This is a genomic window from Eubacterium maltosivorans (assembly GCF_002441855.2).
GTDB classification, from domain to species: domain Bacteria; phylum Bacillota; class Clostridia; order Eubacteriales; family Eubacteriaceae; genus Eubacterium; species Eubacterium maltosivorans.
Window position 1 is genome coordinate 395,387 of the sequence record NZ_CP029487.1, and the last position, 115,343, is coordinate 510,729.

The 115,343-nt window shown below is 47.0% G+C and carries 121 protein-coding genes and 2 pseudogenes (2 of these 123 running past the window's edge); 106 read left to right on the plus strand and 17 right to left on the minus strand.

The genetic code is table 11. From position 1 onward, the window contains the following. Both CPZ25_RS01980 and CPZ25_RS01985 read right to left on the minus strand, forming a co-directional pair. Window positions 1-329 carry the 5' portion of a hypothetical protein gene (locus CPZ25_RS01980; protein WP_096919510.1) on the minus strand. The gene continues 292 nt to the left of window position 1, outside the view, so the window shows 329 of its 621 coding nt (coding positions 1-329); it begins with the start codon at window positions 327-329; its stop codon lies off the left edge, out of view. 4 nt (window positions 330-333) lie between these two features. Further along, on the minus strand, window positions 334-696 hold the full coding sequence (locus tag CPZ25_RS01985; RefSeq protein WP_096919511.1) for a hypothetical protein: 363 nt from the start codon (window positions 694-696) through the stop codon (window positions 334-336). A 147-nt stretch (window positions 697-843) separates the two neighbouring features. Here CPZ25_RS01985 and CPZ25_RS01990 point away from each other — a divergent pair, with 147 nt between their 5' ends. Beyond that, window positions 844-1,146 carry a helix-turn-helix domain-containing protein gene (locus CPZ25_RS01990; protein ID WP_096919512.1) on the plus strand — a complete coding sequence of 101 codons (303 nt, stop codon included), beginning with the start codon at window positions 844-846 and terminating at the stop codon, window positions 1,144-1,146. A 1,374-nt stretch (window positions 1,147-2,520) separates the two neighbouring features. Here CPZ25_RS01990 and CPZ25_RS01995 read toward each other — a convergent pair. The 3 genes from CPZ25_RS01995 to CPZ25_RS02005 are packed head-to-tail and all read right to left on the minus strand — an operon-like array spanning window position 2,521 to window position 3,726. After that, the gene (locus tag CPZ25_RS01995; protein ID WP_058694868.1) at window positions 2,521-3,297 is read right to left on the minus strand and encodes a DUF3169 family protein; all 777 of its coding nucleotides are present in this window, start codon (window positions 3,295-3,297) and stop codon (window positions 2,521-2,523) included. A 1-nt stretch (window position 3,298) separates the two neighbouring features. After that, window positions 3,299-3,514, minus strand: coding sequence for a helix-turn-helix transcriptional regulator (locus CPZ25_RS02000; RefSeq protein ID WP_096919513.1), 216 nt, complete (start codon window positions 3,512-3,514; stop codon window positions 3,299-3,301). Beyond that, complete coding sequence (locus tag CPZ25_RS02005) at window positions 3,511-3,726, minus strand: helix-turn-helix transcriptional regulator (protein ID WP_058694866.1); 216 nt, start codon at window positions 3,724-3,726, stop codon at window positions 3,511-3,513. The genes CPZ25_RS02000 and CPZ25_RS02005 overlap by 4 nt, the downstream gene beginning before the upstream one ends. A 403-nt stretch (window positions 3,727-4,129) precedes the next feature. Here CPZ25_RS02005 and CPZ25_RS02010 point away from each other — a divergent pair, with 403 nt between their 5' ends. The 22 genes from CPZ25_RS02010 (at window position 4,130) to CPZ25_RS02115 (ending at window position 25,045) form a co-directional block, all read left to right on the plus strand. Further along, a complete protein-coding gene (locus CPZ25_RS02010; protein ID WP_058694865.1) occupies window positions 4,130-4,600 on the plus strand; it encodes a 4Fe-4S dicluster domain-containing protein in 471 nt (156 codons plus the stop codon). A gap of 2 nt (window positions 4,601-4,602) precedes the next feature. After that, window positions 4,603-6,399 carry an aldehyde ferredoxin oxidoreductase family protein gene (locus tag CPZ25_RS02015; RefSeq protein ID WP_058694864.1) on the plus strand — a complete coding sequence of 599 codons (1,797 nt, stop codon included), beginning with the start codon at window positions 4,603-4,605 and terminating at the stop codon, window positions 6,397-6,399. 70 nt (window positions 6,400-6,469) lie between these two features. Then, window positions 6,470-6,745: a MoaD family protein gene (locus CPZ25_RS02020; RefSeq protein WP_096919514.1), complete on the plus strand. Its 276-nt coding sequence runs from the start codon at window positions 6,470-6,472 to the stop codon at window positions 6,743-6,745. Between the two features lie 17 nt (window positions 6,746-6,762). Next, a complete protein-coding gene (locus CPZ25_RS02025) occupies window positions 6,763-7,251 on the plus strand; it encodes an NADH-quinone oxidoreductase subunit NuoE family protein (protein ID WP_058694862.1) in 489 nt (162 codons plus the stop codon). After that, window positions 7,248-9,047, plus strand: a complete 1,800-nt coding sequence (locus tag CPZ25_RS02030) for an NADH-quinone oxidoreductase subunit NuoF (RefSeq protein ID WP_096919515.1) — start codon at window positions 7,248-7,250, stop codon at window positions 9,045-9,047. Before CPZ25_RS02025 ends, CPZ25_RS02030 begins: the two co-directional genes overlap by 4 nt. Beyond that, complete coding sequence (locus tag CPZ25_RS02035; protein WP_058694860.1) at window positions 9,047-9,790, plus strand: 4Fe-4S dicluster domain-containing protein; 744 nt, start codon at window positions 9,047-9,049, stop codon at window positions 9,788-9,790. Before CPZ25_RS02030 ends, CPZ25_RS02035 begins: the two co-directional genes overlap by 1 nt. Before the next feature lie 133 nt (window positions 9,791-9,923). Continuing rightward, window positions 9,924-10,751, plus strand: a complete 828-nt coding sequence (locus tag CPZ25_RS02040) for a YwaF family protein (RefSeq protein WP_243129333.1) — start codon at window positions 9,924-9,926, stop codon at window positions 10,749-10,751. Next, window positions 10,708-11,202 carry a flavodoxin domain-containing protein gene (locus tag CPZ25_RS02045; RefSeq protein WP_096919516.1) on the plus strand — a complete coding sequence of 165 codons (495 nt, stop codon included), beginning with the start codon at window positions 10,708-10,710 and terminating at the stop codon, window positions 11,200-11,202. The genes CPZ25_RS02040 and CPZ25_RS02045 overlap by 44 nt, the downstream gene beginning before the upstream one ends. A 133-nt stretch (window positions 11,203-11,335) precedes the next feature. Continuing rightward, window positions 11,336-12,616 carry a Sapep family Mn(2+)-dependent dipeptidase gene (locus CPZ25_RS02050; protein WP_096919517.1) on the plus strand — a complete coding sequence of 427 codons (1,281 nt, stop codon included), beginning with the start codon at window positions 11,336-11,338 and terminating at the stop codon, window positions 12,614-12,616. After that, on the plus strand, window positions 12,616-14,532 hold the full coding sequence (locus CPZ25_RS02055; RefSeq protein WP_058694856.1) for an OPT family oligopeptide transporter: 1,917 nt from the start codon (window positions 12,616-12,618) through the stop codon (window positions 14,530-14,532). Before CPZ25_RS02050 ends, CPZ25_RS02055 begins: the two co-directional genes overlap by 1 nt. A gap of 14 nt (window positions 14,533-14,546) precedes the next feature. Continuing rightward, entirely contained in the window at window positions 14,547-14,966 is a 420-nt protein-coding gene (locus tag CPZ25_RS02060; RefSeq protein WP_243129334.1) for a PqqD family protein, read from the plus strand. Window positions 14,967-15,066: 100 nt separating this feature from the next. Then, complete coding sequence (locus CPZ25_RS02065) at window positions 15,067-15,570, plus strand: DNA-deoxyinosine glycosylase (RefSeq protein WP_096919519.1); 504 nt, start codon at window positions 15,067-15,069, stop codon at window positions 15,568-15,570. After that, complete coding sequence (locus CPZ25_RS02070; protein ID WP_082669304.1) at window positions 15,570-16,241, plus strand: Crp/Fnr family transcriptional regulator; 672 nt, start codon at window positions 15,570-15,572, stop codon at window positions 16,239-16,241. The genes CPZ25_RS02065 and CPZ25_RS02070 overlap by 1 nt, the downstream gene beginning before the upstream one ends. Before the next feature lie 124 nt (window positions 16,242-16,365). Next, a complete protein-coding gene (locus CPZ25_RS02075) occupies window positions 16,366-17,067 on the plus strand; it encodes a LytR/AlgR family response regulator transcription factor (protein WP_096919520.1) in 702 nt (233 codons plus the stop codon). A 9-nt stretch (window positions 17,068-17,076) separates the two neighbouring features. Beyond that, window positions 17,077-18,402 carry a sensor histidine kinase gene (locus CPZ25_RS02080; RefSeq protein ID WP_096919521.1) on the plus strand — a complete coding sequence of 442 codons (1,326 nt, stop codon included), beginning with the start codon at window positions 17,077-17,079 and terminating at the stop codon, window positions 18,400-18,402. Beyond that, window positions 18,392-19,141 (plus strand): YhfC family intramembrane metalloprotease, encoded by a 750-nt coding sequence (locus tag CPZ25_RS02085; protein ID WP_096919522.1) that lies wholly within the window; start codon window positions 18,392-18,394, stop codon window positions 19,139-19,141. The genes CPZ25_RS02080 and CPZ25_RS02085 overlap by 11 nt, the downstream gene beginning before the upstream one ends. Then, on the plus strand, window positions 19,141-19,554 hold the full coding sequence (locus CPZ25_RS02090; RefSeq protein ID WP_096919523.1) for a DUF3887 domain-containing protein: 414 nt from the start codon (window positions 19,141-19,143) through the stop codon (window positions 19,552-19,554). Before CPZ25_RS02085 ends, CPZ25_RS02090 begins: the two co-directional genes overlap by 1 nt. Window positions 19,555-19,585: 31 nt before the next feature. Next, entirely contained in the window at window positions 19,586-20,002 is a 417-nt protein-coding gene (locus CPZ25_RS02095; protein ID WP_096919524.1) for a DUF3887 domain-containing protein, read from the plus strand. A 161-nt stretch (window positions 20,003-20,163) separates the two neighbouring features. Continuing rightward, window positions 20,164-21,186 carry an anaerobic sulfite reductase subunit AsrA gene (gene asrA / locus CPZ25_RS02100; RefSeq protein WP_096919525.1) on the plus strand — a complete coding sequence of 341 codons (1,023 nt, stop codon included), beginning with the start codon at window positions 20,164-20,166 and terminating at the stop codon, window positions 21,184-21,186. Beyond that, window positions 21,176-21,967, plus strand: coding sequence for an anaerobic sulfite reductase subunit AsrB (gene asrB / locus CPZ25_RS02105; protein ID WP_096919526.1), 792 nt, complete (start codon window positions 21,176-21,178; stop codon window positions 21,965-21,967). The genes asrA and asrB overlap by 11 nt, the downstream gene beginning before the upstream one ends. Before the next feature lie 9 nt (window positions 21,968-21,976). Beyond that, window positions 21,977-22,957 carry a sulfite reductase subunit C gene (gene asrC / locus CPZ25_RS02110; RefSeq protein ID WP_058694845.1) on the plus strand — a complete coding sequence of 327 codons (981 nt, stop codon included), beginning with the start codon at window positions 21,977-21,979 and terminating at the stop codon, window positions 22,955-22,957. A gap of 120 nt (window positions 22,958-23,077) precedes the next feature. After that, the gene (locus CPZ25_RS02115; RefSeq protein ID WP_096919527.1) at window positions 23,078-25,045 is read left to right on the plus strand and encodes an MFS transporter; all 1,968 of its coding nucleotides are present in this window, start codon (window positions 23,078-23,080) and stop codon (window positions 25,043-25,045) included. A 30-nt stretch (window positions 25,046-25,075) separates the two neighbouring features. Here CPZ25_RS02115 and CPZ25_RS02120 read toward each other — a convergent pair whose 3' ends face one another. The 7 genes from CPZ25_RS02120 to CPZ25_RS02150 form a co-directional block, all read right to left on the minus strand. After that, on the minus strand, window positions 25,076-26,485 hold the full coding sequence (locus CPZ25_RS02120) for an MATE family efflux transporter (RefSeq protein ID WP_096919528.1): 1,410 nt from the start codon (window positions 26,483-26,485) through the stop codon (window positions 25,076-25,078). 243 nt (window positions 26,486-26,728) lie between these two features. Next, window positions 26,729-27,355, minus strand: a complete 627-nt coding sequence (locus tag CPZ25_RS02125; protein WP_133067075.1) for a hypothetical protein — start codon at window positions 27,353-27,355, stop codon at window positions 26,729-26,731. Window positions 27,356-27,365: 10 nt separating this feature from the next. After that, the gene (locus tag CPZ25_RS02130) at window positions 27,366-28,934 is read right to left on the minus strand and encodes a PP2C family protein-serine/threonine phosphatase (protein ID WP_096919529.1); all 1,569 of its coding nucleotides are present in this window, start codon (window positions 28,932-28,934) and stop codon (window positions 27,366-27,368) included. A gap of 22 nt (window positions 28,935-28,956) precedes the next feature. Next, window positions 28,957-29,535, minus strand: coding sequence for a 4'-phosphopantetheinyl transferase family protein (locus CPZ25_RS02135; RefSeq protein WP_167495140.1), 579 nt, complete (start codon window positions 29,533-29,535; stop codon window positions 28,957-28,959). A 35-nt stretch (window positions 29,536-29,570) separates the two neighbouring features. Next, window positions 29,571-36,899: a non-ribosomal peptide synthetase gene (locus tag CPZ25_RS02140; RefSeq protein ID WP_096919531.1), complete on the minus strand. Its 7,329-nt coding sequence runs from the start codon at window positions 36,897-36,899 to the stop codon at window positions 29,571-29,573. Beyond that, entirely contained in the window at window positions 36,896-37,306 is a 411-nt protein-coding gene (locus tag CPZ25_RS02145; RefSeq protein WP_074616007.1) for an ATP-binding protein, read from the minus strand. Before CPZ25_RS02145 ends, CPZ25_RS02140 begins: the two co-directional genes overlap by 4 nt. Window positions 37,307-37,310: 4 nt before the next feature. After that, window positions 37,311-37,610: an STAS domain-containing protein gene (locus CPZ25_RS02150; protein ID WP_096919532.1), complete on the minus strand. Its 300-nt coding sequence runs from the start codon at window positions 37,608-37,610 to the stop codon at window positions 37,311-37,313. A 280-nt stretch (window positions 37,611-37,890) separates the two neighbouring features. On the opposite strand from CPZ25_RS02150, the gene hcp reads away from it, so the two are divergent. From hcp to CPZ25_RS02210, 12 genes are all read left to right on the plus strand, one after another. Continuing rightward, window positions 37,891-39,453: a hydroxylamine reductase gene (hcp, locus tag CPZ25_RS02155; protein ID WP_096919533.1), complete on the plus strand. Its 1,563-nt coding sequence runs from the start codon at window positions 37,891-37,893 to the stop codon at window positions 39,451-39,453. A gap of 126 nt (window positions 39,454-39,579) precedes the next feature. Continuing rightward, window positions 39,580-40,329 carry a GntR family transcriptional regulator gene (locus tag CPZ25_RS02160; RefSeq protein WP_096919534.1) on the plus strand — a complete coding sequence of 250 codons (750 nt, stop codon included), beginning with the start codon at window positions 39,580-39,582 and terminating at the stop codon, window positions 40,327-40,329. Between the two features lie 109 nt (window positions 40,330-40,438). Continuing rightward, window positions 40,439-41,119 (plus strand): deoxyribose-phosphate aldolase, encoded by a 681-nt coding sequence (deoC, locus tag CPZ25_RS02165; RefSeq protein ID WP_096919535.1) that lies wholly within the window; start codon window positions 40,439-40,441, stop codon window positions 41,117-41,119. A gap of 25 nt (window positions 41,120-41,144) precedes the next feature. After that, window positions 41,145-42,671, plus strand: a complete 1,527-nt coding sequence (gene xylB / locus CPZ25_RS02170; RefSeq protein ID WP_096919536.1) for a xylulokinase — start codon at window positions 41,145-41,147, stop codon at window positions 42,669-42,671. Window positions 42,672-42,809: 138 nt separating this feature from the next. Further along, window positions 42,810-43,283 carry a YbaK/EbsC family protein gene (locus CPZ25_RS02175; RefSeq protein ID WP_058694784.1) on the plus strand — a complete coding sequence of 158 codons (474 nt, stop codon included), beginning with the start codon at window positions 42,810-42,812 and terminating at the stop codon, window positions 43,281-43,283. A 5-nt stretch (window positions 43,284-43,288) separates the two neighbouring features. Beyond that, window positions 43,289-44,020, plus strand: a complete 732-nt coding sequence (locus tag CPZ25_RS02180) for a class I SAM-dependent methyltransferase (RefSeq protein ID WP_096919537.1) — start codon at window positions 43,289-43,291, stop codon at window positions 44,018-44,020. 50 nt (window positions 44,021-44,070) lie between these two features. Next, complete coding sequence (locus CPZ25_RS02185) at window positions 44,071-44,487, plus strand: DUF5684 domain-containing protein (RefSeq protein WP_243129375.1); 417 nt, start codon at window positions 44,071-44,073, stop codon at window positions 44,485-44,487. Window positions 44,488-44,631: 144 nt separating this feature from the next. Next, window positions 44,632-45,468: an Mrp/NBP35 family ATP-binding protein gene (locus CPZ25_RS02190; RefSeq protein ID WP_058694781.1), complete on the plus strand. Its 837-nt coding sequence runs from the start codon at window positions 44,632-44,634 to the stop codon at window positions 45,466-45,468. Between the two features lie 177 nt (window positions 45,469-45,645). After that, window positions 45,646-46,368, plus strand: coding sequence for an AzlC family ABC transporter permease (locus tag CPZ25_RS02195; RefSeq protein ID WP_096919539.1), 723 nt, complete (start codon window positions 45,646-45,648; stop codon window positions 46,366-46,368). Continuing rightward, a complete protein-coding gene (locus CPZ25_RS02200) occupies window positions 46,365-46,694 on the plus strand; it encodes a branched-chain amino acid transporter permease (protein WP_096919540.1) in 330 nt (109 codons plus the stop codon). Before CPZ25_RS02195 ends, CPZ25_RS02200 begins: the two co-directional genes overlap by 4 nt. A 30-nt stretch (window positions 46,695-46,724) precedes the next feature. Beyond that, window positions 46,725-47,429, plus strand: a complete 705-nt coding sequence (locus tag CPZ25_RS02205) for an ABC transporter ATP-binding protein (protein WP_096919541.1) — start codon at window positions 46,725-46,727, stop codon at window positions 47,427-47,429. A 39-nt stretch (window positions 47,430-47,468) separates the two neighbouring features. After that, entirely contained in the window at window positions 47,469-48,656 is a 1,188-nt protein-coding gene (locus CPZ25_RS02210; protein WP_096919542.1) for a winged helix DNA-binding domain-containing protein, read from the plus strand. Between the two features lie 44 nt (window positions 48,657-48,700). On the opposite strand, the gene CPZ25_RS02215 is transcribed toward CPZ25_RS02210, so the two are convergent. Then, a complete protein-coding gene (locus CPZ25_RS02215; protein ID WP_096919543.1) occupies window positions 48,701-49,435 on the minus strand; it encodes a FadR/GntR family transcriptional regulator in 735 nt (244 codons plus the stop codon). 265 nt (window positions 49,436-49,700) lie between these two features. On the opposite strand from CPZ25_RS02215, the gene lctB reads away from it, so the two are divergent. From lctB to CPZ25_RS02515, 61 genes and pseudogenes are all read left to right on the plus strand, one after another. After that, on the plus strand, window positions 49,701-50,492 hold the full coding sequence (gene lctB, locus CPZ25_RS02220) for a lactate dehydrogenase subunit LctB (RefSeq protein WP_058694775.1): 792 nt from the start codon (window positions 49,701-49,703) through the stop codon (window positions 50,490-50,492). A 15-nt stretch (window positions 50,493-50,507) separates the two neighbouring features. Beyond that, window positions 50,508-51,731, plus strand: a complete 1,224-nt coding sequence (lctC, locus tag CPZ25_RS02225; protein ID WP_096919544.1) for a lactate dehydrogenase subunit LctC — start codon at window positions 50,508-50,510, stop codon at window positions 51,729-51,731. A gap of 2 nt (window positions 51,732-51,733) precedes the next feature. Continuing rightward, on the plus strand, window positions 51,734-53,134 hold the full coding sequence (lctD, locus tag CPZ25_RS02230) for a lactate dehydrogenase subunit LctD (RefSeq protein WP_058694773.1): 1,401 nt from the start codon (window positions 51,734-51,736) through the stop codon (window positions 53,132-53,134). A gap of 12 nt (window positions 53,135-53,146) precedes the next feature. After that, the gene (locus tag CPZ25_RS02235) at window positions 53,147-54,673 is read left to right on the plus strand and encodes an L-lactate permease (RefSeq protein WP_096919545.1); all 1,527 of its coding nucleotides are present in this window, start codon (window positions 53,147-53,149) and stop codon (window positions 54,671-54,673) included. Window positions 54,674-54,846: 173 nt separating this feature from the next. Then, window positions 54,847-55,224 carry an NAD-binding protein gene (locus CPZ25_RS02240; protein ID WP_096919546.1) on the plus strand — a complete coding sequence of 126 codons (378 nt, stop codon included), beginning with the start codon at window positions 54,847-54,849 and terminating at the stop codon, window positions 55,222-55,224. A gap of 26 nt (window positions 55,225-55,250) precedes the next feature. After that, window positions 55,251-56,207, plus strand: a complete 957-nt coding sequence (gene dapA / locus CPZ25_RS02245) for a 4-hydroxy-tetrahydrodipicolinate synthase (RefSeq protein ID WP_096919547.1) — start codon at window positions 55,251-55,253, stop codon at window positions 56,205-56,207. 522 nt (window positions 56,208-56,729) lie between these two features. Continuing rightward, window positions 56,730-58,205 carry a hypothetical protein gene (locus CPZ25_RS02250; RefSeq protein ID WP_138721001.1) on the plus strand — a complete coding sequence of 492 codons (1,476 nt, stop codon included), beginning with the start codon at window positions 56,730-56,732 and terminating at the stop codon, window positions 58,203-58,205. 340 nt (window positions 58,206-58,545) lie between these two features. Beyond that, on the plus strand, window positions 58,546-58,734 hold the full coding sequence (locus CPZ25_RS02255) for a hypothetical protein (RefSeq protein WP_096920832.1): 189 nt from the start codon (window positions 58,546-58,548) through the stop codon (window positions 58,732-58,734). A 22-nt stretch (window positions 58,735-58,756) separates the two neighbouring features. Next, window positions 58,757-59,365 carry a sugar transferase gene (locus tag CPZ25_RS02260; protein WP_207670841.1) on the plus strand — a complete coding sequence of 203 codons (609 nt, stop codon included), beginning with the start codon at window positions 58,757-58,759 and terminating at the stop codon, window positions 59,363-59,365. Between the two features lie 10 nt (window positions 59,366-59,375). Next, window positions 59,376-60,197, plus strand: coding sequence for a glycosyltransferase (locus tag CPZ25_RS02265; protein ID WP_096920833.1), 822 nt, complete (start codon window positions 59,376-59,378; stop codon window positions 60,195-60,197). Further along, entirely contained in the window at window positions 60,194-61,309 is a 1,116-nt protein-coding gene (locus CPZ25_RS02270) for a glycosyltransferase family 4 protein (RefSeq protein ID WP_096920834.1), read from the plus strand. The genes CPZ25_RS02265 and CPZ25_RS02270 overlap by 4 nt, the downstream gene beginning before the upstream one ends. Continuing rightward, on the plus strand, window positions 61,293-62,411 hold the full coding sequence (locus CPZ25_RS02275) for a glycosyltransferase family 1 protein (protein ID WP_167495141.1): 1,119 nt from the start codon (window positions 61,293-61,295) through the stop codon (window positions 62,409-62,411). The genes CPZ25_RS02270 and CPZ25_RS02275 overlap by 17 nt, the downstream gene beginning before the upstream one ends. A gap of 6 nt (window positions 62,412-62,417) precedes the next feature. After that, window positions 62,418-63,530 carry a glycosyltransferase family 1 protein gene (locus tag CPZ25_RS02280; protein ID WP_096920836.1) on the plus strand — a complete coding sequence of 371 codons (1,113 nt, stop codon included), beginning with the start codon at window positions 62,418-62,420 and terminating at the stop codon, window positions 63,528-63,530. Window positions 63,531-63,550: 20 nt separating this feature from the next. Next, window positions 63,551-64,594 (plus strand): glycosyltransferase family 2 protein, encoded by a 1,044-nt coding sequence (locus CPZ25_RS02285; RefSeq protein ID WP_096920837.1) that lies wholly within the window; start codon window positions 63,551-63,553, stop codon window positions 64,592-64,594. Continuing rightward, the gene (locus tag CPZ25_RS02290) at window positions 64,584-65,714 is read left to right on the plus strand and encodes an EpsG family protein (RefSeq protein WP_133067103.1); all 1,131 of its coding nucleotides are present in this window, start codon (window positions 64,584-64,586) and stop codon (window positions 65,712-65,714) included. The genes CPZ25_RS02285 and CPZ25_RS02290 overlap by 11 nt, the downstream gene beginning before the upstream one ends. Window positions 65,715-65,721: 7 nt before the next feature. Continuing rightward, window positions 65,722-66,684 carry a glycosyltransferase family 2 protein gene (locus CPZ25_RS02295; RefSeq protein WP_133067104.1) on the plus strand — a complete coding sequence of 321 codons (963 nt, stop codon included), beginning with the start codon at window positions 65,722-65,724 and terminating at the stop codon, window positions 66,682-66,684. After that, on the plus strand, window positions 66,674-67,732 hold the full coding sequence (locus CPZ25_RS02300; protein ID WP_096920840.1) for a polysaccharide pyruvyl transferase family protein: 1,059 nt from the start codon (window positions 66,674-66,676) through the stop codon (window positions 67,730-67,732). Before CPZ25_RS02295 ends, CPZ25_RS02300 begins: the two co-directional genes overlap by 11 nt. A gap of 25 nt (window positions 67,733-67,757) precedes the next feature. After that, on the plus strand, window positions 67,758-69,272 hold the full coding sequence (locus CPZ25_RS02305; RefSeq protein ID WP_096920841.1) for a lipopolysaccharide biosynthesis protein: 1,515 nt from the start codon (window positions 67,758-67,760) through the stop codon (window positions 69,270-69,272). 27 nt (window positions 69,273-69,299) lie between these two features. Continuing rightward, complete coding sequence (locus CPZ25_RS02310) at window positions 69,300-69,641, plus strand: hypothetical protein (RefSeq protein ID WP_096920842.1); 342 nt, start codon at window positions 69,300-69,302, stop codon at window positions 69,639-69,641. 154 nt (window positions 69,642-69,795) lie between these two features. Continuing rightward, entirely contained in the window at window positions 69,796-70,236 is a 441-nt protein-coding gene (locus CPZ25_RS02315) for a hypothetical protein (RefSeq protein WP_096920843.1), read from the plus strand. A 28-nt stretch (window positions 70,237-70,264) separates the two neighbouring features. Then, the gene (locus CPZ25_RS02320; RefSeq protein WP_133067105.1) at window positions 70,265-70,483 is read left to right on the plus strand and encodes a hypothetical protein; all 219 of its coding nucleotides are present in this window, start codon (window positions 70,265-70,267) and stop codon (window positions 70,481-70,483) included. A gap of 168 nt (window positions 70,484-70,651) precedes the next feature. Further along, window positions 70,652-71,209, plus strand: a complete 558-nt coding sequence (locus CPZ25_RS02325) for a hypothetical protein (RefSeq protein ID WP_096920845.1) — start codon at window positions 70,652-70,654, stop codon at window positions 71,207-71,209. A gap of 1 nt (window position 71,210) precedes the next feature. Continuing rightward, window positions 71,211-72,053: a phage antirepressor KilAC domain-containing protein gene (locus CPZ25_RS02330; protein WP_096920846.1), complete on the plus strand. Its 843-nt coding sequence runs from the start codon at window positions 71,211-71,213 to the stop codon at window positions 72,051-72,053. Between the two features lie 167 nt (window positions 72,054-72,220). Beyond that, the gene (locus CPZ25_RS02335; RefSeq protein WP_096920847.1) at window positions 72,221-72,451 is read left to right on the plus strand and encodes a hypothetical protein; all 231 of its coding nucleotides are present in this window, start codon (window positions 72,221-72,223) and stop codon (window positions 72,449-72,451) included. Between the two features lie 151 nt (window positions 72,452-72,602). Then, complete coding sequence (locus CPZ25_RS02340; protein ID WP_058694752.1) at window positions 72,603-72,818, plus strand: hypothetical protein; 216 nt, start codon at window positions 72,603-72,605, stop codon at window positions 72,816-72,818. Window positions 72,819-72,844: 26 nt separating this feature from the next. Next, on the plus strand, window positions 72,845-73,435 hold the full coding sequence (locus CPZ25_RS02345) for a sigma-70 family RNA polymerase sigma factor (protein WP_096920848.1): 591 nt from the start codon (window positions 72,845-72,847) through the stop codon (window positions 73,433-73,435). A 331-nt stretch (window positions 73,436-73,766) separates the two neighbouring features. Then, window positions 73,767-73,994, plus strand: coding sequence for a DUF1659 domain-containing protein (locus CPZ25_RS02350; protein ID WP_096920849.1), 228 nt, complete (start codon window positions 73,767-73,769; stop codon window positions 73,992-73,994). 224 nt (window positions 73,995-74,218) lie between these two features. Then, on the plus strand, window positions 74,219-74,455 hold the full coding sequence (locus tag CPZ25_RS02355) for a DUF2922 domain-containing protein (RefSeq protein WP_058694353.1): 237 nt from the start codon (window positions 74,219-74,221) through the stop codon (window positions 74,453-74,455). Window positions 74,456-74,746: 291 nt separating this feature from the next. After that, entirely contained in the window at window positions 74,747-74,890 is a 144-nt protein-coding gene (locus CPZ25_RS20315; protein WP_167495142.1) for a hypothetical protein, read from the plus strand. Window positions 74,891-75,107: 217 nt separating this feature from the next. After that, window positions 75,108-76,091 carry a DUF6017 domain-containing protein gene (locus tag CPZ25_RS02360; RefSeq protein WP_002569163.1) on the plus strand — a complete coding sequence of 328 codons (984 nt, stop codon included), beginning with the start codon at window positions 75,108-75,110 and terminating at the stop codon, window positions 76,089-76,091. Window positions 76,092-76,114: 23 nt separating this feature from the next. Then, complete coding sequence (locus CPZ25_RS02365; RefSeq protein WP_002569164.1) at window positions 76,115-76,336, plus strand: DUF5348 domain-containing protein; 222 nt, start codon at window positions 76,115-76,117, stop codon at window positions 76,334-76,336. A gap of 41 nt (window positions 76,337-76,377) precedes the next feature. Then, complete coding sequence (locus CPZ25_RS02370) at window positions 76,378-76,854, plus strand: PcfB family protein (protein WP_002569165.1); 477 nt, start codon at window positions 76,378-76,380, stop codon at window positions 76,852-76,854. Then, the gene (locus CPZ25_RS02375; protein ID WP_002569166.1) at window positions 76,851-78,659 is read left to right on the plus strand and encodes a VirD4-like conjugal transfer protein, CD1115 family; all 1,809 of its coding nucleotides are present in this window, start codon (window positions 76,851-76,853) and stop codon (window positions 78,657-78,659) included. Before CPZ25_RS02370 ends, CPZ25_RS02375 begins: the two co-directional genes overlap by 4 nt. Beyond that, window positions 78,646-78,816, plus strand: coding sequence for a hypothetical protein (locus CPZ25_RS20320; RefSeq protein ID WP_002569167.1), 171 nt, complete (start codon window positions 78,646-78,648; stop codon window positions 78,814-78,816). Before CPZ25_RS02375 ends, CPZ25_RS20320 begins: the two co-directional genes overlap by 14 nt. 417 nt (window positions 78,817-79,233) lie before the next feature. After that, window positions 79,234-79,362, plus strand: a pseudogene (locus CPZ25_RS02380) (Maff2 family mobile element protein); the annotation flags it as partial. Window positions 79,363-79,636: 274 nt separating this feature from the next. Next, complete coding sequence (locus CPZ25_RS02385) at window positions 79,637-80,158, plus strand: P-loop nucleotide/nucleoside kinase family protein (RefSeq protein WP_003505403.1); 522 nt, start codon at window positions 79,637-79,639, stop codon at window positions 80,156-80,158. Between the two features lie 361 nt (window positions 80,159-80,519). Further along, window positions 80,520-82,439 (plus strand): tetracycline resistance ribosomal protection protein Tet(W), encoded by a 1,920-nt coding sequence (gene tet(W) / locus CPZ25_RS02390; protein ID WP_002586627.1) that lies wholly within the window; start codon window positions 80,520-80,522, stop codon window positions 82,437-82,439. Window positions 82,440-82,489: 50 nt separating this feature from the next. Further along, on the plus strand, window positions 82,490-83,257 hold the full coding sequence (locus tag CPZ25_RS02395; RefSeq protein WP_096920788.1) for a class I SAM-dependent methyltransferase: 768 nt from the start codon (window positions 82,490-82,492) through the stop codon (window positions 83,255-83,257). Window positions 83,258-83,461: 204 nt separating this feature from the next. After that, complete coding sequence (locus tag CPZ25_RS02400) at window positions 83,462-83,908, plus strand: RNA polymerase sigma factor (RefSeq protein ID WP_003505338.1); 447 nt, start codon at window positions 83,462-83,464, stop codon at window positions 83,906-83,908. After that, window positions 83,898-84,101, plus strand: coding sequence for a helix-turn-helix domain-containing protein (locus CPZ25_RS02405; protein ID WP_003505336.1), 204 nt, complete (start codon window positions 83,898-83,900; stop codon window positions 84,099-84,101). The genes CPZ25_RS02400 and CPZ25_RS02405 overlap by 11 nt, the downstream gene beginning before the upstream one ends. Before the next feature lie 624 nt (window positions 84,102-84,725). After that, the gene (locus CPZ25_RS02410; protein WP_002569238.1) at window positions 84,726-85,124 is read left to right on the plus strand and encodes a plasmid mobilization protein; all 399 of its coding nucleotides are present in this window, start codon (window positions 84,726-84,728) and stop codon (window positions 85,122-85,124) included. After that, a complete protein-coding gene (locus CPZ25_RS02415) occupies window positions 85,096-86,718 on the plus strand; it encodes a relaxase/mobilization nuclease domain-containing protein (protein ID WP_002569237.1) in 1,623 nt (540 codons plus the stop codon). Before CPZ25_RS02410 ends, CPZ25_RS02415 begins: the two co-directional genes overlap by 29 nt. A 185-nt stretch (window positions 86,719-86,903) precedes the next feature. Then, window positions 86,904-87,116, plus strand: coding sequence for a hypothetical protein (locus CPZ25_RS02425; protein ID WP_002569236.1), 213 nt, complete (start codon window positions 86,904-86,906; stop codon window positions 87,114-87,116). Beyond that, the gene (locus tag CPZ25_RS02430; protein ID WP_002569235.1) at window positions 87,106-87,855 is read left to right on the plus strand and encodes a phage replisome organizer N-terminal domain-containing protein; all 750 of its coding nucleotides are present in this window, start codon (window positions 87,106-87,108) and stop codon (window positions 87,853-87,855) included. The genes CPZ25_RS02425 and CPZ25_RS02430 overlap by 11 nt, the downstream gene beginning before the upstream one ends. After that, window positions 87,852-88,706: an ATP-binding protein gene (locus CPZ25_RS02435; RefSeq protein ID WP_002569234.1), complete on the plus strand. Its 855-nt coding sequence runs from the start codon at window positions 87,852-87,854 to the stop codon at window positions 88,704-88,706. Before CPZ25_RS02430 ends, CPZ25_RS02435 begins: the two co-directional genes overlap by 4 nt. After that, entirely contained in the window at window positions 88,703-88,891 is a 189-nt protein-coding gene (locus CPZ25_RS02440; RefSeq protein ID WP_002569233.1) for a transposon-encoded TnpW family protein, read from the plus strand. The genes CPZ25_RS02435 and CPZ25_RS02440 overlap by 4 nt, the downstream gene beginning before the upstream one ends. Window positions 88,892-89,002: 111 nt before the next feature. Continuing rightward, window positions 89,003-90,613 carry a recombinase family protein gene (locus CPZ25_RS02445; RefSeq protein WP_002569232.1) on the plus strand — a complete coding sequence of 537 codons (1,611 nt, stop codon included), beginning with the start codon at window positions 89,003-89,005 and terminating at the stop codon, window positions 90,611-90,613. A gap of 90 nt (window positions 90,614-90,703) precedes the next feature. Continuing rightward, window positions 90,704-90,796 (plus strand): annotated as a pseudogene (locus CPZ25_RS21135) (Maff2 family mobile element protein); the annotation flags it as partial. Window positions 90,797-90,815: 19 nt separating this feature from the next. Continuing rightward, window positions 90,816-91,685 carry a VirB6/TrbL-like conjugal transfer protein, CD1112 family gene (locus CPZ25_RS02455; protein WP_002595174.1) on the plus strand — a complete coding sequence of 290 codons (870 nt, stop codon included), beginning with the start codon at window positions 90,816-90,818 and terminating at the stop codon, window positions 91,683-91,685. A 177-nt stretch (window positions 91,686-91,862) separates the two neighbouring features. Next, window positions 91,863-92,264: a PrgI family protein gene (locus tag CPZ25_RS02460; protein ID WP_002569171.1), complete on the plus strand. Its 402-nt coding sequence runs from the start codon at window positions 91,863-91,865 to the stop codon at window positions 92,262-92,264. Beyond that, window positions 92,215-94,653 (plus strand): VirB4-like conjugal transfer ATPase, CD1110 family, encoded by a 2,439-nt coding sequence (locus CPZ25_RS02465; RefSeq protein ID WP_002569172.1) that lies wholly within the window; start codon window positions 92,215-92,217, stop codon window positions 94,651-94,653. Before CPZ25_RS02460 ends, CPZ25_RS02465 begins: the two co-directional genes overlap by 50 nt. Beyond that, on the plus strand, window positions 94,650-95,609 hold the full coding sequence (locus CPZ25_RS02470; protein WP_002569173.1) for a DNA-methyltransferase: 960 nt from the start codon (window positions 94,650-94,652) through the stop codon (window positions 95,607-95,609). The genes CPZ25_RS02465 and CPZ25_RS02470 overlap by 4 nt, the downstream gene beginning before the upstream one ends. 35 nt (window positions 95,610-95,644) lie before the next feature. Beyond that, a complete protein-coding gene (locus CPZ25_RS02475) occupies window positions 95,645-97,714 on the plus strand; it encodes a C40 family peptidase (protein ID WP_002569174.1) in 2,070 nt (689 codons plus the stop codon). Window positions 97,715-97,748: 34 nt separating this feature from the next. Continuing rightward, entirely contained in the window at window positions 97,749-98,027 is a 279-nt protein-coding gene (locus CPZ25_RS02480) for a DUF4315 family protein (protein WP_002569175.1), read from the plus strand. Next, the gene (locus tag CPZ25_RS02485; RefSeq protein WP_002569176.1) at window positions 98,020-98,721 is read left to right on the plus strand and encodes a DUF4366 domain-containing protein; all 702 of its coding nucleotides are present in this window, start codon (window positions 98,020-98,022) and stop codon (window positions 98,719-98,721) included. Before CPZ25_RS02480 ends, CPZ25_RS02485 begins: the two co-directional genes overlap by 8 nt. Beyond that, window positions 98,718-98,906, plus strand: coding sequence for a hypothetical protein (locus CPZ25_RS02490; protein ID WP_002569177.1), 189 nt, complete (start codon window positions 98,718-98,720; stop codon window positions 98,904-98,906). The genes CPZ25_RS02485 and CPZ25_RS02490 overlap by 4 nt, the downstream gene beginning before the upstream one ends. Before the next feature lie 15 nt (window positions 98,907-98,921). Continuing rightward, window positions 98,922-101,012, plus strand: a complete 2,091-nt coding sequence (locus CPZ25_RS02495) for a DNA topoisomerase 3 (RefSeq protein ID WP_002569178.1) — start codon at window positions 98,922-98,924, stop codon at window positions 101,010-101,012. Window positions 101,013-101,224: 212 nt separating this feature from the next. Continuing rightward, on the plus strand, window positions 101,225-104,788 hold the full coding sequence (locus CPZ25_RS02500) for a YodL domain-containing protein (protein ID WP_002569179.1): 3,564 nt from the start codon (window positions 101,225-101,227) through the stop codon (window positions 104,786-104,788). A gap of 3 nt (window positions 104,789-104,791) precedes the next feature. Further along, window positions 104,792-105,745 (plus strand): hypothetical protein, encoded by a 954-nt coding sequence (locus CPZ25_RS02505; protein WP_002569180.1) that lies wholly within the window; start codon window positions 104,792-104,794, stop codon window positions 105,743-105,745. 2 nt (window positions 105,746-105,747) lie between these two features. Continuing rightward, window positions 105,748-105,954: a transposon-transfer assisting family protein gene (locus CPZ25_RS02510; RefSeq protein ID WP_002569181.1), complete on the plus strand. Its 207-nt coding sequence runs from the start codon at window positions 105,748-105,750 to the stop codon at window positions 105,952-105,954. After that, window positions 105,951-106,316 (plus strand): cysteine-rich VLP domain-containing protein, encoded by a 366-nt coding sequence (locus CPZ25_RS02515; RefSeq protein WP_002569182.1) that lies wholly within the window; start codon window positions 105,951-105,953, stop codon window positions 106,314-106,316. Before CPZ25_RS02510 ends, CPZ25_RS02515 begins: the two co-directional genes overlap by 4 nt. Window positions 106,317-106,493: 177 nt before the next feature. Here CPZ25_RS02515 and CPZ25_RS02520 read toward each other — a convergent pair whose 3' ends face one another. From CPZ25_RS02520 to CPZ25_RS02535, 4 genes are all read right to left on the minus strand, one after another. Beyond that, complete coding sequence (locus CPZ25_RS02520) at window positions 106,494-106,745, minus strand: helix-turn-helix domain-containing protein (RefSeq protein ID WP_002569183.1); 252 nt, start codon at window positions 106,743-106,745, stop codon at window positions 106,494-106,496. Between the two features lie 63 nt (window positions 106,746-106,808). Further along, the gene (locus CPZ25_RS02525) at window positions 106,809-108,155 is read right to left on the minus strand and encodes a relaxase/mobilization nuclease domain-containing protein (RefSeq protein ID WP_002569184.1); all 1,347 of its coding nucleotides are present in this window, start codon (window positions 108,153-108,155) and stop codon (window positions 106,809-106,811) included. Continuing rightward, on the minus strand, window positions 108,116-108,445 hold the full coding sequence (locus CPZ25_RS02530; RefSeq protein WP_002569185.1) for a plasmid mobilization protein: 330 nt from the start codon (window positions 108,443-108,445) through the stop codon (window positions 108,116-108,118). The genes CPZ25_RS02525 and CPZ25_RS02530 overlap by 40 nt, the downstream gene beginning before the upstream one ends. 267 nt (window positions 108,446-108,712) lie before the next feature. Next, complete coding sequence (locus tag CPZ25_RS02535; RefSeq protein ID WP_002569186.1) at window positions 108,713-109,066, minus strand: helix-turn-helix transcriptional regulator; 354 nt, start codon at window positions 109,064-109,066, stop codon at window positions 108,713-108,715. A 384-nt stretch (window positions 109,067-109,450) separates the two neighbouring features. Here CPZ25_RS02535 and CPZ25_RS02540 point away from each other — a divergent pair, with 384 nt between their 5' ends. From CPZ25_RS02540 to CPZ25_RS02595, 10 genes are all read left to right on the plus strand, one after another. Next, window positions 109,451-109,630 carry a cysteine-rich KTR domain-containing protein gene (locus tag CPZ25_RS02540; protein ID WP_002588768.1) on the plus strand — a complete coding sequence of 60 codons (180 nt, stop codon included), beginning with the start codon at window positions 109,451-109,453 and terminating at the stop codon, window positions 109,628-109,630. A 23-nt stretch (window positions 109,631-109,653) separates the two neighbouring features. After that, complete coding sequence (gene rlmN / locus CPZ25_RS02545; RefSeq protein WP_002569187.1) at window positions 109,654-110,643, plus strand: 23S rRNA (adenine(2503)-C(2))-methyltransferase RlmN; 990 nt, start codon at window positions 109,654-109,656, stop codon at window positions 110,641-110,643. A 250-nt stretch (window positions 110,644-110,893) separates the two neighbouring features. Next, window positions 110,894-111,079 (plus strand): hypothetical protein, encoded by a 186-nt coding sequence (locus CPZ25_RS02550; protein ID WP_009243795.1) that lies wholly within the window; start codon window positions 110,894-110,896, stop codon window positions 111,077-111,079. Between the two features lie 101 nt (window positions 111,080-111,180). Continuing rightward, a complete protein-coding gene (locus CPZ25_RS02555) occupies window positions 111,181-111,621 on the plus strand; it encodes an RNA polymerase sigma factor (RefSeq protein ID WP_002569188.1) in 441 nt (146 codons plus the stop codon). Then, entirely contained in the window at window positions 111,602-111,862 is a 261-nt protein-coding gene (locus tag CPZ25_RS02560; RefSeq protein ID WP_002569189.1) for a helix-turn-helix domain-containing protein, read from the plus strand. Before CPZ25_RS02555 ends, CPZ25_RS02560 begins: the two co-directional genes overlap by 20 nt. Before the next feature lie 417 nt (window positions 111,863-112,279). Next, entirely contained in the window at window positions 112,280-112,507 is a 228-nt protein-coding gene (locus CPZ25_RS02575) for a transposon-encoded TnpW family protein (protein ID WP_004613661.1), read from the plus strand. A 100-nt stretch (window positions 112,508-112,607) separates the two neighbouring features. Next, window positions 112,608-114,284, plus strand: coding sequence for a recombinase family protein (locus CPZ25_RS02580; protein ID WP_002569190.1), 1,677 nt, complete (start codon window positions 112,608-112,610; stop codon window positions 114,282-114,284). Window positions 114,285-114,463: 179 nt separating this feature from the next. Then, window positions 114,464-114,856, plus strand: coding sequence for a YcbK family protein (locus CPZ25_RS02585; protein WP_423245034.1), 393 nt, complete (start codon window positions 114,464-114,466; stop codon window positions 114,854-114,856). 96 nt (window positions 114,857-114,952) lie between these two features. Then, window positions 114,953-115,174 (plus strand): hypothetical protein, encoded by a 222-nt coding sequence (locus CPZ25_RS02590; RefSeq protein ID WP_133067102.1) that lies wholly within the window; start codon window positions 114,953-114,955, stop codon window positions 115,172-115,174. A gap of 92 nt (window positions 115,175-115,266) precedes the next feature. Beyond that, window positions 115,267-115,343: the 5' end (the start) of a nitroreductase family protein gene (locus tag CPZ25_RS02595; protein ID WP_096920792.1), read on the plus strand. 433 nt of this gene lie beyond the right edge of the window; only the first 77 of its 510 coding nucleotides appear in the window; the start codon lies at window positions 115,267-115,269; the stop codon falls past the right edge of the window.

A 115,343-nucleotide genomic window follows, 5' to 3' on the forward strand; every position in this document is an offset into this window, starting at 1 on the left:
ATAATTATTTTATTTCGATATTCTACAAGCTTACTGTTAATTCCCAAACTATCCTCTGGGGTGTATAGAGAAGCGCATATTCTAATAACCTCATTGTCGATACTATCGATATTAGTTCTTCTTTCTAGTTCATTGCAAATCACCGCTTTTTTTCCAAGTTTAAGGGCTTCGTCATTTGTCAATTTTTTATCTTCTATATATTCAATACATTCTTGGTAATTTCCATTATTAAAGAGCTCTTCCGCTTTATTTAGATTATTATTGTTACACCCACATAGCATAAAAACAATAAATACCGTTATTAATAATACTATAATTTTCTTTTTCATTTTATTACCACATTTCTATATTTTCATACTTTTTTTTAAAATCATCAATCTTTTTATTAATTTCTTCAACTTCTTTTTGCTCTGCGCGGGTAAGTGGTTCGCCTTTTTCTACCTTATCTAATAATTCATTAACTCTATCGCGGTATTTATCTATTTCCGCATATTCCTTTTCATATTCCTCCATTACTTTTTCTTGCTCTTTATATTTTTTAGTCGATTCTATGGCATTTTGGTAGGTAGCTTCATATTTTACATGGTCAATATATGTGCTAATCCCATAAAATCCAAAGAAACCTACTATTATTACCACTATTGAAATAATGGCAATTATCTGCGTTCTACGTGCCTTTTTTTGTTGTTCATTCATTTCTTAAGTCCTTTCTACATATAATAAAGACATTTTAGCATATTTATTTTGAATAGTATAGTATTTCTTTTCTTAAGTAAGTTAAACTTACTTTAAAATAAGGATATAACCTTTAGGGTAAGCTACACTTTAAAAAGGGGTGAAGCCATGAAAGAAAAGGTTGTTTTAGGAGAAAGAATAAGAACGCTTAGAGAATCTAACAACATGAGTCAAGTCCAGCTAGCGCGCGAATTAGGTATAAGTAAAGCGTCTGTGCACCAGTGGGAAAGTTGTATTTCTATACCCTCCCTAGTATATTTAATAGAAATGGCTAGGCTTTTTAATGTTAGCCTAGATTTTATAGCAGGCACTACCAGCGATGAGATGATTAATATAGGTAATCTCAAACAAACCCAAAAAGAGGTTGTTTACAGTCTAGTTAATTGTTTCAAAGCAGATAATAAAGAATAAGTACAATTATGCACAAATAAAAGCGCCATTTTGTAAAAATTCCAAATTTTTTGATAGAAAACGCTAGTTTTTTCTAGGGTTTTATTTTTGAGACCCTTAAAGGAATATTTTTTTTAGCAGAAAAAAAGTAGGTTTGCATAAAACATAATTTTTAAAAAGGGGGAAGTGAAAGTAAATCCCCAACAATATCTAATAAGCTACCTTATCCAAAGCAAAAGATAGGGTAGCTTTTTTTATTTTCGTACCAGCTAACAGTTACCCACTAACTATAATTAGTAGGTACTTTTCTAACATTCCTGTCAAAAATATCTAGAGTTTCCTAGACTTTTCGTTTTGTTTGTTGGCGCTCAAACCGCCTATTTAAGCCATTTTACAGGCCAATAAAACCAAAATTTTATTGATAAATAATTTAACACAAATCTGTTTTGTTTTTGCCTAGGTATGCCTTAAGGTTATCGCCTTGCCCTCCGGCCTAAGGCCTTGCCCTAGCCTTGGATACCTTAGTTCTAGTGCTAAGGCTTATTATATAATCATATCATTATTAATAATATAATATATAATTATAATAATATTAAATATAATAATATTAAATATAATAACTTTATATCTCATTGCTTATATATACGCCATATTGGCGTATAACATACATACCTTAAACCCGCATAACTAAGCCATTCTTAATAATATGTCCTAACACCTTTCCAACATGTTCTAACAATATATAATCAAAAACAATATTAATCTAAATTAATTAGATAATAGTTAAGCGTAGGCTATATACAAGGTACCCTTTATTAAGAAAATAAAAGCACCAACAAAAGAAAGGTTGTATTAATAATATTAAATAAATATACATATAATATAAATGGTTGCGCCTATCTAATATAAGCAAATGCAATCTAGAGTACATTAATTATACTAATATATTTTTATAAGCAACAAAAAAAGCCCACACTTTTCGTGTGGGCCGGGGGTAAAATGTGCTAGAAATTTCTAGGAATTTTTTCCAAACTAATTCTAAACTGTTTCCGAAAACTGAACGCGTTCAATTTTATAAGCAAATCGGTGCAGTTTGTAAAGGGATATGCCTTTACAAAAGCCAACTTTATACAATTTTGAATTAACTTTAATATATTCAAGATTCTATAAAATCGGCTATTTAATTTTTAAACGGTTGTGGGTTGTTTTTTTAATAATCGTGACTCACAGAATTATAACAAAATTAGCAAAAAGTAAAAGCTAGTGTTCAAGCCGTTTTCATCTCAAAATCGGCTGAAAGCCTGATTTTATGCGGATTACATAACATTACTTAACACTAGCTATTTTTAGCTGATAAGGTTGGTTTACGCCGTTTCGGCGCACCTCCTGTTTGTTTTAGCAGTCATCACGGTCCAATTTACTGTTTTTTTGAAGCTTCATAGAAAAGATACAGCACAGTGTGCTCTGCAGTCCCCATAAAATACCAATAATAATAAAGGGAAAAGCGCCAATGGGAGTAGTCAGAGCCGCAAACATGAGCAGCATCATGACAGCAAGAAAGGCCATCTGCATAATCTGAAAGGTTTTATAGGCGGCCTTGTAAAGAATGAATTTTTCTGCTTCATCACTGCTTTTCATCCAGACTTTTTGGAAGTTTAAATCCAGCGGGTTTCCCTGCTTTTCCGGATTTATTTTTTTGGTCAGATTCACAAAAAGGATCTGAAGGATAAGGCAGAAAATAATTGGGAGTAAAAAAGCTGCAAGTACCCATAAGATGGAAACAGAGCTGTCATCGTGCATGCCGCTGCCGCTGACATTAATGCCGTAAAAGGCAAAGGTAAAGATCAGCGTGATGTTGGCAAAAATTATCCCTGTGTCACAGAGGCGATCAGCTTTTTCATAGAGCACGTCCGAATCGTTGGTTTCCAGCAGCCTGTAGGTATTTCTTGCTGAAAGGTAAAACAACACAGTGATGAGCATTAAAAGAGCAGAACCGGCAGAAGAAATATAAATGCCATAGGTCAGAATCTTGTTTTGCAGCAGCACTACGGTATCGACGACGTTAAAGCCTGGAAAGTTCAGCAAAAAGCCAACCAGTCCGCCTAAAAAGCCGCATATGATGATCAGGGTAAAAAATTTAAGGTAAATGTGTTTGCCTTCTTTTGCTTTCATGTCAGTTTTCCTCCTCGAGAGTATGAGTAAAAAGGGAATCAATGGTCGTATTGAAAATATTCGCAAATTTTGCGGCAAGCCGGACAGAGGGAGAATAATGGTTTTCCTCGATCAAAACAATGGTTTGTCTTGATATACCAGCCAGCTCGCCAAGCTGTGCGTGCGTAAGCTTTTGTTTGATTCTGTAATTCTTCAGATTGTTTGTGTGAGTATTCATTCTGATTCCTCCTCTTCAGAATAGGTAAAGATATCCTCAACGGTTGCGTTGAAAATTCTTGCGATTTTAAGCGCCAGCGTTACGGAAGGAGAGTAATCTCCGCGTTCAATTAAGCTGATGGTCTGCCTTGATACACCGGCCAGCTTACCAAGCTCTGACTGATTGATTTTATCCCGGGCCCGGAACTCTTTTAATCGGTTTTCGAGGGGCATGCTCAGGCCTCCTTTGTATATGATTTTTGTCATCTTGACAAATATTCTTGTCAAAAATAGTTTAGCATTGACAAGAATATTTGTCAAATAAAAATTCAATAAATCTTTAGAGTTTTCAAAGAACGTTTACAAGGATTGAAAAATGTGCTATGATAATTATAACAATAGAATTGCTCTGAAGCTGAATAGACCCCTCCGGGGCCTTTACAGCCAATGGGTAACAGGGGCAACCCTGTTGTCTGCCATCTTTGCAAAGGAGCCCGTAGAAACAGCTTGTACTGTGTATAAGCTGTTTCTGCGGGCTTTGTGTTTTCCTGAATTCCAGGACACAAAGCGATTCTCATTTTGTAAACTTACCACAAAGGAGGTGTAAGGATACCGCGTCAGCGGTATCCGGAAGCGTATGAGCAAACAACTCATGATCAAACCTGAAAAGTGCATAAGCTGCAGAACCTGCGAACTGGTCTGTTCCTTTGGGCACTATCAGGAATTTAATCCAAAACTGTCAAACGTAACAGTGATGGATTATGAAAAAGCAGCCGTAACCATTCCTGTGATGTGTATGCAATGTGAGGAACCAGCTTGCATGAAGGTGTGTCCGGTGGGCGCGATCTCAAGGAATGAAAACGGTGCGTTTGTTATGGATGAAGCAAAATGTATCGTGTGTAAAATGTGTATGAATGCCTGCCCGCTCGGCAACATCAGCTTTAATCCAGTTAAGAGAAAAGTGTTTAAATGCGATCTGTGTGACGGTGATCCAAAATGTGCCAAGTTTTGTCCCTCTGGCGCCATTGTCTATGGCGAAGCGGTTGAGATGGAACGTAAAAAGGCCATCGCGGATCAGTTGAAAGACGTTTATGGATTGGAGGGATAACGATGAACGGATGGATGGGACAATTAATTCGCGTTGATCTTGCAGCAGGGACCATCAAGAAGGAACCGCTTAATATGCAGGCCGCCCATGATTTTATCGGCGCAAGGGGCCTGGGCACAAAATACTTTTGTGACGAGGTAGACCCACAGGTGGACCCGCTTGGTCCGGATAATAAAATGATTTTTATGACAGGGCCGTTAACCGGTACGGCTGCTTCCTGCAGTGGCCGGTATGAGGTGGTGGCGAAAGCGCCTCTGACAGGAACCATCGGCGCTTCAAATTCAGGCGGGCATTTTGGCCCAGAGTTAAAATTTGCAGGCTATGACGGGATTATCTTTGAAAACCAGAGCGACCGACCAGTTTACCTGTATATCAATGACGACATAGTAGAGCTCAGAGATGCCTCAGATCTCTGGGGTAAGGACGTTTATGAAACGACAGAAGCACTGGAGGAAGCCTGCGGAGAAGGCGCGCGGGTGGCCTGTATCGGGCCAACCGGTGAACAGGGGTGCCTGTACTCTGCTATTATGAATGACAAGCACCGGGCAGCGGGCCGTGGCGGCATGGGCGCTGTAATGGGCAGTAAAAAACTGAAGGCTGTGGTGGTTCGCGGAAGCGGCGGGGTAACTGTTGCACGGCCTGAAGGCTTTATGGAAGCATTAACCGATGCCCGTACCAAGCTTAAGGAACACCCGGTTACCGGGGGCGGCCTGCCCACCTACGGTACAGAAGTTCTGGTCAACATGATCAATGAAGTCGGTGGTCTGCCGCTTCGCAACTGGCGTGACGGGGGCGTATATGATAAAGCTGATGATACCTCTGGTGAAGCGCTGGTCGATTCTTATCTGGTTAAAAACAAAGGCTGCTTTGGCTGCTCAATTGGCTGCGGCCGCGTTACCAGAATACCGGATGGGCCTTTTAAATCTATGGGTGAAGGCCCTGAATACGAGGCGGGCTGGTCCTACGGTGCAGACTGTGGCGTCAATGATCTGGCCGCTATCTGTAAAGCCAATTTCCTTTGCAACCAGTATGGTATGGATCCGATCACACTTGGTTCTACCATTGCCTGCGCCATGGAACTTTACGAAAAGGGGCTTCTGAGTGAGAAAGAAATTGGCCGTCCGCTGCCCTTTGGCGACGCACAGGCCATGGTTGAACTGACAGAGCTCACAGGAAAAATGGAAGGATTTGGTGTTGAGCTTGCCCAAGGCTCATACCGTCTGGCGGAAAAACATGGTGCGCCAGAATTGTCCATGTCTGTTAAAAAGCAGGAAATGCCAGCCTATGATGGGCGCGCTGTTCAGGGGATGGCCCTTGAATACGCTACATCAAACCGCGGAGGCTGCCATGTGCGCGGTTACCTGACTTCACCTGAAGTTTTAGGGATTCCGTTAAAGACGGATCCGCTTGTAACGGAAGGAAAGGCGCCGCTTCTGAAGACTTTCCAGGATCTCACCGCAGCAGTGGATTCCAGCGGTATCTGTCTCTTCACAACCTTTGGCATCGGCTTACCTGAGATTGCAGCGCAGTACCGTGAGGCAGTAGGCTCAGATGAAACAGATGAGGAATTCCTGTTAAAGGGAGAGCGCATCTGGAACATTGAAAAGCAGTTTAATATTGCTGCAGGTGTAGAGAAGGATACACTTCCTCCAAGACTTCTGCGTGAAGCCCTTCCCGATGGCCCAGCAAAGGGTAAGGTGGCGGAGCTTGATATTATGTTGAAAGAATACTATGAAGTACGCGGCTGGAGCACAGAAGGAGTGCCAACCGAAGAAAAAGTTCAGGAGCTTGGACTTTAAACGACAGATACTGGAGATGGGGCGCAGCCCTGTCTCCTTTCATGCATCATAACGCAAAGAGGAGATTAAAATGAAAGTAAAATTTTTCGCTACCATCCGGAATTATACAGGTTGCCGTCAGGCAGATGTACCGGTCTATAAGGATATGTACACGCTTTTACATACCCTCTCTGAAACCTATGGCGATGCTTTCAGAAATCATGTTTTAAGTCCAGATGGGGAGGCGCCCGGAGCAGAGATTATTCTGATGGTCGATGGTCGCCATATCGAGCATTTGCAGGGGCTTAAGACACCTCTGAACGAAAACAGTACTGTGGCAATTTTTCCCGTTGTTGCGGGAGGATGAGGAAGGGGAGTGAGCCCATGCAGGAAATAACAAAAGAATCAATCGACAAAATTTTATCAGCATATCCCAGGGACCAGCGCCATTCTCTGGCAATGATGCAGGATATGCAGCATCATTTTAACTATATTCCAGAGCAGGGAATGAAGGCCTTGGCCGAATATTTGGATTGTCCGTTATCATCATTATATTCAATGGCGACTTTTTACAGGGCATTGAGCTTGAAGCCAAAAGGAAAGCATATCATTAAGCTCTGTGACGGAACTGCGTGTCATATTCGAGGATCTGTCAACCTGATCACTGGCATTAAACGTGAGCTGGACATCAGTCCAGGTGAAACCTCGGGAGATGGGCTTTTCTCGCTGGAAACCGTGAACTGTCTCGGCTCCTGTGCGCTGGCGCCCGTGATGGTGATCGACGGCGTATATTACGGAAAGGTAACGCTTGAAAAGCTGCCTGAGATATTAAACCAGTATCGGGAGCTTTCGGAAGGAGGCGCAGAAGCATGAAGCAAAACGTTTTAGTCTGCTGCGGTACCGGTTGCCGGGCCAATGGGAGCCTGCTGGTTTTAGAGGCGCTTCAAAAAGCTGCCAGAAAGCATAAATCCGATATTGAGGTGTCGCCTCTGATCAAATCCACTGGCTGCAATGGCTTTTGTGAAAACGGCCCGATCGTTAAAATTGAGCCGGCCGATATCTCTTATTATAAGGTTAAACCAGAAGACGCGGACAGCATCATAAAGGATACAGTACTTGGCGGAAAGATTATTGAGAAGCTTTTATATAAAGGAAATGATGGAAAACGCGTGCGCTCGCAGCATGAAAATCCATTCTACGCGCCACAGAAAAAGTGGGTGCTGCATAACATAGGGGAGATTGACCCGACCAATATCGACGATTATATCGCCAGAGGAGGATATAGTGCTTTAAAAAAAGCCTTATCCATGGATGCGGACAGGATCATTGGGAAGGTAGAAGATTCAGGTATCCGGGGCCGCGGTGGTGCAGGGTTCCCCACTGGAACAAAATGGCGTCAAGCGTTAAAGTATGAATCGGATGTAAAATATGTAGCATGTAATGGTGATGAGGGTGATCCTGGAGCTTTTATGGACCGGTCAATACTGGAGGGCGACCCGCACTCTGTTATTGAAGGGATGATTATCTGTGCCTGTGCTATTGATGCGCAGGAAGGCTATATGTATATCCGTGATGAGTACGGTCTGGCAGTAGAAAACTGCAAAATTGCACTGCAGCAGGCAAGAGAAAAGGGATTCTTGGGAGATTCTGTTATGGGAACAGGCAAAGCCTTTGATATTCAGATTGTTCGGGGCGGCGGCGCTTTTGTCTGCGGCGAATCCACTGCGCTGATGGCGTCGGTAGAGGGCCGGGTAGGTGAGCCGAGAGCAAAGTATATCCGCTCTGTCCAGAGAGGGCTGTGGAACAGGCCAACCGTTTTGAATAATGTTGAAACCCTGGCGAATATTCCGAGAATTATCCAGGATAGCGGCGCGAAATTTAAGGAATTAGGAACAGAAAAGAGTAGCGGTACAAAGGTCTTTGCCCTGGTCGGCAAGGTCAAGCGTACCGGTCTGGTTGAAATACCAATGGGGAGTACCCTGAGGCATTTGATCTATGACATTGGCGGGGGAATCCCGGGAGACCGTCCCTTTAAGGCTGTGCAGACCGGCGGTCCATCGGGCGGCTGTATTCCTGCTGAGCTTTTAGATCTGCCCATGGATTTTGATACCCTCACCAGCTATGGCGCCATGATGGGGTCTGGCGGTGTGATTGTCATGGATGACCGGAGCTGTATGGTTGAGGTTGCCCGATATTATATTGAATTCCTGTGTGACGAATCCTGCGGTAAATGTACACCGTGCCGTGAAGGACTGCGCCATCTTCTGACCATACTGACCGATATCTGTGAGGGCAGGGGCCAGGAAGGCGATATTGAGCTGATGGAAAAAATCTGCCATACCATGCAGGATGCATCTCTGTGCAGTCTTGGAAAAAGTGCCGCGAATCCAGTCCTGACCACCATAAAATATTTCCGGAACGAATATGAAGCGCATATCAAGGAAAAACGATGTCCTGCCGGAGTCTGTCCGAAACTGACCGCTTTTGTGATCGATGAGGAAGCGTGCTGGGGCTGTATGCGCTGCTCCAAAGCATGCCCTGCCGGAGCAGTGAGCGGCGAGGTCAAAAAGCCGCATCATATTGATCCGGTTAAGTGTATTGCGTGCGGAAGTTGCCGAGAGGCCTGTAATTTTGATGCGGTCGTTACTGTGAAAAGGGGTGAAGCGTAATGGAAATCAAGATCAATGGTAAAGAATGTACCTGCGAAAAGGGAGAATTTCTGTTAGAAGTTGCGAAACGTAATGGATTTGACATTCCAACGCTGTGCCATCACCCTGGTCTCGCGGAGCAGGGGTGCTGCAGGGTCTGTATTGTTGAGGTCGTGGAGAATGGAAGAAGCAAGGTTGTTGTCTCCTGCGTTTACCCATTGGAACGCCCCTGTGAGGTTTTCACAGACAGCGAAAAGATAAAAGAGGAGCGCTCCGTTATCTTGATGCTGCTGAAAACAAGGGCGCCTGCCAGCTTGGAAATACAGGCGATGTGTGATAAGTACGGTGTCTTTGAGACATCAAGGCTGAAACCTGTAGACGGTGAAAAGTGTATTTTATGCGGGCTTTGCGTCAAAGCCTGTGGGGCCCTTGGTACTGGCGCGATCTCAACCATTAACCGTGGTGTCACTAAAAAAGTTGCGACACCCTACGAAAATCCTTCGAATGATTGCATAGGCTGCACAAGCTGTGCTCAGGTCTGTCCGACAGGTGCAATTGAATGGTCCGAAGATGGCGAAACAAGGACGATTTGGGGAAAAAATTTTGCATTGGCAAAATGTGAATCTTGTGGTAGAATTATAAGTACAGAAGCTGAGCTTCGCTTTGCGGGAGAAAGGGCAGGTGTGGAGACCAATTCCCTTTGTGAGAGCTGCCGTAAGAAGAGCATGGCTGATGTGCTTGCCCATACATATGGGATTGAGTAGGAGATCTTAACCAGAAAAGCCTTCGGTGCCAAGGTGCCGGGGGCTTTTCTGTCGCATGCTTTTTTAAATTTTAATGAATTTATTTTTGGGGTATGTTATACTGTGCACATTATGTAATAGAGAAGGAAGCAGCATGGATTATTTTTACGAACATTACTTTGCTCCACAAAACGTTGAGCCGCACAATCGTATTTTTTCACCGGAGCACCTTATCCTTTCATCATTATTGATGATTTTTATTGTGGTCGTTATGGTCATACAGACTAAAAAACATGACCGGGGCTTCAGCCAGAAGCTGATCCGGGTTCTGGCAGCTGTCATGCTGGCCCTGGAGATTTTCAGAATCAGCTGGAGAACCTACTATTTTGGCTTTGACCTCAGAAATATTCGTTTTGACTGGTGTAACCAGGTATGTATCGCCCTGCCGTTGATCGTGTTGTTTAAGTGGGAAAAGGCTTACCCTTACATTGATGTCCTAGCTGTGATGGGCGGACTCATGGTACTCATCTACCCATTGTGGGTTTTCTATGATTATGGTGGAATTCACACCATGGCTGTGCAGAGCATGGTGTCTCACGGCCTCATGGTTTTAATCGCGCTGACCATGCCCTTTGCGGCAGATTACAGGCCAGAAGTACGAAAGGCCTGGAAGCCGATAATTGGACTTAGCATCATCGCGGTTATCGCCTTTATCATGTCACATGCTTTAAACGAAAATTATCTTCTGATGCTGGGAGCACATGGTGTCCCGGTGATCGACCAGATACCTTATCCCTGGTACTGGCTCCTTGTGGCGCCGGCTTTGATCGGTCTGGTTACGCTGGTGACCAAAGGCTTGAGCCTGCTGGACGACCGGCTTCTTAGAAAGGTACAGCCAGATGCGGCAATGCTTTTAAATATGGATAGAGGAGCTTTAGATGAAAATACTGATCGCATATCACAGCAAAAACGGAACGTCTGAGAAATGTGCCCGGCTGCTGTTAAGGCAGGTAGGAGAAGCAGATTTGGCGGATCTTAAGAAAAAGACGCCTGATTTTAACGCCTATGATCTTATCGTTATCGGCGGCTCTATCCGTATGGGAATGTATACGCGTCCGGTGCGGAAGGCTCTCAAAAAGTATGAAGGTACTCTGGAACAGAAAAAGGTGATATATTTTATTAACTGCGCTTTTCCAGAGAACAAGGAAAAATATTATAAAGATAATATTTCTGAAAAGCTGAGGAAGCGTACCCTGGGCTGCTTTAACTTTGGCGGTGAGATGGACCTTGCGCGGTTAACGGGCTCGGACCGTATGATTGCGGCGACTGTGGCCCGCCAGTCACAGGGCAGCGGACATCCCCTTGCATCTATTGACGAGCGGGCCATTGAGCAATGCGCTGGCAGAATAGCGGCAATTAAAGAAAATATATAATGGAAATATGGCACTTCTGTCATCAACATGTTTTTCAAACACCGTTTTTGGGTATATCAAAACGGTGTTTTATTTAGTTTAAGGATTTTTTTAAAAGTATGATGAAAATGACAGGCGGAAAGGAGTATTCACGATGAATTTTAAGGTGGATCAGGAACAAATGCTGCGTGATCTCAGAGGTTTGTTAAGCATCGCAAGCACGAATGGGGATGCCGGTGTCATAGATGAAATGACACCGCTCGGCAAAAATATTAATGACGCCATTGATTATATGCTGGCCATTGGAAAGCGTTTTGGCTTTGAAACCCAAAACCTGGACGGGTGCTGCGGTATGGTTGACATGGGAGAGGGTGAGGAAATGGTCGGCGTGCTTGTGCATATTGACACCGTACCCGTTGGCGAAGGCTGGAGCGTTGATCCCTTTGACGGGACAGTGATTGATGGAAAGGTTTATGGCAGAGGCGCCAATGATGACAAGGGCCCGGCCATTGTGGCGCTGTATGCCATGAAAGCTCTGAAGGACAGCGGTGTGCCGATAAACAAGCGTATCCGTCTGATTATCGGCGGTGATGAGGAAAGCGGAACCTGGCGCTGTATGGATCGTTATAAAGAAACCGAGATCATACCAGACTATGCCTTTTCGCCGGACGCGTCCTATCCGGTTATCTTTGCCGAAAAGGGTATTCTCAAGGTTCAGATTCACAACAAGACTGATGTTGCAGGTGAGGATTTGACGCTGAAGGCCGGAAAACAGATCAATATAGTACCTGACTTTGCGGAGGCCGAGGCAGAAGGGCGAAGGTTTACGGCAAAGGGCAAGCCTGCCCACGCCATGGAACCGCAAAATGGTGTTAACGCGCTGTTAAAGCTGGGGCATGAGCTTAAAGAGACCGGAATCGATCATCCGTTTTTAACGCTTCTGGACAGAGCAAATGTGGAGGGATTCAATATTGCTATTTCAGACGAGGTTTCCGGTGAGCTGACGATTAATCCTGCCATTGGCAGGGTCGATGAGCAGGGCTCAAGGCTGGAGTGCGATATCCGTTATCCGGTAACTGCGGATGTTGATGATATTATCGAGCGAATTCGCCAGTCTGTGGATCCTGTCGGTTATGAGGTAGATGCAATGCAGATAGTTCCGCCGCTCTATGTTAAAAAGGACAGCCCGCTGGTACAGACATTACTGGGAGTGTACCGCGACATTACCGGTGACAGGACAGAGCCCATGGCTATCGGAGGCGGTACCTACGCCCGGGCCTTTAACAACGCTGTGGCCTTTGGAGTACTGTTCCCTGGTGAACCAGATATGTGCCATCAGGTGGATGAATACTGGAGTGTAAAGGATATGATGGTGAACCTTCAGATCATTGCTGGTGCGCTTGCGGCTCTTGGTGTATCGAAAAGAGGCATGTAATGAAGGATGAATCAGCATTTAAGCCCTTTATTCCTGCGGACCGGGTTATGCCGGAGTTTACAGCTACTTCCATTATCCTCGGCTTGATACTGGCAGTGGTTTTTGGAGCTGCCAATGCATACCTGGGTCTGCGCGTTGGCCTGACCATCTCGGCGTCTATTCCCGCGGCGGTTATCTCCATGGGGGTTATCCGCCTCATTCTCAAAAAAGATTCTATCCTGGAAAATAACATTGTGCAGACCATTGGGTCGGCTGGCGAATCAGTGGCTTCGGGCGCTATCTTTACGCTGCCCGCTTTGTTTATGTGGAGCCAGGAATGGGGAATCGCCAGTCCCTCTCTGGTTGAGATTGCCCTTATCGCTGTCTGCGGTGGCTTTCTGGGGATATTGTTTATGATTCCGCTGCGCAGGGCTTTGATTGTCAAAGAGCATGGCGTTCTGCCATACCCCGAAGGCACCGCCTGCGCCGAGGTATTACTGGCCGGTGAGGAGGGAGGCTCTAAAGCCTCCATTGTCTTTGCGGGTCTTGGCATCGCGGGCGTCTATAAATTTATCACAGATGGCCTGAAGCTGTTTCCCTCAGAAGTATCGTGGGAGATCAAAGGGTATAAGGGAGCGGCCTTTGGCTGTGACGTGCTGCCCGCGCTTTTGGGCGTCGGTTATATCTGCGGCCCGAAGATCGCGTCTTATATGTTTTCAGGCGGCGTTTTAAGCTGGCTGGTCATCATGCCCCTTATCAGTATGTTCGCCGGTGACGCGGTGATCTTCCCAGGGACTGTGCCAATTTCGACACTGGACTCCTTTGGTATCTGGAGCAATTATGTCCGTTATATCGGTGCTGGTGCGGTGGCAGCGGGAGGAATCATCAGCCTGGTGAAATCCCTGCCTCTCATCGTCAGCACTTTTAAGCAGGCCATGAAAAGCTATTCTGGAAACAGCGGTCCGGAGATGCAGATCCGAACAGATCGGGATTTAAATATGAAGCTGGTCGCAGCTATGGTTTTAGTGATCATTTTAGTAATCTGGCTGGTGCCCGCTATCCCGGTTGATATTTTTGGCGCGCTAATCATTACGGTTTTTGGCTTTTTCTTTGCAACGGTTGCTTCACGGATCGTTGGTCTGGTTGGCAGCAGCAACAATCCGGTTTCGGGGATGACCATTGCCACACTGCTTATCGCTACAGTTATCTTTAAAGCCATTGGGATGACCGGGCAGCCAGGGATGACTGGCGCCATTGCAGTAGGCTCGATCATTGCCATTATCGCAGCGATTTCCGGCGATACCTCGCAGGATTTAAAAACTGGCTATATTGTGGGATCGACCCCTCAGAAACAGCAGATCGGTGAGCTGCTGGGTGTGATCATTTCCGCGCTGGCCATCGGCGGGATTCTTTACCTGCTCAACGCAGCCTGGGGCTACGGTTCTGCCGAGCTTCCCGCGCCACAGGCCGTTTTGATGAAAATGGTCGTGGAAGGCGTTATGGATGGAAACCTCCCCTGGACCCTTGTCTTTATCGGCGCGGGCATCGCAGTGGTGGTTGAAATTCTTGGGATTCCTGTTCTGCCTTTTGCTGTTGGGCTGTACCTGCCGGTACATTTAAACACAGCCATTATGGTGGGCGGCCTGGTGCGTCTTTTCTTTGAAAAAAAGAGAAAGGTGACCGAGAATCAGCGAAAGGAATTTTTAAATAAAGGCCTGCTCTACACCTCGGGCATGATTGCCGGGGAAGGTCTTGTGGGAATTTTGCTGGCGGTCTTTGCAGTGATCCCATTCGGCGCCGGCTATTTTGGCGATGTCCTGAACATTTCTGACCGCTTCTCGCTGGGGAGCATGGGCTCCATCGCCTTTTTTATCCTCCTGATTTTATCTGTCTTTAAGTTCTCAATCTGGAATAAGGATAAGAAAGCATCACAATAAAAAATGGATTGGAGGTGTTTGAAATAAAACACAGATATTCACATAAAAAAGAAAATTATCTGGACTATGTTCCATCACACAACACCGTATATACCTATACTAAAAACAAACGCGGCCTTATAACCATCCGTGTGCCAAATACCGGATGGATCAACCAGATGGCGCAGTGGTTTTTTGGTATGCCGAAGGTCAGCTCTATCCAGCTGGATGCCTACGGCAGCTATGTCTGGGAGCAGATAGACGGCAAGAGAGATGTGCTGGCACTGGCCTGCCTAATGAAAGAACGCTTCGGGCAAAAGGCCGAGCCGCTCTATGAACGGCTGATTCGATTTCTTGAAACGCTCAGGGAAAATAAATACATCCACCTGAACAAAGGTGGAGAAGAAATACAGGAGGCAGGCCATGCGTCGAAGCGGTGCTGCCATGAAGCCTGACAGGAATGAAAAAGAGTTGTTTTAAACAGCTCTTTTTTTGAGCGTTGGAATAAAAAGTTTGGTATAATAACAGTATGCTAAAGAAACAAGGTGAGCCTTAATGAATAACTTAGTAATTCATACCATCGAACCCTTTTGTCCGCCAGACGCGCGGATATTGATCTTAGGCACTATCCCATCGCCTAAGTCCAGAGAGTTTGGTTTTTATTACGGACATCCTCAAAACCGATTCTGGCGGGTTTTGTCCGATATTTTAAATCAGCCCAAGCCAGAGACTAACGAGGAAAAGAAAGCCTTTTTAAAAGGAAATAACATCGCTCTCTGGGATGTGCTGGCCGCCTGTAATATCGATGGAGCCAGTGACAGCAGCATCAAAAATCCTGTTCCAAATGATTTCACAGAGGTTTTGGGCAGGGGAACGATAAAAGCCGTTTTTACTACCGGGGCAAAGGCGACGGCGCTTTATAAAAAATACTGTTACCCCACAACCGGCGTGCCTTCTATTTTATTGCCATCCACCAGCCCGGCCAACTGCCGGCTTAAATATGAAGATTTAAAACAGGCCTATCGTGTGATTTTAAAGCCGTTGAGGGGAGAAGACTGATGGATGAAATAATCGTAAAAACCTTTGAGGGCGTATGCAGTGATACATTCGAATATCTGACAACGCCTGGAAAGGTGCGTTGCTACCGAAAGGGCGACCACCTTTTCAGAGACCGCGAGACAACCCCTTATGTGTTTGTGATTTTATCGGGAAAGGCATCCCTTTATAAAATTGGAGAGAACGGGCAGAAGAAAGTCGCTTTTATTTTGGGCCCGGGTGAACTGATCAATGAGGATATCCACCCTGAGACTACGTCCTCTGTGAGCTGTGAAGCCTTTGAGAATCTGGAAGCTCTGTGCATTGAAAAAGCAGAGCTCAGAGAGTGGATGAAGAAGGATTTTGGACTGACAGAGATCGTACTGAACGCAGCCAACAGAAAGGTGCGGCGACTGTACAGGCAGCTGAAAAATACGACCGGCGTACTGAAGGTGGAAAGACGCGTAGCCGCCAAGCTGTGGAAACTGGCCAATGATTACGGCGTGGACAGCCCGTATGGCCGCACCATTGATCTGGATATCAGCATTACCTATCTGGCCGATTTGATGGGCTCGCCGAGAGAAACGATCTCAAGGGCATTAAAGCTCTTAAATACACAAAAGCTAATCCGGCAGGATAAAGGCCGGATTACAGTGGTGGATATGAACGCTCTATCCGATTATTTTAAGCAATAGATGGCAGGCTTTGGCCTGCCTTTGCTGTCTTTTGGACTAAAAATCTGTCTGTTGGGCACTCGTTATTGCTTTTGCGGGCAAAAGGACTTATAATGAAATTACATCGAAGGGAGAAAAATGCATCATGCTAAGGGTAGCCATTTGTGACGATGAAAAAGAAATGCGGGAGACAATCTGCGGATTTTTAAGGAAGTATCCCAGTGTGGAGGCCGTGGAGTGTTTTGATTGCGGCGAGGCTTTTCTTCAGAAGCGGGGCCACTTTGACCTTGTGTTTTTGGACATTGACATGGATGACATGGATGGAATCGAGACTGGCCGCAGAATTCGCAAATGGGATAAGCAGATATACATTGTTTACGTAACCCATCTGCCCGATTATCAGAAATATGCTATGGGTGTGCATGCCTTTGGCTATCTTGAAAAGCCAGTTCATAAAAGTGATATTGAGGCGGCTTTACAGGAGGTGGAGGCATACAAGCGAGAAACAGAGCAGCCTGTATTTCTTGAATTTAAGACAGAGGAAGGGATTCTGCGTTTTGATGTGAAAGATATTTTTTATTTCGAGTACATAAACCGCAGAATACACATGTGTACCCAAAGAGGCGTTTTTTATCTGCGGCAAAAGATGGGTGAGGTTGCCGAATTGATGAAGCCCTATGATTTCAGCCAGCCTCACAAGAGCTTCTGCGTGAATCTTTTTCACGTCAAAGCCATCAAGGGCTATGATATCCAGATGACGAACAGCGACGTGGTACCGCTGTCACAAAAGAAATCCGCAGCGTTCAGGGAACAGCTTAATGTTTATCTGGAGCATTTGATCGGATAGGAGGGGAAAATGAGTGGAACGAGTCTGCTGATTTATGGAGGCTTTACCGTTATTTTTAATCTGTTTTCAGTTTTTATGACCTATGATTTTATGCGGCGGTTTATTGGTACCTTTGAGAGAAAAAGGATACTGGCAGCGATACTTTTTTTCCTTGAGGAGTTCATACTGGTTATTGTAAGCTGTATGAGCTACCCTACTTACAAAGCGATCGCATTAGTAATCTGCAACAGCCTGCTCGCTATATTTTTGTATCGAAAACGGTCCAAAATGGTTTTTTATTATGTTCTTCTATTCTCGGTGGTGATAGCGCTTCTGGAATGCTTGCTTTACTATGTTTTATTTTATACGATCACTTTTTTAAATTTAATTATGCGTGGCAATCCCTGGCAAAATGGATTGCTTATTTTATTAAATTTAACAGTCCTTTTTGTTGCTTATCAATTATTTGTAAGACATGTGAAAAAGGATATCGTCGATGTGACAAAGGGCGTTCGTATTTTTAATTTTGTACTTATTCCAATATTCAGCATTTTAAACATTTATTTAATGCTTTTTGTCTCAGCCTATGCTTTTGAGGATATAATGTATTTGCTCATTATATGTGATGTTATTTTAATTTTTATTTTAAATCTTTACCTTTTTTCTTTATTGAGCAAAGTATCTGAAAATGTTGAAATAAGGGGAAAATTAGCTCTTTACGACCAGGCGTCCGATCTTCAGTATCGTTACTACCAGGAGATGGAGACAAAATTAGAGGATTCCAGAAAAACAGTTCATGATATGAAAAATCATCTCCAAGCCATGGAGCGGCTGTACCAGACCGGTGAAGCGGAAAAGGGCAAACGATATGGCGAAGATTTAAGGCAGCTCTTAAACAGCTTCAGCCAGGATTACTATACAGATAATCGTGTTCTGAATATTGTGATCAACGACAAAGCAGAGCGCGGCAAAATGTCGGGGGTCCTGGTGGACTGCGCCTTAAACCAGATCGACCTGTCGTTTATGAAAGAGATGGATATCACAACGATTTTTGCCAATCTGTTGGATAACGCCATCGAGGCAGCCTGTGAATGCAATGCGCCATGGACAAGGCTGAGAGCCGATCATGTACGGGATTTCATTGTGATTTCTGTCGAGAACAGCATGAAAGCCAGCGCACTTTTAAATGGAACTCGGCTGAAATCGAGTAAAAAAGGCCATCAGGGCTATGGCCTTGAAAACGTGAAGCGCGCTCTGGAAAAGTACAATGGGCATCTGCGTATCGAGACAGGCGGTAATACCTTTAAGGTAAGCCTGTTCATTCCAGTTCAAACGGAGGTGAAAAATGATGGTTGATCCAGGGATTATTGCTAGCTTGATTGTATTGATTTTTTTATGCTTCGCCATTCCCATCGGAGGATTTATTTACCTGAGTGTCAAGAAGAAGCATGTCGCAAAACCATTCTTTATTGGTATGCTGGTTTTCTTTGTTTTTCAGATGGTGATCCGTCTGCCGGTCATACAGCTGGTGCTGCCTCAGACTGCATGGTTTATAGCAATGAGCCGCAATCCCTGGCTTTACGGCCTTTTTATGGGCGGAACAGCTGCCATTACAGAGGAATTGGGGCGTTATATCGCCGTTCGGTTTTGGCTGAAAAAGAATCGGCGCTATGCAGACGGCATTGCCTATGGGCTGGGGCATGGGGGAATAGAGGCTATGCTGCTCATCGGTGTGAATAATATCGCCAATCTTTTCGTTGTATTGAGCGGAAGTTCCTATATGGCTGCGCTTATTGCCGTGCAGCTCAATTATGCGACGATCTATATAACTCTGTTCGAGAGGATTTTAGCGATAATCGTACAAATCGGACTTTCTATACTGGTTTTTTATGCTGTCCGATCAGAACAGCTTCGCTATTTAATCTTCGCATTGGTTATTCACACAATGATAGATGCGGCGATCGTTATCCTGCCAGGCGCTTTTGGGGTGTCAGTATACTGGACAGAGGCGGTTGTATTTTTAGCAGCTGTTATCTTAATGGCTTGGATGGTAAAAATAAAACCGAGATTTGATCCGGAAGGAGCTTTTTTATAATGAAAAGAAAAAGCACTCTACTTGTTTTCTTATTTTTAGCATTAGTAGTCATGCTTTCAGGGTGTTCAGAAAATGAAAATCTCAAGGAACTGGATCCGGCATTTGACAAGGAGCTTTTGAAACAAAAAGCAGAGCAGGTGGTCGATGACTGGAACCATCAAAATTTCGAAGCCATTACCAGTCAATCGGATGATTCGATAAAAGATGGTTTGACACCAGAACTGTTAAAGCAGGGACAAGATTCGATTTTAGAAAAGCTTGGTGCTTTTAAAAAAATAGAGAAAACAAAGATTGTGACAAGGGAAAATGGACAGGCAACCGTAACCATTGTTGCAGAATATGAAAAGAGTAAACTTCAGCATCTGGTAACCTATAATACGCATATGAAAATCACTGGTTATTGGATTCGTTAAAATGGATTGAGTGTCTAGGAGAGGAGAATTTATGATGAAAAAGAAAATGATTGCTGTTGGTTTGGTTGTTTTAATGCTTTTGACGGTACTGTCGGCTTGTTCAGGGGGATCAGCCTCCGATCATAAGCTTGACCCGGCTTTTAATGAGGATACCTTAAAGCAGGAAGCAGAAAAGGTTATCGATGAATGGAACAATCAGGATTTTGATGCCATGGCGGCTGAAACAGCCGATAATGTCAGGGATAAACTGACTGCTGATGTCCTGAAGGACGCCTGGAATCAAGCAATGCCAAAACTGGGGGAATTCAGCAGCGTCAAACAGACGGAAATAGCACCGAATGGCAAAAGTGCTTTGGTAGTAGCCGTTGCGGAGTACGAAAATGGCAAAGCCCAGTTTACAATCGGCTTTGATCAAAATATGAAAATTGACAATTTTTTTATCAAATAACAAAGTCAGAGGAGAAGCCTGTGAATCTGACTCACCTTTGATGAAAATGGGAATCGAAAATAGGGGTATAAATTTAAGACATCGTGATCATTGTCACGGTGTCTTTTTTGATTTCGTTATAAAATTAACGTAAAGAACGAGTTGATCCAAAGGAGGCTAATATGGGTTATCAAATCAAAACAGAGGATTTTGATGCGGTTTTAAAAGAGCTGTCTCAGAGTTACCGGATTTTTGCGCCGCGTCTGTATCCGGGAGCCGGAGCTTTTTCGGACACAGACCGTGTGGAGTACGGTGAGATTGGCAATGTTGGGGACATTGAATTTGACAAAAAAAGTGATTTTTCATTTAAGGAAGTACTGTTTCCTCAGTCAGAGGTGTTGTTTTACTTTACAGAGGATGAGGTAAAAACAGCCAGCGAGGATTCAAAAGGGAACATTATTTTCCTGAGAAGCTGCGATCTTCACGCCGTGCGCCGGTTTGACGAAATCTATTTAAAGAACGGTTTTGAGGATATCTATTACGCAAGACTGCGTAAAAAGACAAAATTTATACTCATGGGCTGCCCGCAGAGCTTTGAAAACTGCTTCTGTGTGGATATGGGGACTAATACCTGCGATACCTATGACGCGTACGTGAAAGCAGACGAAGACTTCGTATTTGTGGACAGCAGTTGGGAAGAACTGAACGAAAGACTGGAGGGCAAATCCAGAGAGGTTTCGGTTACTCCGGAGTTCACTCAGGAAAACCTCGTGCACGTAAAAATCCCGAAGGACATTGAATTAAAGGATGTGCTGGGACTGCCAATGTGGGAAGAATACAACAGCCGCTGTATTGCCTGCGGACGCTGTAACTTTGTCTGCCCAACCTGTACCTGCTTTACCATGCAGGATATTTTCTATCAGGAAAACGGAAAGGTCGGTGAACGCCGCCGTGTGTGGGCTTCCTGCCATGTGGACGGCTATACCGATATGGCCGGCGGACACTGCTTTAGAAACAGCAAGGCAGAGCGGATGCGCTTTAAGGTCATGCATAAGGTGAACGATTATAAAAAACGTTTTGGCTACCACATGTGTGTTGGCTGCGGACGCTGTGATGATATCTGCCCGGAATATATTTCGTTTTCAGGCTGCATCAACAAGCTAAGCGATGCGATAAAAGAGAAGGAGGCCGGCAATGAAGAATGAGTACATCCCATTTTTATCCGAAATTGTAGAAGTGATTAAACACACCGAAATCGAGTATACCTTTCGGATGCGTTATACTGGCGAGGTAAAGCCAGGCCAGTTTTTTGAGGTATCCCTTCCAAAATTTGGCGAAGCGCCCATTTCTGTCAGCGGTATCGGTGAAGACACCGTGGATTTAACGATCCGTAAGGTTGGGAAGGTCACTGGTGAGATTTTCAAAAACTATGTGGGCTCAAAACTCTTTTTAAGAGGCCCCTACGGAAACGGGTTTGACCTTGACGAATACCGAGGAAAGGATATCATTGTAGTCGCAGGGGGGACAGGCCTCTCACCTGTGCGCGGCGTGGTCGATTATTTTGCCGAACACCCCGGGGAAGCTGCCTCTGTAACGCTGATTGCAGGCTTTAAAACACCGTCGGATGTGCTTTTTAAGGATGACATCGAACGCTGGAAAAAGACCATCAACGTTGTGCTGACCGTAGACTGCGACAGTGACGACTACGTGTGTAATGTTGGTCTGGTTACAGAGTATATTCCTGGCCTTGTCCTTGGTGACAAGGAAAACCTGGCGGTTATCGCGGTAGGGCCGCCGATTATGATGAAATTTACTGTGGCAGAATTTTTGAAGCGGGAAGTGCCTGAGGATAAAATCTGGATATCCCAGGAACGTAAAATGTGCTGCGGCCTTGGAAAATGCGGACACTGTAAGATTGACTCCACCTATATCTGCCTGGACGGTCCGGTTTTCAATTACAGTTTTGGCAAAAATCTTGTGGATTAGGAGGCTTTCATGGATATTAATACAAAAAAACTTAAAAAGAACGCTTTTCGCGTGTCAAAGCATCGCGGCGAAACCGCATCACGCGTGCGTGTGCCTGGCGGTTACCTGAATGCTGAGCTTCTTTCGCAGATTCAGGAGATTGCAGAGACCTACGGTAATGGGACTGTTCATCTGACCACCCGACAGGGCTTTGAGATTCCAGGGATTGACTTAAAGAATATGGATCAAGTCAATACCCTGCTCCAGCCGATTATTGAAAAGCTGGATATTAACCAGACAGATCCAGGGACTGGCTATCCATCTTCTGGAACACGTAATGTGTCGGCTTGCATCGGAAACAATGTTTGCCCATATGCCTGCTACAATACGACGAATTTTGCCAAAAAGATCGAGAAAGCTATTTTTCCAAACGATTTGCATTTCAAGGTTGCCCTGACAGGCTGCCCCAATGACTGCATGAAGGTACGCATGCACGACTTCGGGATTATGGGCATGACTGAGCCGCAGTACAATAAAGATAAATGTGTATCCTGTAATGCCTGTGTCAAGGCATGCGCCAGGAAATCCACGGGTGCGCTGCGCATGGAAAATTATAAGATCGTCCGTGACGAGAGCAAATGCATCGGCTGCGGTGAATGTGTGCTAGCCTGTCCCGTAGGCGCGTGGCGCAGAAGTGAAAAGAAATATTACCGCCTGACCATCATGGGCCGTACAGGAAAGAAAAATCCGCGCCTGGGCGAAGATTTTATTATCTGGGCCGATGAGGAGAGCATTATCAAGATTATTCTGAACACTTATGATTATGTGAAAGAATATATTGATCTGGACGCGCCGGGTGGAAAGGAACACATCGGCTATATCATCGACCGCACCGGGTTTGAGGAGTGGAAAAAGTGGGCCTTTAAAGATATCGAGCTTCCTGAAAAAGCAGTGGTGCGTGACCGCGTATACTGGAATGGCGTAAAGTATGCCATCGATAATACAAAATAAAAAAGCTTTGGGGTACGTTGTTTCGGCGTATCCCTTTTTAATTGCTTTGAAGGCGGCTGTTTTGGGTATAACTTTTTCTAGTTTAATGAAAGTTGTATTTTGCAATGAAAGGAGCAGACAATGCAAGCTAAAACAGCAACCAATCCAAAGCCTTTGCATTTCGGGCTGATCATGGTCATCTATCTGTGTGGTATTTTTATGGGCGCCATTGATACCAGCGTGGTGACCCCGGCAAGAACCGTTATCCAGAACGGCCTGGGCGTAGGCGACCAGACAGGCATTTGGATGATCACGATTTATACGCTGGCTTACGCCTCCAGTATCCCCATTATGGGTAAACTGGCTGACCGGCTGGGGCGTAAAACCATCTATCTGATCTGTATTATTTTATTCGGAACCGGGTCCCTGCTGGCGGGCCTGTCCCAGTATATCGGCCACTTTGGATTCTTTTTAATGGCGCGTGCCATTCAGGCCATCGGCGGCGGCGGTATTATGCCAATCGCTTCGGCCGAGTTCGGAACAACCTTTCCTGAGGACAAGCGGGGTATGGCTCTGGGGATGGTCGGGGGCGTCTACGGGATCGCCACTGTTGTCGGCGGCTCTCTGGGAAGCGCTATTTTAGGTGCCTTCGGACTTCAGAACTGGGGTTTTATCTTTTTTATCAATATTCCTATATCCCTCTTTATCATTATCAGTGGCTTTATCTTTTTACCCAATACCAAGATTGACGATGTAAAACCAATTGACAAATGGGGCACATTGTTTTTAGTCATGATGATTTTATCCCTCTTATATGGGCTTCGTAATATTGATTTCTTTGACTTTGTCAAATCCTTTACCAGCACAGATGTCTATCCATTCCTGATTATTTTTATTGTGCTGCTGCCTTTTTTCATTTTTGCTGAAAAGAAGGCGGCCGACCCCATTATGAATCTTGACTATTTCAGGGAATCGCCCATCGTTATAACACTGATCATTTCCTTTATTACCGGCGTTATCATGATGGGGATGGTTTTTGTGCCGCAGTTTGCCGAAAATGCGCTGCGTATGCAGCAGGGCAGCGGGGGATATTTTGTCATGGTGCTTGGGATTTTCGCGGGGGTTGGCGCACCGGTTTCAGGACGGCTCATTGACCGCTATGGACCAAAGCTGATTATGGGAGCGGGATTTTTGCTCTCTATTATCGGCTCGCTGTTTCTGGTGCTCGTTACCACCAGCTATCCAAACCTGCTGACAGTCGCCATTTGTCTGATTCTCATCGGTCTTGGCATGGGCTTTACCATGGGAACGCCGCTTAATTACATGATGCTTGACAACACTAAAAAAGCCGATTCCAACTCAGCGCTGGCTACCCTGTCGCTGATCCGCTCAGTGGGCACAGCCATCGCTCCGGCGGTCATGGTTGGGTTTATCGCCCATGCAGGTGTAACGGCAGAGGCAAATATTACCGCACAGCTGCCAAGGGAGCTGGTGCTGCCACCGCTGCCTTATGCTGAGCAGCTGGATGAGGAGACTGCGGCGCTGAAGGATTCAGATTTTGGAAAGGCTTATCTCTCATCTGTGCAATTTCCAGATTTTGAGGCCATGGAAAAAATCTCGCTTGACGCACATGGCAGTGTCAGCGATATGAAACTGCCCGCGAATCTGACAAAAGAGCTCTCAGACGCTGATGTCACGAATATCGACCAGGCAGTGGATAACATGGTGGCCTACATGGCAGACACCATGAAACCCATGGTCACAGAAAAGGCAGAATCCGGTGTGCAAAGCGGTATTGACGGTCTTAAGCGGCTGACGGCTTCACCGGAGGTTCCGGCTCAGGTAACGCAGGGAGTCAGCACGATGGTGTCACAGATGACAGCGCTGAAAAACGCGCTTCCTGACGCTGTAAGCCAGGGCTTCCAGAACTATCTGGGAGAAGTGAAAGCCATGGGTGCTCAGATTCAGAACATCTATCAGAAAACCATGGAAACCGGTTTTAAGCAGGTCTATATGACCACAGCCATCGCCTCGGCCTTTGCCCTTGTGGTGCTCTTGTTTTACAAGGACAGGCATGAGCGCGTAAAAAAAGAAAAGAAAAAGGGATAAGATAAATTTAAAAAGCCTGCGCTTTATGAGTTAAAACGCAGGCTCTTTTGTGGTTTGGTGAGCAGTATAGGCAAGCTTTTGATTCATTTTCCGTCTTAAATAGGCATAACAGCCAATCAGCGCTCCGAGTGTGATGATCCAAGTGATGGGATAGGAATAATAAATGACTGACGGGGAGTGATACTGCGGTACCTGAAAGACTGTGGCGATCCACAGAAGCCGTAAGCCACAGGCGCCGATGAGACTGATAATCATGGGAACGACCGAGTAGCCGATTCCTCTCAGTGCGCCGACCATGACATCCATCATCCCGCAGATGGCATAGGCAGTACCAATGACCACAAGGCGCTGCATACCTGCCTGAATAACCTCAGGACTGGAGGAATAAATGCCGAGAAGACTGTTTCCGAAGAATACCGCCAGGTTACCAAGAACAAGCCCAACCGCCAGAACACAAACCTCGCCGGTTATGACGATGCGGTCAAGCCGCTTGTACTGTCCCGCGCCCAGATTTTGACTGGTAAAAGAGATAGTAGCCTGGTGCAGAGCGTTCATGGCAATGTAGATAAAGCCCTCGATGTTGGCTGAGGCCGAGTTGCCAGCGACCACCACAGGCCCGAACAGGTTGATAGAGGACTGAATAACCACATTAGACAGCGAGAAGATCACACCCTGAAATCCGGCGGGAAGGCCAATCTGTAAAATCTTGATAAAGCTGCTGCGGTCAATCCGAAGGTTTTTCGGAATCAGGCGGATACCGCTCTGTTCACGCATGAGACAGCGGATTACCAGCGCTGCGGCGATACACTCAGCAATGGCGGTAGCCGCAGCAACGCCAGCGACATCCATTTTCAAACCAATGACGAAGATGAGATTTAACACAACATTGACAACACCGGCGCCCATCAGGTAATACAACGGCCGTTTGGTATCCCCGACGGCACGCAGGATTGCCGCGCCAAAGTTATAGAGCATGGTGCCGGTCATACCGATAAAATAGATGCGCAGATAAAGCACGGCAAGGTCCAGAACCTCCGCCGGGGTCTGCATCCAGATCAGAATCTGCTTTGCCCCGAATATGCCCAGAAAGGTCAGAATCACACCGCTTCCAATGCTGAGCACAATGGCAGTGTGAACAGTTCTGGACAGATGGCGCTGTTGCCCGGCGCCATAGTACCGGGCAACCAGTACATTCGCCCCGATAGACATGCCGAGAAAAAGATTGGTCAGAAGATTGATCAGCGAGGTGTTTGCGCCCACCGCAGCCAGCGAATTACTGCCAGCGAACTGACCAACTACCACGATATCCGCAGCATTAAAAAGCAGCTGTAACACCCCTGAGCACATTAAAGGCACTGCGAAAACGAGCATCTTTTTCAGGATAGAACCACTGCACATATCCATTTCATATTTTTGAGTTTTTTCTTTTTTCTTTTCCATTGTTTCCTAAAACCTCTTTTAAAAACTTTTCCCTAACAGATGTTTAACAAAAACGCTAAACGCCACAATTTATAAGCATACCGATTTCGAAGCGTAATGTCAAGAGGTTCGGCGAGGTTTGATCTTCGGAAAAGTTTTTATCATCCCTTTTAGAGAAAAGCTGCCAGAGGCTGAGTGACTGCCTTTATAAGCCAGGCCGGGAGGAATATCCTTCCGGCCTGGCTGTTTTTATGGTTACATGGTTCAGAGGACTTTGAAACACAAGGTCAGAGCCCCCGGAACATCTTTAAAGGTATCAATGCCGAAATCTTTATAGGCCACAGCATTGATTTCATTAAAACCAAGGCGCAGAATCTGTTTGAGGGAGCGGCTGCTGGTACATTCGGAAATGGCAGTCTCAAAACCAAGGGCAACAGCGCGATCCAGAAGGTTTTGAGTCAGCGTGAGGGACAGGTTATGCCCTGTATAATCAGAATGAACACCAGCGTACATGAGGGTAAAACACTTTTGGGGATTATAGCCTTCAAGGGTTTCAAGTGGCTTTAAAAGAATATCAAATACATGACTGGTGTCGGCCATGGCCTCAAGAAGGCGTGGGTTCAGCCTGGATACCACCGATGGATCATTGGCGATATCTTCCTTGAAAGAAGAGGTAAAGCCCACAATTTTGTTTGTGTCTGCATCAATCGCCAGGCAGGTAAGTGCGTCTTTGATGGATTCAGGAAAGATGACCCGACAATAATCCATGGCTTCGCTTTCCGTTAACTTCAGATGAGCGGTCATAGGATCGCGGTGAACAAAGGTCTCGATAAACAGTTGACCTAGTTCATCGAGATCCTTCATTTGTGCGGGACGGTATATTAGATTCATATGTTTCTCCTTAAAGTTTAATGTTTAGCATTGTAATATCGTCCGCCTGGGGAGCGGATGCGGCAAAGGCATCGATATCGGCCGAGATGGCAGACAGCAGTGCTTTTGAAGTAAGGCTTCTATCTGCATTGATCCTTTGGATCAGGCGCGCTTCGCCGTAAAAGCAGCCTTCGGAATTTTGAGCTTCGGTAACGCCGTCTGTGTATAGAAACAGACCGGCTCCAGGCGACAGCTGGCAAGTGTATTCGGTATAGCTCTGATTCCCCATAACCGCGAGCACTAAATCTGGCGGTGCGTCAAGCCAGACGTAATCGGAATCAGCGGCAGGGCGTATGAGCGGCGGGTTGTGTCCTGCGTTTACATAGCATAGCTTATGGGTGTTCAGGTCCAGAATACCGGTGAAAACAGTTACGAACATACCACCGCAGTCGTTTTGACAAAAGTAGTCGTTAGACATTTCCAAAGCCTTTGCGAGGGAAACGCCGCTGGTGATGGTGAACTTGAGCACAGTTTTAGACAAAGCCATGAACAGTGCCGCCGGAATACCTTTTCCAGAAACATCGGCGATGGTGAGTACCAGACGGTGGTCGTCAAGGTAGTAAAAATCATAGTAGTCACCGCCTATTCGGATGGCAGAATTCATGGTGGCAAATAGGTCCAGATCCTTTGGAAAATCCGTTGGCAGCATACTGTGCTGAACAATTTCTGCGGTTTGCATTTCTCCCAGAAGCCACTGCTTTTGTTTTTCGATCTCCATTTGTTGTTGAATTGTGGCGATTAAACTGCTGCCCATTTTGTCAAGCTGTTTGGACAAGCCTTCAATTTCATCGCCAGTATGGACATTCAGCGCAGACAGGGCATGATTTTGCGGAGAAGCTGTCAGTAAATCCGTATTTTCAAACTGTTCGGCAGCATTGGTCATCTTTAACAGGGGACGGGTAACGCTTTTTCGCATAAAGAAAAAGAAAAGCAGAGTGGTTACAAGCATCACCGGCAAGGCAACGATGAGGATGGAGCTCACAAAGGCAAGTCGCTGATAGCGGTAGCCGCTTCCCTGGATCACAAGGCCTACAAGGCCAACAGCGTTCCCCGCTTCGTCGGTAAGGGGAATGCAAAGGCTGGGATATTTTTTGCCAGATTCAAGGGTGACTTCTGGTCCGGGAGGCAGTGATTCGGCCTCCTCTGTGGTATAAGTCTCGGTCTCAAAGTCAACCCTGGGCAGGGCGGTCAAGTAGTCGGCCAGGGCTTCTTTTGAGACCGAGGAATGAGAGTCCTGAAGCCAGCGCAGCTGTCCCCCAGCAAAAATAAAAACAGCGCTGTCAGGAACATCGATGGCATGGGTTAGATTGGTTAGCTTTTGAGATTCCTTTTGGTAATCCAGGCTGCTGTCAGGCTGAGCCAGTGCGGCAGCATCGACATCGTCCAGGGCTTTTAGTGAAATGCTCTGAACAATGGTGAGGTAATTGGACTCCACTTGCTTTTTATAGGTTTTAAAGGCAATCCATACGATCAGAGAACATAAGAGAGCAGATAATGCCAGCATAATCGCGAGGATGCGTATTTCTAATTTTTTCTTCAAAATTTGAATCCTTTCAAGACTTTTAAAGCTGTTCGCAGCTGCTGATGCAGTAATCTGGCAGGGTCTGGTATTCGGTAAAGGCGTAATCGTGGCGGTTGACTTGCTGTTTCACCTGAATGGGCGCGGTCATTATGATTTCAAATTGATTAAGAGGAAGCTGAAAGCCCAGTCCCACAGCTTTCATAAAGCTCTCCTTTAAGGTCCAGAGCCGGTAGAAGCCCAGTGTACGCTGGGCTTCTGGCAGAGCCATAAGGTAGGTATATTCTCCCTTGAAAAAGTATTGCCGGGCGATGTCAAGGGGAACTGGGCTGATTTTTTCAATGTCTACGCCAACTGGAGCATCTCCCACACCCAGAATGGCGAAAGCCTCGGAGTGGGAGATGCTAAAGTGGAAGTCAGGATGCTTTGTGAGCCTGGGTTTCTTGCCTTCGGTGGCATCAAATTCAGCAGTGACGGGATCAATTCCACTTTCTCTGAGTGCCTGATTGAGTAAAAGCCCTGCGCCAAGGCTTAAAGCCCGGTCTTTGGCGAGACGGTAGCCTCGCGCCTTGGTTGCCCGGACTTCCGGCAGCTCCTTAATGCGTGTTTCAAAAATATCCAAGATCCTTAAGGGTTCGGTATTTATGGTATATAGCTTCATACGTCAAAGAAGCCAAGGGCTTCAAGCTCCTGAATCGCCCGTTTGATGTAGGCATTGTCGGTGATGGGCCATTTCTGGTAAAGACGGCACAGCACCTCAGAGGTAAAGCAATTGTTGCAGTCAATGGGAATCTGCACGTTTTCCGTATCACTGCTCAGATAGGCAATGAGGCCAGCTACCTTATCGGCTTTAGCGGGATCGGCCATGGCCTGGCGAAGGGTTGCTTCGTAGGTGGCGGCATCGGTGACTTTAATGTCAAAGCCGCACTGGTTCATGACTTCCACCACATCGGACATAAAGACCGTATGGTTGTTGTAAGGGTGGAAAACCGTAAAAATATCACCGGTTTCGGCAAGGGCCAAAATAGTTTGGGCGGTAACATCAATGGGGGAAAATTCCACCGGCAGATTCATACTCTCCAGGGGGTATTGGTGCAGGGTGGCATAGCCCTTAAGCTGGCGCATAAAGCCATTGGTGATAAAATTTATCTGGAATTCGCCATCGGCCGCGCGGCTCATAAGATTGCCCACTCGCATGATTTTGGCCCGCAAACCTCTCGTCGAAGCCTCAAGGACGGCCTGCTCTGCTAAAAACTTGCTTTCGATGTACTGATTGGTGATGGTCTGACCAAAATAAAGATCATTTTCCATGATTTTTCGATCACTGGGAATACTGTTGTTCAAGCTGTCACCGGCAATGCTGACGGTTGAAATTTGGACAAGCTTGCGCCTTGTTTTTTCACAGAGACTGATGAGGTGTTTGACACCTTCGGTGTTAATACGTTTTAAGCTGTCGTCTGCCGCGAAATGCTTAACGCTGGCCGCACAGTTAATCAGAACAGAGAAGGGAACATTGCTAAGAGCATTGACCTGGTCAGCGTCGGTGATATCGCCTTCAATAAGAAACAGTCGTGTACCGAAAGCTTCGTCAAAGGTGTCATCAAAGTAGTACATAAGCATGGTGCGCATACGTTCTTCCAGGCTGTCCGCGTCTCCCTTGCGAATAAGGCACCATACTTTGCCGGTGTATTTTGTCAGAAAAGCCTGGAGCACATGGATGCCCAAAAAGCCTGTTGCGCCGGTAATGAGAATATCGCCCAATGGTTCCCTGTTAAGCAGCGAAAGATTATCAATGGCATTCTTTTCTAAAAGTTTGCCGATGGTCTGATAGTCATAATCGGCGATCGGGTCAGTCTCAACAGCGGCAGGGGCTGTATCACTTTTGTTTTGTGAGAAGGCGGCCAGACCCTGAGGGGTGGAATACTTAAAAATATCCTGATACACGAAGTTAATCCCTCTATTAGCGGCCAGCATAGCAAGGCGGGAGGCGCTGAGAGAAGTACCGCCAATTTCAAAGAAATCATCGGTGGCGCCAACCTTGTCACATTTAAGAACTTCGGCCATCATACTGCAGATGGCGGCTTCTGCTTCATTTTGCGGCGCGATGTACTCATGCTCTGCGGCGCTGTAAGTAATCTCAGGCAAGGCTTTTTTGTTGATTTTACCATTGGAGGTTAAAGGCATCTTATCCAGCTGCACAAGAACGCCAGGCACCATATAGTGGGTCAGGGTACTCTTTAAATGAGCAGTGAGACTGTTAATGTCAACTGTGTGATCCGCAGTAAAAAAGCCACAGAGAAACTGGCCGTCATCCTTTCCGCGAACCTGAACAATACTGGATTTAACACCTTCATAGCTGTTGATGGCAGCTTCAACCTCATCTAGCTCCACCCTGAGTCCCCTCAGTTTGACTTGATTGTCTAGCCGTCCAAAGAAGGGAAGTTTGCCATCAATATCCCAGGCAGCTAAATCGCCGGAGTGATAGGCTTTCAGGTTGCCAATGCGGAAAAAGCTTTTTTCTGTGAGGTCTGGGCGTCCAACGTAACCGCGTCCAACACCATCGCCGGCAATAATGAGCTCGCCCGGAACGCCAATGGGCATTTCCTGTCCATAGCGATTGTAAATATAGCATTTGATATTGCTCATAGGACGGCCGATTGTGATGTTTTCACCAGTCATTTCAATAAAAGTACAGCCGATGGTGGTTTCTGACGGTCCGTAGCCGTTATAAATGTGGGCTTCTGGACTGACAGCCCGCAGTTTGTCGTAAAGGGACAGAGGGAAGTTTTCCGCGCCGACGTTAAAGCTGCGAATCCGGGACAGCGCATCCGCCATTTCTGGAATATCCACGATGTTGCCAAGGTAGGACGGGGTTGCTGTAAAGGTATCTACTTTGTTTTCTATGAGCAGATCCCGCATGGCCAGCGGATTATGAATTTCATTTTCATTGGCCATACACACCGTGATCCCCTGGGTAAGCGGAACATATTCCTCAAGAATTGACACATCAAAGGTCAGAGCAGCAAAGGACAGAGAAACCGTGCTGTGATCGATGTAGGACATAATCTCTGGATTTTTTGGATTAGCGTGACAGTAATGGCGCAGATTGCGGTGCTCAATCATGACGCCTTTGGGTGTGCCAGTAGATCCAGAGGTATAAATACAATAGCATAAATTTGAGGGTTTAAGGTCAATCTGCGGAAAACAGGTGTTAGCCTCCTCAAGCAAGTCCTCAATGCAGAGTAAAGTACAGGCTGTATTTTCACAGACTGCCTGTCGTTTTTCGGCAAGGGCTTTCGTCGTAATGAGGAATTTAGCCTGGCTGTCCTCAAGGGTAAAACGGATACGGTCATCAGGATATTCAGGATCTGTGCATAAAAAGGCACCGCCGGATTTTAAGATACCCTGTCGCGCCATGTAGGCATACTTGGTGCGGGTGAGAAGGACCGCTACAATGTCTTCTGGCTCGACGCCCAGCTTAATAAGCGCGTTGGCAATTCGGTTGGTGGCATCATTCAGTTCTTTGAAAGTTAAGCGCTCACCACAGCTGATGAGGGCCGTTTTATCAGGATTGGCATCGGCAACGGCCTGCAGCTGTTCTGGGATAAGAGGGGTATCAATGGGGATTTCAGTGTCATTAAACACCGCGATTCTATTTTTATCCTCATCGCTGATCAGACGAATATCCTTAAAGGTTTCGGCCGTCAGCAAGCTTTTACAGACTTCTTCATAGGCCTTTAAAAATCGGGATATTGTTATGCTTTCATACAGATCATGGCGGTACTCTGCCTTTATAATGTATCCCGGATCAGCATCATAGATATCTACTGAAAGAGGCGCTTTAGTTTCAGAAAGAGCCAATGGAACAATGGGAACACTTTCGGCATCCAGAGTAAAGGTGTTGAAGTCACTTCCCTGATACGCAAAAAGAATATCTGCTGAAATACCAAGCTCCCGGCTGATTTCCCCAAAGGAATAAATATCATGATCCATGAGTGCAAGGAGATGTTTCTTAACAGCTTTCAGGTAACTTTCCACAGTATTGGGCGTTTCCAGATTACAATAAACCGGCATGGTTTTGACCAGCATACCGACTGATTCTGCGGTGCGGGAGTCACTGCGGCCATTGTAAATGGTGCAAAAGGCAGATTCTGTCTGGTTTTTAAATTGAGCCAGGGTGAAGCCAAAGGCACCGGTAAAAAAGACATTGGGAGTAATCCGGTGTTTTATACAGTAGGACTGGACTTCATCTCTTAAAAGAGTACCCATATCAATGTCAAAGGCATCGGTTTCTGGGGTGTTGTTTTCGGGTTTATCATAATCCAGGCGGGCGTTTGTTTCCATGGCGCCAAAAATGTTGTGATAAAAGTCTCTGGCTTCGCTGTAGGCTGTACCTTCCCGTTCCTGCTTTTCATCCAGCGCTAAATCAAAGGAAGTGTAGGATTCACCAGCGGGGTCTTTTCCGGTGTAAGCTCGATTGATTTCCTGAAGCAGCACCATGGCGGAGGTTCCGTCAAAAATCAGATGATGCACGTCGATGAAAAGACTGACGCTTTCTTCGGTTTCGATAATTTCCGAACGATAGAGGCCGTGTTCAAAATTAAAGGGTTTTACCAGCTGACTGCAATAATCCTCAAGTTCTGAAGCCTTCATCCGAGTACGTTTTACCAGGGCAGGGTCGCTGTCCCGGCGCTTCAGTAAAATGTCCTCGCCAGTAATCTGGAGACGAGTTTTAAGGTAGGGATGCGCGTCGATGGCGCGGGTCAGCGCGTCGCCTAAACGTTGTGCGTCAATTGCTTTTGAAAAGGTGCAGAACAGCGGAATGTTATAGACGCAGGAATCTGGATTTTTCAGGCATTCCAGATAAATGCCCATCTGTGTTTGAGTCAGCGGATAGGCTTCAAGCTCTTTATGAGCCTTTTGACCGGACTGTATGCTTCCAGCGATGTCGATGTAGGTTTCCAGTTTTGCGACGGTATTGTATTTTTTGAAATCCTGTGTGTTCATTTTAAGACCAAAGGTCTTGGAGAACAGAATACCGAGCTTAACCGCGCCGATGGAAGTAAGGCCTGCCTTGTAAATATCTGTTTCAATGCCAAAGCCAGAATCGCCGATGACTTCTGCCAAAATGGCGTGAATTTTTTCCTGCGTGGGCGTTTGGGGCAGGACAATCTCGTCAAAGCTGCGAACCGGTTTGGGCAGGGCTTTTTTATCCACCTTTAAATTTGGGGTCAGAGGGATGGCGTCAATCTGCATGATTACCGCAGGAACCATGTAATCCGGTTTTTCCGCTGATATGAAGGCGTTAAGATCCTCAATGTCGATGGTTTCGTCTGAAACGACGTAGGCGGCCACATATTTTCCGCCATTTTCTTCGTCACAGGCAATGAGCGTGGCATCTTTAATGCCTGGATATTCTCTTATTTTTTGTTCGATTTCAGTCAGCTCAATCCGAAAACCACGGATTTTTACCTGACCATCTTCCCGGCCGACAAAGAGGATGCGGCCGTCCTCCAGCCACTTGACCACATCGCCGGTACGGTACATACGGCTGTAAGCGGGATCATCGTCGAAGGGGTTTTGAATAAACTTTTCTGCCGACAGGCTTTCGCGGCCCAGATAACCTCTGGAGACAGGTGCTCCGGCGATGCACAGCTCGCCTGGTACGCCTATGGGAACTCTGCGAAGCTTGGCGTCCACAACATAAAGCTTGGTGTTGTCTATCGGACCGCCAATGGGGACAGATTTTTCATATAGACGGTCAACCAGGCCTGCGGTGCAAAGAATGGTACATTCGGTGGGGCCGTAGAGATTGTGAAGGGAGTAGGATTCTGGCGGCTCGCAGGGGACTAGGGTTTCACCGCCGACGCTTAAATTACGCAGGCTGGTTTCTTCAATACAGGTGGCAAACTGGCGGCCTACCTGGGTAGTTATGAAGGCGTTGGTAATGTCATTTGCTACAAAATAGTCGTTAAGGGACAGCAGATCCAGTCGAATTTCCTCGGGGATGATATACATGGCAGCGCCGCGTGTAAGGGCAGGCCAGGTGTCCATCATGGATGCGTCAAAGCCGAAGCTGGCATAGGCGGCCACCCGATCTTTCTCGGTGAGATTATAGTAGCGGTGGTACCAGCGGCAGAAATTGGCAATATTTTCATGGGTGAGCATACAGCCTTTAGGGGTGCCGGTGGAGCCAGAGGTATAGAGGAGTATGAATAGATTCTCGTGTGTTGGCTCTTTGGGCAGGGGCAAATCCTCAGTCAGTGTGGGAATATCATGGATACATAGCGTATCGCCCTGGTATTTCGGTACTTTTTTAAGCAGATCGGCATCGGCGATAAGAAGTTTTACACTGGCGTCAGCCATCATAAAGGAAAGTCTTTCCTCTGGATAGTCAGGGTCGAGGGGCTGGTAGGCGCAGCCGGCCTTTAATACTCCAAGTGAAGCAATGGCCATATACTCACACCGTGGAATGAGGATGGATACGATGTCTCCGGCACCAAGGTTTTTGGCCGCGATGGCACGGGCAAGGTTGTCCGAAAGATGGTCGACTTCGGCGTAGGAATAATGCCAATTCATATAAACGACGCACTCCGCCTCGGGGGTTTTCCGGGCTTGGGCTCTAAAAAGATCGACCACGGTTTTTGTGGAGTCATAGGAGACTTTGGTGTTGTTAAAGCGGTCGAGACGGGCAATTTCGTCGGCATCAGCCACAACGGAGTGATCCTCCATAGGCAAAAGAGCGTTGGGATCGATGGTAATATCCTTAAAGGGCCAGTCGGCATGGTCTACGAGGTTTTCGATCAAGGACATCAGCGCTTCACCCATTTTTGTGATGGCTTCTTTAGTGTAGCAAGCGGTCTGATACTCAAAGGCGAAGCACTCAAAGGTATCATGTCCCAATACATCTGGGTTGATACGGATGGTAAGGGCACGGTCACAGGATTCTGCGGCAATGGATTTTGTAAGGTGACTGTCGGGATTGTTGGAGTTTGCCACAATGGAGACGGAAGAAATGTTCTCTAGATCAATGCCGGACTCTGCCATATCCTGTACCAGAAGATCGTATGGGTATTTACTGTGGGACAAAGCTTCTTTAAAGGTATTTTTAGTCTTTTTAAGTAAAGCCATAAAAGTATCCTCTGCGTCAAAAGTCAGTTTTAAGGGTACAAGGCTTACAAACATACCTGTGGTTTCAGAAAAGCTTTCAAGGTAGCGGCGGCCACTTTCGCCAAGGTTTATCAGTATGCCGTTTTTATGGTTGCGTTTAGCGAGAAAAAGGCTCGCTGCGGCCAGTGCCAGAAGAAATGATGAGATATGCTCATCCTGCGCGGCGGCAAAGGCGCGTATTTTATTTTTAAGGATGTCGGAAAGATTGAAGCTTTGATAACCGAGCGTAAAGTCAGAGCTGCTTTTGGGTTCACAGTCAAAGTCAGCGGTATCTTTCAGCTTGGATGACCAATAGCTTTTGTCTGTTTCAAAAGCTTTGGATTTCAGATAATCCATTTCGCAGGCAGCGTATTCCTCATAGGGACGGTCGTTTAAACCTTTACTAACGCCATCGTGATAATGACTCCAGACCTTTTGAGCGAACAAGTCCAGACCAGTGCCATCACATAACGCGTGATGAAAAGACATACGCAAAGAGTCGCCTTCGGGTGTGTGGGCAATAAGAAAATGATAAAGTGTGGTATTTTCCAGACTGTTAAAATGATGAATCGAAATAGCGCAGTCACCGCATTCTTCGATTTTAACCTCTGTGATCTCCCGATAAAAGCTTAGTTCGCCATTTTCCTCCATATGGAATCGGAGAAAAAAGTTAGGAGTTTCTGTCATGGCAGATCGCACAGCGGCTTTAATGCGTTCTGTGTTACCCTCTGGAAAGAGCATGGTTCCCACAAAATTGTAGCTGCCTGGGGTGCTATTGATTAGCTCGGTGTATAAAATACGTTTTTGAGGATGTGTGATGGGGTATTGTTTTATCATGTTAACCTCTTTTCTATGATAATCTGGTTTTGTTTATTGTTGTATTCATATTTCAATTTGTCGGCCAGAGACTTGATCATAAAAATGCCAAGGCCGCCGACAGGCCGTTCTTCAATGAATTCCGAAAGTTTAGGATCGTCGGAGTCAAGAGGGTTGAAGGGCCTCCCGGTATCCGAAAGGGTAAGCTTCAGAACAGTGCCGTCATTGAGTAATTCGAGGGACAGAGCAATCTTCCCCGGTATTTCATCATAAGCGTAGCTGACAATATTAGCTCCAAGCTCCTCCACAATAATCAAAATGTCATATTGCATTTCTGGTCTGATACCGGTATCTGAAAGCCAGGCTTCAGTAAAAGATAAAAGCGTTTGCAATCCTGAAGGTGTAGCGGTGACATTACAGCGATTCATTGCATTATTCCACACAAAAAATGCTGTCAAGTTTTGTCATTTTTAACACAGACAGAACGCTGTTGTTTAGATTTTGAAGCTTCATGCTTCCCTTTTTTGCAGCCATTTTTTTGTGGAGACTCAGCATAGCTCGGATACCCGCGCTGGAAACATAGTCGATTTTTTCTAAATTTAAAACTAAAGTATCTATATTGTCAATAGCTCCTGAAAGCTCCTGCTCCAATTGTGGGCCGCTGATGGTATCGATTCTGCCTTCAAGGGCAGCGTATAGCGTTTTTTCCTGTATCGTGGTTGTTATGGTCATGATAAATCCTCCGTTCCAATATGCAGATAGTATTATATATATTTTATCACCATGAGTGATTAACGGACAAGGAAATATTAAAAGTTTGATAAAATCTTGATAATTTCATAAATGTTCTAAAAGTTAATATAAAAAAGAAAAGTTGAAAACAAAATATCGAAAAAACCCTTAAGAAATCTCGTTTTTCTTCACAACTATTGCATATGCAACATACATTTTCGGTGAAGGTGGGTATACTTGATAACAAGTCAAAGAAATAAGTTATCAAGGAGGAATACAAATGTCAATGTTTTGTTTTCAATGCGAACAGACTGCTTTAGGAAAGGGCTGCACAAAAAAACAGGGGGTTTGCGGCAAAAAAGACCACACCGCACATTTGCAGGATGAGCTGACAGGCGCTATGATCGGTCTGGCGCGGGTGATGGAAAGGGAAGAAGCACCCAATGATGAAGTCAGCAAGCTGGTGATGAAAGGATTATTCACCACTGTGACCAATGTTAATTTTAATGATCCCACCATTAAAAAACAGGTGGACGACCTGCACAATCTGCAAAAAGCCATTGGCGGCGAAATCCGTGATTTTGATATGCAGGAGCTTTGGGATGCCAATGAAGATATCCGTTCTTTAAAATCTCTGATCCTGTTTGGTCTGCGCGGTATGGCAGCCTACGCTTATCACGCTGATGTACTGGGGTATCACAATGAGGATGTCAACGCTTTTTTCCTGACCGCTTTGCGGGCCATTGGCGGCGAAGAGGACATGGATACCCTGCTGGCGCTGGTCATGGATACCGGCAATGTTAACCTGCAGTGCATGGCCATGCTGGATAAAGCCAACACAGAAACCTACGGAACACCTGAGCCGACAGAGGTTTCCATGACTGTTGAGAAGGGGCCGTTCATCATCATCACAGGCCATGACCTGCACGACCTTTATCTGCTTCTGGAACAGACAAAGGACAAGGGAATCAATATTTATACTCACGGTGAAATGCTCCCTACCCATGCATATCCAAAACTCAAGGCTTACCCACACCTTAAGGGAAACTTTGGCACCGCATGGCAGAACCAGCAAAAGGAATTTGACGGGGTGCCGGCGCCCATACTCTACACCACCAACTGTCTGATGCCCGTTAAGGATTCTTACAGTGACCGTGTTTTCACCACCGAAGTGGTCTCATACCCTGAAATGGTACATATCGGTCCAGACAAAGATTTTACACCTGTCATCGAAAAAGCTCTGGAGCTGGGCGGTTATCCGGAAGATCATAAGATGACCGGCATCAATGGGGGATCCGTATTGACGACGGGCTTTGCGAGAGGAACCGTACTTTCTGTGGCCGACAAGGTCGTAGAGGCTGTAAAGGGCGGCGACATTTCTCATTTCTTCCTGGTTGGTGGCTGTGACGGCGCGAAACCGGGACGGAACTACTACACTGAATTTGTCAAGCAGACTCCAGACGATTCCATTGTTCTGACACTCGCCTGCGGAAAATACCGGTTCAACGATTTAGACCTTGGCACCATCGGTGGTCTGCCGAGAATCATGGATGTCGGACAATGTAATGATGCTTACTCTGCCATCCAGATCGCACTTGCCCTGGCAGACGCCTTTGACTGTACGGTCAATGAACTTCCTCTCACACTGGTATTGTCCTGGTACGAACAGAAAGCCGTCTGCGTATTGCTGACATTGCTGTCTCTTGGCATCAAAAATATCTACCTTGGACCAACACTGCCGGCTTTTGTATCTCCGAATGTATTAAATGTGCTCGTTGAGCGTTTTGGCCTGACACCCATCTCCACTCCAGAGGAAGACCTGAAAAAGATTCTTGAAAAATAAACAGCATGGCTAGCCCGGATAATTCTCCGGGCTTTCTTTTAAGGGGCAGCAATGTCATGACATATGGACATTTTATAAAAAATGCGCTATACTAGATAGTAATGACATAGGAAAGGCGATTATAATATGGAATTATTTGATCATCAACTCGATAAAAATATACCGGTGCCGCTTTATTACCAGCTCAAAACACTGCTGGAGGAGTACATCGAAAAAGAGCACACCAATTATGAAGAACCCATCCCAACGGAAATGGAGATCAGTGAGGCTTTTGGAATCAGCCGTCCGACAGTACGCCAGGCGATCAACTCGCTGGTGGTGGAGGGAAAGCTCTACCGCAAAAAGAGCAAGGGTACCTTTGTGAACCGTCCAAAGATTCACCAGAATTTCCTGGAATCGATCCAGAGTTTTAACGAGGAAATGAAGGAAAAAGGACTGACGCCTAAAACCGAAGTACTGGGCCTGGAGGTGGTGGCCTGTGACGAAGAGGTGGGACGCGCCCTGCAGCTTGAGGTGGGGACAGAGGTCGTGCGGCTTGAGCGTCTGCGCTATGCAGACGGAGAGCCCATTGTCCACGTGGTCAGCCATCTGCCTTACAGCCTGTGCGGTGAAATGCTGGAAAAGGATTTTACCCGAGTCTCCATGTATCATGTGATGGAGGCCGAGCTGGGTATGACCATTGACTATGCCACCAGACGCCTGGAGGCCATATTGGCAGACAGCTCGACCGCTAAAATCCTGGGGATCAGCAAGGGTTCCGCAATCCAGTATATTCAGACCATCGCCTACCTGACCGACGAGACGGCAGTGGAATACTCTAAAGCCTATTATCGAGGGGACAGGAGCCATTTCACCTTTAAATTAAAACGGAATTAACCTTAAAAAGGGCCGGCATTTGCCGGTTTTTTCTTTTTGTGCTTGACACTCATACAATGTGATGTTATTATGTAAATACATAAGAACAATAATTGAAGTGAGGATTTATATGAAAACATTAACTGTTAAAGAACTGGCAGGTTATTTTGACCATACGCTCTTAAAGGCCTTTGTCACGGATGAGGATTTTAAGAAGCTGTGTGATGATGCCGATAAGTACGGCTTTAAGATGGTTGCCATCAATTCGGCCCCGGTAGCACTGTGTAAGGAGTACCTGAAGGATTCACCTGTGCATGTGGGCGCAGCCATCAGTTTCCCCCTCGGTCAGACAACCATTGAAACCAAGGTTTTTGAAACTGAAAACGCCATTGCAAACGGCGCGGACGAAATCGATTATGTCATCAACATCGTGGAGCTGAAGAATAAGAATTATGACTATATCAAACGTGAAATGGAAGCCATTGTGGCAGTCTGCCGTGAAAACGGCGTGCTGTCAAAGGTTATTTTTGAAAACTGCTATCTGACAAAGGATGAGATTGTAAAGACTGCTGAGATCGCCAGAGAGGTGAAGCCGGATTTTATTAAAACCTCAACAGGTTTTGGTACAGGCGGAGCGACCGTGGAGGATGTAAGGCTTATGAAATCCGTTGTCGGCGATACTGTAAAGGTCAAGGCTGCCGGCGGTATCCGAGACCTTGAGACCTGCCTGGCGATGATCGAAGCTGGTGCAGAACGGATTGGCAGCAGCAGCAGTATTGAAATTACAGAAGCTTACGCTAAAACATTATAATAATCATTTTTGAGGAGAGGTTAAAATGAAAAAATACTTACTGGCACATGATTTGGGAACATCCGGAAACAAGGCGACTCTGTACAGCACAGAAGGGGAACTGGTCAAAAGCTGTGTGCACAGCTACGACATGCTTGTCAGCAATAATAACTGGGTTGAACAGCGCCCCGAGGATTTCTGGAACGCTGTCTGCATATCCACAAAAGAGCTGGTGCAGGATATCGATGTGAACGACATTGCCGCCATATCCTTCAGCGGCCAGATGATGGGGTGCATCTGCGTGGATAAAGAGGGCAAGGCGCTTAGAAACGCTTTGATTTGGGCAGACATGCGCGCCACAAAGGAAGAGGAAATGATTCGCGAGCGCATCAGCGAGGAAGATTTTTATCATCTCACAGGCCATAAAATCAGCCCGTCCTACGGCGGCCAAAAGCTGATGTGGGTTAAAAACAACGAACCGGAAATCTATGAAAATACCTATAAAATGCTTAACTGTAAGGATTATATTATCCTCAAGCTAACCGGGAAATTTGTCACCGAGTATACGGACGCTTCCTCCACCAACCTGTTGGATTTAAACAAGCTGGAATGGTCCGACCGCCTTCTGGAAGTCATGGGGATTGACCGTGAAAAAATGCCGACGCTGTTAAAATCCACAGACGTTGCGGGAACCGTAACAGATGAAGCGGCCGGAGCCTGTGGGCTGGTTTCAGGCATTCCTGTTGTCTGCGGCGGCGGCGACGGCGTCTGCGCGGCTGTTGGCACCGGCTGTACCAAGGAAGGCATTACCCACAGCTGTATGGGTACATCCTCATGGATTTCGATCACGACTGAAAAGCCAATCTATGATGAAGAAATGCGCACCTTTACCTGGGCGCACATTGTGCCGGGCTATGTATTGCCAACTGGGACCATGCAGTGCGGCGGTGGCTCTTACAGCTGGTTTACAAAGGAGCTGTGCAAGTACGAGAGCCTGTTGGGTGAACAGCAGGGCGTCAGCAAGTATGACCTTCTGGATCAGGAAATCGGCGATTCTAAGCCAGGAGCCAACGGACTGCTGTTTCTGCCATACCTGATCGGCGAGCGAAGCCCGCGCTGGAATCCGAAGGCAAAGGGCGCCTTTATCGGTCTTAAAATGGAAACTGAAAAGAAGGACATGGTGCGCGCGGTGCAGGAAGGCGTTGCCTTTAATCTGGGCGTGGTCATGGATGTCTTTAAGGGCAAGGGTGTCAAAATTGACGACATGATCGTCATTGGCGGCGGTGCTCAGAGCGATGCCTGGCTCCAGATTTTAGCCGATGTTTACAATATTAATATCCAGAAGCCAAACTACCTGGAAGAAGCGACCTCCATGGGAGCTGCCATTACTGCAGGTGTGGGCGTTGGCGTCTTTGAAAATTTTGACGTCATTGACAAATTCCTGAAAATTGAGGAAACAAAGGTGCCAAACAGCGATAATCAGCCGGTTTACAGCGCTATGAAACCAATTTTTGACGAAGCTTATTTTGCGCTGACCGGCGTGTTTGACAAGCTTTCAGAATTTACAAAATAAATAAAAAGAGCCCAGGGACAGCGCGGACGATAAAGCCGCGCTGTTTTTTGTGTGCCGTGCGGTGATAGCGCTTGCATTTGCGGTAAATTCGCGGTAAACTGGTAAGGTATCATATAAGGTAAGGATTGGAGTGAAAAAATGGCAGTAGATAAGGTAAAGGCATATTTTAAACAGTACGGTATGGAGGATCAGGTTAAAGAGCTGACAGCTTCGACCGCCACCGTTGAGCTGGCTGCAGAAGCTGTAGGTGTGATTCCGGCCCGTATCGCAAAAACACTGTCTTTTAAACGTTATGACGAGTGTATTCTTGTTGTGGCAGCAGGCGATACAAAAATTGATAATCGTAAATTCAAGGAAGAGTTTGGCATTAAGGCAAAAATGCTGTCGCCGGATGAGGTTTTGGAATTTACAGGCCACGCGGTCGGCGGTGTGTGCCCCTTTGGCATTGAAAACCCGGATGTGGAGGTTTACCTGGATGACTCTCTCAAGCGCTTTGACACGGTGTTTCCAGCGGCTGGCAGCAGTAATTCCATGATCGAGCTTTCCTGTGACGATCTGTTTCAGTATTCCGGCGCGCTGAGCTGGGTGGATGTGTGCAGGCTTAAGGAGTAAGCAGTATGAAAGAAAATAAATACGATGATGACGTATTTTTTAAAAAATACAGCGAAATGAGCCGCTCCCGCCAGGGCTTGGCAGGCGCAGGGGAATGGTCTGAGCTGCAAAAGCTTTTGCCGGATTTTAAGGACAAGCGCGTACTGGACTTAGGCTGCGGCTATGGCTGGCACTGTCTGTACGCGGCAGAGCATGGCGCGGCCAGCGTGCTGGGGGTGGACATATCTGAAAAAATGCTGAAAACAGCGCGGAAGAAAAACAGTCACGAAAGAATCTGTTATCAGCAGTGCGCCATGGAAGACCTGGATTTTAAAGAGGACGCCTTTGATGTGGTGATCAGTTCGCTGGCGTTTCACTATATACAGGACTTTTCCGCTCTGGTAGAAAAAATAAGCCGCTTTACCGCCACTGGCGGTGATTTTGTCTTTTCAGTGGAGCATCCTGTGTTCACCGCCTATGGCACGCAGGACTGGTATTACGACGACGCGGGTGAGATTCTGCATTTTCCCGTAGACAATTATTATTATGAAGGTAAAAGAAAGGCTGTTTTTCTGGGAGAAGAAGTGACCAAGTACCACCGGACACTTACGACCTATCTCGATACACTGCTTAAAAACGGTTTTGAGCTTCATCGCATCGTTGAGCCCCAGCCTCCCGCGGAAATGCTCGATTTACCTGGGATGAAGGATGAAATGCGACGGCCCATGATGCTGCTGGTTTCCGCAAAAAAGAAATAAAAAGCTTTGGAAGCATATGGTTTTAAAAAGAGAGAGGAGCGATGGCTTTGATGACGATAATGCCACTTTTAATGCTGCTGTGGTATATTTTGATTTTGGCAGCGGGCTGGAAGATGTTCGAGAAGACTGGCGAACCAGGCTGGAAGTCCTTTATTCCTTTCTATAATGAGTACACCGTGTACAAATTTTCGTGGAATACAATGCTCTTCTGGGTTAATCTTATTTGTGTGGTGCTGAGCAGATGGCTCGGCGGCAGCGATATGGGCATTCTTACCCTAATTGCCGGCGTCATGAGCCTTGTGTCAGTGGTCTTATACATTGGCATCAGCTATAAGCTGGCGCAGTCCTTTGGGCAGGGCGTGGGCTTTACTATAGGCCTGATGATACTGCGGCCGGTTTTTATTTTGATTCTCGGCTTTGGCAGTGCGGATTATATCGGTCCAGAGGGAAACCGTTTTTTACATTGATTTGGGCATTTGCCCAAAAAGTAGTTAACAAAAGCTGAAAGATATGTTATAATAAGGCTCAAATGAGTTTAGCCATTGCCGTCAGGAAGCTCTTTCTGACGGCGATGTCATTTTATAAGATTTTTGTTTGAAGGAGTGAATGAAATGGTTGATGAAGAAAACTGCACCCATGACTGCAGCACCTGCGGCTCAGACTGTGACGAGCGTGAAGGCGGCGCACCAGACTTTTCAGTCAAGGCGCATCCCTGGAGTCAGGTTAAAAAAGTAATTGGCGTTGTCAGTGGAAAGGGCGGCGTTGGTAAATCCCTCGTAACCTCTACACTGGCGGTACTGCTCAGACGCAAGGGCTTATCTACCGGTATTCTCGATGCCGATATTACAGGTCCCTCCATCCCCAAGGCTTTTGGGATTACCCAGAAGGCCCAGGGAAGCGATAAGGGCATTTACCCGGTTAAGACAAAGACCGGCATTGATTTAATGTCCATGAACCTGCTTTTGGAAAACGACACCGATCCTGTTGTCTGGAGAGGCCCGGTAATCGCCGGCGCGGTAAAGCAGTTCTGGAGCGATGTTATCTGGGAATACGAGGACTATCTGTTTGTGGATATGCCGCCGGGAACCGGTGACGTGCCGCTCACCGTATTCCAGTCACTGCCCATCAACGGGATTATCATCGTGACCTCTCCTCAGGAGCTGGTATCCATGATCGTTGAAAAGGCTGTAAACATGGCAAACATGATGAACATTCCTATTTTGGGCGTTGTTGAAAACATGAGCTATGTAGAATGCCCGGACTGTGGTAAAAAGATTGCTGTATTTGGCGAAAGCCATATTGACGAAGTCGCAGCGGAAAAGGGCCTGAAGGTTCTGGCCAAGCTGCCGATCGACCCGGAAACCGCCTCCTTGGTGGATGCCGGCAAAATTGAGGACTTTAAGGGCGACTGGCTGGACGGCGCGGCAGACGTTGTCGCGAGCTTATAAAATTGAGAATGCAGGATTGAGAATGGAGAATTACAGGAGCAAAATGCATTGGCATTTTGTATTTAGACAGCGGCCAATGGCCGCTGCTCTATTCGTTTTTGCCGCAGGCAGGAGCGTCCCATAATTCTCCGTTTTTCATTTTCAATGCTTCATTAAAAAGAATTTTGCGGAGGGCATATGAAAAAAACACTTGAAAGCGCATTCGTCACCACCCTTCCGGTCCTGTTTGGCTACCTGTTTACCGGCATTGCCTTTGGGCTGCTTTTAAGCAAAGCCGGCTATGGCGTGTTGTGGGCAGCGCTCATCAGCACGGTGGTGTACGCGGGCTCCATGCAGTTTGTACTGGTAACCTTTTTTGACGGCGGGCTGAGCCTGTTCACCATGGCCATGATGACCTTTGCCATCAATATCCGCCATTCCTTTTACGGGCTTTCCTTTATTCAGAAGTTTAAGGAAATGGGAAAGCGGCGCCTGTACATGATCTTTTCACTGACCGATGAAACCTATTCGCTGCTTTGCTCGGCAAAGACACCGAAGGGGGTGGATGAAAAGCAGTACTATGTGGCCATCGCCCTGATGGACCAGATTTACTGGATAATTGGCAGTGTGCTCGGCTCGGTGGCGGGCGCGCTTATCACCTTTGATACCACAGGCATCGACTTTGCCATGACAGCCCTGTTCATTGTTATTTTTGTTGAGCAGTGGCTGGAGGCAGAAAACCATCTGCCAGCCCTGGTCGGCCTGGCCGCTGGGATTGTCTGCCTTTTGATCTTTGGTCCCGGCAGCTTTATTCTGCCATCCCTTTTGAGCTCAGTGCTTTTGCTGATGCTTCTTAAGGCGCGGCTGGACGTGACAGAAAAAGCCCATAATGCCGCTGAAGAACAGGAGGATGCGCAATGATTGGAGGTTCACAGGCTTTTTTAATTGTGGCGGTGGTGGCAGTCTGCACCTTTATCACCAGAGTACTGCCCTTCGCGCTTTTTGGGCGTAAGGATCCGCCGGAATGGGTGCTGTACCTTGGCAGGATTCTGCCCCCGGCGGTCATTGCGATTCTGGTGGTATACTGTTACCGCAATGTGGCCATGAATGCCTGGCCCTTTGGCCTGCCGGAGTTTATTGCCATGGCAGCTGTGGTGGCGCTTCATGTCTGGAAGCGGAATAATCTTATCAGCATTGGGGTGGGAACCGTATTGTATATGGTTTTAATTCAGGTTGTTTTTGTATAATAAGGAAAACAGCGATAAGGGGTAGTATCAATGAGAAAATTTGTCGAATTTAACGATGTCTATAAACGTTATAAAATGGGCGAGGTGACCATCAACGCTGCCAACGGCATTTCCTTTGGCATCGAGGAGGGTGAGTTCGCCATTGTGGTTGGGCCCAGCGGCGCCGGAAAGACAACCGTGCTCAACATACTGGGCGGCATGTCCGGATGTGACGAGGGACAGGTGTTTGTGGGCGATAAGGAGGTCTCCTCGCTGAACGCCAGAGAGCTGGCAACCTACAGGCGCTATGATACCGGCTTTGTCTTTCAGTTTTATAACCTGATCCAGAACCTGACCGCCGTGGAAAATGTCGAGCTGGCGACTCAGATCTGCAAGGACCCTATGGATGCCAGAGAAACCCTGGCGAGTGTGGGGCTTGAGGATCGTATGGACAACTTTCCATCCCAGCTCTCCGGCGGGGAACAGCAGCGTGTGGCCATCGCGAGAGCGCTGGCAAAGCGGCCAAAGCTGCTGCTCTGTGACGAGCCCACTGGTGCCCTGGATTACAGCACCGGTAAAAATATTTTGAAGCTTTTGCAGGATACCTGCCAGCGGGAAAAAATGACGGTTGCCCTCATCACCCACAACCAGGCCATCACCCCCATGGCGGACCGGGTTATTAAGATGAAGAACGGCAAGGTTGAGGATATGTACCTGAACGCCGAGCCCATGCCAGTCGAATTGATCGAGTGGTAGGGGGATACGTCGTTTCGACGTACCCCAATGGAGAGGCTTATGAGTATAGAGACAGAACAAATCCGAAGCCATCGGCTGAGAGCACATCATCTGGATAAAAAACAGCCCATGACAGGCATGACTGCCGCCGCTGGCGCCTGCGGCTTTCAAAATTCACCGCCAGGCGCCTGGGAAACCGCATTGTTTAACCGGCTGGAGGGCTGCACACTGCAGGCGGCGCAGAACGCCCTGTATCTGGAAAAAAGTTTGATACAGGCCTGGAGCTTTCGCGGCGCGCCTGTGGTTTTTCCAACAGAGCAAAGCGCAGTCTTTCTGACCGCGCTGAGGGCACAGGAGGGGGAAACGCCGTGGATATACACACGGGGAATCACCGCCGCCCTTGATTTTTTGCAGATGTCTTTTGAGGATTTACTAAAGCGGACAGAGAAAGCCGCAGAGTGTCTGGACAATCGTGTCATCAAAAGCAAGGAAGCCCTGGACAGAACACTGGCGGAGGTCATTGAGCGCGAACTGCCCGAGGAAAAGCGGGCGCTCTGGCGCGCGCCGTCCATGTACGGCAGCCCTGACCGGCAGACTGTTGGGGGAGCGGCGGTTTCTTTCCTGCTGCGCCCCTGTTCCTTTGCGTCACTGGTGGTCTTTGGCAAGCGGCAGGGCATCTGCCCAACCTTTACCTCGTTTAAAAACTGGACAGGCGGCCTGCCGGAGCATACACCGGACGCCGAAAAGACCTTGGTGCGTAAATTTCTGCATTGCTATGGGCCGTCCACGAAGGAGGGCCTGATGGCCTGGCTGGGCTGTTCCCCGAGACAGGCAAAGCGCCTGTGGCATACCATCTCGGATGAAATGGAACCGGTCACGGCGGGGAAAAAAGCGGCCAGCATATTGTCGGCGGACCGGGACAGCCTGCTGCGCTCAGAAAAGAGCGGTGACCGGCTGATTCTGCTCGGCCCGCATGATCCTTATCTTGACATTAAGGACAGGCAGGTTCTTTTAGAGGATAAAGGGCTCCAGAAGCAGGTATGGAAAACCGTCGGCAACCCGGGCGTTGTGCTGAAGGGCGGCCGGGCAGCCGGTATATGGAAAGCAAAAACACAGAAGGACAAGGTGGAGATTTCAATACGTTTGTTTGAGGCCTTTCGGGCTGCAGAAAAGAAGGCGGTCGAGGAACTGGCCGGAGAATACGCAGATTTCAGAGGGCTTGGTCTGAGTAGCTTTCATATAGAATAAACCGGACAGATAAAAGAGGTACGTCGAAACGACGTACCTCTTTTTTAGTCTTCCTCTGTATTCTTAATGTCGACGGCCCTTTGAACCTCGGTCACAAAATCCTCGATGAAGCTCATATGGGTGAGCATGGCCCGGGCGGCGGCATCGGGGTCATGCTTACGGATGCTGGCAACAATGTCGCGGTGCTGTCTGTTGATGGCTGAGGCGCTTACTTCCTCCATGAGGATAAGCGTGCGCATGTCCTTGATCAGCTCCTCAATCAGGGTGGAGGCCGAGTTTAAGACATCCTTGATGAGCTTGTTGCGGGAGTAAAGCGCGATGGAATCATGAAGCTTTTTATCCAGCTCGGCACTTTTAGCTTCATTTGGCTCGCTTTCGATGGCAGCGCAGATTTCCTCCAGCCTCAGGATATCCTCCCTGGTGGCGTGAATGGCAGCCAGCTTGGCCGCCTCGATCTCCAGGGAACGCCTGAGCTCGTGGATTTCTGTGACCTTGCCGTCGTTCAGCCAGAACATAATGGATAAGGGCTGGGTGAGGGTGTTGTCAAAATCTTCAGTAATGAAATTGCCCTCGCCCTGGCGGCAGTGTACCAGGCCGATCATTTCCAGAGCGCGGATGGCCTCCCGCACGGTTGCGCGGGAAACACCCAGCTGTTCGGACAGCTGGCGCTCGGAGGGGAGTCGGTCGCCACTCTTTAACTGCTTGGTGACAATGTTATATTTAATCTGCTCTAAAATCTGCAAATATATTTTTTTCTGTGGTATTTCAGTATACATCATTCATTCTCCTAAGTTTATCAATTAATTTTATCACAGGAGAACTTATTTTACAAATAATAAAAGAAAATAAAAATGCCTGAAAACGGCTAAATCATGCGGATTTTTGTGATTTTATTTCGTAAAAACAAAAGATTGTTAAAAAATAAACATGAAAACGAGTAAAAAATCCTTGACATTCCTTTACAAAGATTCTATAATGAAATCAACTTAAGTGGTCAGACCACTTACCATTGAAAGTTTAAAAAGGAGTAATTAAGGAGTCATTATGAAAACTTTAGTGTGTATTAAACAGGTACCGGGTACTTCCAATGTCGAAGTCGATCCGGAAACAGGTGTATTAATCCGTGATGGTATTGAATCAAAAATGAATCCCTATGATTTGTACGCTTTGGAAACAGCGCTACGTCTGCGTGAAGACCTTGGGGGGACAATCACCACATTGTCTATGGGGCCCATGCAGACAAAGGAAGTGATTTATGAATCCTTCTACATGGGCGCCGATGACGGCTGTCTTTTGTCAGACCGTAAATTTGGCGGCGCCGATGTGGTAGCCACCAGCTATACACTGGCTCAGGGAGCCAAGAAGCTGGGCGATTTTGACCTGATCATCTGCGGTAAGCAGACAACCGACGGCGACACCGCACAGGTTGGCCCGGAAATGGCTGAGTTTTTGAGCATTCCACATGTTACAAACGTTGGTAAAATACTGCAGGCCGATGAAAAGGGCCTGACGGTTCAGATGAACATGGAGGACACAGTTGAAATCCAGCATGTGCCTTATCCCTGCCTGATCACCGTTGACAAAGACATTTATACACCAAGACTGCCCTCCTACAAGCGCAAACTTGACCTTGAAAAAACACAGGAAATTAAGGTTCTGACCCTTAAAGACATGTATGACACCGATGAAAAGAACTATGGCTTGAACGGCTCCGCCACACAGGTCGAACGGATTTTTCCACCGGAAAGCAATGTGGAAAAAACCACCTATGAGGGCAGCGGAAAAGAAGTTGCCCAGGCGCTGTACGGCATTTTGGCTGAAAAGAAATATGTATAAAAGGGGAGAGATAAAATGGCTGGAATTAAAGTAATCAATGAAAACTGCGGACAGGAGATCTTCGATCAGTTTAATGAAATTTGTCCGTTCGGGGCCTTTACTTTTGAAAATGATAAGATGGAAGTAACCGCTGCCTGTAAGATGTGCAAGCTGTGCCTGAAAAAAGGCCCTGAAGGCTATGTAGAACTGGAAGAGGATGAAAAGGAAGCGGTTGACAAGAGCAAATACCGCGGCGTTACCGTCTATGTAGACCATGTGGAAGGGAAGATCCATCCGGTAACACTCGAACTGATCGGAAAGGCAAAGGAGCTGGCTTCCGTCATCGATCACCCGGTATATGCCCTGTTCATCGGCCACAACATTGGTGACAAGGCCAAAGAACTGCTGCACTACGGCGTCGATAAGGTTTTTGTCTATGACGACGCCCGCCTGGCGCATTTCTCCATCGAGCCTTATACTAACGCCTTTGAAGACTTTATCCGCAAGGAAAACCCATCCTCGATCCTGGTGGGTGCGACCAACGTGGGCCGTTCGCTGGCACCGCGTGTGGCGGCTCGCTTCCGCACCGGCTTAACTGCAGACTGCACCATCCTGGAAATGAAGGAAAACACCGATTTAGTCCAGATTCGTCCGGCTTTTGGTGGGAACATCATGGCTCAGATCGTCACTGAAAACAACCGCCCGCAGTTCTGCACAGTGCGCTACAAGATTTTTTCAGCGCCGGAACGTTCTGAAGAGGCCAAGGGTGAGATTGTGAATATGAAATTAGAAGAAAAACGTTTTGCCTCCGCCATCGAGGTTCTTGAAATCATTAAGAAGGAAAAAGGCTTTGACATTTCTGAGGCCGATGTCATCGTTGCGGTTGGCCGTGGGGTCAAGAGTGAAAAAGACCTGCCAATGGTCCAGGAATTCGCAGACGCCATCGGCGCGAAAATGGCCTGTACCCGCCCGAATATCGAAAATGGCTGGTTCGACCCGCGTCTGCAGATTGGCCTGAGCGGGCGTACGGTTAAGCCTAAGCTGATCATCGCTGTGGGTGTGTCCGGCTCAGTCCAGTTCGCCGCTGGTATGCAGAACTCCGAATACATTGTGGCCATTAATAATGATAAGAACGCATCCATCTTTAACATTGCCCACTGTGGTATTGTTGGGGATTTGTACGAAGTCATCCCTGAGCTGATGGAAGAAATACGAAACAATAAAAATGTGAACGAAACCCTGGAAAGTGAGGCTGTATAACCATGGATTACAAAAAAGTTGATGAAAAGGACGTTGAATATTTAAGAACCCTGGTGGATGCGGACCGCATCCTGGTAGGGGATGAAATCTCTGAGGATTACAGCCATGACGAGCTGGGCACTGTTGCTAATTATCCGGAAGTGCTGATGCGCGTGCTCTCCACCGAGGAGGTTTCCGCCATCATGAAATATGCCTATGAACAGAACATTCCTGTGGTGGTCAGAGGCTCGGGCACTGGTCTGGTGGGCGCATGCGTGCCCATCTATGGCGGCATCATGCTGGAAACCACACTGATGAACAATATCCTTGAGCTGGATACAGAAAACCTGACAGTGACCGTGGAACCCGGCGTGCTGCTCATGGAGCTTTCCAAATTTGTGGAAGAAAACGACCTGTTCTACCCACCGGACCCAGGTGAAAAATCAGCGACCATCGCGGGCAATATCTCCACCAACGCTGGCGGTATGCGCGCGGTAAAATACGGCGTCACCCGTGACTATGTCCGCGGTCTTACCGTGGTCATGCCAAATGGGGAAGTGCTGGAGCTTGGCGGAAAGATCGTTAAAAACAGCTCCGGCTACAGCCTAAAGGATCTGGTCATCGGCTCGGAGGGAACTCTGTGCGTGATTACAAAGGCTGTACTTAAGCTGCTGCCCCTGCCTAAAAAAACCCTGAGCCTTCTGGTGCCTTTCGATACCTTTACAGAAGCGGCTGCCGTGGTGCCAAAGATCATCAAATCCAAAGCCATCCCGACAGCCATTGAGTTTATGGAACGCCAGACCATCCTCTTTGCCGAAGATTTCTTAGGTAAGAAATTCCCGGATACCAAGAGCAATGCCTACATCCTGCTCACTTTTGACGGCAACACCAAAGAACAGGTGGAAGCAGAGTATGAAGTGGTGGCAGACCTCTGTCTGAGTGAGGGGGCAAAGGATGTGTATATTGTCGATACTGACGAGCGTAAGGACTCTGTCTGGAGCGCCCGCGGCGCTTTCCTGGAAGCCATCAAGGCATCTACCACTGAAATGGACGAATGTGACGTGGTGGTCCCGAGAAACCGTGTGGCAGAATTCATCAACTACACCCACGACCTTGAAAAGGAACTGAACATCCGAATCCCGAGCTTTGGCCATGCCGGCGACGGCAACCTGCACCTTTACATCTGCCGTGATGAGCTGGGTGAAAAGGAATGGGAAGAAATGCTGGACACCGCCATGGATAAGCTTTACGCCAAATCCCTTGAGTTTGACGGGCTGGTTTCCGGCGAGCACGGCATCGGCTATGCCAAACGAAAATACCTCTTTAACGACTATGGCGAATATGAAATGGGTCTGATGGACGGCATCAAGCATGCTTTTGACCCGAAGAATATTCTGAACCCTAAAAAAGTCTGCCAGATGTAAGGGGGTATGGAGATGGACAACATTTATGTTCTTTTCATATTGGCGCTCATCCCCATCATTTGGTTGATTGTTTCACTGGGTGTGATGAAAATACCAGGGCATAAGGCCTGCCCCGTGGCCCTGGTGATCACCCTGGTTCTCAGTATACTGGTCTGGAAAATGCCAGCGCTTGACAGCTTTACCGGTGCCCTTGAGGGCATTGTCATGGGGCTTTGGCCCATTGTCTACATCATCATCGCGGCGGTGTTTACCTACAACCTTACCACTTATTCGGGCAGCATGGAAACCATTAAAAACATGATGACTGGCGTGTCCTCAGATAAACGCATCCTCGTACTCATACTGGCCTGGGGCTTCGGCGGCTTTCTGGAAGCCATCGCGGGTTTTGGTACCGCGGTGGCCATCCCGGCTGGCATCATGGCCTCTCTCGGCTTTAATCCCATCTCGGCAGCGGTCATGTGCCTGATCGCGAACACCACGCCGACAGCCTTTGGGGCCATTGGCCTGCCCGTCACCACGCTGGCCCAGGTAACGGACCTGAATGTAATGCAGCTGTCCTATACGGTTTCCATCCAGCTTTTTGTGCTCATTCTCATTATTCCGTTTGTACTGGTCATGCTTACTGGCGGGGGATTCAAGGCCATTAAGGGTGTGTTTGGCATCACTTTAATCTCTGGGCTGGCCTTTGCCATTCCTCAGATTTTTGTGGCGAAGTTCCTTGGAGCAGAGCTTCCCGCCATTGTGGGGTCACTGATCTGTATGGGCGTGACCGTTCTGGTCGCCAAGAAGTTTTATAACAAGGAGGAAGCTGCCGGGGCTGTGAAGGTCCCCCTGAAAACTGCCTTCATGGCCTGGCTGCCCTTCATTCTGGTTTTTATTTTTATCATCCTCTGCTCATCGCTGTTCCCGTTTATCAGTGAGCCGCTGGGCAGCATCAAAACCTCAATTCCCATTTATACCGGAGAGGGCGCGAAGCCCTACACCTTTGCGTGGATCGCCTGTCCGGGAACCCTGATCATCCTTGCCACCTACCTGGGCGGGCTGCTGCAGGGGCTGAAGTTCAGAGAAATTTCTGTTGTGTTTGGTAAAACCATCAAACAGATGGGAAAAACAGCGATCACAGTTTGTTCCATTGTAGGCCTGGCCAAGGTTATGGGCTACAGCGGAATGATCACTTCCATCGCCATGGTACTGGTGGCCGTTACAGGCGGCTTTTATCCCCTTATCGCGCCCATCATCGGTGCGCTCGGTACCTTTGTGACAGGAAGCGATACCTCGGCCAACGTCCTTTTTGGCGAGCTGCAGGTACAGGCGGCTGGCTCCATCGGGGCAGACCCCTTCTGGATCGCGGCAGCCAATATGGCTGGCGCTACAGCCGGAAAAATGATTTCACCCCAGAGTATCGCTGTTGCGACAGCGGCCACTGGGTTAATTGGTCAGGAAGGCAAGATCCTAACCTCGACCATGAAATTCTGCGCGGTGTATGTCGTGATTATCGGCATCGTAGTATTCTTCGGAGGCCCGCTTTTAGGCTTCTGATAAAATCGTATGACAAATTTTACCTGAGAGAAGGAACCGCCCAGCGCAACGGACGGTTCCTTTTCTTTTTATGTGTTTTTTACGCGGCGTCCCTGCTTTTTAATCCCATCTTTACAGAAAAGAACCTATAATAAGAGACAACAAAAATCTTATCAAAGTGAGGAAGTATCAAGTTGAAAACAAGCGTAAAGAAAACTGCTGTCATTGTGGGATGCAGCCAAATGGGCGCCCGCCTGGCAATGTCTTTATCGAATAAGGGCTATAAGGTTGTGATCATGGACAAGGATTATCACGCCTTTGAAAGGATCGACCGGCATTTTCTGGGAACTGAGTTCCTTGGTGATGGACAGGATTTGACAGCACTTCGTTCTTTAGGGGTTGACAATATCAAGCTTTTCGTGGCAGCGACCGGAAACGATGCCGATAACCTTACCCTGTCACGCAAGGCTGAAAAGCTTTATCACCTGAGCCGCGTCTACGCGAGGCTGAGCGGAAGCCGCAGCCGTGAACAGCTGAAACGCTGTGCCACAGATCATGCTCCGGCAGTATAGCCCGCTGGAGGATAAGAGAAAAAAACATGAAAACTAAGATTTTTAAAGGTGTGGCCACCGCGCTGGTGACCCCGATGAAGCCCGACGGGTCCATTTCTTACGACACCCTGTCGGGACTGATCGACTACCAGCTGAAGCATCACGCCGACGCGGTGGTTATCGGCGGCACCACAGGCGAGTCAGCATCGCTTTCGGAAAAGGAACTGCTTGAGCTGACAGCGTTTGCCGTTAAGGCTGTGAGAGGGCATGTCCCTGTCATTGCTAATATGGGCAGCAACAATACCGCTCACAGCGCAGAGTTGGCCGGCAAAATGGAAAAGCTTGGGGCTGACGCCCTGCTTTCAGTAACACCCTACTATAACAAGGCGTCACAACAGGGACTGTATGAGCATTTTAAGGCAGGGGCAGCGGCTACTGGACTGCCCATTATTCTGTATAATGTACCCTCCCGCACTGGGGTCAATATCGCTGTGGATACCTATAAGCGTTTGTCTGAGATCGACAATATTGCAGCGGTTAAGGAGGCCAGTGGCAATTTCAGCCAGATGGCGCAGATTGCCGCCGAATGCGGTGATGCGCTGAGCATTTACTCGGGCAATGACGACCAGATCGTTCCAGCGTTGGCACTGGGGGCAGAGGGTGTCATCTCGGTGCTGTCCAACCTGATTCCCGGGCAGATCCACCAAATCTGCGCCAGCTATTTTGAGGGTAACATAGGCAAAAGCCGTTATTTCCAGCTTTACTATCTGGAGTTGGCAGAGGCGCTGTTTTCAGACATCAACCCCATTCCTGTTAAGCAGGCCCTCAATGATATGGGATTGAACGTGGGAAGCTGCCGCCTGCCACTGTGCGATATGGCCCCTGTCGAGGCGGCCAGGCTGCTAAAGTGCTTACAGAAGTATGGGCTCTGCCATTTTTCAGAGAAGCCTGAGGAAAAGCAGTTCCATGCAAAGCGGCAGTTATCTCTGATATCAGGAGTGTAGGGAAGAACACAAAAAATAAGATAAAAAATCTCCCGCTGTTGTGAAAGCAGCGGGAGGTTTTAACGTTTATAAACATATTTTAGAAGGGTCCGGGTGTGGTGGAATTGATTGAAAAAGACTCGCAGACTATTCATGGTCTGCGAGTCTTTTTGACTTCCAAATTCTTTTATAATTTAACTGCGTTACCTATTATAACATTGCCTGATGAAAAAAGCATCATCTTTTTTAAAAAGATTAAATATTTTTCCTTAAAATCAATTTATAACTATATTCTACCAATAAATCAATTTTTCGTCAAACAAATTTTCCTAATTGTATAAGCATGAATTTGGTCTGAAATCTGGTCAAAAACACATAAAAAACGGCTAAATTACTTAGTTTTTTACTTTTAGTTTTAGAATTTTATCTTTAACTGATATGGTCAAAAAAATGGTCAGCTTTCCATGAAATATAGTAACTACGTTCTTTTGGGTTACATCTTCGCAGACCATGAATAGTCTGCGAACAAATGGAGGCCCTAAAATGAGTGCCGGATACGCCATCACGACGTACAAAATACAGCTGAATTACAAGCATTTAGACTGGTTTAAACAAACCCAGTCCCTTTTTGATGCTGTCCTGGCATTCTACTACGAGCTGCTCGAGCGCCAGCCCGAAGCCCTCAGCCTCACCAATCAGAATTTACTGCGGCATTTAGAGCTACAGACAATAAAACAAAGAAATGGCACCCTGCCCGAAACGCCCCTGCCCTTTAAAAAAATCCCCCTGTACTTCCGACGCGCCGCCATCAACGCCGCCATTAGCATGTATAGGAGTTATGTGGGAAAGCTCAAGGCGTGGCAGGAGGGCCAGGAAAAAGAAGTGGATAGTGAAAAGTTGATAGTTGATAGTTTAGGAACAGAATCGCAAAGCGATTCTGAATCAAATCAAATCGGCCAAGCCGATTTGCACCATAACCTTCCACTTTCCACCTTCAACCTTCCACCTGAGTCGGCGAAAAAGGGCCGCCCAAGCCGCCCAAAGAATCTCCACATGTCAATGCTGTATTACAAGGGAATGTATAAGGATTTCGCCGACGGCCAAATCCTGCTCAAGCTCTACACCGGCAAAGCCTGGTCCTGGGTCAAGCACCGGTATACCGGCAGACCCTTTCCAGAAAACGCCGAGCCCATGAGCCCGACCATTGTCATCAAAAAGAAAAAAGTTATGCTCCACATCCCCGTCAAAGAGGTCGTGGAAGACAGCCGAACCGCAAAAGAGCGCGTAAAACAGCATGAAAGTTTTGTCGCCGTCGCCTTAACCGGCTCCGACACCCTGGCCGTTTGTACCACCATCCAAGCTGACGGTCGCGCCACCGCCCCATATTTCATCAAAGGCGGAAAAGCACTGGCCCACCGTAGGAAGCAGCTTCTAGGGTATACCAAACGCGGCACTGCCGGGAAAAAGATGACACACATCATAGAGAACGACGCCCTCGGGGTCTGCCCCCGAGGCTTGTCGTCTTATGGACAAGCCGAAGCGGGTAGCGCTTTGCAAGAGCATCGACCAAACGCCAAATACTACGAAAAAATCACCCGCGTCACCGACCACTACGCCCATGAAGTCTCAAGGAAAATCGTTGACTACGCTGCCCGTCAGGGCGCCAAAATCATTGTTATGCCCGCCTATGGTAATAGCTTTGCCAAAGGCACACTGCCATACCTTAAAACAAAGGTCATGGACTTCATCGGCCGCCGGATCATCCGCTACACCAGCTATAAAGCATGGCAGGCTGGCATTGTCGTCACCTTTAACAGCGTGGGGAACGCCAAAAAAGAATGCAGCCACTGCGGCAGCGTGATCTATAAATACAATACCGAATACCAGCCGCCCAGCCAGAACTTCTACGGCGGTAAAAACTTCCGATGTAAGGAAGGCCATAAAGGTAGTACCGCCCTGAACACCGCCAGAAATATCGGAAAAAGTTTTTATGGCACTTTTTATGAAAAGGCTGGTTGATGGTCTTGTCTATATAAAATAGATGAGTAATTTTTTAATAATGAAAATTTAGTTGTTGTTTAAATCCTGTGGAGAAATCTACAGGTGTTGCTATTGTCTATAGGGCGATGGCCACAGGCATAGCACCGCCTGCTTTTGCTTCGCGTCGCATTGTGATTATTTTCTTTATCTATAGAAGATAACCGCAATGCGATGACAGTAAAAAACAAAGCATCATTCAAATAGATCAGATAAACCCTAATCCAATGATGAGCGTGCTACGAGTTTTAAATAATTAAATGTAATAAAAAATTGTAATGTAGGGAACGACGCGCACGTCGTTCCGCAAAAAGGAAGCAACATGGAAAAACAAGAAAATCCAGAGCATCCCGATAGTACAAGCAGTTATCAAGCCTTTGAAACCTGCGTACTCTGCGGAAAGAAAACCCATATTCCTGTCGATACACCCATTACCACAAGACAGGGATATATCGAAGGCGTTGGCCAGCTTTGCGCAGAATGTAACCATAAAATAAAAATCAATAATTAAGCAAAGAGGAAAGGGAAAAGAAGTGATCTATCAAAAATACATCAAGCGATTACTCGATATAACAATATCCGGTGTTGGTATTATCATCACCTCGCCTTTTCTCGGCGTTATTGCACTCATTATAAAAACCACCTCCAAAGGGCCGGTTCTGTTTAAACAGCAACGCTACGGCAGACACCAAAAGCCCTTTGTCTGTTATAAATTCAGAAGTATGTACATTACAGCCCCAAAGGATATGCCCACCTGGAAGCTGGAAAATCCCGAAGCACATATTACACCCGTGGGCAAATTCCTTAGAAAAACCAGTATGGACGAACTGCCCCAGCTTTTTAACATCTTCAAAGGTGAAATGAGCCTGATCGGCCCACGCCCCGTTGTGCTCAAAGAGAAAAAGCTCATCGAAGCCAGAGAGAAAGTAGGCGCCAATGATGTACGCCCAGGGCTAACCGGCTGGGCGCAGATCAATGGGAGAGATTTGGTGGGGACAGAGGAAAAGGCTGAACTTGATGGACGGTATGTTAAACGGATGAGTTTTTTGGTGGATTGTAAGGTGTTTTTTAAGACCATTATTTATGTTTTTAGGTATAAAGATGTTGTTGAAGGTAGTATAGATTTCGAGAAAGAGCAGTAAGAGAAAAAGTATGAGTGACCAACAATTTTCTGTTTTGATGTCAGTTTACAAAAACGATATACCAGAGTATTTTAAACAAGCTTTAGATAGCGTTATAAATCAAACGATCATCCCATCTGAAATTATCTTAGTTGTAGATGGCCCTATACCAGTTGAAATAAAAAATATTATTTCTAAATATAAAAATAATATTGTGAGGCCTGTTTTCCTAAAAGAAAATGTTGGCCTTGGAAATGCTTTGAAAATTGGAATGCAGCATTGCAACTATGATCTTATTGCAAGAATGGACAGTGATGATATTAGTGTACACGATCGATTTGAAAAGCAGCTACAGGCTTTTGTCAATCATTCAGAATTAAGCATTGTAGGGGGAATGATTGATGAATTTGAAAATGATCCTGACAAACCGGTTTGCAAAAGAGTATTACCAACTGAAGATGTTCAAATAAAAAAATTTATGAAACATCGATGTCCCTTTAATCACCAAACAGTTATGTTCAAAAAACAAGAGGTGCTGAATGCTGGTGGATACCAAGAGTGGCATTATAGTGAAGATTATTATTTGTGGGTAAGGATGTATGAAAGTGGATGTCGATTTAAAAATATTGATCAGGTTTTAGTACATATGCGCATTGGCGAAGGAATGTACAATCGTAGAGGTGGTAAAAAGTATTTTAAAAGCCAAGCGAAATTGTTTGAGTATATGAAAAAAGAAAATATTATTTCTTATCCCCATTATCTGAAAAATATAATAGAAAGGTATATTGGACAAGTTTTGATGCCGGTAAATATACGGACATACTTATACCAAAGAGTTTTACGACAAAAATGAAAATATTGATGCTTGTACCAAGTTTTGAAGAAAAAGGGCCAGTTATTGTAGCTGAAAATATTTGTAGATATTCGGAAAACAAGAAAATAAGATATTGCTTTTGTTCGTTAAGAAAAAATCCACCCGAAATTTATAAGAATATAATAAAAGAGTTTAATAATACGTCCTGTAAGATCGTTGAATTAGGGATGAAGAAAATACCTTCGTTTAAAACCGTTAAAGAAATTGAAAAACTTATAGAAGAAGAAGAAATAGATATTGTGCATACTCATGCATTTTGGCCGACAGTTTTAGCTTCAAATATAAAAAATAAAAAAATCATTAAAATTACAACAGTTCATAATAACCCATTTGAAGATTATTTTTATGAATATGGAAAAATTATTGGTAGTTTAATGAGTAATATGTTCACTAAAAAGCTTAATGGATATGATAATGTCATTGCTATATCAAAATATATTAATAATATATATGAAAGATATCAAATAGCGTCAACTGTAATCTATAATGGAATTGAAGATTATTATAAAACTAAGCATATCGAAAAAAAAGTTCGATTCCGACTAATAACGGTGTCTATTCTTAATGAGATTAAGAATGTGATAGAATTGCTGAAAATACTTAATGAATGTATCAATCAAGATTTAAACATTGAATTAGTTATTATTGGAGATGGAAAAGAATATGATTGTTTAAAAGAGTATGTTCAAAAAAATAATTTGGAATCCTATATTTTTTTTATGAAGCAAATAGAGAGAAAGAAAGTTTTTGAAGAATTATATTATTCTGATGCGTTTATCTTTGCTTCAAAAAGCGAAGGATTTGGTTTAGCAGTTGTTGAAGCAGAGATGATGGAACTGCCTATAATTGCATATGATATTCCAGTTATGCATGAAATCATGAAGGAAGAGACGGGCTATATTGTTCATAATATGTACGACGCAGTGAAAGTAATTAAAGAATTAGTAAAAGATAAAGCACTTGTTATAAGCAAAGGTAAAGCTGCAAGAAAATTTTATTTAGAATCATTTACTATTGAGAAAATGATTAAAAAGTATGAAGATTTATATCAATTATACGAAGAAGGGCGAAAAAATGAATATGCCTATTAGAGTATTACAAGTCGGAATGTCATCTAATCCTGGTGGTGTAGAAAGTTTTGTAATGAATATTTACCGTCATATCAACAGAGAAAAGCTTCAGTTTGATTTTTTATGCTTGAAAGATTTGCCAATCGCTCATGAGGAGGAAATAAAGGACTTAGGAGGAAATATTTATAAAGAAATTTATCGGGCAAAAAAAAACCCTTTAATGTATTTTTGTAATTTGGATTTGTTTTTTAAAAAGCATCCAGAGTTTTCAGCTATACATCATCATGTTAACTCTTTATCTTATGTTGAACCGGGAAGATATGCAAAAAAATATGGAATACCTAAAAGAATTCTTCATTCCCATAACAGTAATCATATCAACGGTAAACCCTCTTTACCAAGAAAAGTACTAGAAAATGTTAATCAGCATCGTATCGATCATTTTATAACAGACTATTTAGCCTGTTCATCAGTAGCAGGAAAATGGATGTTTGGAGAACGGGAATTTAAAGTAATCAATAATGGAATAGATATTTCCAAATACGCCTATAATCCATCCATAAGGGAACAGAAAAGGTTAGAATTAGGTTTAAAACCAGAACATTTCGTCATTGGCGTAGTTGGAAGAATACAGTATCAGAAGAATCCGGAATTCATCGTAGAAATTTTTAAAAAAATCTATGAAAAAGAAAAGAATGCCGTTTTATTATGGGTCGGTGATGGGGACTTAAGACCTCAGATCGAACAGAAAATAACGGAGTACGGTTTAAACCAAAATGTAAAACTGCTTGGGATGAGGAAAGATGTCAATGAGATTTATCAGACAATGGATGTCTTTTTATTACCATCTCGATTTGAGGGATTAGGTATAGTTCTTATTGAAGCTCAAGCAGCAGGTTTAAAGTGTTTTACAAGTGCTGAAAAAGTACCAAATGAAGCAAAGATTACTAATTTAGTAAATTATATTTCTTTGCAAAAATCATCTGACTTTTGGGCTGAACAGATTTTACGGACAAAAAATGATCATGAACGAAAAGACCAAACAGAAGCAATAAAGAATGCCGGATATGATATCGAAGCAGTAAAAAACGATTTGGAAAATTTTTATACAATCAAAGGATAAATAAAAATGGATAATAAACCAATGAGAGTTTTACAAACGGGTTTGACTTCAAACCCTGGAGGTGTTGAATCCTTTATAATGAATGTTTACAGGCATATAGATAGAAAGAAAATACAATTTGATTTTTTAATTAAACATGGAACACAAATTGCTTATGAAGAAGAAGTAACGAAATTAGGCGGACGAATTTTTCCGGTATATTATGGAAGAAAAGAAAATATATGGAAACATTATCGCCAGATAAAATCATTACTTACAGAAAATAATTTTTGTGCAATCCATATGAATTTATGTTTTTTTAATGATATTGATATATTAAAAATTGGAAATCAACTTGGTATTAATAAAAGGATTGTTCATTCTCACAACAGTGATTTTTTGGAAAGAGTTCCTAAATATACAGAAAAACTGATTGATTGGAATAAAAAAAGATCCGAAACATATGTTACAGACTATTTAGCCTGTTCATCAGTAGCAGGAAAATGGATGTTTGGAGAACGGGAATTTAAAGTAATCAATAATGGAATAGATATTTCCAAATACGCCTATAATCCATCCATAAGGGAACAGAAAAGGTTAGAATTAGGTTTAAAACCAGAACATTTCGTCATTGGCGTAGTTGGAAGAATACAGTATCAGAAGAATCCGGAATTCATCGTAGAAATTTTTAAAAAAATCTATGAAAAAGAAAAAAATGCCGTTTTATTATGGGTCGGTGATGGGGACTTAAGACCTCAGATCGAACAGAAAATAATGGAATACGGTTTAAACCAAAATGTAAAACTGTTTGGGATGAGGAAAGATGTCAATGAGATTTATCAGACAATGGATGTCTTTTTATTACCGTCTCGGTTTGAGGGACTACCAGTTGTTGGAATAGAGGCGCAAGCATCCGGCCTGCCATGTTTTTTTTCAGGAAATATTATTAAAGAAGCAAAGATTACTAATTTAGTAAATTATATTTCTATTCAAAAAACAGCTGGCTTTTGGGCTGAACAAATTTTACGGACAAAAAATGATCATAAACGAAAAGACCAAACAGAAACGATAAGAAACGCTGGATATGATATTAAAACAATCATCAAAGAACTTGAAAAAATATATTTAGAAATAAAATAGCACAACGGACTAACTTAAATATGATAAAAAAAATAAAAACAAAAAAAAGATTTTATTTTAAGCAACAACTTATAAGTGTAATAATTCCTGTATATAATGTTGAAAAATATATTGAAAAGTGCTTGCAATCTGTAATAAAGCAGACATATAGAAATCTTGAAATTATTTTAATAGACGATGGTTCAACAGATAATTCTTTAAAAGTATGTCAAAATTTTAAAAAGTTGGATAAACGGATAAAAGTTTTTAGTCAAAAAAACTGTGGTGTTTCTTCAGCCAGAAATTTAGGGATTTCAAAAGCGAGAGGAGCGTATATTGGATTTATTGATTCAGATGATTGGATTGAACATGATTTTTTCTTTACGCTTTATCGGAATATAATTTTATCTAAAGCAGATATTTCAATCATAAACTATCAAAAAGTATATGCACAAAGTATAAAAATAGAAAATGAAACAGAGACAGTAACAGAAAAGCAAGTGCTGAGTCCATATAAAGCATTGATTTTGTGTAATAGCAATGAAAGCTTTCAAGGGTTTTTATGGAATAAATTATTTTCGAATAAATTTTTTAATAAATGTGATTCAATGCAGTATTTTGACACTGAGATTTCGATTTGTGAAGATTTGCTATGGAGCAGCTATTGTATTTTACAAAGCAAAAAAATAGTGTATGATAGCAGAAAAAAATATTATTATCTGATAAGAAATGAAAGTGCATATTGGTCACCATTTAACAAAAATAAAATAAGTGAGCTTGATGCACGGGAAAAGATTGCACAAATGGTGCAAGAGACATTACCGGAAATAAGTGGATATCTGGTTAATATTTTTTTAAACAGGGCAATAGACTTAATCATTATTATGACAAAAGAAGATAAAAATAAATATAAAAATGAAATAAAAAAAATAGTTTGTAGATTGAAAAAATATAAAAAATGGTTGCGCAATAGTGAAATAAGTTTAAGAGTAAAATTATATAGCCCACTACTTTTCATCAGTGCCAATTTATTTTGTCGCGTTTACAATGGGTTTGTTTTTTTGAAAAGGATTTGTGAAAAATAGTATGGAAAAAAACATATATATTATAAATCTTGTATTGAGTTTGTTTTGGGGTTGGATTTTTTTAGTTAAAGGATCGCTAAAAAGGAAAAAGATTATTTATTTAACAATTGTATTTTTACAAATGTTTTTTTTAGCAGGCTTTCGATCAATTAATGTAGGATATGATACAGAACAATATGTGAATTATTTTTATATATTAAGTAATACCGATTTTAGCCAGTTGTTTCAGCAAGCCAGTACACTTTATATAGAACCAGGATATGCAATTATGAATAAGATAATAGCACTATTTACCAGTGATTATCAATGGTTGCTGATAATTATGAGTTTTGTAACTTTACTAGGCTATGCTATTTTTATATATCGATGCAGTGACAATGTATACTTATCAGTGTTTCTTTTTATAACACTTGGTTTTTTTTATTTTACGATGCGTGTTATGAGACAGGCATTAGCCATTATGTTGATCTGTAATGCAATTTACTATTTATATAAAAATAAAAAAACACCATTTGTGATATTAGTTTTGTTTGCATCAACCATTCATAGCTCTGCAATCTTTTTTTTGCTGCTGCTTTTGATACCAAAATTGAATAGTCTAGAAAAGCTAGAAAAATTTTTAGTGATTATTACTGTTATCTTTGTAATTGGTACTATTAATTTTAATGTATTATTTGAAAAAATTCTTTTAATCGTCCCTAAATATAGTGTTTATGCAAGCAAATATGATTTTGCTTATAGAGGATGGGGAACGTCAGATATTATGATTTTTATTACTCAAATTTTATTTTTGTTTTTAGTCTTATATATGTTAAACAATAATAAAAAGTATTTTTCTAAAATATCATTAGAGGAAAGAAAACAAATCTATTTTAATGTGATCTATTTTTTTCTAGGGATAGGTACATTATATTTGAGTACTAAAATTGTATTGCTTGATCGAATGAACTTTTATTTCCAGATCATTTTGGTCATATTGATTCCTAAAGTTTTTTCTGAATTTAAAAAATGGTGGTTTTTTGCCTACAGTGCTTTGTTTGGATGTCTGCTTGCATATAATAGTTTTTTACTAGAGGAAGGATTCAAAATTAGTAAAATGTTATACGAATTTTGTTTTTAATTTGAAGATGATAAGTGTAATTGTACCAGTATATAAAGTCGAAAAATATTTAGTACGCTGTTTAGAGAGTATTTTGCAGCAAACATACCAAGATTTTGAGATTATTTTAATTGATGATGGTTCACCTGACAATTCGGGGTTAATTTGTGATAAATATGTTCAAAAGGATAAGAGAATAAAAGTTTTACATCAGAAAAACAGTGGTCTATCTGATGCAAGAAACAGAGGATTAGAAATTGCATCAGGTGAGTACATTGCTTTTATTGATAGTGATGATTGGATTGATCCGTATTATTTTGAAATTTTGATGTCTAACTTAATTAAATATGATTTAGATATTTCTATTTGTAATTTTTATAAAACAACAGCGTCTGAAAAGATAAGTATTGATTATGCCGCAGCTAAAATTTATCGATATTCAAATAAAGAAGCTTTGGAACAGTATTTTTCTGAGTTTTATGTACCAATTGTTGTAGCATGGGGGAAAATATACAAAAAACATTTGTTTAAAAATATTTGCTTCCCGAAAGCAAAAATTCATGAAGATGAATTTACAACTCATCGTTTGATACTTGAATCGGATAAAATAGGTTTCTGTGACTTGCCCCTATACAATTATTTTCAGCGGGAAGATAGCATAATTGGTAAAGGATTTAATATAAAAGGAAAAGAAGATTACTTGCTTGCGCTGGAAAGTCGAATAAAAGATTATAAGAATGCAGGATTTTTAGGACTTGCTTTAAAGACAATGAATTTATATTGTAATAGTATTGAGAATATTTTTATTTATCATTATGATGATCTAAATGATAATTTTATTAAAACTACTTTGAAAAAATATAGAAAGATGTTACTAAATTTATTTTTTTCTAAAGATACTAAAAATAGTACTCGAATACGTTTATTGATTTTTTTAGTAAATAAGCGCCTATATAGATTAGTAATAAAAAAATACAAACATGAAAATTAAAAACAATATATACAGTATGTGTGAACTTATAAGTAAAAAAAAGAGTGCTCGATCTTTAAATTTTGATACCGCTAATTCTTTTGTTGTCTTAATTGGTTCGCCGGAACACGGTAATTTGGGTGATCATGCTATCTCGGTGGCAGAATGTTTATTTTTTAATGATTACTTTGCTAATAAAAATGTTATCGAAATAAGTGGAGATGTATACAGAAGTAACATAAAATATATAAAAAAACAGATTAAAAGTAATGACATACTTTTCATCACAGGTGGTGGCTTCCTAGGAAGTCTATGGTTAAACGAAGAAGAAATGGTACGTCAAATAATTAAGGATTTTCCCAAAAACAAGATATTTATTCTTCCACAAACGATATTTTTTGAAGATACGGAAGATGGGAGAAATCAGTTTAAAATTTCAAAATCGGTTTATAGAAGCCATGACGCTTTATATGTGTTTGCGCGTGATCGAAACTCTTATGATTTTTTCTGTAAAGAAATTTTTGAGAATAATGAAAAGTGTTTTTATGTTCCCGACATTGTGACTTATTTAGATTTAGAAGTCCCAAATACACCGCGTGAGAATAGAATTCTAATGTGTTTGCGTAAAGATAAAGAGCGGTGTATACAGCAAGAAGATAAAGAAGAATTATACAAAAAGATCAGACAATTTAGCTTTGAAATGAAACAAATAGATACTGTTGTACCAAGATCAGTCAGCATAAAGCAAAGAGACAAAGAATTAGAAAATATTTTTTCAGAATTTCAAAGCTCAAAACTGGTGATTACCGACCGGCTTCATGGTATGTTATTTGCAGCCATTACAGGAACCCCTTGCATCGCGTTTAACAATAGCAGTAAAAAGGTCGAAGGCGTTTATGAATGGATCAAGTATCTTGATTATGTAAAGTGTGTTCAGACAATTGAAGAAGCGATGGAGACCATGCCCAAACTTTTAGAGAAAGATAATTGTCAGTATTCATCTAAACCGCTTCAAAAAAAGTTTGATGAAATGGCTGATATAATAAAAGAATTTAGCCGAATTTTATGAAAGTAATTCAAAGAGATGAGACAATATGGAAGAGAGCAGATCAAAAAAATCATTTAAAAACATTGTATCTGGTATTGGGAATAAGATTTTAACCATTGTGTTAGGGTTCCTTGCAAGAACAATTTTTATTCAGATATTAAGTGTAGATTATTTAGGGATTAATAGTCTTTTTACGGATATACTAAGTATGCTCTCGATGGTTGATCTAGGATTTAATACAGCGATTGTATTTAGTTTATATAAACCATTAGCTAATAATGACAAAAAAAATATTGCTGCACTTATGCAATTTTATAAGAACATTTATAATATTATCGCTATTTCCGTAGCGATAATTGGCATCTGCTTGGTGCCATTTTTAGACTATATTGTCAATGTAGATAAAGCAATTCCGAATTTAGAACTATATTATTTACTTTCGCTAGCAAATGTTGTTATTTCTTATTTGTTTGTATACAAAACTTCTATTTTGACGGCCGATCAAAAAAATTATATTGTACTAAATATTACATCAATAATTAGTACATTAAAAACTATTTTACAAATTATTTTTTTAGTGCTTTTTAAGAGTTATACAGTATATTTGTTGTTAGGAATTTTATCAAATTTTATATGTAATTTTTGGGCGTCAAATAAAGCTAAAAAAATGTATCCATACATTCAGAACAAAGAGATACTTCCGAAGAAAGAAAAAAGACTAATTTTCAATAATATTAAATCCATTTTTATTTATAAAGTATCTAGCTTGCTGTTGACTGCATCGGATAATACCATTATTTCGATTCTTTTAGGAACTAGTATTGTTGGTTATTATTCAAATTACTTGATGTTAAACACGCAGATAGTTGCAATTATAACCATTTTTTTCTCGTCATTAACAGCTAGCATTGGTAATTTAGTCATAAAAGAAACGTATGAAAGGCGATACTTAGTCTTTGAAAGTATGCAATCTATTAGTTTCATTTTATGCGGAATAATTGTTACATGTTATGCAGTATTAGTAAATGATTTTATTACAATTTGGTTAGGTAAAGAGTTCGTTTTTGATAATATAATTGTAATGGCGACAGCTTTGAATCTATATCTTAGCTGCATTTTGCAGCCGTTGTGGGTATATAGAGAAGCCACTGGTCTTTATATGCGGACAAAATTTATTATGCTCTTAGCAGCAATAATAAATATACTTTTGTCAATCATTCTTGGAAAAATTATGGGGTTAGCTGGAATTCTTTTTGCTTCTGCCATTGCGCGATTATCCACATATATTTGGTATGAACCAAAGTTATTGTTTAATATATTTTTTAAGAGAAAAGTTGGGAGCTTTTATGCTGGAATATTAAAAAACTTCTGTCTTGTTTTAGTAATTTATATGGGAATGAATCAATTAATTGGTAAAGTACATACGATTGATATATATAGTTTTTGTTTAAAAATGGCCTGCTCAAGTGTCATAGTAAGTCTAATGTTTTTATTAGTATATAGAAAAACAGAAGGTTTTAAACTCATTATGCAGAGATTAAAAAGTATTAAAAGAACTTAGCTAAAAAATATGAAGTTTGAGAGCGACATGGCCCTAGCCGATTTCTGTGGCAGAGAAAATGTGGTGCCGGAAATGTTTGACGATAAGGGGACATCGCTGGTGTTAATACAGTCTGAAAAAGGAAAAGCGCTTTTTAAAAGCATTGAAAAAAATCTGGTCTGTCAAGGTGTTGATTTGGACGAAGCGTTAAAATACAATCCCGCGGCCAGTCGTCCCGCGCCGATACCCAAAAACAGAGAAGCTTTCTACAATCGCTTTGGTAAGGAACCCTTTGGCAAGATTATCCATGATTTGACCAAGCCAACCTTTAAAGCCAAAGTTCGGGCAGCGGTGGGTCGTGTTGTCAGCAAATTAGGCATTAAAGAATAAGTGAAAAAGCTGTTTGAAAAATAACAATTCAATAAATAACCACCCACCCCGGCAGACGCTACGCGTCTGTCTCCTTAACCCTAGGTTTGTAAACGACTACCCCACAGGGGTAGTCGTGCACAACATAAATATCACCCCCCACAAAGGAGAAAAAATGAAGAACACATTTTTTAATGCTGATGATAATCTGGCGCATTTCATCGGCATTGATTTCGAGAACTTAATTTTTGGACCGGATATGGGCTTTGCCTATCTCACGGATGCGTGTCTGGAGTGGCTCCTCTGCGACCCGGAACTTGGGCTGCCCGTGGCGTATATCAACCTCAGCAGTGTCACCGACCCCATGACCGGCATTGTGTACCGGGACGGATCGGTCACCCTCTGGCCCTGCACGCCCAAACATCTGATCAACAGGATTGGACGTTTGTTTAAAAAGGATGTGGCTGCCTGCGCGCGGGCTAACGCCAAGCGCTTTAAAACAAAGCGGAACCTCTGCTTTTATATTGGCAAGAATCTTCAGGTCATGCCTGCTCACACGAGCCTGCCCGGTGACGGAACGGGAAACAGTTACGTCGACCGGATTTTTTTTAATTAAAGAGCACGATCGAGAGAGTAGGTGTGTTGTGGCTGAGAGCGGAATGGCGGTCTGTTATGCTGGCACCAGCATGGCCATGGAGCGGAAGATCGAGCAGGGTTCTGCGCTGTGCAGGGCGCTTCTGCCGGCTCAGGTCCTGCTGACAGGCAGTGGGTTTTCCGTTGCGCGGGACGGAGAGTGTCTGCGGTGCGCGTATTTTAATGTTTGCCTTCAGGAAGAGAAAAAGCTCAAAAAGACCGCTTTCTAGACAAAATAATATCTTTTTAAAACAAAAAAGTCTCAGAAACGGGGCTTTTTTGCGTTTTAGTGCCCTTTTTGGTGGCGGAATGAAAGGTGACCGCGGCGGAGTAATTTCGTATAATGATCTCAACCTCAGCGGTGATCGCTTAGGAAAAATTTTTAAGGAGGTTCTGATATGAACCAAAATAAACCATCATCCACCACGGAAGCTGTGAGCGAAGCGAAAAAGACCCATGTGCCGGCAAGAGAGCTTATGCCGCTTCCGAACTTTTTAAAGTACCTGGGTCTTTCGGGTACGGAGGAAGTGCCAGGCTTTATCCCGCCGGTCTTTTCAGTGGACAACCCCAGGGCCTGCCGTCCCGAGGGCTGGAAGCCTGAGGCGACGCCGGCGTTTTTAGAGGGCATGAACCTGGTGCGGGACCTCTCAAAGGTTCGCATGTTTGTGAGCAGCAATCCATTGGATTTTTATGTGACGGCCCCAGGCGGCGGGTGTGTTTTGGAAACCATAAAGCCAGACGGCAGCCGGGAGTGCTGTACGGTCACCGAGGTGCCAGGCACAGAGACAGATCATCTTTTTGAAGGGGACTGGGAGGCGCTTCGAAACCCTGCTCTGCGGGCCACCACCGACGTGGAGCTGCTGCTGGACAGCGTCGAAATGGGGCGCATGGTGTTTAAAACAACACTTGACCACGAGGAACAGTATTTTGTCATGATCGAAAGAGAGGAAGTGTAAAATGGCCGCGACAATTTTTACCCAGACCTTTGAGAGCGCTCTTTTCGGAAGGATCCGCACGCTGGTGGAGCAGGAGGCCGCAGACGGCCAGGTGACCCGAGAATGGCTGGTGGCCGCGGATGTGTGCGCTGCCCTTGGATACAGTAAAGACGCTTCGAGCATTGTCAGGCGCCACGTGAGCCCGGCAGATACGTCGAAACGGCGTATCTTAGACGCCAACGGGCACCCCCAGGGGATGCTGGTCGTTAACGAGAGCGGGCTGTACGCCTTGATCTTTGGCAGCACACGCCCGGAGGCCCAGAGCTTTAAGCGTTATGTGACCGCGGTCATCCTGCCCAGCATCCGCAGACATGGCGCCTATATGGAAGACGACGTGATGGACCGGGTGCAGGACGATCCCGAGGCCATGCGGGAGCTGATGGCCATGCTGAGGGCCGAGACCGCCAAAAACAGGGTATTGAGCGCCAAGCTCAATAAGCTGGAAACCCGCGTCCGGGAGCTAAAGCCCGCCGCGGCCTTTGGCGAGGCCATCACCGCCTCCGTGGGGACCATCTCCATGGGGGATATGGCAAAGCTTTTGCGCCAGAACGGCCTGAACATCGGGCGGAACCGCCTGTTCACCAGGCTGCGCCAGGGCGGCTTCCTAAGCGCTCAGAAGGGCAGCTGGAACAAGCCCCTGCAGTGGACCATGGAGCTGGGCTATTTTGAAATCGAGGAGGGCTTTTTTGAAAAGCCCCTGGGCGGGGAGAAAAAGACCCTCTGGTCGGTGACCCGTGTCACGCCAAAAGGCCAGGCCTGCCTGGTCGACTGGTTTTTAACCTGGGATAAGGAGGAAAAGGCATAAATTATTTTGCGGAGCTCGACGGCTTTTATGAATGGCACGCTGGTCTCACAGATGAGGAAAAGCTGTCGCCCGGGGCCATCGCCCTGTGGCATTACCTGCTGTACCGGTGCAACGCCTGCGCACTGCCGTCCTTAGACGGGCGGTGGCTGTGGCGGGTAGAATTCTGGGTGCGTCCCCAGCAGCTTGAGCAGGTACTCAAATGCTCAGAACGCCATATTCGCCGCTACCGCAGCGAGCTTGTGGCCTCGGGCCGTCTGAAGTACAAACGGGCCATTAAAAACAAACAGGTTGGCTTTTATACCCTGGTGCCCTTTGCCGACAATGTGGCACCTGTCGTGCTTAACAATCTTTCCGGTGAAAAAAACCTTGTCTACGGGTATGTGGATAAGTCGGACTGAAAATTTCACCAATCCGGATTCGGGGACATTGATGTCCGCAATATTGGCAAAATGGCAAAAGTGGCGGCAGAATCACGGACGCCCGTGTCCGCCATTAATAATATATTAAATAATATTATATATTAATCTTTTATGATTCAGGAGGTGCAGTTTGTCCACAAATCGTTACGGTATCGGAGGAAGCCTGGTGAGGCGGAAAAGAGATTATGTGGTCACGGCAGAATGCCGTGTCCGGATAGGCTTTCACGCAAGGGATGCGGAGGACGCGGAGGATCAGTTTAACGACTATCTGGCCGACCTGCAGGGCGCCCACCCCGAGGTGGTGCTTGATATACAGGATATCCGCGAGGATGACGCGCTGTTTTAAAAAGACAGCCCGAAAGGGGGAATTACTTGAAGGATGACAAATACCGCGCCCTAAACGAATGGGTGCGCAAGGCCGGCGAGGGCGACCAGACCGCCAGAGAAATGCTGCTCATGAGCTTTAAGCCGCTGATTTTAACGCTCATCAACCAGTATGTGTATGATCCGGCAGACTACGAGGACGCATACCAGGACGCAGCCTGCGTTTTTCTGGAGGCAGTCCGGGATTTTGAGCTGGACGCCCAGGTTTATTTTCAGGTGTTTATCCGGTCAAGACTTACCAACTACTTTAAAAAACGGCGCGAGGGGCGGTTTGACCGATCCGTCACACCAGAGGAATCGTTGGACCAGGAGATAAAAAGCGAGGGCGGGGCCATTGCCCTTATCGAGCTGATTTTAGATGAAAAAACCGATGTGGAGGCGCTCTGTCTTTACAAGGAGAAAAACAGACGGCTGATTCAGGCCTATGAAAAGCTGCCGCCGCGCCAAAAAGCCGCATTTCAACACTTTTTTCTGCAAAAGGGGACACTTGCCGAGCTGGCAAAGGCAGAGGGTGTGAGCCCCTCTGTGATGACCAGAGCGTGCCGGAGCGCCCTTAAAAAGCTTAGGCAGTTTGTATGAGTTGATAGTTGATGGTTGAGAGTTGAAAGTTGTCGTACGCTTTCGCCTGTGGCTCAAGCGATTAATAGCGGCCGCAGGCCGCGCCTGGTCAAATCTGCCAAAGGCTGATTTGTACCTGAACTTTCCACTATCCACTTTCAACTTTCCACTTAAAAAGCCTCTTTTTAACGCTCTGTCTCCTGATGTTAAAGGTTATCTGCACCCTGAAAGCTTAGTAAAAGCTTAATCTTTATTTTTTAAAAAGGAGGATGCTCTTTTTGTACCTCTAAAACGGATTGTATAAGTGTAAGGCAAAACGCCAAACACAAAAAACAATTCAGGAGGTAAACAAATGGCAACCATTGAAAAAAGTGTTGAATCCGTCGGCATGAAGATCACCGTGAACCACGGCGAAAGAGAAGGGAAAATCGTCAAATCCTCAAAGACCTACGGCGACGTTGATCCCGCGGTCACCGACGCCGCCTTTATGGGCACCGCCAAGGCCATCACCGGCATGCAGGAGCCCATCCGGGAAAAGCAGGTGAAGGTGACTGCGGAAGAATTAATCGAAGTGGCGTAATGGGAAAATAGTGGCAATTAGTGGGGTGGAAGGTTGAAGGTGGAAAGTGGAAAGTTCTGGTGCAAATCAGCTTTGCTGATTTGATTTAGATCAAATTCGCTATGCGAATTTGGCCCTTAACCTTCCACCTTCAACTTTCAACCTTCCACTAAAAAAGTAGGGCACGACGCCCCCGTCGTGCCGCAGACAGGTACTAAAATTAAAAAACAGGAGGAAATTTTAAAATGCCAACAACCAACAAAGATTTAACCATCCATTTTCAGCGAGCAGACGGGAAAGAGTTTAAGATCACCATTCCCGATTACAAGGAAGGCATCACCGATGCCGAAATCAAGGCAGGGGCCCAGGCCATTGTGGACCAGGGCGCCTTTCTGCCCGACGGCTTTGGGCTAATCAAGGTGACCGGAGCCGTGAAAGTCGACACCACCAAAACCGACGTGGTCATCGAGGAAGCAGCATAAGAAAGGGGCGAAAGCCCCTTTTTAAAGTATTGATAAAGGAGATCAGTAAGAGATAAAGTGTTAAAAAGAGGAGTGTTTAGTTGAAGGTTGAAAGTGGATAGTGGAAAGTTTCGGTGCAAATCTGCCACAGTCAGATTTGATTGGGTGCGGCCTGCAGCTGCATATTAATCGCTTGAGCCACAGGCGAAAGCGTACGACAACCATCCACTATCCACGATCAACTCAAAGAGCTTCAAGCAATCGCTTCGTATCATATGAACACCTTTATCCAAACTCTAAAGGGAGGAAAACATGAAAAGAACGAAAAAAACAGTGATAATCGGGCTGATTGTGATTTGCGCGGTGGTCACAAAGCTGACGTTAGATAACGATACTTTTGAAAACACTGGAAAATCAAGGTTTTTCGAGCGACGGACAAGCAGGGTATTGTACTAAAAACTGAATACGACGCAGAAGCGGCGTTTCTTACTCTCTACATGGGAGAACAGGAACGCCGCTTTTTTATGCCCTTTGTTACGCAGTAGGGGCAGAAAAAGCCTTGCTACAAGCGATTTTGCGGGCGCGTATCTGGCGCGGCAAGGGATTTATACCTTATCCCCCGAAACCGCGCTTCTACTGCGTAACAAATCCACAGCAAAAGGAGTGATTTACTATGGCAGTTTTCAGAGTGGAACGGAACAAGGGCTACACCGTAATGAGCAACCACCACCTACGCAACAAGGAGCTTTCCTTAAAGGCAAAAGGGCTGTTGTCGCAAATGCTGTCACTCCCCGAAGATTGGGACTACACCTTGAAAGGCTTATCCCTTATCAACCGGGAGAAGATAGACGCTATCCGCGAAGCCATTAAGGAGCTTGAACGCGCCGGGTATATCGTTCGGTCAAGGGAGCGCGACGAGAAAGGACGCTTGCGGGGCGCGGACTATGTGATATTCGAGCAGCCGCAGCCGCCTACGCCGGATTTACCTACATTGGAAAATCCAACATTGGATAATCCAACGCAGGAAAAACCAACATTGGAAAAACCTACGTTGGAAAATCCAACGCAATTAAATAAAGATATACAAAGAACTGACTTACCAAAAAAAGAAAAATCAAATACAGATTTATCAAGTACCCATTCCATTCCTATCCTTTCCCCTAACCCCTCTCCTTGCAGAGAAGCGGCTACGCCGCCGGAACGGAAAGGAACGGAAGCGGCAGCACAGAGCGCAGTTGATATATACCGGGAAATCATCAAGGACAATATCGACTACCACATTCTCAAACAGGACATGAAGTTTGACGGGGACAGGCTGGACGAGATTGTAGACCTCATGCTTGAAACCGTATGCACCGCCAGAAAGCGGGTACGGATTGCGGGGGACGACTACCCGGCAGAGCTTGTGAAATCTAAGTTTATGAAACTGGACGGCGAGCATATCCGCTTTGTGCTTGACTGTATGCGGGAGAACACAACGAAAATCCGCAACATCAAGCAATATCTGAAAGCAGCCCTTTTCAACGCCCCGTCCACTATCGGCAATTATTACACTTCCCTTGTCGCCCATGACATGGCAAGCGGCGCACTGTCACCGAAGAAGCCGCAGTACGGCGACCCGGACTATTATTCATTCAAACCGGGCGAAAGCCTGTAAAACAACAAAAGGAGGATTTTATTATGGCACAGAAAATGACAGGAGCATTGGTATTTGACGAGCGCACCGACCGTTACGACATTCGCTTTGACTTAAACAGCTACTACGGGGGCTTGCATTGCGGTGAGTGCTTTGACGTATTCGTGCGGGGCAAGTGGAAGCCGACCCGGATTGAGTACGGCGACAACTGGTATCTTGTGGGTATCAGAGCCGAGGACTTGAACGGGCTGCGGGTGCGTATCTGACCGCCGCCCCATAAAGAAACGCGAAAGGAGGACGCGAGGAATTGCAGGACGAAGTAAACGAAAAGACCATAGCCCTTTACATCAAGACCGGGAAGCTGACCGCCCAGACGCTCCAAAAGGCAATGAAAGCCATACTGTCAAAGGGCAAAAAGCAGCTTGCAAAACCGCCACAGGGAAAGCAGAGCTTAAAGCAGCTTATGAAGCAGAACGCGGGCGTTTCCAACATTGAGATTACCGAGGGCAATATCAAAGCCTTTGAGAGTACGGCGAAAAAGTACGGTATCGACTTTGCGCTGAAAAAGGACGCAACGGAAAGCCCGCCCCGCTATCTGGTTTTTTTCAAGGGGCGGGACGCGGACGTGCTGACCGCAGCCTTTAAGGAGTTTTCCGCAAAGAAGCTGACACAGGAGAAAAAGCCCTCTATCCGAAAGCTGCTCTCTACGCTCAAAGAAGCCGCACAGGGCAAGAACGCGGAACGGGCAAAGGTCAAGAACAAGGACAGGGAGGTATCGCTATGAAGCCGGAAATCAAGAAGCTGCTTATCCTAAATCTCCCGTATCTGCTCTTTGTCTGGCTCTTTGATAAAGTGGGCGCGGCTGTCCGTCTATCCCCCGGCGCGGACGCAAGCGCAAAGCTGCTACATCTTGGGGACGGTTTTACCACCGCCTTTTCCAGTATCGCGCCGAGCTTCCACCCGGCAGACTTACTTATCGGCATTGCGGGGGCGGTCATTGTCCGGCTGATTATCTACACCAAAGGCAAGAACGCGAAGAAATACCGCCGCGGGACAGAATACGGTTCGGCGCGTTGGGGCGGGGCTGACGACATAAAGCCGTACACAGACCCGGTATTTGAGAACAATATCCCCTTAACGCAGACGGAACGGCTCACCATGAACAGCCGCCCGAAGCAGCCGAAATACGCAAGAAACAAAAATATTCTTGTAATCGGCGGTTCCGGCAGCGGCAAGACCCGGTTCTTTGTGAAACCGTCGCTCATGCAATGTACGTCAAAGGATTTTCCAACGTCGTATATCGTCACTGACCCGAAAGGAACACTGATTTTGGAAACCGGGAAAATGTTGCAGCGGTACAAATACCGTATCAAAGTGCTAAATACGATTAACTTCAAAAAATCCATGAAATACAATCCCTTTGCCTATCTGCGGAGCGAAAAGGACATTTTGAAATTAGTCAATACCATTATCGCCAACACCAAAGGCGACGGGGAAAAATCCGGCGAGGATTTCTGGGTGAAAGCGGAAAAGCTCTACTACACCGCACTAATCGGCTATATCTGGTATGAAGCCCCAGAGGACGAGAAGAACTTCACGACGCTGCTTGAAATGATAAATGCGTCGGAAGCCCGCGAGGACGACGAGGATTTCCAGAACCCGGTTGACCTCATGTTTGAACGTCTGGAAGAAAAAGACCCGGAACATTTTGCAGTCAAGCAGTACAAAAAATACAAACTGGCGGCGGGCAAGACCGCAAAAAGCATACTTATCTCATGCGGCGCGAGGTTAGCCCCATTCGACATTAAGGAGCTGCGGGAGCTTATGGAAACCGACGAAATGGAGCTTGACACCATAGGTGACAGAAAGACCGCCCTTTTCGTGATTATCAGCGACACCGACGACACCTTTAACTTTGTCGTGAGTATTCTCTACACACAGCTATTCAACCTCTTGTGCGACAAAGCAGATGATGAATACGGCGGGCGGCTTCCCGTCCATGTACGGTGCTTACTTGATGAATTTGCGAATATCGGGCAAATCCCCAAATTTGAGAAACTAATCGCAACCATACGGAGCCGGGAAATCTCCGCGTCAATCATCTTGCAGAGCCAGTCACAGCTAAAGGCAATCTACAAGGACAACGCCGATACCATAGTCGGCAACTGCGACACCACGCTTTTCTTGGGCGGCAAGGAAAAAACCACGCTCAAAGAAATATCGGAGATTTTAGGCAAGGAAACGATAGACAGCTTCAACACTTCCGAAACAAGGGGGCGGGAGCTTTCGCATGGGCTGAACTATCAGAAATTGGGAAAGCAGCTTATGACGGAAGATGAAATCGCAGTCATGGACGGAGGGAAATGTATCTTGCAGCTACGCGGGGTGCGCCCGTTCTTTTCGGACAAATTCGACATAACGAAACACCCGAAATACAAGTACCTATCCGACGCAGACCCGAAGAACGCCTTTGACATGGAAAAGCACCTTAAACGCCGCCCCGCCATTGTCAAGCCCGACGAGGTTTTTGACTATTACGAGATTGACGCAGCAGACTTACAGGAGGACGCAGACCATGAGGAAACGTAGCGCAGAGGAAAAACAAAAGCAGCTTGAACGGTTTTTAATGAATGTTGCGGAAGCCGCCGACGCTGCATTATGGGAGTATTGGCGGGAAAAGGAAGCGGAACACCGCCGTTTTGCAACGGAGTATGTCACGCGCCGGGGGCTTATCCCTCAACAGTGACAGCATGGCAGACCGCCGGGGAGGGGGGGACAGGGGAAGCTACACTTCCCCTACGCTGCCTTGCGGCAGCTACCCCTTTGTGAACTTGCGGGAAGCGAACACCTTGCTATGCAAGCTATTCACTTCCCGCAAGTCTGAATAATACCCGTCCGGCAGCACAGCGGGACACCGAAAGGAGGAATCGAAGCAATCACATATATCAATATCGGCTACATGATACGCGCCCCTACTTTCCGGCGCAGCACACAGCGGCAGGAGCCGCACCCCCCTACAACTGAATACCGCCGCGCCGCAGAACTTACGCAGCGCGGGGACAGCCGCCTTTACCAGAGGGCGGTTTTTTTATGCGGCGGCATACGCTGACCGCCTTTTGTCCGCTTGCCGGACAGCCGCAGACGCGGCAGAAAGGATTTATTTATGGCATTTTTCAATAGCGCAGTAGACGTTTTGCAGACCCTTGTTGTAGCACTTGGAGCCGGGCTTGGTATCTGGGGCGTTATCAATCTCATGGAGGGCTACGGCAACGACAATCCGGGCGCGAATGCTCATGTACGGTAAGGAAGCAAGCAACCGAAAACAAGAGATAGACCGCCAGCACTACACTATTCCGAACCAAAGACCAAAAGATAAGCATTGTGGGAAAATCTAAACTTTTGGATTTTCCTACAATGCCGACTACGGCGGAATCCCTCCCACTCCTTATATCTTTCTTTCCGTATACATTGAATTTGTATTTAGTAAATGCTATAATGTCCCTATTCAAATTATAAATGTGTTGAATTAGTTACATGTACATATTTTTTGTGCCGGAGGAAGTGAAATGAAACAAAAAATTTATCTCATTACAGGCTTAATGGCTTCTGGAAAATCTACAGTTTCCGATTTACTGGCAAAATCAATAGAAAAATGCGTCCATCTTCGTGGTGATGTGTTCCGAAAAATGATTATTTCAGGCAGAGAAAATATGTCAGCTACCCCATCAGCGGAAGCAGTCCGCCAGCTGTACCTTCGATACAAATTGACTGCTGATGCGGCAAGGTCATACTTTGACAACGGCTTTTCTGTAGTGATCCAAGATAACTACTACGGTGATGAATTAAACCGAATGATAAATTATCTGCATAAATACCCTGTTGAGGTTGTCGTTCTTTGTCCAGATGTGGAAACAATAAAAGAAAGGGAACGATACAGGGAGAAAACAGGCTATTCCGGCTTTACGGTTGAAACCTTATACGATACATTTATGCAGACAACACCACGGATCGGCTTTTGGCTGGACAATTCCAATCAAACACCACAGCAGACAGCAGAAACCATTCTGAACACCAGGAAGCCGGTATGATTGTTACATATAAGGGGAAGAAAAATTTCTTTTAAGTACTTGCTTTCCTAAAACTGATGTGATATAATAGCTTCATTCCAGAAAAGGAGTAAAAAATATGCGGCAAGGTATTCTTAAATAAAACTATAATCAAATAGTGGGAACAAAGAATTATGATAGCTCCTTTTGTGGGGGCTTGGTTTTTTGTACCCAATTTAAGAATACTTTTGCCTTATCAATTTTGACATATTCAAAAAACAGCAATCACAAATAGGTGTATGCTGTATATGTGTATGTCCGCAAATTAGAATCCCCAGTGGTAAAAGTATTTTACTGCTGGGGATTTTTATGCCCTTTGGGGCTGTAAAGGGAGGACAATCACATGAAAATAATCAATATCGGCATTCTGGCCCATGTAGACGCAGGAAAAACTACATTGACAGAAAGTCTGCTATATGCCAGCGGAGCCATTTCAGAACCGGGGAGCGTCGAAAAAGGGACAACGAGGACGGACACCATGTTTTTGGAGCGGCAGCGTGGGATTACCATTCAAGCGGCAGTCACTTCCTTCCAGTGGCACAGATGTAAAGTTAACATTGTGGATACGCCCGGCCACATGGATTTTTTGGCGGAGGTGTACCGCTCTTTGGCTGTTTTAGATGGGGCCATCTTGGTGATCTCCGCTAAAGATGGCGTGCAGGCCCAGACCCGTATTCTGTTCCATGCCCTGCGGAAAATGAACATTCCCACCGTTATCTTTATCAACAAGATCGACCAGGCTGGCGTTGATTTGCAGAGCGTGGTTCAGTCTGTTCGGGATAAGCTCTCCGCCGATATTATCATCAAGCAGACGGTGTCGCTGTCCCCGGAAATAGTCCTGGAGGAAAATACCGACATAGAAGCATGGGATGCGGTCATCGAAAATAACGATGAATTATTGGAAAAGTATATCGCAGGAGAACCAATCAGCCGGGAAAAACTTGCGCGGGAGGAACAGCAGCGGGTTCAAGACGCCTCCCTGTTCCCAGTCTATCATGGCAGCGCCAAAAATGGCCTTGGCATTCAACCGTTGATGGATGCGGTGACAGGGCTGTTCCAACCGATTGGGGAACAGGGGGGCGCCGCCCTATGCGGCAGCGTTTTCAAGGTTGAGTACACCGATTGCGGCCAGCGGCGTGTCTATCTACGGTTATACAGCGGAACGCTGCGCCTGCGGGATACGGTGGCCCTGGCCGGGAGAGAAAAGCTGAAAATCACAGAGATGCGTATTCCATCCAAAGGGGAAATTGTTCGGACAGACACCGCTTATCAGGGTGAAATTGTTATCCTTCCCAGCGACAGCGTGAGGTTAAACGATGTATTAGGGGACCAAACCCGGCTCCCTCGTAAAAGGTGGCGCGAGGACCCCCTCCCCATGCTGCGGACGACGATTGCGCCGAAAACGGCAGCGCAAAGAGAACGGCTGCTGGACGCTCTTACGCAACTTGCGGATACTGACCCGCTTTTGCGTTGCGAAGTGGATTCCATCACCCATGAGATCATTCTTTCTTTTTTGGGCCGGGTGCAGTTGGAGGTTGTTTCCGCTTTGCTGTCGGAAAAATACAAGCTTGAAACAGTGGTAAAGGAACCCTCCGTCATTTATATGGAGCGGCCGCTCAAAGCAGCCAGCCACACCATCCATATCGAGGTGCCGCCCAACCCGTTTTGGGCATCCATAGGACTGTCTGTTACACCACTCTCGCTTGGCTCCGGTGTACAATACGAGAGCCGGGTTTCGCTGGGATACTTGAACCAGAGTTTTCAAAACGCTGTCAGGGATGGTATCCGTTACGGGCTGGAGCAGGGCTTGTTCGGCTGGAACGTAACGGACTGTAAGATTTGCTTTGAATACGGGCTTTATTACAGTCCGGTCAGCACGCCGGCGGACTTCCGCTCATTGGCCCCGATTGTATTGGAACAGGCATTGAAGGAATCGGGGACGCAGCTGCTGGAACCTTATCTCTCCTTCATCCTCTATGCGCCCCAGGAATACCTTTCCAGGGCTTATCATGATGCACCGAAATACTGTGCCACCATCGAAACGGCCCAGGTAAAAAAGGATGAAGTTGTCTTTACTGGCGAGATTCCCGCCCGCTGTATACAGGCATACCGTACTGATCTGGCCTTTTACACCAACGGGCGGAGCGTATGCCTTACAGAGCTGAAAGGATATCAGGCCGCTGTCGGTCAGCCGGTCATCCAGCCCCGCCGTCCAAACAGCCGCCTGGACAAGGTGCGCCATATGTTTCAGAAGGTAATGTAAAGATACATAATCGTCAAGACGGCAACAATCAGAAGTTATGGAGGGTAACAATGGAATATAGTAAGGAAGATTTAATGGAAGCAAAAAAGCAAATTTGGGGAGTGGGAGAGAACATGGGAACAGAGGAAAGTAAAAAAATCTGGGAGGAGAACGCACAATTTTGGGATAATGCAATGGGTGACGAATCTAATGAATTTCACAGAGAGGTAGTGCGTCCCAAAGTAACGGAACTTCTATCTCCTAATCCTGCGGATTACATTTTGGATATTGCGTGTGGCAATGGAAATTATTCTTCGTATCTTGCACAAAGAGGCGCTTCGGTTGTCGCTTTTGATTACAGCAAAAAAATGATAGAATTGGCTAAAAGACGGCAATCACAATATGCAAAACAAATTGAATTTTGTGTGGCGGATGCGACCGATAGAAAAAGTATATTAGAATTAAAAAGAAATCGAGCCTTTACGAAAGCAGTTTCTAATATGGCAATTATGGATATTACGGATATTGAACCACTTCTTATGGCTGTTTATGAACTGTTGCAGGAAAGCGGAATTTTTGTCTTTGCAACGCAACACCCTTGTTTTGTCACGTTGACTGAAAAATATATGACACCGCACAGTTACTATGATATAGCGATTGAAGGGCAACCGAAAGAGCAGATTTATTATCATCGTTCCATACAAGATATTTTTAACCTTTGTTTTAGAGCTGGATTTGTCATTGATGGATTTTATGAAGAATGTTTCAAAAACAACAAAGAAATTCCTATGGTAATGATAGTAAGGCTTAAAAAGGTAAAACGTGATAGCTTAAAATAAATTCAAGTTTGCCGGATAAATAGCAAACCTGGCCGAGCCAGTCAACGGTCAAGATGAACGGGCTTCGCCCGCCGTTGACAGCCCCGCCCGGTTTTGCAGTTAGGCAGTCAAGGAGCGACAGCCTAAAGTGCTGCCGCCCCTTACTATCATAAAAAGCAACTACTAACCAGCCACAGCCCTTTTGGGAGGAAAGGGGGATTTTCCATGACCTGTACAGAAGAATATCGGGAACATATCGAGTACACTTTCCATGCCTTTTGCAAAGTCGTTATCCGAAATGCAACGATCAACGCAGCGAGGACACGGAGCAGGAAGCACAAAAGAGAAATATCCCTTGAATACCTCACAGACGAAAAGCACTACCCTTTAGGCACGACAGATGAATATTTCCAAGCCCCGGAGCCGGACGAGGAATACATACTTACCCTTTGCGGCGATACGGTCATTTTCAGCAGCGGCTTACTTGCGGAAGCCCTGTCACGGCTGGACGAACGGGAGCGGGAAATGATTTACCTGTCCTTTTTCAAGCGTATTCCACAGCACGAAATTGGCAGACAGTACGGGCGCAGCCGCAGCACAGCGGGCTACCATATCCGAAAAGTCCTACGGCAGCTCCAAGCGGAAATGGAGGGAATGGCATATGAGAAATAATAGGCTTCTCCCCTATGAAACAATCGTCCAAGCCACCAGCGGGGAGCCGGAAGCGGTGGGAACTGTATTGCAGTATTACCGCCGCCGCATACAATGTGCCGCCCGTGTGAATGGACGGGTAGACCAAGATACAGAGGACTACATCACCCAGACGCTTCTCACAGCTATTTTCAAGTTCCGCTTTGGGAGATAGCCCTACCGCCTACAACTGAATAACCGCCGCTTCGCCGGCAACCAGAAAGCAGTAAATCTATTCAACAGATTTGCTGCTTTTTTTCGTTCCTGTTTGGCATTTTTGAAAATCCCCAGTATGAAAAAACAAAAGGGAAAATTGCCGCCGCAGTTGGCAAAATCCCTTACTTATCCGTGGAGGGTATCAAAGAAAAAAATACTGCCATTGTCCGCCTTTTTCGGCTTGCGTGGTGTTGTAGGGAATAAGGGGAAATTCTAAAAATCTCCGTCCATTTTGCTTTGCGTGGTGTTGTAGGTAGTGAAAGGAAAATTTTCAAGATATGCCGGAATAGCGGGTAGCAAAGCCCTTTTGAAACGTCTTGTTAGCGGAAAGTACGGAAGCCGGGGAACGCCGGAGTTTTTCAGAGCAAGATTCTACCGCAGTACCAAAATTCGCTTATCGCTCATTTTGCCCCTGCGGGAATCTTGTTGGGGAGTGCCTTCCCCAAACCCTGCTTATGCGGCTTACGCCGCTGGAAAATCCCTCAAAATAATTTTTCGGATTTTTCAAAAACAGTTCCGCTTTACACCCTGTTTTTCTCCTATTAGTGAGAGGACACCACGCACAGCCGAAGGAGGTTTTACCATGCGAAAACGATATAACACGCCGCACCGCAGCCGGGTAGTCAAGACACGCATGACCGAGGAAGAATACGCCGAGTTTGCGGAAAGGCTTTCTGCTTACAACATGAGCCAAGCCGAGTTTATCCGGCAAGCCATAACCGGGGCAGCCATACGCCCCATCATAACCGTTTCCCCCGTCAATGACGAGTTGCTTGCCGCTGTCGGGAAGCTGACCGCCGAATACGGCAGGATCGGCGGCAACTTAAACCAGATAGCCCGGACGCTGAACGAGTGGCACAGCCCCTACCCGCAGCTTGCCGGGGAGGTACGGGCGGCGGTTTCCGACCTTGCTGCCCTAAAGTTTGAAGTCTTGCAGAAAGTGGGTGACGCTGTTGGCAACATTCAAACATATCAGCTCTAAAAATGCGGACTATGGCGCAGCGGAAGCCTATCTCACATTTGAGCATGACGAGTTTACCATGAAGCCCACCCTTGATGAAAACGGGCGGCTGATACCGAGGGAGGATTACCGCATTTCTTCCCTCAACTGTGGGGGCGAGGATTTCGCTGTTGCCTGTATGCGGGCTAATCTCCGCTATGAGAAAAACCAAAAACGGGAAGATGTGAAAAGCCACCACTATATCATCAGCTTTGACCCACGGGACGGGACAGACAACGGCTTGACCGTAGACCGGGCGCAGGAGCTGGGCGAGCAGTTCTGTAAAGAGCATTTCCCCGGACACCAAGCCTTAGTCTGCACCCACCCGGACGGGCATAACCACAGCGGCAATATCCATGTGCATATCGTCATCAACTCCCTGCGGATTTATGAAGTCCCGCTTCTGCCCTACATGGACAGACCAGCCGACACACGGGAGGGCTGCAAGCACCGCTGCACCAACGCCGCTATGGAATATTTCAAGAGTGAAGTCATGGAGATGTGCCACCGGGAGGGGCTTTACCAAATCGACCTCCTAAGCGGCAGCAAGGAACGGATAACCGAACGGGAATACTGGGCGGCAAAGAAAGGACAGCTTGCCCTTGATAAAGAGAACGCTGTCAGAGAAGCCGCAGGACAGCCGACCAAGCCCACCAAGTTTGAAACGGACAAGGCGAAGCTGCGCCGGACGATACGGCAGGCACTTTCCCAAGCTGGCAGCTTTGACGAATTTTCTTCCCTTTTGCTGCGGGAGGGTGTGACCGTCAAGGAGAGCCGGGGGCGGCTTTCCTACCTCACGCCGGACAGGACAAAGCCTATCACAGCCCGGAAGCTGGGGGACGATTTTGACAAGGCTGCTGTCCTTGTCCTGCTTACGCAGAACGCCCACAGAGCCGCCGAACAGAGCAAAGCCATACTCGAATACCCTGCCGCGGTTAAAAAGCTGTCACAAGGGGAAAAAACCACAAAAACCACCCCGGCAGACAACACCTTGCAGCGCATGGTTGACCGGGAAGCCAAGCGAGCCGAGGGCAAGGGCGTGGGCTATGACCGCTGGGCGGCAAAGCACAACCTAAAGCAAATGGCAGCTACCGTTACCGCCTATCAGCAGTACGGCTTTTCTTCCCCGGAGGAACTGGACGAAGCCTGTTCTGCCGCCTATACCGCCATGCGGGAAAGCCTTACAGAGCTGAAGCAGATGGAAAAGACGCTGAACGGGAAAAAGGAGCTGCAACGGCAGGTGCTTGCCTATTCCAAGACCCGCCCTGTCCGGGACGGGCTGAAACAGCAGAAAAACGCCAAAGCAAAAGCAGCCTACCGTCAGAAGTACGAAAGCGACTTTATCATAGCAGACGCAGCCGCCCGCTATTTCAGGGAAAACGGCATTTCCAAGCTGCCGAGCTATAAAGCCCTGCAAGCAGAGATTGAAACCCTTATCCAAGAGAAAAACAGCGGCTACAACGATTACCGGGCAAAACGGGAGGAATACCGCCGCTTACAGACTGTCAAGGGCAATATCGACCAGATTTTACACCGGGAGCGCAAGCCTGTGAAAAGGCAGGAACAGGAACGATAAAAACCGCCCCAAAATGTACCCGAACCTATACAGAACAAGGGGGCTGCCCCGTACCCTATCCGCAAATACCAAAGGATTTTTTAACGGGCTTATAGGGCAGAAAAAACCCGAAAATGATACCGAGATGATACAGAATTACCGCCGATACCGCCACACCAGCGGAAACGGCAGAAAGGAGCGCACCCATGCCAAGAATGAGCAAGAAACGGCGGCTGGAATGGTCTTTTTTCCTGCGGCAAGTGAAAGTCGGGAATTCCACCTGCGATCGTATCACATACAATGACCTCTGCCGGGGCTGTACCCATAGCTGCAAGCAGAGCTTCCGGGCGGTTATCATACTCTGCCCCCACTACTACTCCAAACGCCGGAAAAAGGAGGACAGGGACAATGGCAGATAACCGCAAGTATTACTACCTCAAGCTGAAAGAGAACTTTTTTGACAGCGACTCCATTGTGCTGCTGGAAGATATGAAAGACGGGATTTTATACTCCAATATCCTCTTGAAGCTGTACTTAAAATCGCTGAAAAACGGCGGGAAATTGCAGCTTGACGAGCATATCCCCTACACAGCGCAGATGATAGCGACACTGACCCGCCACCAGATAGGGACGGTTGAGAGGGCTTTAGAGATTTTCCGGCAGTTGGGGCTTGTGGAGCAGCTTGACAGCGGGGCTTTCTATATGACCGACATTGAGCTGATGATAGGACAGTCCTCTACCGAAGCCGAGCGGAAACGGGCTGCAAGACTGGAAAACAAGGCACTTTTACCGCCCCGGACAAAAGGCGGACATTTGTCCGACATTCGTCCACCAGAGATAGAGATAGAGTTAGAGAAAGAGATAGAGATAGAAAAAGAGAGAGAGGGAGAAACGGGACACCCCGCCCCCGCCGCTTATGGCAGATACAACAATGTGATACTGACCGATACAGAGCTTTCCGGGCTAAAAACAGAGTTGCCCGACAAGTGGGAGTATTATATTGACCGGCTTTCCTGCCATATCGCTTCCACCGGGAAACAGTACCACAGCCATGCAGCCACCATTTACAAGTGGGCGCAGGAGGACGCTGCCAAAGGCAAGGCTGCCCCGAAACAGGGCATACCCGATTATTCATGCAAGGAGGGCGAGAGCTTATGAAAAACGGAATTGAAGCTATGATTACGGACATTACAGCCACTACCGCCGAAGCGGAGGACTACACAGGCGAGGACGGGCTTTTATACTGCGGTAAGTGCCATACGCCCAAAGAAGCCTATTTTGCAGAGGGAAAGACTTGTTTCGGGCGTGACCGCCACCCGGCAGAGTGCGACTGCCAGCGGGCAGCCCGTGAAAAGCAGCAAGCCGCCGAAAGCCGACAGAAGCACCTTGAAAAAGTGGAGGACTTGAAACGCCGGGGCTTTACCGACCCTGCTATGCGGAACTGGACATTTGAGCATGACAACGGCAGAAACCCGCAGACCGAAACCGCCCGCTTTTATGTGGAGAGCTGGGAAACCATGCAGGCTGAAAATATCGGCTACCTGTTTTGGGGCGGCGTGGGGACGGGAAAAAGCTACCTTGCCGCCTGTATCGCCAACGCCCTTATGGAAAAAGAGGTTGCCGTCTGCATGACAAACTTTGCAACGATACTGGGTGACCTTGCCGCCAGCTTTGAGGGCAGGAACGAATATATTTCCCGCCTTTGCAGCTACCCTCTGCTGATACTTGATGATTTCGGTATGGAGCGAGGAACAGAATACGGGCTGGAACAGGTTTACAGCGTGATTGACAGCCGTTACCGAAGCGGCAAGCCGCTGATCGCCACGACCAACCTCACGCTGGAGGAATTGCAGCACCCGCAGGACACGCCCCACGCCCGTATCTATGACAGGCTGACTTCCATGTGCGCCCCCGTCCGCTTCACGGGCAGCAACTTCCGAAAGGAAACCGCACAGGAAAAGCTGGAACGCTTAAAGCAACTGATGAAGCAGCGAAAGGAGAGCCTATGACAGAAACGAAACAGACAAGCACCACCAAAACAGACCGCCGCCCGGACTGTGTGACGGAAATCCGCATGGGCAACTCCGTCCTTACCGTTTCCGGCTTCTTCAAGCAGGGCGCAACCGACACCGCAGCCGACAAGATGATGAAAGTGCTGGAAGCGGAAGCTGCTACACAAAAAACGGCGATTTGACCGACCATAAAGAAGCAGATTTGACGCTTTTGCCGCTATACAGACCGCCGCCCCATGTGGTACAATCAAGGTACGGAATAGTGGGGCTGGCTGTCGGAAACGGAGGATTTTATGTTAAGACAGACCAACCAACAACCAATTACCGCCCTTTACCCAAGACTATCCCATGAGGACGAGCTGCAAGGCGAAAGCAATTCCATTTCCAATCAGAAGCGTATCCTTGAAACCTATGCAAAGCAGAACGGCTTTTCCAATCTGCGCTGGTACACGGACGACGGTTATTCTGGTGCGAACTTTCAAAGACCCGGTTTTCAAGCCATGCTTGCGGACATTGAAGCCGGAAAAGTCGGGACAGTTATCGTAAAGGATATGTCGAGGTTAGGGCGAAACTACCTGCAAGTGGGAATGTACACGGAAATGATTTTCCCACAGAAAGGTGTCCGCTTCATCGCTATCAATGACGGAGTGGACAGCGCACAGGGCGACAATGACTTTGCCCCGCTGCGGAATATCTTTAACGAATGGCTGGTGAGAGATACGAGCAAGAAAATCAAAGCAGTAAAACGCTCAAAAGGCATGAATGGCAAGCCCATCACAAGCAAGCCTGTGTATGGCTACCTCATGGACGAGGATGAAAATTTCATTATTGACGAGGAAGCTGCACCCGTAGTCAAGCAGATATACAACCTCTGTCTTGCCGGGAATGGTCCGACCAAGATAGCCCGTATGCTCACAGAGCAGCAAATCCCCACGCCGGGAACGCTTGAATACCGCAGGACGGGCAGCACCCGCCGCTACCACCCCGGCTATGAGTGCAAGTGGGCGACCAATACCGTAGTGCATATCCTTGAAAACCGGGAATACACAGGCTGTCTGGTAAATTTCAAGACAGAAAAACTTTCTTACAAAGTCAAGCACAGTGTAGAAAATCCCCCGGAAAAGCAAGTGATTTTCGAGAACCACCACGAGCCTATCATAGACACCCAAACATGGGAACGGGTGCAGGAGCTTCGCAAACAGCGCAAACGCCCAAACCGCTATGATGAAGTGGGTTTGTTCTCCGGCATACTGTTCTGTGCGGACTGCGGCAGCGTGATGTATCAGCAGCGATACCAGACGGACAAGCGCAAGCAGGACTGTTATATCTGCGGCAACTACAAGAAACGCACCCATGACTGTACGGCGCACTTTATCCGCACCGACCTCTTGACCGCTGGTGTACTCTCCAATCTGCGGAAAGTGACCAGCTATGCGGCAAAGCATGAAGCCCGGTTTATGAAACTCTTGATTGAGCAGAACGAGGACGGGGGCAAACGCAGGAACGCCGCCAAGAAAAAGGAACTGGAAGCCTCCGAGAAACGCATAGCCGAGTTATCCGCTATCTTCAAGCGGCTGTATGAGGACAGCGTGACCGGGCGCATATCAGACGAGCGTTTCACAGAGCTGTCGGCAGACTATGAAGCAGAGCAACGGGAGCTGAAAGAAAGAGCCGCTGCTATTCAAGCGGAGCTTTCCAAAGCACAGGAAGCCACCGTGAACGCAGAAAAGTTTATGAATGTTGTCCGGCGGCATACCAGCTTTGAAGAACTTACCCCTACTCTGCTGCGGGAGTTTGTAGAGAAAATCGTTGTGCATGAGTGCAGCTATGACGAGAACAAGACCCGCAGACAGGACATTGAGATTTATTATTCTTTTGTTGGCAAGGTGGACTTGCCCGAATAACCGCCCGACCTATCCGACACAATGCGCAAGTGCCGGATAGGAACGGCAAAATTTTTTACACTTCTATTACTTCTTTATCGCACATCAGTAAAGAGCCAGGGCATGAAGCAGCTTATGGCGGGCGGCGGCGTTGCCCTTATCGGCATGACCCTTGTACCGCTGCTTTCCGGCTTGTTCGGTTAAGAAGCGCGGGTAAAGGCTTATGCAGAGCATACTTGACGCGATTAACGAATGGATAAAGGAAATCCTCATAGGAGCCATAAACGGTAATCTGTCAACTATGTTCGGGGACGTAAACGAGAAAGTCGGCACTATCGCCGCAGAGGTAGGGCAGACCCCGCAAGGGTGGAACGCAAATATATTCTCCATGATACAGACCCTTAGTGAGAATGTAATCGTACCCATTGCGGGGCTTGTCATTACCTACGTCCTATGCTATGAGCTTATCAGCATGGTAACGGAAAAGAACAATATGCACGACGTTGACACTTCCATGTTCTTCAAGTGGGTGTTCAAGGCGTTTGTGGCAGTCTACCTTGTGACGCACACCTTTGACATCACTATGGCGGTGTTCGATATGGCGCAGCACGTTGTTTCCGGCGCGGCGGGGGTAATCGGCGGCAGCACAGAGATTGATGTTGCCGCCGCCCTTGCTTCCATGCAGGACGGGCTTGACGCTATGGAAATCCCCGAACTGCTCTTACTTGTCATGGAAACAAGCCTTGTGAGCTTGTGCATGAAAATCATGTCCGTACTGATAACCGTTATCCTCTACGGGCGCATGATAGAGATTTACCTTTACTGTTCGGTATCGCCTATCCCGTTTGCAACAATGACGAACCGGGAATGGGGGCAGATAGGAAACAACTACCTCAAATCCCTGTTCGCTATCGGTTTTCAAGGCTTCCTCATTATGATATGCGTCGGCATTTACGCGGTTCTGGTAAACAACATGATAATAGCGGACAATCTGCACAGCGCGATATTCTCCCTTGCAGCCTATACCGTTATCCTCTGTTTCTCCCTGTTCAAATCCGGCGCACTGGCGAAGTCGATATTCTCCGCGCATTAGCGGCGTGTCAAGGGCAGGGTGGAGATTTTCAGAGCGAAGCGGCGAAAATACGACCCGACCTTGACGCGGATAACCCCCATATAATACGGGCGGGCAAAGGGCATAGATTGACCTTTGCCTTGATTACCCTTATGGGAAGTTACAGCAACACCAAACCCAGAGAAAGGAGGTTTTCACTTGGCGTATGTACCCGTACCCAAAGACTTATCCAAAGTCAAGACAAAAGTAGCGTTCAACCTTACCAAACGGCAGATTGTATGTTTTGCGGCGGCTCTCCTGTTCGGCTTGCCGCTTTTCTTTCTGCTCAAAGACAGCACAGGCACAAGCCTTGCGTCTATGGCTATGATTGCCGTCATGCTGCCCTGTTTCCTCTTTGCCATGTATGAGAAGCATGGACAGCCCCTTGAAGTGGTGGTGAAGAACATCATTCAGACGAAATTCATAGCCCCCAAAGAACGACCATACAGGACAGACAACTTTTATTCCGTCTTAGAACGGCAGAGAAAACTTGAAAAGGAGGTATCAGCGATTGCAAAAGGAAACACGAAGAAACAGCGCGGCGGGAAGCGCAAAGCCTAACCCGCCCCGCAAGCTCACCCGCGCCGAGAAAAAGCAGATTGCGGAAATCATCAGACAGGCAAAGGGCGACGGGAAAGCGCACACCGCGCAGCAGACAATCCCTTATATCCAGATGTACCCGGACGGTATCTGCAAGGTTACGGGACGGAAATACTCAAAGACCGTCGCCTTTGAAGATATTAACTATCAGCTTGCACAGGCAGACGACAAGACCGCCATTTTTGAGAACTGGTGCGACTTCCTCAACTACTTTGACGCTTCCGTTTCGGTGCAGCTCTCTTTCATCAATCAGGGGACGCAGCGCGGCGAAGCGGAAAAGGCGGTCAATATCCCGGCACAGGAGGACGCTTTCAATTCTATCCGCACAGAATACCGGGATATGCTGAAAAACCAGCTTGCAAAGGGCAACAACGGGCTTGTCAAAGCAAAATATATCACCTTTGCCATTGAAGCCGACAGTCTGGGCGCGGCGAAATCCCGCCTTGCCCGTATCGAAACGGACGTACTCAACAACTTTAAGCTCTTGGGCGTGTCTGCCCGCCCCATGACAGGCTATGAACGCCTTAAAATGCTGCATGGCATTTTCCACCCGGAGGGCGGGCAGTTTGCCTTTGATTTTTCATGGCTTGCCCCGTCCGGGCTTTCCACAAAGGACTTTATCGCCCCGTCCTCTTTCCGTTTTGGCGAGGGGCGGTATTTCCGCATGGGGCGCAAAATCGGCGCGGTTTCATTCCTTGAAATCCTTGCGCCGGAATTAAACGACCGTATCTTATCTGACATTCTGGACTTGGAAACGGGCGTTATCGTCAATCTGCATATCCACAGTATCGACCAGACCGAAGCCATAAAGACAATCAAGCGGAAAATCACCGACCTTGACAAAATGAAAATCGAAGAACAGAAAAAAGCGGTACGCAGCGGCTACGACATGGATATAATCCCGTCCGACCTTGCCACTTTCGGCAGCGAAGCGAAGAACCTCTTACAGGACTTGCAGAGCCGGAATGAAAGAATGTTCCTCTTGACGTTCCTTGTGGTGAACATGGCAGACACAAAAAGGAAACTGGAAAATGACGTATTCGCGGCGGCGGGCATTGCACAGAAGAACAACTGCGCCTTAACCCGCCTTGACTACCAACAGGAAGCGGGGCTTATGTCCTCTGTACCGCTTGGGGAGAACCTTATCCCCATTCAAAGAGGGCTTACCACGTCAAGCACCGCTATCTTTATCCCCTTTATCACGCAGGAGCTTTTTCAGACGGGCGCGGCTTTGTACTATGGCTTAAACGCCCTTAGTAACAACATGATACTCTGCGACCGCAAGCAGCTAAAGAACCCCAACGGCTTAATCTTGGGTACGCCGGGAAGCGGGAAATCCTTTGCCGCCAAACGGGAAATGACAAACGCTTTCCTCATTACCGACGACGACATAATTATCTGCGACCCGGAAGCAGAGTATTTTTCCCTTGTGCAGCGGCTTGACGGGCAAGTGATACGGTTATCGCCTACGGGCAAGGGCATTGACGGGAAGCCCCAGTATGTGAACCCTATGGATATTAACCTCAATTACAGCGAGGACGACAGCCCCCTTGCGCTGAAATCCGACTTTATCCTCTCCCTCTGCGAGCTTGTCATAGGCGGCAAGGAGGGCTTGCAGCCCGTCGATAAGACCGTCATTGACCGCGCTGTTAGGAACGTGTACCGCCCTTTCCTTGCAGACCCCGACCCGGAGAAAATGCCTATCTTGGGCGACCTCTACAACGAGCTTTTGAAGCAGCCGGAGCCGGAAGCGGCGCGTATCGCGGCGGCGTTGGAGCTTTATGTTTCCGGGAGCCTTAACGTCTTTAACCACAGGACGAATGTAGAGCTTTCAAACCGCCTTGTCTGCTTTGACATCAAGCAGCTTGGGAAGCAGCTCAAAAAATTAGGTATGCTCATTGTGCAGGACCAGGTATGGAACCGCGTCACCGTCAACCGGGCAGAAAGGAAATCCACCCGGTATTTTATGGACGAATTTCATCTTCTCTTGAAAGAGGAACAGACCGCCGCCTATTCCGTTGAAATCTGGAAGCGTTTCAGAAAATGGGGCGGCATACCCACAGCAATCACGCAGAACGTCAAAGATTTGCTTGCTTCCCGCGAAGTGGAGAATATCTTTGAAAACTCTGATTTTGTCCTCATGCTCAATCAGGCGGCGGGCGACCGGGCTATCCTTGCAAAGCAGCTCAACATCTCCCCGCAGCAGATGAAGTATGTCACCCACACCGAAGCGGGCGAGGGGCTTATCTTCTACGGGAACGTGGTGCTGCCCTTTGTAGACCGCTTCCCGAAAGACACCGAGCTTTACCGGGTAATGACGACGAAGCCGGAGGAAGTGGGCGAAGCATGAACGGGCTGAAAACTGACACAATCATCAACCGGGACGCGCTCTATGCCTTGCGGGAGCTTCCAGAGGAAAGCGTACACTGTTGCGTCACAAGCCCGCCCTACTATGCGCTTAGGGATTACGGGCTTGATATGCAGATTGGGCGGGAGGACACGCCGGAGCAGTACATTGACAGGCTGACCGAGGTTTTCCGCGAGCTGCGCCGGGTACTGCGTTCTGACGGTACGCTCTGGCTGAATATCGCGGACACCTACTGCGGCACAGGAAATAAAGGCTACCATGCAGACCCGAAGAACCCGAAAGGCAGAAACGGACAGCAGATTGCAAGAAACAACCGCGTTTCCGGCTGCAAACAAAAGGACTTAATCGGTATCCCTTGGCTTTTAGCCTTTGCCCTACGCGCTGACGGGTGGTATTTACGGAGCGACATTATCTGGCAGAAAGAAAACCCCATGCCGGAGAGCGTGAAAGACCGCCCTACCCGCTGCTATGAACATATCTTTCTGCTTACGAAGTCAAAGAAGTATTTTTATGACGCAGCCGCCATAGCCGAGCCGTTAGCCCCCACAACGGCGGCGCGGTACCGCACCGGGCGCAGCGCGGGACAGAAATATGCGGACGAAGTACCCGGACAGGGGAACGTACAGGGGCTTAACCGGGCGCGAAGCGGCAGCTACTACGACGAAGCCCTCATGCCGACCATGCGGAACAGGCGGGACGTGTGGCTTATCAATACCGTTCCCTACAAGGGCGGGCATTTCGCCGCGTTCCCGCCAAAACTTGCCGAAACCTGTATCAAGGCGGGCTGTCCGAAAGGCGGCGTTGTGCTTGACCCCTTTTTCGGCAGCGGCACGACGGGGGCAGCCGCAAAGCAGCTTGACAGGCATTATATAGGCATTGAGATAAACGCCGAGTATTGCGCCCTTGCAAGGGCGCGGATTGGAGGGACAGACACATAAAACAATATAAGGCGCGTGAAAAAGTCACGCAGAAAATGACCCGCGAGGGGGCTGTCGAGGTAAACGCCGCTACCGGGAAAAAGAAACGTATCAGCAAGCGGATAAGGGACGCGGACTTTGCAAAGACCGAAGCCCCACCGCAGCCGGAACAGGCAGCGCAGCCCCTACCGGGCGGCGCAACTTCCCCGCCCTTAACCGACACGCCGCCGCTTCCCCATGCGCCGGGGGCAGAACGGGAACAGGACACCGCAGCAGCCGAGCGCGTCTTGGAACGTATCGACGGGGCGCGTACCAGAAAGGCGAGCAAAAAGGCGGCGAGGAAAGCACAGGCAGAAGCCACAGCAAAAGAAAAATCTTCCCGCTTGCAGTTTACCGACGAGGAACGGGCAACGCCGGAGCTTGAAAGGTATATCCGAAAATCGGACAAAGCAGCCGACCGTCTGGACGCGGCAAAGGCGGCTATCCCCAAAGAAAAGAAACTTGTACGGGAGCGCACCTTTGATGAAGCCACCGGGAAAGGCAAGACCCGCCTACATTTTGAGGAACAGGAAAAGCCCATAGGAAAGAATAAGCCCCACAATAACCCGCTATCCCGCCCCGCACAGGAAGCGGGTATTTTCGTCCACAACAAGATACATTCCGTTGAAAAGGACAATTCCGGCGTTGAGGGGGCGCACAAATCCGAAGAACTGGCAGAGCGCGGCGCAAAGTACGGGGCGCGGAAAGTCAAGGAGGGCTACCACAGCCACAAGCTCAAACCCTACCGGGCGGCGGCAAAGGCAGAGAAAGCGGCGTTCAAGGCGAATGTGGATTTTCAGTACCATAAAGCCCTGCATGACAATCCGCAGATTGCGGGCAATCCCCTTTCCCGCTTCATGCAGAAGCAGCAAATCAAGCGGCAGTATGCAAAGTCGGCAAGGAAAGGCGGCGCAAAAACGGCGCAGAAAGCCGCAGAGAACACCCGCAAGGCGGCAAAAAAGACCGCCGAGGAAACAAAAAAGGCAATCGCTTTTGTAGGGCGGCACCCGGCGGGCGTATGTATCGCCGTTGCCGCGCTACTCTTATTCATCATGGTATCGGCGGGGCTTTCCTCTTGCGGTTCCATGTTCTCCGGCTTGATGAACGGCATACTTGGGACTTCCTACACGTCGGAGGACAGCGACCTTGTGGCGACGGAGAACAATTACGCCGCAAAGGAAAACGAGCTTCAGCAGCAGATTGACAATATCGAAAGCACCCACCCCGGCTATGACGAATACCGCTATGACCTTGACAGTATCGGGCATAACCCCCATGAGTTAGCGTCCTACCTCACCGCCCTTTTACAGACCTACACCCCGCAGAGCGCACAGGCAGAGCTAAATCGCGTCTTTGCCATGCAGTACACTTTGACGCTGACAGAAGAAACGGAAATCCGCTACCGCACAGAAACAAGCACAGACCCGGAAACAGGGGAAACGACCACCGAGGAAGTACCCTACGAGTACCATATCCTCAACGTGAAGCTGACGAACAAGCCCATTTCCGAGATTGCGGAGGAACTTCTAACGCCACAGCAGCTTGAAATGTACCGCGTCTATCTGGAAACAAGCGGAAACAAACCGCTGATTTTCGGCGGCGGCTCCCCCGATATGGGCGCGTCCGAGGATTTAAGCGGCGTACAGCTTGTAAACGGCACACGCCCCGGCAACACCGCCGTTGTAGACCTTGCGAAGCGGCAAGTCGGCAACGTGGGCGGGCGACCCTTTTGGAGCTGGTACGGATTTAACAGCCGCGTGGAATGGTGCGCCTGTTTCGTTTCATGGTGCTACAATCAAGCCGGAAAGAGCGAGCCGCGCTTTGCCGGGTGCCAGTCACAGGGCGTACCCTGGTTCCAGTCACGCGGGCAATGGGGCGCGAGGGGCTATGAGAATATCGCCCCCGGCGACGCTATCTTTTTCGACTGGGACGGGGACGGGAGCGCAGACCATGTGGGGCTTGTTATCGGAACGGACGGGGAGCGCGTCTATACCGTCGAGGGCAATTCCGGCGACGCCTGCAAGATAAAGAGCTACCCCGTCAATTACTCCTGTATCAAAGGCTATGGGCTGATGAACTGGAATTAACATATTTTTGAGCAAAGAAAGGAGAAATTTATTGATGGCTATGAACAAAATTGAACGTATCGACAAAGAGATTGCAAAGACCCGCGAGAAAATCACCGAGTACCAGAACAGATTAAGGGGGCTTGAAGCGCAGAAAACCGAAGCGGAAAACCTGCAAATCGTACAGCTTGTGCGCTCCATGCGCCTTTCCCCGCATGAGCTTTCCGCTATGCTTTCCGGCGGCGGTATTCCGGGCATGGAAGCCGCGCCGGGCTACCCCGCAGAACCCGCAGACCACGACACCGAAGAAATGGAGGACACCGAGAATGAATAAGAAAATCCTTAGAACCTTGACCGCACTCTGCGCCGCCCTCATGCTGACGGGCGGCTTTTCCGTCACCGCCTTTGCACAGACCCCGGAGGGACAGGACGCGACCGACGACAGCGGCGTTGTCTATGAGGAACCCGAAAAGGAAGAACCCCTTACCCCGGACGGGAACGCGACCCTTGTAGACGATTTCGGCGGCAACAAGCAGCTTATCACAGTGACGACCAAAAACGGCAATTACTTTTATATCCTTATCGACCGGGACGACGAGGGCGAGGACACCGTACATTTCCTTAATCAAGTGGACGAAGCCGACCTTATGGCACTCATGGAGGACGGAAGCACCGAAGCAGCCCCGCCCGCCGTTTGCAGTTGCACCGATAAATGCGAAGCCGGAAAGGTAAATGTGAGCTGCCCTGTCTGCAAGGACAACATGACCGCTTGCAGCGGCAAGGAAGCGGAGCCGGAAACCGAGAAACCAACAGAGCAGCCCAAAGAGAAAGGCAATACAGGCGGGCTTGTGCTTTTCCTTGTCGTGGCACTTCTTGGCGGCGGGGGCGCGTTCTATTATTTTAAGTTTATGAAGCCAAAGCAGAACGTCAAGGGCGACACCGACCTTGAAGATTTCGATTTTGACGATTACGACGAGGACGAGGGGGACGGGCTTTCTGATGAAGAACAGGAGGACGAGGAAGCATGACGCTTTTTACCGAAAACCCTTTAGAAAAAATGATGGTACAAAGACCCACCGGGCGGCGTGACAGTGCGCCGCCCGTTCCAAAATCCCCGGCGTGTATGCGTTGCCCTTATAAGGCGCAATCCCCCTGTATCGGCTATTGTCTGAAACAGGCACAGGAGAAGAAGCACACCGCGCCGGAACGCTGAAAGGAGGATTTTTTCATGGCATTTAGACTTGTGATTGCAGAAAAGCCGAGCGTGGCGCAGACTATCGCCGCCGCGCTTGGCATTAAGGGGAAACAGGACGGGTATATCGAGGGCGGCGGCTACCTCATTTCATGGTGCGTCGGGCATTTGGTACAGCTTGCGGAAGCTGCCGCCTACGGGGAGCAATATAAAAAATGGAGTTTTGACAGCTTACCCATTCTGCCGGAGGAATGGCAGTACGCCGTTGACCCGGACAAGGGGAAGCAATTCAAAACCATTAAAGAGCTTATGCACCGCGCCGACGTTTCCGAAGTGGTAAATGCGTGTGACGCGGGGCGCGAGGGTGAATTGATTTTCCGCTTTGTCTACGAAGTGGCGGGCTGCAAGAAGCCCATGCGCCGCTTGTGGATTTCTTCAATGGAGGACGGGGCGATTAAGGCGGGCTTTGCTTCCCTCAAAGACGGGCGGGACTATGGCGCGCTCTTTGCGTCCGCCCTCTGCCGCGCAAAGGCTGACTGGCTTATCGGCATTAACGCCACCCGGCTTTTCTCCTGCCTGTATGGAAAGACCTTGAACGTGGGGCGCGTCCAGACCCCGACCTTAAAAATGCTCACCGACCGGGACGCGGCTATCTCCCATTTCCAGAAAGAAAAATATTATCATGTTCGCCTTGATTTATCCGGCGCGGACGCGGCAAGCGAAAGGATTTCGGACAAGGCAGAAGCCGACGCGCTGAAAGGGGCTTGCGAAGCGGGAAAGGCGGTATGCGTTTCCCTTACCAGAGAGAAGAAAACCGCAGCCCCGCCAAAGCTCTTTGACCTTACCTCTTTGCAGCGGGAAACGAACCGCATTTTCGGTTACACCGCAAAGCAGACCCTTGACCTTGCACAATCCCTTTATGAAAAGCGGCTCCTTACTTATCCGAGGACGGACAGCAGCTTTCTTACTGACGACATGGGCGGCACCGCAGCGGACATTATCGCGCTGCTCTGCGAAAAGCTCCCCTTTATGGCGGGCGCGGACTTCACGCCGGAGATTGCAAAGGTATTAGACAGCAAGAAAGTATCAGACCACCACGCAATCATTCCCACTATGGAGCTTGCAAAGGCTGACCCGGACGCGCTGCCGGAAAGCGAGAAGAATATCCTTACCCTTGCGGGGGCGCGTCTGCTTTTTGCCACCGCCGAGCCGCATATTTATGAAGCGGTTACGGCGGTTTTCTCATGCGCCGGGACAGACTTCACCGCAAGGGGAAAGACCGTACTTGCGGAGGGTTGGAAAGAGCTTGAACGCAGATACCGGGCGACGCTGAAAGATAAGCCCGAAGCAGAGGACGGGGAAAATGAGGGCGTGACGCTGCCGGAGCTTTCCGAGGGACAGAACTTTCCTAACCCCGCCGCAAAAGTAACGGAGCATACCACAACGCCGCCGAAGCCCCACAGCGAAGCGTCGCTTCTCTCTGCTATGGAGCGAGCCGGGAACGGGGACACCGACCCGGACGCGGAACGCCGGGGGCTTGGCACTCCCGCCACCCGCGCCGCCGTCATTGAAAAACTGGTAAAGGGCGGCTTTGCAGAGCGCAAGGGGAAGCAGCTTATCCCCACGCAGAACGGAGCCGCCCTTATATCAGTCTTGCCGGATATGCTCACTTCCCCGCAGCTTACCGCAGAATGGGAAAACAATCTGACGCAGATAGCAAAGGGAGCCGCAGACCCCGGCGAATTTCTGTCCGGCATTGAAGCTATGGCGCGGGAGCTTGTGCAGACACACGCCGCAGCACTGGACGGGAAAAAGGATTTGTTCCGGGAGGAAAAGCCCTCTGTCGGCAAATGCCCCCGTTGCGGTTCCCCCGTCCATGAGGGGAAGAAAAACTATTATTGCAGCAACAAAGAATGTGCCTTTGTCATGTGGAAGAATGACCGCTTTTTCGAGGAACGCAAGACCGCTTTTTCCGCGAAGATTGCCGCCGCGCTCCTTAAATCCGGCAAAGTGAATGTGAAGAAGCTCTATTCCCCGAAAACAGGCAAGACCTATGACGGAACTATCGTTCTGGCTGACACTGGCGGGAAATACGTCAACTACCGTATCGAAGTACAGAAGAACTAAAAACTTGAATAGCAAGCATAGGAAGCGGGTACCCACTTCCGTAAATCCCTGTCCTGCCGCTGACGCGCCGGACGGGGATTTTGCTTGTTGGGAAGTTTCCCAAACCCTCTAAAAAAATGAAAAAATTGTTGGCATAACGCACAGCCCACCGTAGTACGGGGCGAACCCCAAAAGCGCGGCGGTGCGCCGCCATTTCAGAAAGGAGCGAATGAATGGAAAAGAAAAAAGGTTACTCCATGTTTGAGCGTGACAAGTTAGACCCGGCTGACAGTATGCGGATAGAGCGAAATATTTATTTTGAGGAACAGACCGCTGACCTTTCCGGGCTTACCGCCCTGCCCTTAGAACAGTTACAGGCATTGCGGGAAGAATACGCGGCGGCTGAACAGGCAGCTTTTGAAGCCTTGCAAGAACAGGCGGCGGCATGGGACGAACAGGCGGGAAAGACCCTTGCCATTGACAAAGCCATTGAGTATGTGAGGACACCCGAAGCTACGCATACCGCGAACCAGTGGGAAGCTACGGACTACGGGAAGCACATCAGCAACCGCGTCTACCAAATGCGCTACCACATATCCGAGAATACCCGGTATGACAGGGAAAAAGAGAAATCCATTCCCTATTCGTGGACGCTTTCATGGAGTATTTACACCAACAGCCCCCACAATTACGGACAGGCAAAAATCGCCGGACAGGAAAGGAAAGTCTTTGCAGACAAGGCAGCTATGGAAAAATATCTGAATGGGCGTATCAAAGCCTATCAGCATTTATTCACCGAGGTATCGCCGCCTATCCCGCCAGAGTATGCAGAGCATTTCAAAGTAAACGGGCAGCTTTTACCGGGCTATGCTATCGAGGGCGAGGAACGGGCGCAGCCTACCGCTGAAAAAGCAGCCCCCACCACAGCAGAGCCGCCACAGGACACCGAACAGAGAAAGGAGCGTGAAACCATAAACGAGCAGTTTTCAATTCTTATCGACAGCCGCAGCCGCTTTGAAACAGGCAAACCGGGCGGCGTGTGGCTTCCCATGCCGACCACAACAGAGCAGCTTCATGCGGCTATGGAAAGCGTCGGCATTACCGCAGACAATCCGCAGGATTTTTTCATCAACGGGTATTCTTCTACGGAGGACTGCCCCTTTGACTTGCCGCTTTCCGTTATCCAAAGCGCAAGCATGGACGAGCTGAATTATTTTGGAAAACTTCTGGAAATGCAGAGTGACGGGGACAAGGATAAATTTGCGGCGGCGGTTACACATGGCGAGTATGCCGGAAGCATGAAAGACCTTATCAACCTTGCACAAAACCTTGACTGTTACTGGCTCTATCCCACTGTCCGCAGCGAAGAAGATTACGGTTATTATCTTATCGACGAACTGGACGAGCTGGAGCTTCCCGAAGAAGCAAAGAAATATTTCAAGTATGAAGAATACGGGCGGGACGCAGTTAGCAAGGATAAGGGGCAGTTTACCGAACAGGGCTATATCTATAACAATCAGAACACCTTTACCGAATGGTATCGGGGAACGGAAAACGAGATACCCAAAGAATACCGCGTTATGAGCTTCCCACAGCCGGAACGCGGCGGACAGGACAAGACCTTTATGGACGCAGCCGCCACAGAGCAGACCGCCCGAACCGCCGCAGAGCAGCCACAGGAGCCGCACCCGGTTATCCCTATCGTGCTGACAGCCGGGAAGCCCGCCGAGAAATTAAAAGAGATTACCGACCGTCTGGAACAGGGCATTACGGAACTCTTTGACAGCGAGCGTTACAAGGAATATCTGAAAGTCATGTCAAAATTCCATAATTACAGCTTCCGAAACACCGTCCTTATCGCCATGCAGAAGCCGGACGCTTCCCTTTTGGCGGGCTTTTCCGCTTGGAAGAACAACTTTGAGCGAAATGTGATGAGAGGGCAAAAGGGAATTAAAATCATTGCCCCGTCGCCCTATAAAATCAAACAGGAAATGCAGAAAATCGACCCGCACACGCAGAAGCCCATAATCGGCAAGGACGGAAAGCCCGTCACCGAGGAAAAGGAAATCACCATACCCGCCTACAAGGTGGTATCCGTCTTTGACGTTTCCCAGACCGAGGGAAAGGAACTGCCGGACATTGCCGTTGACGAACTGACAGGCGACGTTGACCGCTATAAGGACTTTTTCGCAGCCCTTGAAAAGACTTCCCCCGTTCCTATCGCCTTTGAGAATATCGAGGGCGGCTCTCATGGCTACTACCACTTGGAGGACAAGCGCATTGCTATCAACGAGGGCATGAGCGAATTACAGACCTTAAAGACCGCCATTCACGAAATCGCCCATGCGAAGCTGCACGACATTGACCTCAACGCGCCAAAGGACGAGCAACCCCGCGTTGACCGCCGCACCCGCGAAGTCGAAGCGGAAAGCGTCGCCTATACCGTCTGCCAACATTACGGGCTTGACACGTCGGACTATTCTTTCGGCTATGTCGCCGGGTGGAGCAGCGGGCGGGAGCTGTCCGAGCTGAAAAGCTCCCTTGAAACGATACGCAGCGCAGCCGCCGAGATTATCAATTCCATAGACGCGAATTTTGCGGAGCTGCAAAAGGCACAGGACAAGGAGCAGACCGCCGGACAGGAGCAGCCCACCAGAGAGGGACAAGAAGCCGCGCCACAGCCGGAAGCCCCGAAAAAAGCAGATACAGCCGGGAAAGAAAAGCCGGAAGCAGCCCCGAAAGAAGCCTTTACCCCGGAAACGATTTACAGAGTGCGCCGGAACCCTTACAGCGACAGCCGGGAAAACAGCCACCTCTTGCAAGCCTATGTGACACAGGAGAACGGGCGGGCGAAAATGGGCGACGTGCTTTATACGGGAACGCCGGAGAAATGCCGCGAGCTTATGGGGCAGCTCAAAAGCGGCGAGCTGACCGAGGGCGACGTAAAGCAGCTTTACGCAAAGGCACAGGAAACGGCGCAGACCACCGGACAGGACAAGGACACCTTTTCCATTTACCAGATAAAGGGCGGGGACGAAACAAGGGACTTCCGCTTTGAGCCTTACGACCGCCTGCAGGCGGCGGGAAATGTGGTTGATAAAGCGAACTATGAGCTTGTCTATTCCGCGCCCCTTGCGCCGGAAACTTCCCTTGAAGATATTTATACCCGCTTCAATATCGACCACCCAAAAGATTTTAAGGGACACAGCCTTTCCGTTTCGGACGTGGTAGTGCTTCATCAGAACGGACAGGACACCGCGCATTACGTTGACAGCGTAGGCTTCCGGCAAGTGCCGGAGTTTTTACAGGAGCAGAAGCAGCTTACCCCGGACGAGCTGACAACGGGCGAAACAATCCAGACACCGAGGGGGACTTTCCATGTGACCGCCATGAGCCGGGAGCAGATAGAAGCCGCCGGATATGGCTTTCACCACCAGTCGGACGACGGAAAGTATCTGATTATGGGGAACGGGACGCGGGCGTTTGCTGTTGCCGCAGAGCAGCCGGAAAAGGCAAACCCCTTGAAGCATATCGAGGACACCGTAGAGCAGAACGACAACAACTTTGACGGTATCATCAACAACACCCCTACCGTTGACGAACTGGAAGCAAAGGTTAAGGCGGGAGAAACAATTTCCCTTGTTGACCTGGCTAACGCGGTCAAAGCCGACAAAGAGCGCGGCAAGGAAGCGAAGCCGGAAAAGAAGCCCTCTATCCGGGCGCAGCTTAGGGCTGACAAGGAAAAGGCGCAGAAGAAAAACGCAAAGCAGAAATTACAGGATTTGGAAAGGAGCTGACCCATGCCGAAACAGAGTAAATTTGAGAACGTGGATTTGTTCGCTTCCCTCAATGCGGTTATGAAGCAGAACACAGGCTTTTACCAGAGCGACTTGGAGATTGACAAGGAGATTATCGCAAAGGCGGCGGCAAGCCCCCGCAAGGAGGACAAGACCCTTTTGTGGTTCTGCCGCCCGTCCGGGACGCATTGCTTCCGGGAGCGCGACGTTTTCCTCAAAGACACCGCGCCCCACAACACATGGCGTTTCTACATGGAGCAGACGAGCGACCGCGTCCTTGCCTATGCAATCGAGCTAACGGGGACGGAGCGCGGGAAAATCAAGGGCAATCTGTACGAACTGGACTACGCTAAACATTATGAGCGCGTCAAGGAAAAGGAGCTGCCCGCCGATACGGTGAAGCTGATTTATGAGCATGGGGAACGGGAGATACCCGCCGGACAGTTTTTCAACGGCAATCCCGATTATGAGCTTGGAAAGTTTGAACGCTTTGAAGCCGTACCCAACGACCCGGACGCGCTGCAATCGCTCTTACAGGAAGAACGGCGCAGCCGGGAGCAGCTTCCGCCGGGGGATTTCAAGGCGCATATCGCCGCATTGCGGGACGGGCTGATTGAAACGGAAGCGCGGCGCATTGTACGGGAAATGAAGCGGCACGACACGCCGAACAGCCCCAACAAGACCCATTTCATGGTAGAGCTTTCCCCGGCGTTCATGCAGCTTGCAGCCACAAAGGACACTGACCGCCTTTTCTCCATGCTGCCCTACAAGACCCTTGCCTTTTCCAAAATCGAGGGCAGACATGGGACGTATGCGCTGATTGACAAGGGGGAGAACCGGGACAGGAAGATAAGGAAGCCCCGCCCCTCTATCCGGGCGCAGCTTAAAGCAGACAAGGCAAAGACCGCCCCGAAAAAGGCGGCGGCAAAAACAAAAAATCACGATATGGAGGTATGAGCATGATTAGACTGACTGTTGAAGAAACAAACCTTTTGAGCATTTACAACGAGGGCGGCAAGCGGGCTTTGATTGAGAATGTCAACGCCGCGCTGCCCTACATGGACGCGGATATGCGGGAGCTTGCAAAGCGCACCCTTTCCAAAGTGGACGCTTTGACCGAAGCGGAATTTGCAGAGCTTCCCATTTACGCCGCTGATGAAGTATGAACGGGGTTAAGCGGCTGACGCCGCCCCAGAGCCGGAAAGTCAACGCCCTTGTGCGCCGGACGTGCTGCAATTATGATAACGGGAACTGTATCTTACTGGACGACGGGGACGAGTGCGTTTGTCCGCAGCTCATTTCCTATTCGCTTCTCTGCAAGTGGTTCCGGGCTGCGGTGCTTCCCGCCGACAGGCTACTCTATGCGGAGCTTTACCAGACAGGGGACAAGAAGAAGTGTACCGAGTGCGGCGCGTTCTTTGCGTCAACCTCTAACAGTGTCAAATACTGCCCCGTCTGCCGGAAGCGTATCACCCGCAGACAAGCTGCCGAGCGCATGAGGAAAAGACGCACCCCTGTTACGCAGTAGGTGCGGAAAATCCCTTGATTTACAGGGCTTTCCGGGCGTGAAAATCGGATAGGCGATACTTTATACCTTTACCCCCGAAAATGGCGTTCTACTGCGTAACATTCACGAAAACAGCACCCATAAAAAGACAGGGCGCGGAAGTCATATACTGGCTTCCGCGCCCTGTTCTTTTTTTGCCTATCTGACATTTCCCTTTTCCATTTCTTCAAGCGGGAACTGCGGGAGGGCTTCTATCAGCTTCTTTGTGATAGACTGGCGCATATCTTCGTTGATTTCCTGTTTCGTGCTTCCGTCTGGCTGTCTGACCGCTACCGTCGATAGCCTGTCGATTTCGTCCTTGTAGCAATCCACGACTTTCTCCACCGCCCATTTCTCCCCGGCAACGGCGGCGCGTATGGTTTCATATTCCGGCATTTTCTGGTTTTCCATGCTCAACGCTCCTCTGCTTTTTGATAGCCCTATCATAGCACAGCGGCGGGGATTTTGCTATCCTTATCCGCGTTCTGTTTCCTTTTCCCGTTCCGGCTGTCTGTCTGCCTGTAAAATGCTGTCAATGTTCTGCTTGATAATATCATATTCCCGGACTTTCTTTTTCAATTTTCCATAGTCGGCGTAAAGGGCTTCTTTCTGCGCTTGGAGGGCTTCATACTCCGATTGCAGCGCGGCGAGGTTCGGGAGCTTCGCAATGCCCGCCGCTTTCAGTGACCTTACGGCGGCTTCATGGAGGATAATTGCCTGTTCCTGTCCGGCGCGGTACTTCTCCCTGTTCCTTGCCTTGCGGTATGCGTCATAGACAGGCTTTGTCTTTTGATAGGTGGAAACATTCTTGATAAGCACCGCCATTTCCGCAAGCCGCTTTTCGGCGTTCTTCAATGCGTCTGCCGCCTGTCCGCTTTCCGCTGCCATTTCCTCAATCCGGCTGACTAAATCCGCGTACTGCTCAATCTTATGTTCCGTCAAGAAATTCATTGTTTTAGCTGCCTGTTTCAGATTGTGGATTTTCGCCCACTGTTCATAGCCCTTACTCTGCGCTGCCTTGATACTGTTCTCAATGTCGATAAGCAGCGACACGCCGCGCTGCTCTCTGGGAGCTTTCGCCACCTTTGTCCGTCTGCCCGCTATCCGTTCCCTTACGGCTTCCTCTGTATAGTCTGCGCCGAGGGTTTTAAGGCGGGTGAAGCGTTCCTGTCCGGGGGCGCGGCATGATACATATTTCCCCGGCTTTATCTCATAGCCCGCCGCCTGTAACCGCGTTAGCAATTCCTCAAAACTGGAAACTTGGGGGATAAGCGCGTCAACAGTGGTTTTCAGCTTGCCTTTCCAACTTGTACCCGTCTTTTCTGCCTGGTACTCCGCATAGCTCTTTCCCTTGCTGCCCTTGCCGGGGACGACAACGGACAAGCCATTTTCCCGGCACAGCTTGTCGCTCATGTTCCGTATGCCGTAATAGCTCCTTTTGTTGGAATTGTATTTATGGTGGTCTACAAAGTTCACCGCGCAAAAAATGATATGGTTATGGACGTGTCCTTTGTCAATGTGCGTCGTGAGTACATACTCATGCTGCCCCTTTGTTACCGCGTCGGCAAGCTGCTTTCCGATTTCATGGGCTTTCTGATAATCGACTTCCCCCGGCTCAAAGGACTGTATCAGATGAAAGGCTAAATTGTTCCCCTTTTGGAGTGCTTGCGACAGGGTATATTCAAACTCAATATCTGCCGTTTCATAGGAGCAACCGAAAGAGGACACAAGCATTTTCCCGTCCGTCTTGTCCGGGTTTTCGATATAGTCAAGGGCTTTGCTTAGAGTGCTTTTAATAGGCTTAATCTTTGTAACCGCCATATCTCCGCAAGCACCCCCTTTATTTCCTCTATGTCCTCTTGGTATGCGTTCCCCGTCGCGTTTACGCGGCGTGCTATCTGGTTGACGTTGACACCGATTTTCTGTATCTCTGCGGTCATAGCCTTTATATCGGCGTGGTCTATCTGAATGATATACCCGTCAATGGCAATCTTCCGCAGATACGCCGCCATGTTCCGGGTGGGTACGAGCTTCATTTTTTCCAGTATTAAATCCCGTTCCGCTTCCGTCACTCTGAATTTGATTTGCACTGTCCTTTTGCGTCCGTCCATGTGTTCGCTCCTTTCCTTTCCGTTCCGAGGGTTTGGGACACTTCCCAACAAGCAATTTTCAACCGACGCGCCGCAGCGCGGGAGGGCGAAAATACGGAAGTGGTACCCGCTTCCTATGCTTGCTACGAATGTTTTTATCCTTTAGGCTCTTATCACCTACTACGGAGAAAAAGCGATTTTGCCAAACTTACGCAAAAGAAAAACGCTGCAACCTCAAAAAAGATTACAACGCTTTCTAAATCCTGTTCAGTTTTAAGTCGGACATTCCTATTCGCCCTCTTTTTCGACTTCGGAAATCTCCTTTGCCGTTGCGGTTACAATCCGTATGCCTGTATCGCTCATACCGTCAAGAAGCGCGTCAAGCTGCCGCCGCTGCGTGTTCTTCTCCGGCGGCGTTTCTAAAAGGAATTGGTCTACGGATATATGGTAACGCTGTATCAGCTCAAAGAATATCTGTAAACTTGGGTGCTGCCCCTTGTTCTCAATGTTCGCAAGGTAGCGCGGCGAGATAAACATTTCGTCGCCTACTTTCTTGCGGCTCTCCTTGCATCCCTCACGCGCTGCCTTTATCGCTGCCCCAAAAGCCTTAAAGTCGTATCGTGGTACTGGTCTTTTTGCCATAGTTATTCACCCTATTACATTTTACTGTTCCCCTTTCTTCTTGGATATGTCTACGTAGTTCTATCAGTTAGCCAAAATAATTCATATATATATATGTTGACAACAAGCTGCTTTTGTATATAATATTATATAAAAGGGGGGGAATGTTTATGTTACATAGCATGCGTATTCGATAAGCATTGAAATCAAAAAAGATTTTTCCCATTTTCAATATGGGCTTTTTTGTCATGCTTATTTTGCGTATGCTATACAACAAAACTAACGACGTATAGACATAGTATAAAAACTATGCCTTAATTTTGTTGTAGTATTATATGTATAAATGCAGGTCAATGCTCATGTTGAGAATTGACCTGCATTTTTTTGCGCAAAAGGAGAAATATTATGCTTGAAAAATATTGGATAAAATGTCCAATTTGTAACGGAAAGACGAGGGTTCAAGTATTTTATAATACGGTATTAAGAAATTTTCCTCTTTTCTGCCCTAAATGTAAATTAACGCATATCGTTGATGTTGAAAAACTAGAAATCATAATCAAAAACTCTGAAAAACAAACTTTTTAATTTTGAAAAGGAAGGATATTTAAATGAAACACTTACCTAAAAGTACACCTACGGAAATATTGAATGACCCATACGGATTTACTTACAAAGAAATGTCGGAAGTAATTGGAGAGGATAAAGCAAGAGCCTTATATACGGAATTGTATAAACAGCCATTTCACAAAGAAAATCTATCAATATCAACAAAAAAAGTCTATAAAAGTAGCGATACTGAAAAGTATGTTTATGAATTGAAAGATAACAGGTATATTGAAACGGTTTTTATTAAACGGCGAGATGGTGGGACTGTTTGCGTAAGTACGCAAGTTGGTTGTTCTGTTGGCTGTATTTTTTGTGAGTCCGGACGCAATGGTTTTGTTCGTAATCTAACACCGTCTGAAATTGTGCAGCAGGTTGTATTGATACGTCAAAAAGTAAATCGTATCGTTTTTATGGGAATGGGAGAACCTTTATTCAATTACGACAACTTGATTGCAGCAATCCATATTCTTCGAGATAGAAATGGACTTAACTTTCCAACCGACGGCATTACCGTATCAACAGTTGGTCCAGTTAATCAATTAAAAAAATTGCGCGAAGAACATCTAAAAATTCAGTTGACAATATCTTTACATGCAGCAACACAGGCTGCGAGAAACTGTATCATTCCTCATATGCACATGTACGCTATTGAAGATGTTGTTAAGCAAGCATTGTCCTATTCTCAAAGGCATAATCGAAAAGTGGTATTTGCGTATTTGCTTTTACCAGGTATAAATGACCGTTCCTCAGATATAAGGCAACTTGCAAAATGGTTTAAGGGCAAAAATGTTATGATTAACGTGCTGCAATACAACCCGACGAGTAATTCAAAAATTAGAGCACCACAAAAACAAGAAATGGTTGCGTTCAAACATCAATTAGAGCAAACAGGACTTGAAGTTACCATGAGAGTTTCTCATGGTAGAGAGATTAAAGCAGCTTGTGGACAGTTAGCTAATACATATAATAAAGCCAAAAAACAACAGAAATAATTTAATTAAAAGAGCCAGACGCACAGACGCAGAGCCGATAATATGCAGTTTGAAATACTGCTGTTATCGGCTCTTTTTTGATTTTAATTTGTGCCCCTAATAACCATATTGGAGCAAAATCAGAACTGTTGCTTGTCGTTCTTTGATTTCCGCAGCAGCTTTGAAAAATCAAAGCCGCCGTTTCTTTTTATCTTCTAATGAAATGACGCGGTATCACTGTTGAAATCGGCGGCTAAAGGAGGTAGCCGCCATGAAGCAAAAAGCATATCGACAAAATCCGACAGTTATTGACTTATCAAAAAAAGCCCGCCCACCACCGGGGGAAACTACGCTTATATATATGAACTGTCTAATCATCTGGATACTGCTTACAATGCCTATGCGCCCGTCCGGGCTTTTCGGACGGGCGCATTTTGTACGTTCAAAAAATTTTTGAAGAAATTTCAAAAAATCTTCGGCGTTTTTGAAAAACGCCGTATTGCCCCGCGAAAAGGGGGGAAGCACCACCAACTTTCCAACGAGAAAGGAGGTGAGAATGTGGAACCTAATAGCAGGGAGTTTTACAAACAGTGTGCTTTTCAGAAGTTTTGTAATACGGTATTGCACAATGAAGCTTGCGACACCCATAGAGAACTTCGCAGACACAAGGCAAAGGAAGTGACCTTTTCCGACATGACCTTAGACGAAGCGCGGCAGCTTCATACGTTTGATGAATATTTCAAACGTGAAGCCGCCGAAACCGTCTTTGAGAAAGCCGGGAAGAAAATCACGCCAAAGCTGCTTCTTGAAGCAATCCGTACTTTGCCGGAAGAAAAGCGCAAAGCCATATTGCTGTATTACTTCGAGGGAATGAACGATACCGAGATTGCGGAGCTGTTCAACACGTCGAGAAGCACGATACAGTACAGGCGGACAAGCTCTTTTGAGAAATTAAGAAAATATCTGGAGGAAAATGCTGATGAATGGGACGAATGGTAACGAACCCGGCTACCCGGAAAATGCCCTTGTTCCTTATCCTGTCATTGTGGCAGCGACAAAGGGCGACCCGGACGCCATGAAGATTGTCTTGCAGCATTTCAGCGGCTACATAGCCCGCCTCTCCATGCGGAAGCTGTACGACGAGCGCGGGAACGTCTATTTTGGCGTAGACCACGACATTCGGGAACGGCTGCAAGCAAAACTGATGATGGCTGTCCTCACCTTTAAGGCAGAGGAATAAACCGCAGCGGCGGCGGGACGCTTTCTCTCTCCCCCTTTTCCGTTCCGCTGCTGACGCGGCAGCAAAGCCATTCTGAACCTTGACAAAGAAAGCGGCGCAAGATAACGGCGGCGCAGCATAGGGCAAATCGGATACGTTCCTTTTGCGCCGAGCCATACGGCGGGTGCGCCATGACGCTATCCGGGTGAGGTTATCCCCGCCCGGACAGCCGAGCGACCAACACCGCGCCGGAAAGCAAGTGTAGCGGCTTGCGGGCGACGACACGCAGAATATACAATGATACTTCCTTACAGCCACAGTCCGAGCGTTAAGAGCGTCGCAGGCAATGGGTAGGGCGGCATGAGAACCATGCCGGGGTGAAATTCCCATGAGGTTATGCTAATAACCGTCCGATTAAAGCCTTTGTTTTATTGAATAGTGGACTTGCTGCTATTCATAGACTATATTATATGTTTGCGAAAGAAAGGGGGATTTTCTTTGACGCAAAACCAAACGCCCGTTACCACAACGGAGCATAAAATAGGAAAAGTTACTTACCTTGTATGTTCGTCCGCAAGTGAACGCGCAACGGACACACTGGATAAAAAGATAAAAAAACTCATTCGCAAAGACATGGAACTGAACCCCGCAAACGCCCGGAAATAGGGCGTTTCTTCACATTTTATACATGACACAGGCAGCGGTATGTGGTATAATATAGACAGTACAAATACCATGCTTGTCTGTCGTCGGAAAGGAGGACAAAATGTTACAGACAGACAAGATTACCGCTTTATATTGCAGATTGAGCCAGGAAGATATGCAAGCCGGGGAAAGCGAGAGCATACAGAACCAAAAACTGATTTTACAAAAGTATGCTGACGAACACCACTTTTTCAACACGCGCTTTTTCGTAGACGACGGATTTTCCGGCGTGAGCTTTGAGCGTGAGGGGCTTCAAGCCATGCTGCATGAGGTTGAAGCCGGGAACGTGGCGACCGTCATAACAAAAGACCTTTCCCGTCTGGGACGTAATTATCTGAAAACCGGGGAGCTGATAGAGATTGTCTTTCCCGAATATGAAGTGCGCTACATTGCCATTAACGACGGTGTAGACACAGCAAGGGAAGATAACGAGTTTACCCCTCTGCGGAACTGGTTCAACGAGTTTTACGCCCGCGACACCTCAAAGAAAATCCGGGCTGTCAAACAGGCAAAGGCGCAGAAAGGCGAGCGCGTCAACGGCGAAGCTCCTTACGGCTACCTTATCGACCCGGATAACCGCAATCATCTGATACCCGACCCGGAAACGGCGCACGTCGTAAAACAGATTTTTGCAATGTATGTACGGGGCGACCGTATGTGTGAAATCCAGAACTGGCTGCGGGACAATGAAATACTGACCGTCGGGGAACTGCGCTACCGCAGGACAGGGAGCAAACGCCACCCCCGCCCACAGCTCAACGCATGGTACAACTGGCCGGATAAGACGCTGTACGACATTCTGACAAGGAAAGAATATTTAGGGCATACCATAACCGGGAAAACCTACAAGGTATCTTATAAGTCGAAAAAGACGAAAAAGAACCCGGAGGAAAAAAGGTATTTCTTCCCCAACACTCACGAACCTTTGATTGATGAAGAAACCTTTGAACTTGCACAGAAGCGGATTGCCACCCGGCAACGCCCGACAAAGGTTGATGAAATTGACCTGTTTTCCGGGCTGCTCTTTTGCGGGGACTGCGGCTACAAAATGTATGCAGTACGCGGAGCCGGGACGCTTGAACGGAAACACGCCTACACTTGCGGCAACTACCGCAACCGGGCAAGAAATGATATGCTCTGCACTACGCATTATATCCGCAAAAGCGTATTGAAAGAACTTGTCCTTGCAGACTTGCAGCGAGTAACGTCTTATGTGAAAGAGCATGAACAGGAGTTTATCGAAACAGCCAACGAGTGCAGCGCAAAGGCAGTACAAAAGACGCTGACACAGCAGCGGAAAGAGCTTGACAAGGCGCAGAACCGTATTAACGAGCTGAACATCTTATTCCGCAAGCTCTACGAGGACAACGCTTTAGGGAAACTTTCAGATGAACAATTTGCTTTTCTGACTTCCGGCTATGATGAAGAAAAAAAGACGCTGACCCGGAGGATTGCGGAGCTGTCACAGGAAATCGACAACGCCACCGAGCGCAGCGCGGACGTAAAAAGGTTTGTCGCACTGGTACGCAGATACACAGCGATTGAAGAACTGACCTACGAAAACGTCCATGAATTTATTGACCGTATTCTTATTCACGAACTGGATAAGGAAACGAACACCCGCAAAATCGAAATCTTTTATAGCTTTGTCGGCAGAGTTGATACAGGTGACAAGCCTACCGAAAGTATCTCCTATTTCAGACAGATAGGAGCCGACGTAAAGAGTTATGCTATCTAACATACATCAAAAAGAGGTAAGATAACACCCTCTGCAAAAAAGGTATCGTTATCTTACCTCAACAAATGCTGTTCCTGAAAAGCCTTAGCCCCAAAAGAGCCGAGAATCCCATCATCCCAGAGACATCACCCGCCGAGGAAACAGAACCGGCCACGCCAGAAAAGCCCGGAGAACCCGCAATGCCACCGCCTCAGGACAGCGACAGCGCACCGGCCAGCACAGAGGAGAAGGCGCCCCTCATGGCAACACCCCACTTTGCCATGGCAGAATACCAGTGTGACTGCACAGGCTATTGCGATGGCTGGCCCTGCGCCATGGCCCCCGAGCTTTTGGAGAAGATCGAAGCCCTGCGCTGTTCTTTCGGGCGTCCAGTCATCATCACCTCAGGCGTGCGGTGCGCAGCGCGCAACGAGGAGGTAGGAGGCGTCAGCTGGTCCTTTCACAAGCGGGGCTGCGCGGCAGATCTCTACTGCCCGGGAGTGAGCGTGGGCGATCTGGCCGCCGGAGCAAAGGACTGCGGGCTGAACGTGCTGCCCTACTACAGCAGTGGCTACATTCATGTGGAAATTTAATTCTTCAGAAATATTTCAGAATTTGTTCACAGAAAGATCACAATGATTTGTTATACTAAATACATACTTAGGAAATAAACCTTGGGGGTGTACGAAATGACAAAGACAAAAAAGACAGACCAGCTGACCGTCATGGTCCTCGCGCTGTTGATTTTAATGACCGCTGCCCTTGTAGGGCTGTTTCAATCCACACAGTCGCTCATTCAGAGCCATGGAAGCGCCGCCGCCTCTGCGGTGACAGCCGTTCAGACCCTGGCCGAGACGAAGCCCGCGGCAGGCAGCAGTGTCCTGGCTGAGCGCGCCTGCGATTTTATCTGAAAAAAACGGCTTAAAATTTAAAATTTTTCATTTCCTTTTTTGAATTTGGGTATATAATAGTTATAATAGCTTAACACATAGGAGGATATGATATGAACGCGATTTTTAATCGTGCCAGCGTCAGAGTCTTTAAAGACGCGCCGGTCGAAAAGGAAAAAATAGAAATGCT

Coding starts and splice junctions, on each gene's coding strand:
- CPZ25_RS02285 (WP_096920837.1), top strand. CDS start 63,551: ATGATAAAAAAAATAAAAACAAAAAAAAGATTTTATTTTAAGCAACAA.
- CPZ25_RS02045 (WP_096919516.1), top strand. CDS start 10,708: ATGAAAATACTGATCGCATATCACAGCAAAAACGGAACGTCTGAGAAA.
- CPZ25_RS02195 (WP_096919539.1), top strand. CDS start 45,646: ATGAAAAAAACACTTGAAAGCGCATTCGTCACCACCCTTCCGGTCCTG.
- CPZ25_RS02295 (WP_133067104.1), top strand. CDS start 65,722: ATGATAAGTGTAATTGTACCAGTATATAAAGTCGAAAAATATTTAGTA.
- lctC (WP_096919544.1), top strand. CDS start 50,508: ATGGCTGGAATTAAAGTAATCAATGAAAACTGCGGACAGGAGATCTTC.
- CPZ25_RS02065 (WP_096919519.1), top strand. CDS start 15,067: ATGAATAACTTAGTAATTCATACCATCGAACCCTTTTGTCCGCCAGAC.
- CPZ25_RS02535 (WP_002569186.1), bottom strand. CDS start 109,066: ATGGCAAAAAGACCAGTACCACGATACGACTTTAAGGCTTTTGGGGCA.
- CPZ25_RS02070 (WP_082669304.1), top strand. CDS start 15,570: ATGGATGAAATAATCGTAAAAACCTTTGAGGGCGTATGCAGTGATACA.
- CPZ25_RS02360 (WP_002569163.1), top strand. CDS start 75,108: ATGGCAGTTTTCAGAGTGGAACGGAACAAGGGCTACACCGTAATGAGC.
- CPZ25_RS02430 (WP_002569235.1), top strand. CDS start 87,106: ATGGCAGATAACCGCAAGTATTACTACCTCAAGCTGAAAGAGAACTTT.
- CPZ25_RS02255 (WP_096920832.1), top strand. CDS start 58,546: ATGGAAAAACAAGAAAATCCAGAGCATCCCGATAGTACAAGCAGTTAT.
- CPZ25_RS02125 (WP_133067075.1), bottom strand. CDS start 27,355: ATGAATCTAATATACCGTCCCGCACAAATGAAGGATCTCGATGAACTA.
- CPZ25_RS02005 (WP_058694866.1), bottom strand. CDS start 3,726: ATGCCCCTCGAAAACCGATTAAAAGAGTTCCGGGCCCGGGATAAAATC.
- CPZ25_RS02075 (WP_096919520.1), top strand. CDS start 16,366: ATGCTAAGGGTAGCCATTTGTGACGATGAAAAAGAAATGCGGGAGACA.
- CPZ25_RS02190 (WP_058694781.1), top strand. CDS start 44,632: ATGGTTGATGAAGAAAACTGCACCCATGACTGCAGCACCTGCGGCTCA.
- CPZ25_RS02585 (WP_423245034.1), top strand. CDS start 114,464: ATGCCACCGCCTCAGGACAGCGACAGCGCACCGGCCAGCACAGAGGAG.
- CPZ25_RS02175 (WP_058694784.1), top strand. CDS start 42,810: ATGGCAGTAGATAAGGTAAAGGCATATTTTAAACAGTACGGTATGGAG.
- CPZ25_RS02015 (WP_058694864.1), top strand. CDS start 4,603: ATGAACGGATGGATGGGACAATTAATTCGCGTTGATCTTGCAGCAGGG.
- lctB (WP_058694775.1), top strand. CDS start 49,701: ATGAAAACTTTAGTGTGTATTAAACAGGTACCGGGTACTTCCAATGTC.
- CPZ25_RS02035 (WP_058694860.1), top strand. CDS start 9,047: ATGGAAATCAAGATCAATGGTAAAGAATGTACCTGCGAAAAGGGAGAA.
- asrC (WP_058694845.1), top strand. CDS start 21,977: ATGGATATTAATACAAAAAAACTTAAAAAGAACGCTTTTCGCGTGTCA.
- CPZ25_RS02315 (WP_096920843.1), top strand. CDS start 69,796: ATGAAGAACACATTTTTTAATGCTGATGATAATCTGGCGCATTTCATC.
- CPZ25_RS02300 (WP_096920840.1), top strand. CDS start 66,674: ATGAAAATTAAAAACAATATATACAGTATGTGTGAACTTATAAGTAAA.
- CPZ25_RS02490 (WP_002569177.1), top strand. CDS start 98,718: ATGACGCTTTTTACCGAAAACCCTTTAGAAAAAATGATGGTACAAAGA.
- CPZ25_RS02235 (WP_096919545.1), top strand. CDS start 53,147: ATGGACAACATTTATGTTCTTTTCATATTGGCGCTCATCCCCATCATT.
- CPZ25_RS02280 (WP_096920836.1), top strand. CDS start 62,418: ATGGATAATAAACCAATGAGAGTTTTACAAACGGGTTTGACTTCAAAC.
- asrB (WP_096919526.1), top strand. CDS start 21,176: ATGAAGAATGAGTACATCCCATTTTTATCCGAAATTGTAGAAGTGATT.
- rlmN (WP_002569187.1), top strand. CDS start 109,654: ATGAAACACTTACCTAAAAGTACACCTACGGAAATATTGAATGACCCA.
- CPZ25_RS02080 (WP_096919521.1), top strand. CDS start 17,077: ATGAGTGGAACGAGTCTGCTGATTTATGGAGGCTTTACCGTTATTTTT.
- CPZ25_RS02120 (WP_096919528.1), bottom strand. CDS start 26,485: ATGGAAAAGAAAAAAGAAAAAACTCAAAAATATGAAATGGATATGTGC.
- CPZ25_RS02210 (WP_096919542.1), top strand. CDS start 47,469: ATGAGTATAGAGACAGAACAAATCCGAAGCCATCGGCTGAGAGCACAT.
- CPZ25_RS02150 (WP_096919532.1), bottom strand. CDS start 37,610: ATGACCATAACAACCACGATACAGGAAAAAACGCTATACGCTGCCCTT.
- hcp (WP_096919533.1), top strand. CDS start 37,891: ATGTCAATGTTTTGTTTTCAATGCGAACAGACTGCTTTAGGAAAGGGC.
- CPZ25_RS02215 (WP_096919543.1), bottom strand. CDS start 49,435: ATGATGTATACTGAAATACCACAGAAAAAAATATATTTGCAGATTTTA.
- CPZ25_RS02090 (WP_096919523.1), top strand. CDS start 19,141: ATGAAAAGAAAAAGCACTCTACTTGTTTTCTTATTTTTAGCATTAGTA.
- CPZ25_RS02050 (WP_096919517.1), top strand. CDS start 11,336: ATGAATTTTAAGGTGGATCAGGAACAAATGCTGCGTGATCTCAGAGGT.
- CPZ25_RS02310 (WP_096920842.1), top strand. CDS start 69,300: ATGGCCCTAGCCGATTTCTGTGGCAGAGAAAATGTGGTGCCGGAAATG.
- CPZ25_RS02205 (WP_096919541.1), top strand. CDS start 46,725: ATGAGAAAATTTGTCGAATTTAACGATGTCTATAAACGTTATAAAATG.
- CPZ25_RS02550 (WP_009243795.1), top strand. CDS start 110,894: ATGAAGCAAAAAGCATATCGACAAAATCCGACAGTTATTGACTTATCA.
- CPZ25_RS02440 (WP_002569233.1), top strand. CDS start 88,703: ATGACAGAAACGAAACAGACAAGCACCACCAAAACAGACCGCCGCCCG.
- CPZ25_RS01990 (WP_096919512.1), top strand. CDS start 844: ATGAAAGAAAAGGTTGTTTTAGGAGAAAGAATAAGAACGCTTAGAGAA.
- CPZ25_RS02470 (WP_002569173.1), top strand. CDS start 94,650: ATGAACGGGCTGAAAACTGACACAATCATCAACCGGGACGCGCTCTAT.
- CPZ25_RS02095 (WP_096919524.1), top strand. CDS start 19,586: ATGATGAAAAAGAAAATGATTGCTGTTGGTTTGGTTGTTTTAATGCTT.
- asrA (WP_096919525.1), top strand. CDS start 20,164: ATGGGTTATCAAATCAAAACAGAGGATTTTGATGCGGTTTTAAAAGAG.
- CPZ25_RS01995 (WP_058694868.1), bottom strand. CDS start 3,297: ATGAAAGCAAAAGAAGGCAAACACATTTACCTTAAATTTTTTACCCTG.
- CPZ25_RS02040 (WP_243129333.1), top strand. CDS start 9,924: ATGGATTATTTTTACGAACATTACTTTGCTCCACAAAACGTTGAGCCG.
- CPZ25_RS02485 (WP_002569176.1), top strand. CDS start 98,020: ATGAATAAGAAAATCCTTAGAACCTTGACCGCACTCTGCGCCGCCCTC.
- CPZ25_RS02445 (WP_002569232.1), top strand. CDS start 89,003: ATGTTAAGACAGACCAACCAACAACCAATTACCGCCCTTTACCCAAGA.
- CPZ25_RS02350 (WP_096920849.1), top strand. CDS start 73,767: ATGGCAACCATTGAAAAAAGTGTTGAATCCGTCGGCATGAAGATCACC.
- CPZ25_RS02020 (WP_096919514.1), top strand. CDS start 6,470: ATGAAAGTAAAATTTTTCGCTACCATCCGGAATTATACAGGTTGCCGT.
- CPZ25_RS02480 (WP_002569175.1), top strand. CDS start 97,749: ATGGCTATGAACAAAATTGAACGTATCGACAAAGAGATTGCAAAGACC.
- CPZ25_RS02250 (WP_138721001.1), top strand. CDS start 56,730: ATGAGTGCCGGATACGCCATCACGACGTACAAAATACAGCTGAATTAC.
- CPZ25_RS02265 (WP_096920833.1), top strand. CDS start 59,376: ATGAGTGACCAACAATTTTCTGTTTTGATGTCAGTTTACAAAAACGAT.
- CPZ25_RS02355 (WP_058694353.1), top strand. CDS start 74,219: ATGCCAACAACCAACAAAGATTTAACCATCCATTTTCAGCGAGCAGAC.
- CPZ25_RS02055 (WP_058694856.1), top strand. CDS start 12,616: ATGAAGGATGAATCAGCATTTAAGCCCTTTATTCCTGCGGACCGGGTT.
- CPZ25_RS02375 (WP_002569166.1), top strand. CDS start 76,851: ATGAAGCCGGAAATCAAGAAGCTGCTTATCCTAAATCTCCCGTATCTG.
- CPZ25_RS20320 (WP_002569167.1), top strand. CDS start 78,646: ATGAGGAAACGTAGCGCAGAGGAAAAACAAAAGCAGCTTGAACGGTTT.
- CPZ25_RS02525 (WP_002569184.1), bottom strand. CDS start 108,155: ATGGCGGTTACAAAGATTAAGCCTATTAAAAGCACTCTAAGCAAAGCC.
- CPZ25_RS02540 (WP_002588768.1), top strand. CDS start 109,451: ATGCTTGAAAAATATTGGATAAAATGTCCAATTTGTAACGGAAAGACG.
- CPZ25_RS02435 (WP_002569234.1), top strand. CDS start 87,852: ATGAAAAACGGAATTGAAGCTATGATTACGGACATTACAGCCACTACC.
- lctD (WP_058694773.1), top strand. CDS start 51,734: ATGGATTACAAAAAAGTTGATGAAAAGGACGTTGAATATTTAAGAACC.
- CPZ25_RS20315 (WP_167495142.1), top strand. CDS start 74,747: ATGAAAAGAACGAAAAAAACAGTGATAATCGGGCTGATTGTGATTTGC.
- CPZ25_RS02365 (WP_002569164.1), top strand. CDS start 76,115: ATGGCACAGAAAATGACAGGAGCATTGGTATTTGACGAGCGCACCGAC.
- CPZ25_RS02385 (WP_003505403.1), top strand. CDS start 79,637: ATGAAACAAAAAATTTATCTCATTACAGGCTTAATGGCTTCTGGAAAA.
- CPZ25_RS02395 (WP_096920788.1), top strand. CDS start 82,490: ATGGAATATAGTAAGGAAGATTTAATGGAAGCAAAAAAGCAAATTTGG.
- dapA (WP_096919547.1), top strand. CDS start 55,251: ATGAAAACTAAGATTTTTAAAGGTGTGGCCACCGCGCTGGTGACCCCG.
- deoC (WP_096919535.1), top strand. CDS start 40,439: ATGAAAACATTAACTGTTAAAGAACTGGCAGGTTATTTTGACCATACG.
- CPZ25_RS02000 (WP_096919513.1), bottom strand. CDS start 3,514: ATGAATACTCACACAAACAATCTGAAGAATTACAGAATCAAACAAAAG.
- CPZ25_RS02530 (WP_002569185.1), bottom strand. CDS start 108,445: ATGGACGGACGCAAAAGGACAGTGCAAATCAAATTCAGAGTGACGGAA.
- CPZ25_RS02145 (WP_074616007.1), bottom strand. CDS start 37,306: ATGAATCGCTGTAATGTCACCGCTACACCTTCAGGATTGCAAACGCTT.
- CPZ25_RS02325 (WP_096920845.1), top strand. CDS start 70,652: ATGAACCAAAATAAACCATCATCCACCACGGAAGCTGTGAGCGAAGCG.
- CPZ25_RS02180 (WP_096919537.1), top strand. CDS start 43,289: ATGAAAGAAAATAAATACGATGATGACGTATTTTTTAAAAAATACAGC.
- CPZ25_RS02025 (WP_058694862.1), top strand. CDS start 6,763: ATGCAGGAAATAACAAAAGAATCAATCGACAAAATTTTATCAGCATAT.
- CPZ25_RS02115 (WP_096919527.1), top strand. CDS start 23,078: ATGCAAGCTAAAACAGCAACCAATCCAAAGCCTTTGCATTTCGGGCTG.
- CPZ25_RS02275 (WP_167495141.1), top strand. CDS start 61,293: ATGAATATGCCTATTAGAGTATTACAAGTCGGAATGTCATCTAATCCT.
- CPZ25_RS02305 (WP_096920841.1), top strand. CDS start 67,758: ATGGAAGAGAGCAGATCAAAAAAATCATTTAAAAACATTGTATCTGGT.
- CPZ25_RS02140 (WP_096919531.1), bottom strand. CDS start 36,899: ATGATAAAACAATACCCCATCACACATCCTCAAAAACGTATTTTATAC.
- CPZ25_RS02200 (WP_096919540.1), top strand. CDS start 46,365: ATGATTGGAGGTTCACAGGCTTTTTTAATTGTGGCGGTGGTGGCAGTC.
- CPZ25_RS02590 (WP_133067102.1), top strand. CDS start 114,953: ATGACAAAGACAAAAAAGACAGACCAGCTGACCGTCATGGTCCTCGCG.
- CPZ25_RS02580 (WP_002569190.1), top strand. CDS start 112,608: ATGTTACAGACAGACAAGATTACCGCTTTATATTGCAGATTGAGCCAG.
- CPZ25_RS02270 (WP_096920834.1), top strand. CDS start 60,194: ATGAAAATATTGATGCTTGTACCAAGTTTTGAAGAAAAAGGGCCAGTT.
- CPZ25_RS02520 (WP_002569183.1), bottom strand. CDS start 106,745: ATGGAAAACCAGAAAATGCCGGAATATGAAACCATACGCGCCGCCGTT.
- CPZ25_RS02505 (WP_002569180.1), top strand. CDS start 104,792: ATGCCGAAACAGAGTAAATTTGAGAACGTGGATTTGTTCGCTTCCCTC.
- CPZ25_RS02500 (WP_002569179.1), top strand. CDS start 101,225: ATGGAAAAGAAAAAAGGTTACTCCATGTTTGAGCGTGACAAGTTAGAC.
- CPZ25_RS02405 (WP_003505336.1), top strand. CDS start 83,898: ATGAGAAATAATAGGCTTCTCCCCTATGAAACAATCGTCCAAGCCACC.
- CPZ25_RS02010 (WP_058694865.1), top strand. CDS start 4,130: ATGAGCAAACAACTCATGATCAAACCTGAAAAGTGCATAAGCTGCAGA.
- CPZ25_RS02495 (WP_002569178.1), top strand. CDS start 98,922: ATGGCATTTAGACTTGTGATTGCAGAAAAGCCGAGCGTGGCGCAGACT.
- CPZ25_RS02400 (WP_003505338.1), top strand. CDS start 83,462: ATGACCTGTACAGAAGAATATCGGGAACATATCGAGTACACTTTCCAT.
- CPZ25_RS02560 (WP_002569189.1), top strand. CDS start 111,602: ATGAATGGGACGAATGGTAACGAACCCGGCTACCCGGAAAATGCCCTT.
- CPZ25_RS02410 (WP_002569238.1), top strand. CDS start 84,726: ATGCGAAAACGATATAACACGCCGCACCGCAGCCGGGTAGTCAAGACA.
- CPZ25_RS02185 (WP_243129375.1), top strand. CDS start 44,071: ATGACGATAATGCCACTTTTAATGCTGCTGTGGTATATTTTGATTTTG.
- CPZ25_RS02030 (WP_096919515.1), top strand. CDS start 7,248: ATGAAGCAAAACGTTTTAGTCTGCTGCGGTACCGGTTGCCGGGCCAAT.
- CPZ25_RS02085 (WP_096919522.1), top strand. CDS start 18,392: ATGATGGTTGATCCAGGGATTATTGCTAGCTTGATTGTATTGATTTTT.
- CPZ25_RS02475 (WP_002569174.1), top strand. CDS start 95,645: ATGACCCGCGAGGGGGCTGTCGAGGTAAACGCCGCTACCGGGAAAAAG.
- CPZ25_RS02330 (WP_096920846.1), top strand. CDS start 71,211: ATGGCCGCGACAATTTTTACCCAGACCTTTGAGAGCGCTCTTTTCGGA.
- CPZ25_RS02510 (WP_002569181.1), top strand. CDS start 105,748: ATGATTAGACTGACTGTTGAAGAAACAAACCTTTTGAGCATTTACAAC.
- CPZ25_RS02425 (WP_002569236.1), top strand. CDS start 86,904: ATGCCAAGAATGAGCAAGAAACGGCGGCTGGAATGGTCTTTTTTCCTG.
- CPZ25_RS02160 (WP_096919534.1), top strand. CDS start 39,580: ATGGAATTATTTGATCATCAACTCGATAAAAATATACCGGTGCCGCTT.
- CPZ25_RS02455 (WP_002595174.1), top strand. CDS start 90,816: ATGCAGAGCATACTTGACGCGATTAACGAATGGATAAAGGAAATCCTC.
- CPZ25_RS01985 (WP_096919511.1), bottom strand. CDS start 696: ATGAATGAACAACAAAAAAAGGCACGTAGAACGCAGATAATTGCCATT.
- CPZ25_RS02515 (WP_002569182.1), top strand. CDS start 105,951: ATGAACGGGGTTAAGCGGCTGACGCCGCCCCAGAGCCGGAAAGTCAAC.
- xylB (WP_096919536.1), top strand. CDS start 41,145: ATGAAAAAATACTTACTGGCACATGATTTGGGAACATCCGGAAACAAG.